At 51.4% G+C, this 115,343-nt stretch carries 93 protein-coding genes, 1 other RNA gene and 1 pseudogene (2 of these 95 running past the window's edge); 45 read left to right on the top strand and 50 right to left on the bottom strand.

Annotated elements, in window-relative coordinates:
- The 5 genes from AC07N2_RS08955 to AC07N2_RS08935 form a co-directional block, all read left to right on the top strand.
- A protein-coding gene (locus AC07N2_RS08955) for a cation:proton antiporter (RefSeq protein WP_494777917.1) crosses the window boundary here: on the top strand, window positions 1-751 show its 3' portion. It extends 452 nt beyond the left edge of the window; 751 of the gene's 1,203 nt are visible here — the last part of the coding sequence; its start codon lies beyond the left edge, outside the window; its stop codon occupies window positions 749-751.
- Between the two features lie 17 nt (window positions 752-768).
- Window positions 769-1,881, top strand: a complete 1,113-nt coding sequence (locus AC07N2_RS08950; RefSeq protein WP_494777916.1) for a YbdK family carboxylate-amine ligase — start codon at window positions 769-771, stop codon at window positions 1,879-1,881.
- A 154-nt stretch (window positions 1,882-2,035) separates the two neighbouring features.
- Window positions 2,036-3,151: a sigma-54 interaction domain-containing protein gene (locus tag AC07N2_RS08945; RefSeq protein WP_494777915.1), complete on the top strand. Its 1,116-nt coding sequence runs from the start codon at window positions 2,036-2,038 to the stop codon at window positions 3,149-3,151.
- A 21-nt stretch (window positions 3,152-3,172) separates the two neighbouring features.
- On the top strand, window positions 3,173-3,805 hold the full coding sequence (locus tag AC07N2_RS08940) for a response regulator (protein WP_076593605.1): 633 nt from the start codon (window positions 3,173-3,175) through the stop codon (window positions 3,803-3,805).
- A 79-nt stretch (window positions 3,806-3,884) separates the two neighbouring features.
- Window positions 3,885-4,322: a response regulator gene (locus tag AC07N2_RS08935; protein ID WP_494777914.1), complete on the top strand. Its 438-nt coding sequence runs from the start codon at window positions 3,885-3,887 to the stop codon at window positions 4,320-4,322.
- A gap of 24 nt (window positions 4,323-4,346) precedes the next feature.
- Here AC07N2_RS08935 and AC07N2_RS08930 read toward each other — a convergent pair whose 3' ends face one another.
- The gene (locus AC07N2_RS08930; protein ID WP_494777913.1) at window positions 4,347-6,383 is read right to left on the bottom strand and encodes a PAS domain-containing sensor histidine kinase; all 2,037 of its coding nucleotides are present in this window, start codon (window positions 6,381-6,383) and stop codon (window positions 4,347-4,349) included.
- A 607-nt stretch (window positions 6,384-6,990) separates the two neighbouring features.
- On the opposite strand from AC07N2_RS08930, the gene AC07N2_RS08925 reads away from it, so the two are divergent.
- The gene (locus AC07N2_RS08925; RefSeq protein WP_076593602.1) at window positions 6,991-7,209 is read left to right on the top strand and encodes a CsbD family protein; all 219 of its coding nucleotides are present in this window, start codon (window positions 6,991-6,993) and stop codon (window positions 7,207-7,209) included.
- Between the two features lie 89 nt (window positions 7,210-7,298).
- Entirely contained in the window at window positions 7,299-7,718 is a 420-nt protein-coding gene (locus AC07N2_RS08920; protein ID WP_494777912.1) for a hypothetical protein, read from the top strand.
- A 110-nt stretch (window positions 7,719-7,828) separates the two neighbouring features.
- On the opposite strand, the gene fumC is transcribed toward AC07N2_RS08920, so the two are convergent.
- Window positions 7,829-9,217, bottom strand: a complete 1,389-nt coding sequence (gene fumC, locus AC07N2_RS08915; protein ID WP_494777911.1) for a class II fumarate hydratase — start codon at window positions 9,215-9,217, stop codon at window positions 7,829-7,831.
- 290 nt (window positions 9,218-9,507) lie between these two features.
- Between fumC and AC07N2_RS08910 the strand changes: the two genes are divergently transcribed.
- From AC07N2_RS08910 to AC07N2_RS08885, 6 genes are all read left to right on the top strand, one after another.
- Window positions 9,508-12,237 (top strand): EAL domain-containing protein, encoded by a 2,730-nt coding sequence (locus tag AC07N2_RS08910; protein WP_494777910.1) that lies wholly within the window; start codon window positions 9,508-9,510, stop codon window positions 12,235-12,237.
- A 300-nt stretch (window positions 12,238-12,537) separates the two neighbouring features.
- Entirely contained in the window at window positions 12,538-13,536 is a 999-nt protein-coding gene (locus AC07N2_RS08905; RefSeq protein WP_494777909.1) for an aliphatic sulfonate ABC transporter substrate-binding protein, read from the top strand.
- A 23-nt stretch (window positions 13,537-13,559) separates the two neighbouring features.
- The gene (locus AC07N2_RS08900; RefSeq protein ID WP_494777908.1) at window positions 13,560-14,465 is read left to right on the top strand and encodes an ABC transporter permease; all 906 of its coding nucleotides are present in this window, start codon (window positions 13,560-13,562) and stop codon (window positions 14,463-14,465) included.
- A 10-nt stretch (window positions 14,466-14,475) separates the two neighbouring features.
- On the top strand, window positions 14,476-15,216 hold the full coding sequence (locus AC07N2_RS08895) for an ABC transporter ATP-binding protein (protein ID WP_494777907.1): 741 nt from the start codon (window positions 14,476-14,478) through the stop codon (window positions 15,214-15,216).
- Window positions 15,217-15,248: 32 nt separating this feature from the next.
- On the top strand, window positions 15,249-16,202 hold the full coding sequence (locus tag AC07N2_RS08890; RefSeq protein WP_494777906.1) for an aliphatic sulfonate ABC transporter substrate-binding protein: 954 nt from the start codon (window positions 15,249-15,251) through the stop codon (window positions 16,200-16,202).
- A 71-nt stretch (window positions 16,203-16,273) separates the two neighbouring features.
- Window positions 16,274-17,539: an acyl-CoA dehydrogenase family protein gene (locus AC07N2_RS08885; protein ID WP_494777905.1), complete on the top strand. Its 1,266-nt coding sequence runs from the start codon at window positions 16,274-16,276 to the stop codon at window positions 17,537-17,539.
- A 10-nt stretch (window positions 17,540-17,549) separates the two neighbouring features.
- Here AC07N2_RS08885 and AC07N2_RS08880 read toward each other — a convergent pair whose 3' ends face one another.
- The 13 genes from AC07N2_RS08880 to cyoA form a co-directional block, all read right to left on the bottom strand.
- The gene (locus AC07N2_RS08880; RefSeq protein ID WP_494777904.1) at window positions 17,550-18,428 is read right to left on the bottom strand and encodes an alpha-amylase family protein; all 879 of its coding nucleotides are present in this window, start codon (window positions 18,426-18,428) and stop codon (window positions 17,550-17,552) included.
- Between the two features lie 107 nt (window positions 18,429-18,535).
- Window positions 18,536-21,019, bottom strand: a complete 2,484-nt coding sequence (locus AC07N2_RS08875; protein ID WP_494777903.1) for an NfrA family protein — start codon at window positions 21,017-21,019, stop codon at window positions 18,536-18,538.
- 57 nt (window positions 21,020-21,076) lie between these two features.
- Entirely contained in the window at window positions 21,077-23,209 is a 2,133-nt protein-coding gene (locus AC07N2_RS08870; RefSeq protein WP_494777902.1) for a glycosyl transferase family protein, read from the bottom strand.
- A 1-nt stretch (window position 23,210) separates the two neighbouring features.
- Window positions 23,211-25,448, bottom strand: a complete 2,238-nt coding sequence (locus AC07N2_RS08865; protein WP_494777901.1) for a hypothetical protein — start codon at window positions 25,446-25,448, stop codon at window positions 23,211-23,213.
- A 19-nt stretch (window positions 25,449-25,467) separates the two neighbouring features.
- Complete coding sequence (wecB, locus tag AC07N2_RS08860; protein ID WP_494777900.1) at window positions 25,468-26,622, bottom strand: non-hydrolyzing UDP-N-acetylglucosamine 2-epimerase; 1,155 nt, start codon at window positions 26,620-26,622, stop codon at window positions 25,468-25,470.
- 510 nt (window positions 26,623-27,132) lie between these two features.
- Window positions 27,133-28,350 carry an MFS transporter gene (locus AC07N2_RS08855; RefSeq protein ID WP_494777899.1) on the bottom strand — a complete coding sequence of 406 codons (1,218 nt, stop codon included), beginning with the start codon at window positions 28,348-28,350 and terminating at the stop codon, window positions 27,133-27,135.
- Window positions 28,351-28,455: 105 nt separating this feature from the next.
- Window positions 28,456-28,992 carry a response regulator transcription factor gene (locus AC07N2_RS08850; RefSeq protein ID WP_076593589.1) on the bottom strand — a complete coding sequence of 179 codons (537 nt, stop codon included), beginning with the start codon at window positions 28,990-28,992 and terminating at the stop codon, window positions 28,456-28,458.
- Window positions 28,982-30,322, bottom strand: coding sequence for an ATP-binding protein (locus AC07N2_RS08845; RefSeq protein ID WP_494777898.1), 1,341 nt, complete (start codon window positions 30,320-30,322; stop codon window positions 28,982-28,984). Before AC07N2_RS08845 ends, AC07N2_RS08850 begins: the two co-directional genes overlap by 11 nt.
- On the bottom strand, window positions 30,291-31,151 hold the full coding sequence (locus AC07N2_RS08840; protein ID WP_494777897.1) for an SURF1 family protein: 861 nt from the start codon (window positions 31,149-31,151) through the stop codon (window positions 30,291-30,293). Before AC07N2_RS08840 ends, AC07N2_RS08845 begins: the two co-directional genes overlap by 32 nt.
- Window positions 31,151-31,594: a cytochrome o ubiquinol oxidase subunit IV gene (gene cyoD / locus AC07N2_RS08835; protein ID WP_494777896.1), complete on the bottom strand. Its 444-nt coding sequence runs from the start codon at window positions 31,592-31,594 to the stop codon at window positions 31,151-31,153. The genes AC07N2_RS08840 and cyoD overlap by 1 nt, the downstream gene beginning before the upstream one ends.
- Entirely contained in the window at window positions 31,591-32,226 is a 636-nt protein-coding gene (gene cyoC / locus AC07N2_RS08830; RefSeq protein ID WP_494777895.1) for a cytochrome o ubiquinol oxidase subunit III, read from the bottom strand. Before cyoC ends, cyoD begins: the two co-directional genes overlap by 4 nt.
- Complete coding sequence (cyoB, locus tag AC07N2_RS08825) at window positions 32,219-34,222, bottom strand: cytochrome o ubiquinol oxidase subunit I (protein WP_494777894.1); 2,004 nt, start codon at window positions 34,220-34,222, stop codon at window positions 32,219-32,221. The genes cyoC and cyoB overlap by 8 nt, the downstream gene beginning before the upstream one ends.
- The gene (gene cyoA / locus AC07N2_RS08820; protein ID WP_494777893.1) at window positions 34,222-35,238 is read right to left on the bottom strand and encodes a ubiquinol oxidase subunit II; all 1,017 of its coding nucleotides are present in this window, start codon (window positions 35,236-35,238) and stop codon (window positions 34,222-34,224) included. Before cyoA ends, cyoB begins: the two co-directional genes overlap by 1 nt.
- A gap of 149 nt (window positions 35,239-35,387) precedes the next feature.
- Between cyoA and AC07N2_RS08815 the strand changes: the two genes are divergently transcribed.
- A complete protein-coding gene (locus AC07N2_RS08815; RefSeq protein WP_494777892.1) occupies window positions 35,388-36,731 on the top strand; it encodes an MFS transporter in 1,344 nt (447 codons plus the stop codon).
- Window positions 36,732-36,882: 151 nt separating this feature from the next.
- On the opposite strand, the gene oxlT is transcribed toward AC07N2_RS08815, so the two are convergent.
- From oxlT to AC07N2_RS08795, 4 genes are all read right to left on the bottom strand, one after another.
- Window positions 36,883-38,169, bottom strand: coding sequence for an oxalate/formate MFS antiporter (gene oxlT, locus AC07N2_RS08810; RefSeq protein WP_494777891.1), 1,287 nt, complete (start codon window positions 38,167-38,169; stop codon window positions 36,883-36,885).
- A 318-nt stretch (window positions 38,170-38,487) separates the two neighbouring features.
- Entirely contained in the window at window positions 38,488-38,841 is a 354-nt protein-coding gene (locus AC07N2_RS08805) for a DUF3325 domain-containing protein (RefSeq protein ID WP_494777890.1), read from the bottom strand.
- Complete coding sequence (locus AC07N2_RS08800) at window positions 38,838-40,463, bottom strand: PepSY-associated TM helix domain-containing protein (RefSeq protein WP_494777889.1); 1,626 nt, start codon at window positions 40,461-40,463, stop codon at window positions 38,838-38,840. Before AC07N2_RS08800 ends, AC07N2_RS08805 begins: the two co-directional genes overlap by 4 nt.
- Window positions 40,460-40,750 (bottom strand): DUF3649 domain-containing protein, encoded by a 291-nt coding sequence (locus AC07N2_RS08795; RefSeq protein WP_494777888.1) that lies wholly within the window; start codon window positions 40,748-40,750, stop codon window positions 40,460-40,462. The genes AC07N2_RS08800 and AC07N2_RS08795 overlap by 4 nt, the downstream gene beginning before the upstream one ends.
- Window positions 40,751-41,471: 721 nt before the next feature.
- Between AC07N2_RS08795 and AC07N2_RS08790 the strand changes: the two genes are divergently transcribed.
- Window positions 41,472-42,344, top strand: a complete 873-nt coding sequence (locus AC07N2_RS08790) for a hypothetical protein (protein ID WP_494777887.1) — start codon at window positions 41,472-41,474, stop codon at window positions 42,342-42,344.
- A 108-nt stretch (window positions 42,345-42,452) separates the two neighbouring features.
- Window positions 42,453-43,031: an N-acetyltransferase gene (locus AC07N2_RS08785; RefSeq protein ID WP_494778136.1), complete on the top strand. Its 579-nt coding sequence runs from the start codon at window positions 42,453-42,455 to the stop codon at window positions 43,029-43,031.
- A gap of 97 nt (window positions 43,032-43,128) precedes the next feature.
- Here the strand turns inward: AC07N2_RS08785 and AC07N2_RS08780 are convergent, their stop codons facing one another.
- A complete protein-coding gene (locus tag AC07N2_RS08780) occupies window positions 43,129-46,500 on the bottom strand; it encodes an autotransporter domain-containing protein (protein WP_494777886.1) in 3,372 nt (1,123 codons plus the stop codon).
- Between the two features lie 151 nt (window positions 46,501-46,651).
- The gene (locus AC07N2_RS08775; RefSeq protein ID WP_494777885.1) at window positions 46,652-48,661 is read right to left on the bottom strand and encodes a sensor histidine kinase; all 2,010 of its coding nucleotides are present in this window, start codon (window positions 48,659-48,661) and stop codon (window positions 46,652-46,654) included.
- Between the two features lie 98 nt (window positions 48,662-48,759).
- On the opposite strand from AC07N2_RS08775, the gene AC07N2_RS08770 reads away from it, so the two are divergent.
- From AC07N2_RS08770 to AC07N2_RS08740, 7 genes are all read left to right on the top strand, one after another.
- Window positions 48,760-49,443: a response regulator transcription factor gene (locus AC07N2_RS08770; protein ID WP_494777884.1), complete on the top strand. Its 684-nt coding sequence runs from the start codon at window positions 48,760-48,762 to the stop codon at window positions 49,441-49,443.
- A 343-nt stretch (window positions 49,444-49,786) separates the two neighbouring features.
- A complete protein-coding gene (gene groES / locus AC07N2_RS08765) occupies window positions 49,787-50,077 on the top strand; it encodes a co-chaperone GroES (RefSeq protein ID WP_012080503.1) in 291 nt (96 codons plus the stop codon).
- 106 nt (window positions 50,078-50,183) lie between these two features.
- Complete coding sequence (gene groL, locus AC07N2_RS08760; protein ID WP_076593572.1) at window positions 50,184-51,830, top strand: chaperonin GroEL; 1,647 nt, start codon at window positions 50,184-50,186, stop codon at window positions 51,828-51,830.
- Window positions 51,831-52,283: 453 nt separating this feature from the next.
- Window positions 52,284-53,462: a porin gene (locus tag AC07N2_RS08755; protein ID WP_494777883.1), complete on the top strand. Its 1,179-nt coding sequence runs from the start codon at window positions 52,284-52,286 to the stop codon at window positions 53,460-53,462.
- A gap of 88 nt (window positions 53,463-53,550) precedes the next feature.
- The gene (locus AC07N2_RS08750) at window positions 53,551-54,069 is read left to right on the top strand and encodes a sorbitol dehydrogenase family protein (protein WP_494777882.1); all 519 of its coding nucleotides are present in this window, start codon (window positions 53,551-53,553) and stop codon (window positions 54,067-54,069) included.
- A gap of 10 nt (window positions 54,070-54,079) precedes the next feature.
- Window positions 54,080-55,732 (top strand): GMC family oxidoreductase, encoded by a 1,653-nt coding sequence (locus AC07N2_RS08745; RefSeq protein WP_494777881.1) that lies wholly within the window; start codon window positions 54,080-54,082, stop codon window positions 55,730-55,732.
- Complete coding sequence (locus AC07N2_RS08740) at window positions 55,729-57,147, top strand: c-type cytochrome (RefSeq protein WP_494777880.1); 1,419 nt, start codon at window positions 55,729-55,731, stop codon at window positions 57,145-57,147. The genes AC07N2_RS08745 and AC07N2_RS08740 overlap by 4 nt, the downstream gene beginning before the upstream one ends.
- A 105-nt stretch (window positions 57,148-57,252) precedes the next feature.
- Here the strand turns inward: AC07N2_RS08740 and ylqF are convergent, their stop codons facing one another.
- Entirely contained in the window at window positions 57,253-58,203 is a 951-nt protein-coding gene (ylqF, locus tag AC07N2_RS08735; protein ID WP_494777879.1) for a ribosome biogenesis GTPase YlqF, read from the bottom strand.
- A 321-nt stretch (window positions 58,204-58,524) separates the two neighbouring features.
- Here ylqF and AC07N2_RS08730 point away from each other — a divergent pair.
- Both AC07N2_RS08730 and mltB read left to right on the top strand, forming a co-directional pair.
- Window positions 58,525-59,527 (top strand): annotated as a pseudogene (locus AC07N2_RS08730) (transporter).
- A 288-nt stretch (window positions 59,528-59,815) separates the two neighbouring features.
- Window positions 59,816-60,922 (top strand): lytic murein transglycosylase B, encoded by a 1,107-nt coding sequence (gene mltB / locus AC07N2_RS08725; protein ID WP_494777878.1) that lies wholly within the window; start codon window positions 59,816-59,818, stop codon window positions 60,920-60,922.
- A 42-nt stretch (window positions 60,923-60,964) separates the two neighbouring features.
- Here mltB and AC07N2_RS08720 read toward each other — a convergent pair whose 3' ends face one another.
- A complete protein-coding gene (locus AC07N2_RS08720) occupies window positions 60,965-61,519 on the bottom strand; it encodes a YaeQ family protein (protein WP_076594174.1) in 555 nt (184 codons plus the stop codon).
- Between the two features lie 155 nt (window positions 61,520-61,674).
- On the opposite strand from AC07N2_RS08720, the gene AC07N2_RS08715 reads away from it, so the two are divergent.
- Both AC07N2_RS08715 and AC07N2_RS08710 read left to right on the top strand, forming a co-directional pair.
- A complete protein-coding gene (locus AC07N2_RS08715) occupies window positions 61,675-62,247 on the top strand; it encodes a DUF1415 domain-containing protein (RefSeq protein ID WP_494777877.1) in 573 nt (190 codons plus the stop codon).
- Window positions 62,248-62,653: 406 nt separating this feature from the next.
- Window positions 62,654-62,965, top strand: coding sequence for a hypothetical protein (locus AC07N2_RS08710; RefSeq protein WP_407928066.1), 312 nt, complete (start codon window positions 62,654-62,656; stop codon window positions 62,963-62,965).
- A gap of 29 nt (window positions 62,966-62,994) precedes the next feature.
- On the opposite strand, the gene cysM is transcribed toward AC07N2_RS08710, so the two are convergent.
- The 13 genes from cysM to gyrA all read right to left on the bottom strand — a co-directional run bounded on the left by cysM (window position 62,995) and on the right by gyrA (window position 77,576).
- A complete protein-coding gene (cysM, locus tag AC07N2_RS08705) occupies window positions 62,995-63,897 on the bottom strand; it encodes a cysteine synthase CysM (RefSeq protein WP_076593561.1) in 903 nt (300 codons plus the stop codon).
- A 161-nt stretch (window positions 63,898-64,058) separates the two neighbouring features.
- Window positions 64,059-64,442, bottom strand: coding sequence for a ComEA family DNA-binding protein (locus AC07N2_RS08700; protein ID WP_494777876.1), 384 nt, complete (start codon window positions 64,440-64,442; stop codon window positions 64,059-64,061).
- A 224-nt stretch (window positions 64,443-64,666) separates the two neighbouring features.
- Complete coding sequence (gene lapB, locus AC07N2_RS08695; protein WP_494777875.1) at window positions 64,667-65,842, bottom strand: lipopolysaccharide assembly protein LapB; 1,176 nt, start codon at window positions 65,840-65,842, stop codon at window positions 64,667-64,669.
- A gap of 50 nt (window positions 65,843-65,892) precedes the next feature.
- On the bottom strand, window positions 65,893-66,207 hold the full coding sequence (locus tag AC07N2_RS08690) for a LapA family protein (RefSeq protein ID WP_494777874.1): 315 nt from the start codon (window positions 66,205-66,207) through the stop codon (window positions 65,893-65,895).
- 131 nt (window positions 66,208-66,338) lie between these two features.
- Window positions 66,339-66,644 carry an integration host factor subunit beta gene (locus AC07N2_RS08685; protein WP_011871954.1) on the bottom strand — a complete coding sequence of 102 codons (306 nt, stop codon included), beginning with the start codon at window positions 66,642-66,644 and terminating at the stop codon, window positions 66,339-66,341.
- Between the two features lie 10 nt (window positions 66,645-66,654).
- Window positions 66,655-68,334, bottom strand: a complete 1,680-nt coding sequence (gene rpsA, locus AC07N2_RS08680) for a 30S ribosomal protein S1 (RefSeq protein ID WP_076593557.1) — start codon at window positions 68,332-68,334, stop codon at window positions 66,655-66,657.
- A gap of 188 nt (window positions 68,335-68,522) precedes the next feature.
- Entirely contained in the window at window positions 68,523-69,200 is a 678-nt protein-coding gene (gene cmk / locus AC07N2_RS08675; protein ID WP_494777873.1) for a (d)CMP kinase, read from the bottom strand.
- Window positions 69,201-69,294: 94 nt separating this feature from the next.
- Complete coding sequence (gene aroA, locus AC07N2_RS08670; RefSeq protein ID WP_494777872.1) at window positions 69,295-70,620, bottom strand: 3-phosphoshikimate 1-carboxyvinyltransferase; 1,326 nt, start codon at window positions 70,618-70,620, stop codon at window positions 69,295-69,297.
- Window positions 70,617-71,522 carry a prephenate dehydrogenase gene (locus tag AC07N2_RS08665; RefSeq protein WP_494777871.1) on the bottom strand — a complete coding sequence of 302 codons (906 nt, stop codon included), beginning with the start codon at window positions 71,520-71,522 and terminating at the stop codon, window positions 70,617-70,619. The genes aroA and AC07N2_RS08665 overlap by 4 nt, the downstream gene beginning before the upstream one ends.
- Window positions 71,523-71,586: 64 nt before the next feature.
- Window positions 71,587-72,693, bottom strand: coding sequence for a histidinol-phosphate transaminase (gene hisC / locus AC07N2_RS08660; protein ID WP_494777870.1), 1,107 nt, complete (start codon window positions 72,691-72,693; stop codon window positions 71,587-71,589).
- A gap of 66 nt (window positions 72,694-72,759) precedes the next feature.
- Window positions 72,760-73,836: a prephenate dehydratase gene (pheA, locus tag AC07N2_RS08655; RefSeq protein ID WP_494777869.1), complete on the bottom strand. Its 1,077-nt coding sequence runs from the start codon at window positions 73,834-73,836 to the stop codon at window positions 72,760-72,762.
- A 33-nt stretch (window positions 73,837-73,869) separates the two neighbouring features.
- Window positions 73,870-74,961, bottom strand: coding sequence for a 3-phosphoserine/phosphohydroxythreonine transaminase (gene serC, locus AC07N2_RS08650; protein WP_076593551.1), 1,092 nt, complete (start codon window positions 74,959-74,961; stop codon window positions 73,870-73,872).
- Complete coding sequence (gene gyrA, locus AC07N2_RS08645; RefSeq protein ID WP_494777868.1) at window positions 74,961-77,576, bottom strand: DNA gyrase subunit A; 2,616 nt, start codon at window positions 77,574-77,576, stop codon at window positions 74,961-74,963. Before gyrA ends, serC begins: the two co-directional genes overlap by 1 nt.
- 240 nt (window positions 77,577-77,816) lie before the next feature.
- Between gyrA and AC07N2_RS08640 the strand changes: the two genes are divergently transcribed.
- From AC07N2_RS08640 to ssrA, 5 genes are all read left to right on the top strand, one after another.
- Window positions 77,817-78,485 carry an OmpA family protein gene (locus tag AC07N2_RS08640; RefSeq protein ID WP_494777867.1) on the top strand — a complete coding sequence of 223 codons (669 nt, stop codon included), beginning with the start codon at window positions 77,817-77,819 and terminating at the stop codon, window positions 78,483-78,485.
- A gap of 317 nt (window positions 78,486-78,802) precedes the next feature.
- Window positions 78,803-79,420 carry an outer membrane protein OmpA gene (gene ompA / locus AC07N2_RS08635; protein ID WP_494777866.1) on the top strand — a complete coding sequence of 206 codons (618 nt, stop codon included), beginning with the start codon at window positions 78,803-78,805 and terminating at the stop codon, window positions 79,418-79,420.
- 123 nt (window positions 79,421-79,543) lie between these two features.
- On the top strand, window positions 79,544-80,239 hold the full coding sequence (gene ubiG / locus AC07N2_RS08630; RefSeq protein WP_076593547.1) for a bifunctional 2-polyprenyl-6-hydroxyphenol methylase/3-demethylubiquinol 3-O-methyltransferase UbiG: 696 nt from the start codon (window positions 79,544-79,546) through the stop codon (window positions 80,237-80,239).
- A 79-nt stretch (window positions 80,240-80,318) separates the two neighbouring features.
- Window positions 80,319-80,978 carry an HAD family hydrolase gene (locus AC07N2_RS08625; RefSeq protein ID WP_076593546.1) on the top strand — a complete coding sequence of 220 codons (660 nt, stop codon included), beginning with the start codon at window positions 80,319-80,321 and terminating at the stop codon, window positions 80,976-80,978.
- 95 nt (window positions 80,979-81,073) lie between these two features.
- Window positions 81,074-81,435, top strand: a transfer-messenger RNA (tmRNA) gene (gene ssrA, locus AC07N2_RS08620).
- Between the two features lie 70 nt (window positions 81,436-81,505).
- Here the strand turns inward: ssrA and AC07N2_RS08615 are convergent.
- The 3 genes from AC07N2_RS08615 to AC07N2_RS08605 form a co-directional block, all read right to left on the bottom strand.
- Window positions 81,506-82,816 (bottom strand): LLM class flavin-dependent oxidoreductase, encoded by a 1,311-nt coding sequence (locus AC07N2_RS08615; protein WP_494777865.1) that lies wholly within the window; start codon window positions 82,814-82,816, stop codon window positions 81,506-81,508.
- A 118-nt stretch (window positions 82,817-82,934) separates the two neighbouring features.
- Window positions 82,935-83,900 (bottom strand): sulfonate ABC transporter substrate-binding protein, encoded by a 966-nt coding sequence (locus tag AC07N2_RS08610; RefSeq protein ID WP_494777864.1) that lies wholly within the window; start codon window positions 83,898-83,900, stop codon window positions 82,935-82,937.
- A 123-nt stretch (window positions 83,901-84,023) separates the two neighbouring features.
- Window positions 84,024-85,244 carry an MFS transporter gene (locus AC07N2_RS08605; RefSeq protein ID WP_494777863.1) on the bottom strand — a complete coding sequence of 407 codons (1,221 nt, stop codon included), beginning with the start codon at window positions 85,242-85,244 and terminating at the stop codon, window positions 84,024-84,026.
- Between the two features lie 138 nt (window positions 85,245-85,382).
- Between AC07N2_RS08605 and AC07N2_RS08600 the strand changes: the two genes are divergently transcribed.
- Entirely contained in the window at window positions 85,383-86,270 is an 888-nt protein-coding gene (locus tag AC07N2_RS08600; RefSeq protein ID WP_494777862.1) for a LysR family transcriptional regulator, read from the top strand.
- 68 nt (window positions 86,271-86,338) lie between these two features.
- On the opposite strand, the gene AC07N2_RS08595 is transcribed toward AC07N2_RS08600, so the two are convergent.
- Window positions 86,339-87,037 carry an XRE family transcriptional regulator gene (locus tag AC07N2_RS08595; RefSeq protein ID WP_494777861.1) on the bottom strand — a complete coding sequence of 233 codons (699 nt, stop codon included), beginning with the start codon at window positions 87,035-87,037 and terminating at the stop codon, window positions 86,339-86,341.
- Between the two features lie 215 nt (window positions 87,038-87,252).
- Between AC07N2_RS08595 and AC07N2_RS08590 the strand changes: the two genes are divergently transcribed.
- Genes AC07N2_RS08590 through AC07N2_RS08545 form a run of 10 tightly spaced genes read left to right on the top strand, consistent with a single transcriptional unit; the run spans window position 87,253 to window position 99,067 of the window.
- Entirely contained in the window at window positions 87,253-89,649 is a 2,397-nt protein-coding gene (locus tag AC07N2_RS08590) for a TonB-dependent receptor plug domain-containing protein (protein WP_494777860.1), read from the top strand.
- Window positions 89,649-90,386: an amino acid ABC transporter permease gene (locus AC07N2_RS08585; RefSeq protein ID WP_494777859.1), complete on the top strand. Its 738-nt coding sequence runs from the start codon at window positions 89,649-89,651 to the stop codon at window positions 90,384-90,386. The genes AC07N2_RS08590 and AC07N2_RS08585 overlap by 1 nt, the downstream gene beginning before the upstream one ends.
- Window positions 90,383-91,195: an amino acid ABC transporter permease gene (locus AC07N2_RS08580; RefSeq protein ID WP_494777858.1), complete on the top strand. Its 813-nt coding sequence runs from the start codon at window positions 90,383-90,385 to the stop codon at window positions 91,193-91,195. The genes AC07N2_RS08585 and AC07N2_RS08580 overlap by 4 nt, the downstream gene beginning before the upstream one ends.
- On the top strand, window positions 91,188-91,940 hold the full coding sequence (locus AC07N2_RS08575; RefSeq protein ID WP_494777857.1) for an amino acid ABC transporter ATP-binding protein: 753 nt from the start codon (window positions 91,188-91,190) through the stop codon (window positions 91,938-91,940). The genes AC07N2_RS08580 and AC07N2_RS08575 overlap by 8 nt, the downstream gene beginning before the upstream one ends.
- 17 nt (window positions 91,941-91,957) lie before the next feature.
- Window positions 91,958-93,292 carry an LLM class flavin-dependent oxidoreductase gene (locus AC07N2_RS08570; protein WP_494777856.1) on the top strand — a complete coding sequence of 445 codons (1,335 nt, stop codon included), beginning with the start codon at window positions 91,958-91,960 and terminating at the stop codon, window positions 93,290-93,292.
- A 4-nt stretch (window positions 93,293-93,296) separates the two neighbouring features.
- Complete coding sequence (locus tag AC07N2_RS08565; RefSeq protein ID WP_494777855.1) at window positions 93,297-94,151, top strand: transporter substrate-binding domain-containing protein; 855 nt, start codon at window positions 93,297-93,299, stop codon at window positions 94,149-94,151.
- Window positions 94,152-94,165: 14 nt separating this feature from the next.
- On the top strand, window positions 94,166-95,038 hold the full coding sequence (locus AC07N2_RS08560; RefSeq protein WP_494777854.1) for a hypothetical protein: 873 nt from the start codon (window positions 94,166-94,168) through the stop codon (window positions 95,036-95,038).
- Between the two features lie 8 nt (window positions 95,039-95,046).
- Window positions 95,047-96,846: a M3 family metallopeptidase gene (locus AC07N2_RS08555; RefSeq protein WP_494777853.1), complete on the top strand. Its 1,800-nt coding sequence runs from the start codon at window positions 95,047-95,049 to the stop codon at window positions 96,844-96,846.
- Window positions 96,843-97,922: an ABC transporter substrate-binding protein gene (locus AC07N2_RS08550; RefSeq protein WP_494777852.1), complete on the top strand. Its 1,080-nt coding sequence runs from the start codon at window positions 96,843-96,845 to the stop codon at window positions 97,920-97,922. The genes AC07N2_RS08555 and AC07N2_RS08550 overlap by 4 nt, the downstream gene beginning before the upstream one ends.
- Entirely contained in the window at window positions 97,922-99,067 is a 1,146-nt protein-coding gene (locus tag AC07N2_RS08545) for an MFS transporter (protein WP_494777851.1), read from the top strand. The genes AC07N2_RS08550 and AC07N2_RS08545 overlap by 1 nt, the downstream gene beginning before the upstream one ends.
- A gap of 40 nt (window positions 99,068-99,107) precedes the next feature.
- Here the strand turns inward: AC07N2_RS08545 and AC07N2_RS08540 are convergent, their stop codons facing one another.
- Window positions 99,108-99,989, bottom strand: coding sequence for an EamA family transporter (locus AC07N2_RS08540; RefSeq protein ID WP_494777850.1), 882 nt, complete (start codon window positions 99,987-99,989; stop codon window positions 99,108-99,110).
- 158 nt (window positions 99,990-100,147) lie between these two features.
- Between AC07N2_RS08540 and AC07N2_RS08535 the strand changes: the two genes are divergently transcribed.
- Window positions 100,148-100,735 carry a flavin reductase family protein gene (locus AC07N2_RS08535; protein ID WP_494777849.1) on the top strand — a complete coding sequence of 196 codons (588 nt, stop codon included), beginning with the start codon at window positions 100,148-100,150 and terminating at the stop codon, window positions 100,733-100,735.
- A gap of 91 nt (window positions 100,736-100,826) precedes the next feature.
- Here AC07N2_RS08535 and AC07N2_RS08530 read toward each other — a convergent pair whose 3' ends face one another.
- The 5 genes from AC07N2_RS08530 to AC07N2_RS08510 form a co-directional block, all read right to left on the bottom strand.
- Window positions 100,827-101,459, bottom strand: a complete 633-nt coding sequence (locus AC07N2_RS08530; protein ID WP_494777848.1) for a response regulator — start codon at window positions 101,457-101,459, stop codon at window positions 100,827-100,829.
- Window positions 101,456-102,754 (bottom strand): PAS domain-containing sensor histidine kinase, encoded by a 1,299-nt coding sequence (locus AC07N2_RS08525; RefSeq protein ID WP_494777847.1) that lies wholly within the window; start codon window positions 102,752-102,754, stop codon window positions 101,456-101,458. Before AC07N2_RS08525 ends, AC07N2_RS08530 begins: the two co-directional genes overlap by 4 nt.
- Before the next feature lie 468 nt (window positions 102,755-103,222).
- Window positions 103,223-103,471: a hypothetical protein gene (locus AC07N2_RS08520; protein WP_494777846.1), complete on the bottom strand. Its 249-nt coding sequence runs from the start codon at window positions 103,469-103,471 to the stop codon at window positions 103,223-103,225.
- 66 nt (window positions 103,472-103,537) lie between these two features.
- Entirely contained in the window at window positions 103,538-105,244 is a 1,707-nt protein-coding gene (locus tag AC07N2_RS08515) for a methyl-accepting chemotaxis protein (RefSeq protein ID WP_494777845.1), read from the bottom strand.
- 42 nt (window positions 105,245-105,286) lie between these two features.
- Complete coding sequence (locus AC07N2_RS08510) at window positions 105,287-105,763, bottom strand: chemotaxis protein CheW (protein WP_494777844.1); 477 nt, start codon at window positions 105,761-105,763, stop codon at window positions 105,287-105,289.
- Window positions 105,764-106,059: 296 nt separating this feature from the next.
- Here AC07N2_RS08510 and AC07N2_RS08505 point away from each other — a divergent pair, with 296 nt between their 5' ends.
- Entirely contained in the window at window positions 106,060-106,722 is a 663-nt protein-coding gene (locus tag AC07N2_RS08505) for a response regulator transcription factor (RefSeq protein WP_494777843.1), read from the top strand.
- Between the two features lie 10 nt (window positions 106,723-106,732).
- Here AC07N2_RS08505 and AC07N2_RS08500 read toward each other — a convergent pair whose 3' ends face one another.
- The 4 genes from AC07N2_RS08500 to AC07N2_RS08485 all read right to left on the bottom strand — a co-directional run.
- Window positions 106,733-108,730 (bottom strand): sensor histidine kinase, encoded by a 1,998-nt coding sequence (locus tag AC07N2_RS08500; protein ID WP_494777842.1) that lies wholly within the window; start codon window positions 108,728-108,730, stop codon window positions 106,733-106,735.
- Between the two features lie 101 nt (window positions 108,731-108,831).
- A complete protein-coding gene (locus AC07N2_RS08495; RefSeq protein WP_494777841.1) occupies window positions 108,832-109,416 on the bottom strand; it encodes an outer membrane beta-barrel protein in 585 nt (194 codons plus the stop codon).
- A 157-nt stretch (window positions 109,417-109,573) separates the two neighbouring features.
- Window positions 109,574-113,704: an OmpA family protein gene (locus AC07N2_RS08490; RefSeq protein ID WP_494777840.1), complete on the bottom strand. Its 4,131-nt coding sequence runs from the start codon at window positions 113,702-113,704 to the stop codon at window positions 109,574-109,576.
- On the bottom strand, window positions 113,701-115,343 hold the 3' end of the coding sequence (locus AC07N2_RS08485) for a DUF7933 domain-containing protein (RefSeq protein WP_494777839.1). 6,067 nt of this gene lie beyond the right edge of the window; 1,643 of the gene's 7,710 nt are visible here — the last part of the coding sequence; its start codon lies off the right edge, out of view — the gene reads right to left on this strand; its stop codon occupies window positions 113,701-113,703. The genes AC07N2_RS08490 and AC07N2_RS08485 overlap by 4 nt, the downstream gene beginning before the upstream one ends.

Raw genomic sequence — 115,343 nt, 5'->3', positions numbered from 1 at the left:
AAAAGCAGAAGGTCAGTTGACCGAACGCATGTTGAATATTGTCGTCATCGGCAACGCCCTCGCCTTCATCATCTTCTCGATGGGCCTGGCTGCCGTGCATGTGGAATATGAAGCTGGCTGGGAAAGTTATATCCTGCATCCCTTGTATCTGTTGTTAGGTTCAGCCGCGCTTGGCTGGATCATGAGTCGCCTGCTGGTATGGATAGGACAATGGCTGGGCCGTGATAGCCAGGCGCAGTTGATCCTCGTTCTGGCATTGATCGCCGGTACCGTCGGCATAGGCGTCATGCTCAATTTGTCAGCGTTGATTGCCTTGCTGGTATTCGGCATTGCCAGCCGCAGCTACGATGCGCGACATGCGATTGTTGAACCGGACTTGAGCCAATTCAGCGGTTTGTTCTATGTCGCACTGTTCGTGTTTGCTGGCGCCAAATTGGAACTGTCGCACTTGCTGACCTTGTGGCCAGCCGTTCTCGCATTCATCGCCTTGCGCCTGTTCATCGCGATGACGATGACAACAGCAATGGCGCGCATCAACGGCGTCACGCTGCGCAAAGGTGCCCTGCTCGGTTTGGGTCTGGTACCGCTCTCCGGTTTCAACATCATCATGGTGCAGCATGCAGTCGGTTTCTATCCGCAGTTCGGCTCGCAATTAGCCGCACTGGTGGTATCGATACTCGTCATCCTGGAACTCATAGGCCCCATCTGCACGCGCTATGCGCTGGTTGCATCGGGTGAAGCAAAGCAATAACAAGCAAGGGAACTCACATGCTGGAATTCAACAACTCGACACCGCTGACCATGGGTGTGGAACTGGAACTGCAAATCGTCAACCGACGTGATTACAATCTGACGCGTGGTTCCAGCGATCTGTTAGTCATCATTAACAAGACCGATCACGGTTACGACATCAAGCCGGAAATCACCGAGAGCATGATCGAGATCGCCACCTCTGTTCATACCGATCACAAGGAAATGTTGACCGAGCTGACCGCCATGCGCACCTTGCTGGTCAGCGCTGCTGAAAAACTCAATCTTGGTCTTGCCGGTGGTGGTGCTCATCCATTTCAGCATTGGGAAGATCAGCGCATTTATCCCTCCGATCGCTATCAGCTGGTCTCCGAGTTATACGGTTATCTGGCCAAACAGTTCACCGTGTATGGTCAGCACATCCATATCGGCTGCCCTAGCGGCGATTCGGCAATACGCCTGGCGCACATGCTGGCACGCTACATTCCACACTTCATCACGATGTCTGCATCGTCGCCATTCTATCAAGGTGTGGATACCTCATTCCAATCGTCGCGCCTGACCAGCATCAATGCATTTCCATTGAGCGGTTACATGCCTTTCGTCACCGACTGGGATAGCTTCAATGCCTATTTCGACAAGATGTCGAAGCTGGGAATTGTTGCCAGCATGAAGGATTTCTATTGGGACATTCGCCCTAAGCCGGAATACGGCACGGTCGAGATTCGCGTCTGCGATACACCGTTGGCGATAGAAACAGCGGTCGCGCTCGCTGGTTATGCACAAACTTTGAGCAAATATTTCTTCGCGCAGCAAGAACTGCAACCAGCGCAAGACACCTATCTGACTTATTCGTACAATCGTTTCCAGGCTTGCCGCTTCGGCTTGAACGGTACCTTGATCAAACCTATCTGCGGTACGCAGTTATCCATCAAGGACGATATCCTGCAAACGTTTGAGATGCTGCAGGACGTAGCGGAAGAATTGGGTACGACCGAAGCGATCGAATTATTGCGTCAGCGCATATTGTCAGCCCCATCCGATGCCGACTGGCTTCGTGCCTGCTACGAGAAAAGCGGCTCTCTCAGCGATGTTGTCCGCCAGCAAAGCGCTGTCTGGATGGCGCAATAAATATTCACCTCCTCTATACACATCAATTCCCCTCTCCCTCTTGTAAGCGCATTCCCACAGCAGAATCGGAAAACCACCGATTCTGCAATGTTAGTAATTACTTCACAATCGACTCTGTATAAAGCCGCACACTGTTTTAACAGAGGAGAAGTGAATGACGGACGGATTGAATGTATGTGACAACGTTGTCGGCTTGCCGACCCTGAGCACACACAGAATGACCGTGTTGCAAGCGCAAAATAGCGCACAGAATATTCCACTCAGCAAACTCGCACGCTGTGGCGATCTGTATGGCGCATCGGAACCGATGCAGAACTTATTCCAGATGATAGGCAAGGTTGCCCCAACCAATGCCAACGTCTTGATCGCCGGTGAAAGTGGTACCGGCAAGGAATTGGTGGCTCAAGCCATCCATCAACTCAGCAAGGAAGCAGCCCAACCATTTATCGCCTTGAATTGCAGCGCTGTGTCACCGCAATTAATCGAAGCAGAATTATTCGGCCATGAACGCGGCAGCTTTACCGGTGCGGTACGCATGCAAAAAGGCTGTTTCGAACGTGCCGATGGCGGTACGCTGTTTCTGGATGAAGTGACAGAAATGTCGTTGGACATGCAAGTCAAACTCTTGCGCGTGCTGGAAAGCAATCGCTTTTGCCGTATCGGTGCTGAAGAAGAAACCGAAGTCAAAGTGCGCGTCGTTGCTGCCACCAATCGCGATCCGATAGAAGCAATGAATAGCGGCATCCTGCGTAGCGATCTTTTCTATCGTCTCGCAGTCTTTCCACTCAACTTGCCACCTCTGCGCGAACGCGATGAAGACATCAGTCTGCTCGCCAGCCTCTTCCTTGGCCAGCTCAATGAGGAAGATGGCAACAACAAGATCTTCTCCAAAGCCTCATGGCGTCTGCTGAATGAATACACATGGCCAGGCAATGTCCGTGAATTGAAAAATGTCGTGCATCGCGCCTACATCATGGCCGAGCAAGAACTCGACATCTTGCCAGCGGTGAACCCTGTCAAAACCATGGTCAGTGACCAGGTCGGCGACTGCGTCACGGTTCAGCTCGGCAGCAAGCTGGCAGATGCCGAACAACGCCTGATTTACGCCACGCTGGGCCACTGTGGCGGCAATAAGACTTTGACCGCTGAGGTGTTAGGTGTGAGCCTGAAAACCCTTTACAATCGACTGAATGAATACCAAGCAAAGCTGTTCTTGGGTGATGTCATTCCACATACGCGACCCTATGGCATACAAAGTCGCAATCAGTGATCGGTTAGGCGTGTACTCACAATGATAAAAATTTTGGTAGTCGATGACCATGCAGTAGTACGAGCCGGAGTGCAGTACTTCATTGCCCAGGTTCCAGACATGACAATCGAAGGTGAAGCTGCCACTGCACAGGAAGCCATACGTTTAGTTCGTGCGCAGGATTGGGATATCGTTTTGCTCGATATCAATATGCCGGACAAAAGCGGTGTTGAAGTACTGAAGCAGATCAAGCGCGAGAAGCCGGAGTTACCTGTACTGATTTTGAGCATGCATCCGGAAAGTCGCTACGCAGTGCAGATACTGCGCAGCGGTGCCAGCGGATACGTACAGAAAGAAGCGCTGGCGGAAGAATTGGTCAATGCGATACAAACGATCTTGCGCGGCCATAAGTACATCAGCCATACAGTTGCAGAGTTACTGACGACAGAACTTGATACCAATGCAGAAAAACCTTTGCATGAGACTTTGTCGAAACGTGAGTACGAAATTTTCTACAAGTTGTGCCAAGGTCATGGAGTGACCAAGATAGCTGACGAACTTTGTCTGAGTGTGAAAACCGTCAGCACCTATCGCGCCCGTGTTTTGCAAAAGATGAATATGGAAAATAACGCCGGCATTATTTATTACGCAATCAAACAAAACCTGATCGACTAGACATCGCTACTGAATTTTATAAAAAGCGTGCAATGATTTTCCGAGACAGCAGTCAGAAATTTTTTATAGCGGTTGAAAAATGAACCAAGTGACGAATATTTTGACAGATACAGGTAGCCATCCACTGCGAGTCTTTTTAGTGGAGGACTCACTGGATGTGCGCGAACTGATGATAGAGAATCTGGCAATGATTCCGGGTGTCGTCGTAGCTGGCGTATCTGAATCAGAAGGCGATGCACTCAGTCAGTTGAATGCGCTTCCCTACGATGTACTGATCGTTGATATTCAGCTTAAAAAAGGCAATGGCATCAATCTATTGCGCCAAATATCGGAAAGAACCAAGGTGCCGAACACCTTGAAGATCATCTGCAGCAACAATGCCACCGAAGTGTTCCGTCGCGTCGGACGGCAATACGGCGTTAATCACTTCTTCGACAAGACGTCCGAGTTTCCACAGTTATTTGAATTGCTGAAAAGCCTGAGTTGCGCCAATCTGGAATATAACGCGCGCGCCTGATTCTCCATCCAACTTCTGCATCAATTAATTGACCTGCTTGATATTTTCAGGCTCATCGGTCAATTCAGTCGTGCCATCAGTTTCCGCCATATTCGCTGCGGTTTTAGGAATCGTGATCATAATCGTCGTGCCATGCCCCAGCGCTCCTGTGCCGACCCGTACTGAGCCACCCAGATAACCTGCCCGCTCGCGCATGCCGCGCAAACCGTGCGTGACCACATCTGTCGGCTGTCCTTGCGGAATACCGATACCGTTATCGCGTACCGTGAGCACGATTTCATCGTCGGTATCGTCCAGTATCACGTCCACATGCGTGGCCTGTGCATGCTTGGCGATGTTATTCAATGCCTCCTGCACCATACGGAACAAGGCGATATCCACGCGCGGTGCGTACACCAACTGATCATCCGGCAAGCTCGCATTACAGACCACACCCGAGTATTTTTCAAACTCAGCAGCCTGCTCAGCGATCGCAATCTTGACGCCGAACACATCCAGCTTGTCCGGGCGCAAGCCATTCTGAATCCGGCGTGTTGCATCGGTAATCGAACTCAACAAAGCCTTGATCTTGAGCGAACGTTCAGTAAATTTAGGCTCTGGCGGCATTTGCTGAAAGAGTAAAGACAAATGCATATTCAACGCTGTCAGAGCAGAGCCCAGATCGTCATGTAATTCACGCGCGATTGCGTGCTTCTCTTCTTCTCGCGTCGTTTCCAGATGGCCGATCAGTTCGCTGACCTCAAAGGTACGTGCAGCAACCAGTGCTTCCAGTTGCGTTTCATGCGCCTTCAAGGAATCTTCCATGCGCTTGCGCTCGGTGATATCGGTGCTGATACCGACCAAACCCATGATCTCACCGTTGGCATTCAACCAGGGAGCCTTGGTCGAATGCAGTGTACGTATCCCGTACGGGAAGCGAATCGTACTTTCGAACACTCGGGGCTGGCCACTCTCCATCACGCTTTGATCTTCCTGATTGATCAATTCGGCATCGGCTTTCTTCGGATAAAGATCGACGCTACGGAAGCCGATTACCTGATCGTGATCCTTGGCAAGCAAACGTAATTTGGCAGGATTCGCAAACACCATGCGTCCGGCACTATCCTTGACGAAGATCGCATCCGGCGTATTGTCACTCACCGCGCGCAGCAAAGCATTACTTTCAGCCAGCGCGGCCTCGCCCTGTTGCCGACCTTCATATTCGCGATTCAACAAAGCTGCCGTACGGCAGAACATGATGAACAATAAGGAGCTACTCAGCAGGATCAATAAAGGTGATGCCTTGTCCGCGTCATACAAACGATTCTGCACACCCCATTTAATCGCAAAGTCGAGTATCACCAGCAGGAGCAAGCTGTTCGGCAATAAGCGTCGCAACAGCGGTCCGCCAGGCGAGGTACTGTTCCACAAACTCATCAACCGATGATGCGGACGCGCTGACAATATACCTAGCGCAAGTATGAAGAAAACAATCGAGATGAATGGGGTGACCGTATGCGCTGCATTCAGCTCATCAACCGACATCACGTTATAGAGGTGGCCGATTAAAGGTATCCCCATGACACCGGCCAGGATGAAGGCACCGTACTCGGATGGATAATGATCACGTGCAGTACGATAGTCCAGCAGTAACAGGCTCAAACCTGCCAGCGTAAAACCAAGCGCAGGCAGCGGCGCCATCTTCACAAAATAAGCTTTATATGTGCCCTCTGCCAAACGAGGAAACAGGTGATCAATACCGACCTGCAAACCGAATGAATACTGTGCCAGCGTCGACAAACCCAACAAGGCCACGCAAAGTGCCAGTACGGATGCCAGCACCGCAACGACTGTCTTTGCCCTGCCATCTAATATATGGAATGAACGTAATAACAGTGCCAACCCGGCCAGCACAAAAGCGACGGCTGTATTCGCCTGAATCGGCACAATATCGGAGAGACGATAATGCAGTACCCAGAGATCCTGCTGCACATTTGTCATGGCCAGTGCCCCTACTGCCATCATCAACAATGAAGACAGGAAAGGTGCGGACAAGGTGCGACATCCCAAAGATCGGAACATGAAGTACTCCATTACAAATGAGATGATGGCTATCGAAATCGATTCATGTTCCCGATAGGCTCTTTCCACCAAATTGGGAACATGCTACTTAGCGATCTTTCTCCGCTTTTTGTTCAGACCGGTTTTCCGTTGACGTAGTACTCATGGGCAACGTCACGTAATCCTGCTGAATGTTTTATTTTTGCTTTAAACCAGCATAGCAGCATCCACTACGACTGCAAACCAGCGCTTATCTTCCGCAGTATCAGCACCTTACGGCCCTCATGTACGGCAGCAGAAAAGATAGTCTGTTCAGATGCACACTGAATGAAATGGTTCCAGACCAGGAACACATTGCCAGTAGACATCTCCCCCTGAAAACATCCATACGCTTTTCAACACAGCGCTGAAATCGGCAGCCTTGTATTGCTGACTCCATTTCCATTACGCAATAAAACTCTTCTTTTCCCACATGTAGCGTTTGCAAGCTACCCGGAAGCATTTACAAAATAACCGTAAAACACTCGTAAGTCATTGATTTTTAGCAAATAAAGCATGGCCCCTGACTTGCATAGAGTAAGGCAGGCACTTTCGCCGTTAATCGAAAATTTCGCAAAAGGAGAATGCTATGAATTGGGACGTTATCGCAGGTAACTGGAAGCAACTCAAAGGCAATGTGAAAGAACAGTGGGGCAAACTCACTGACGATCACCTCGATACGATTGCCGGAAAGCGCGACCAGCTCGCAGGAAAAATTCAAGAAGCTTACGGCGTCAGCAAAGATGAAGCTGAAAAGCAAATCAAGTCATTCGAAGAACGTAATCGCAATGACAAACGCTTTATGTAAGGTCGATGAGTAGAAAGCACGCCATGCAACTGCATGACGTACTTCATCGACAGCTTCAATAATTTTATTCACAACAAAAAGGACACACGATGAAGAAAATCATCTCAATGATCATCATGACCACTGCCAGTGTTGGTTTCACTGCCGCTTCCCATGCAGCCTCAAGCGAGGCAAAGGCCAGCTACGACGCAACCAAGACAAGTGCAGAAGCTGATTACAAGGCAGCGCGTGCCGCATGCGACAGCATGAAAGGTAACGCCAAGGATGTTTGCGTAGAAGAAGCCAAGGCGGCGCAAGTGAAAACGACAGCAGAAGCTGAGGCCACATATAAAGGCACGCCTCAAGCCCATCAACAAGCACGCATCGATATCGCTGATGCCAACTACAAGGTTGCTAAAGAAAAATGCGATGACCTTGCCGGCAACAAGAAAGATGTTTGTGTGAAAGAAGCCAAAGCAGCTCAGACAACTGAAGTGGCTGACGCAAAAGCAGCAAAAGCTGCCAAATAATCCGATACCTACACAGGCAGCATCTTCGCAAGATGCCTAATTAACTGAAACTGGTCGTGCGGCCTTGGCAAGACTTCTTGCCGAGGCCGCACTCTTATTGCGTAGCTGAATCAGCCAGGATGAATCATGTCTTGCGGTTTCACCCAGAGGTCGAATTCTTCGCTTGTGACAAATCCCAGTGCAATCGCCGTTTCCTTCAAATTAGTGCCATCGTGATGCGCCTGCTTGGCGATCTTTGCAGCTTTGTCGTAACCGATATGCGGTGCCAGTGCCGTCACCAGCATCAAAGAACGCTCCATCAAATCGGAAATGCGATCACGATTCGCCACTATGCCCTGCGCGCAATGTTCATCGAAGCTGTGTATGCCATCCGTCAACAGACGCACGCTTTGCAAAAAATTGTGCACCATCAAGGGCTTGAACACATTCAATTCAAAATTGCCGGAAGCACCACCGAAGTTGATTGCGACATCGTTGCCAAATACCTGACAACACAACATCGTCACCGCTTCGCTTTGCGTCGGATTGACCTTGCCCGGCATGATGGAACTACCCGGTTCGTTTTCTGGAATACTCAATTCACCCAGACCGGAACGCGGACCAGACGCCAGCCAGCGTACATCGTTAGCGATTTTCATCATCGTTGCCGCCAACGTCTTCAAGCCGCCATGCACACTGACCATGGCGTCGTGTGCTGCTAATGATGCGAATTTGTTCGCTGCGCTTTTGAAACTCAAACCGGTGCGCTTGGTCAATTCAGCCGCTACACGCTCACCAAACTCTGGATGCGTATTCAAACCGGTACCGACCGCTGTGCCGCCTACAGCCAGCTCCTGCAAAGGCGACAGCAAGACTGCGATGCTGCATGCAGAATGTTCCAGCTGCGCTGCATAACCAGAGAACTCCTGCCCCAGCGTGAGCGGTGTCGCATCCTGCAGATGCGTACGCCCGATCTTGACGATATCGGCAAACTCGCTCGCCTTGCTATTGAGCGTGCGATGCAGGCTCTGCGTCGCCGGCAACAATTTATTAACTACGGCCAGACTGGCGGCCACATACATCGCTGTAGGAAAAATATCGTTGGATGATTGACCTAGATTGACGTCATCGTTCGGATGAACCAGACGCTTCTCGCCACGTTCGCCACCCAGCAATTCGGATGCGCGATTCGCCAGCACTTCATTCATATTCATATTGCTCTGTGTGCCGGAGCCGGTTTGCCACACCGCGAGCGGGAATTCATGCGGATATTTGCCAGCGATGACTTCTTCCGCCGCATTCGCTATCGCCTGCGCTTTTTCCTTGCTCAACTTACCCAAAGCCAGATTCACCACGGCTGCAGCGCGTTTGACTTCAGCCAGCGCCACGATCAATTCCTGCGGCATCTTCTCGGTGGATATTTTGAAATGTTCGAGCGAACGCTGCGTTTGCGCCCCCCACAAGCGTTGGTTTTCCACTTCTATAGGGCCGAATGTGTCGCGTTCTATACGTGTCGTCATGAGGTGATCCTGATTTATCAAGTGAAGGAATAACTCTACTGAAAAATATCCTGATGCGTATGGCGTCCGGCTGAGCATGCTTTGCTACGTCATGCATACGATATCAGACAGCAACAAACGCATATTGATATTCAAAAAAATTAGACTGAATCTGTTTTTACTTATCTTAGAATCTTATTGCAATACATCAACTTTTGCCTATATCGCTTGCACTGCATCCACGCACATTAGGCAATGACCTGTGCCTTACCCCTGTTTGCACCTAACGCATTAATCGAAGCGATCTCCGCATGGAACGTATCATCCGCAAAGTGCATGGCACCAACCTGAGTCTGCTACAGGCTGGCATCACTGCGCTTGTTGCGCCTATTGCCAACAGTGTACGCAAGCATCTCGCTGGCAAGAAAAACGCCTATTTAAGCGATTCGACTGCGGATAGCCTGCTGTCGGCTGACAAGATAGTCTGGGTATTACGTATTCCGGACGGTCAGGTAGTTTATGCCAGCAAAACCGTAGAACCGCTTTATGGCAACTCACCAGAACGCTTCTATGCTCATTCCAATTTGTGGCTAGAGAATACGGCACCGTCAGATAGAGAACAGGCACGCGCCATCCTGACGACTATCACGCAAGAACAACATCAAACCTTGCGCCTGCGCATCAACCGCGCAGATGGCAGTCCACGCTGGATCGAATACCACGCACATTTCATCCCCGACACGGATGGTCGCAGCGGCCATGTCAAGTTGATCGGTACCGATATCACCACCCGCCATCATCTGGAAATCGCTCTTGCGCGCAGCAATCGCGCTCTACGTGCAATACAAGATTGCGAAGGCATCATTTCAGATGCAGCAGACGAGAATGCACTGCTGCAAGGGATTTGCGATGTGGTCACCGCCACCGGTTATCGCATGGCGTGGGCAGGCATACTGGCCAAGGATGGTGCGATCGTGCCTATAGGCCTGACGCAGGAACACCAAGGTTATCTCGACGCGCTGAAAATCCCATTGCAAGCCGGCGGCAAAGGCACCATCGCCATCAACAAGGCTCTACAAACCAAACGCCCTGCCGTCGCCAATTATTTTGCCAACGACACCAGTCCGACACCTTGGCGCGAAGAGGCAATGAAACGCGGCTTCTACTCCAAACTCGTGCTGCCCATGGGCGATGGTGATGCCATCATCGGCGTATTCAACGTTTATGCATCGGAGCCTGATGCCTTCGATGCACAGGAAGTCGCCTTGCTGGTCAATCTGGCACAACGCGTCACGGTAGAAATCCGCGCACATCGTGATCGCAATGGTAGACAAGCAGCAGAAGCAGCATTACGTCTGCGCGAACGTGCGATTGAATGCAGCGCCAATGCCGTGATCATTTCCAGCGCCCGTGCACCTGATTTCGCCATCGAATATGTGAATCCAGCATTTGAACGCATCACCGGCTATACCGCAGAAGAAGCCATAGGTCGCAGCAGCAATTTTTTGCTGGGCAACGACCACGAACAACCCGGCCTGCATGAAATACGCGTGGCACTCACAGAAAAGCGTGAAGGCAAGGCCGTGTTACGCAACTATCGCAAGGATGGCTCCCTGTTCTGGAATGATCTCTACATCGCTCCCGTCACCGATGACGATGGCAAGACCACCCACTTCGTCGCAGCCATGAGCGACATCACGCCGATGAAGCAGTACGAAACAACGCTGCATCGTTTAGCCAGCCACGACGTATTGACCGGCTTGCCGAATCGCGCGCTACTGCAAGACAGACTGGAAAACGCCATCGCCTATTCCTCCAGAAATGGACATGGTGTCTGGGTAGTGCTGGTCGATCTGGATCGCTTCAAGTTCGTCAACGACACCATGGGCCATCAAGCCGGCGACGTTTTGCTAAAGATCATCTCGGACCGTCTACAGGCATCGGTACGCGAATCCGACACCGTCGCCCGATTGGGCGGCGACGAATTCGTATTGGTGTTACCGGAATGTGGCGACGCACCATCCGATGTCATCCAACGCATCATGGAAGCAGTCGTCAAACCGCTCACAATACAAGGCAGCGAATTCTTTCTGAGCTGCAGCATGGGGATCGCCGTTTATCCCAACGATGGCGCCGATCCGACCACGCTGATCGCACATGCCGATGTCGCCATGTATAGATCCAAGGAATTGGGGCGCAACAACTTCCAGTTCTACACGCCGGCGATGAACGATCAGGCGCTGGAACGTCTGCGCATAGAGAGAGAATTGCGCCATGCGATAGAGCTCAATGAACTGGTTCTGCACTACCAACCGCAAGTCGATCTGCACAGCGGTGCCATCGTCGGGCTGGAAGCATTGGTGCGCTGGAATCATCCTATCCTCGGCATGGTTCAACCCGGCAGCTTCATCAGTCTGGCGGAAGAAACCGGCCTCATCATTCCTATCGGCGCATGGGTCTTGCAAACTGCTTGCAAACAAGCCAAGGCATGGCATGAGATGGGGTTTACCAATCTGCGCATCGCAGTCAATCTATCCGCGAGACAATTCACGCAAGCCAGCTTGCTGGAATCGATCACGACGACGTTGCAAGAAACAGGATTGGCTCCACACTTCCTGGAAATAGAATTGACCGAGAGTTCAGTGATGGCCGATATCGAACGCAATATCCTGACCTTGCACGATCTCAAGTCCTTGGGCATACAACTATCGGTAGACGATTTCGGCACCGGACATTCCAGCCTTGCTTATCTGAAGCGCTTCCCTATCGATACCTTGAAGATAGACCGTTCCTTCGTGCGCGATATCGCTATCAATCAAGACGATGCATCCATCGTCTCATCCATCATTTCTCTCGCACACAATCTGAAATTGAACGTGATTGCAGAAGGCGTAGAGACAGAAAGCCAGATGGATATTCTGCGCGAACAAGGTTGCAATGAAATGCAGGGGTATTACTTCTGCAAACCTCTCCCTTCTGATCAAATCGAATCTCTGCTCTTAAATGAACGCATGGATCGCACTGCTGCGCTCGTGCACTAGCAACCATCCTCTCCATCTTCGCAGCGCATTTTTCGCATGTGCTTATACCAAAATCGGCTTATGCGAAAACCGATGATCCATCGACGAAGAGATTCGTTCCGTTAAGTCTTGCGAGTCGTTAATCTTATTCCTGACAACGATAAGGCTTGAGCGATTGCATCAACGCGGCTTGTGTGATCGATGTACGCGCAAGCGTAAATCGTCCTCTAGAAGTCGCCTCCGGCAATCTCAAATCTGATACGAATTTCCCACCGCACGACACTGTATTCAAGTGTCTGGTTTCACTATTCAAGGTAGAACATGGATCGTAGAATTTTTATCAAAAGCACTGCATTGCTTTCTCTGGCTGGCCTGGCATCGGGCGTTTCCCTCTCCGCTCATGCAGCAAACGCCCCTGAAGAAATTCGTCTCGACTATGCGTACTACTCGCCGACCAGTCTGGTACTGAAGCACTTCGGCTGGCTGGAAGAGCAAGTCAAATCCAGTGGCATCAAAGTCAAATGGACGCTGTCGCAAGGTAGCAACCGCGCGCTGGAATATCTGAGCGCCAATAGCATCGATTTCGGCAGTACAGCCGGTCTGGCTGCGGTCTTGTCTCGCGCCAACGGCAATCCGATCAAGAGTATCTATGTGTATTCGCGTCCTGAGTGGACTGCACTCTTAGTGCCAAAAGATTCACCGATCAAAACCGTAGCGGACCTCAAAGGCAAAAAAATCGCTGCCACCAAAGGCACCGATCCTTACCTCTTCCTGTTGCGCACATTGAAAGCGAATGGCATCAAGAAATCCGATGTGGAAATCGTCCACCTGCAACACGCCGATGGTCGTGCCGCACTGGAAAGCGGTCGCATCGATGCATGGGCCGGTCTCGACCCACACATGGCTTCCAGCGAATTGCAAGCAGGTTCACGCCTCTTGTATCGCAATGTCGCCTTCAATACCTACGGCTTCCTGAACGTGACGGAAGACTTTGCGAAGAAATATCCTGAGCAAGTGAAGCAAGTATTGATCGCTTATGAACGCGCACGCCAGTGGATCTTGGCCAATCCGCGTGAAGCTTCGCAAATTCAAGCCGACGAAGCAAAGATTTCTCTCGCTGTCGCCAAAGTGCAATTGAACCGTACTGACTTCTCCAATCCATATATCGGCCGTGAACATCGCGAGGCACTGCAAGCCGCAGCGCCGATTCTGTTGCAGGAAGACCTGGTTAAAAAAGGAACGGACTTGAACAAGGTCATCAACGATTTGATCGATCCTAGTTTTGTGCAAGCAATCGCCACGAAGAAAACACCAGCCTGATCGCGTAAAGGAAATTTTTCGTCATGGATAACAGTCGCAGCGCCTCCTTCATTCCTGCCACGATCAACGGTGGCCACACCTTGAGATCGCAAGTGCTGGCGAATAAAGCCGTCACGTCAACTGAAGTGCATCAAGCTGCGACTGTCTCTCAACCTTCATCTAAATCTCCAAGTCTGGCCTGGCTAGGCTGGATCTTGCCGATTACCGTACTCGGCTTTGTCGAGCTGGCTGCGCATCTGGGCTGGATACAGGCAAGGCTGTTGCCACCGCCATCCGAAATCGTGCAAACCTTGTCCGCTTTGGTCGAGCAAGGTTTGTTCGTTCATATAGGTGCAAGTGTGGCGCGCGTGTTTTCCGGTTATGCGATAGGTGCAGCACTGGCGATACTGTTCGGCCTGTTCGTTGGCTTGAGCAAACATGCAGAAGCTTTCTTTGAACCGACTTTCCAGGCCTTGCGCGCTATTCCCAGTCTGGCCTGGGTACCACTTTTACTGCTGTGGTTCGGCATAGATGAAACGCCCAAGATCACACTGATCGCCATCGGCGCCTTCTTCCCTATCTATCTTGGCTTGGTATCCGGCATACGCAATGTCGATCGCAAGTTAATCGAGCTGGGAGAAATCTACGGTTTGTCTGCACCATCGCTGGCGCGCCGCATCGTATTGCCGGCTGCATTGCCGAGCTTGTTCACCGGCTTGCGCAATGGCTTGTCATTGGCGTGGATGTTCCTGGTTGCAGCAGAGTTGATCGCCGCTACCAAAGGCATAGGCTATCTGCTGACAGATGGTAGAGAAACCAGTCGTCCTGATGTGGTGCTGGCTGCGATTTTCCTGCTCGCTGTTTTCGGCAAGCTGACCGACGGTTTGTTGAAGTGGCTGGAAACACGCAAGCTGGCCTGGTCCGATTCACTCGCCACACGTACGGTTTGAGGTTGATGCAATGAGCGTTTTACTCGACCTCCATGTACGCGATAAAAGCTTTGGCGAGCGTTCTGTTTTACGGAATGTATCGCTGAGCTTGCGCGCTGGTGAAATCGTCAGTCTGGTCGGCAAATCCGGTTGCGGCAAAAGTACTCTGCTGCGTCTGATCGCCGGACTGGACAGACATTACAACGGCCAGATCCATCTGGATGGAAAAAAACTCGACGGCGTCACGCAAGACATCGGTCTCATTTTTCAGGAACCACGTCTATTGCCGTGGCTAAGCGTGGCAGAAAACGTAGGCTTCAATCGTCCAGATCAGAATCGTACGCAAGCCAATGCCCATCCGCACGTGCAAGCCTTGCTACGTGAAGTCGGCTTGAGCGAGGCCATCGATTATCTGCCCAAGCAATTGTCTGGCGGCATGGCGCAACGTGCTGCGATTGCACGCGGCTTATTCAACCAGCCACGTCTGTTGCTGCTGGATGAACCCTTCTCCGCAGTCGATGCATTCACTCGCATGCGCTTGCAGGATCTATTGCTAACGCTGGCCGCTGAACACAACTTCGCCGTGTTGCTGGTGACGCACGATATTGATGAAGCGGCGTATCTCAGTAATCGCGTGTTGACGATGGGCCAGGGTGACATCATCGACGACACCACCATTGCACTCGCACGTCCACGCAATCGCCATTCGGAAGCATTGGCCAGAGCACGCGACGACATACTAAAAGTACTGGAAGAAATTCACGCCATCTAATCGGCAACAACATTCAACACAGGGAGAATTTTATGAAAAACATTTCCAATCTTCGCCGCAAGCTGATTGCCTTGCTCGCACTGACACCACTGCTCGCCGTTCCTGCGCATGCGCAAAAAGCCGGCGACACCGTACGCATCGGCTATCAAAAATCATCGACCTTGATCACTGTCTTGAAAACACGCGGCACACTGGAGCAGCGTTTGGGTGCATTGGGCGTCAAGGTGACTTGGCATGAATTCGCCAGCGGCCTGCCCTTGCTGGAAGCGTTGAACGTAGGCGCAATCGACGTATCCGCTGATGTGGCCGATACCGTGCCAGTGTTCGCACAAGCTGCCGGCGCACAACTGACTTACATCGCACAAGAATCACCATCGCCAAGCGCACAAGCGATAGTCGTCAAGGCTAACTCGCCTATCAAAACACTGGCCGATCTGCGCGGCAAACGCGTAGGCTTTGCCAAGGCAGCGGGCGCACATTACCTGCTGATCGCAGCATTGGAAAAAGCCGGTTTGTCCTTGAAGGACATCCAACTCGCCTACCTCGCCCCTGCCGATGGCCGCGCCGCTTTCGAACGTGAAGCCATAGATGCATGGGTGATCTGGGATCCATTCCTGGCTGCAGTAGAACGTCAATCGCAAGTCCGCGTGCTGACAGATGGTCGCGGTCTGGCCGATTATCAACGCTACTACCTGGCATCGACACCTTTCGCCAAAGCACGTCCTGAAGTTGTGAAAGTCATCGTTGACTCGCTGCAGGAAACCGGCAAATGGGTCAAGCAATCGCCGCGTGAAGCAGCCAATCTGCTCGCACCAGTATGGGGTCTGGATGTCGCCACGGTTGAACAAGCGAATGCACGCCGTAGCTATGAAGTTCGCTCCGTTCTAACGGAACGTCTGGGCGAACAACAAAAAATTGCCGATGCATTTCTAGCCGAAGGTTTGTTGCCTAAGAAAGTCAACGCGACTGCCGTACCGGTTTTTTAATTCGCTGTTTTACTTCACGCATTTAAATTCACCTTCAATGCGCGCTACACACGTATGGGAATAGTCAGATCATGGGTCAATTACTGAAACTGGGCGAACTGCCGCAAACGCAAGCTGCGCCGACTTATACGCCGGCACATCTGGTGCAACGCGATTTCGGCGCATTAACGGATGCGGTTGAAAAAACAGCGGCAGCGCTGGCGCTCACCGCCACCGAGCGCGACCGCAGCGGCGGCACCGCATGGGTAGAGCGGCAAGTATTGCGTGACAGCGGTTTGTTGAAACTAGCCGTCCCTGCCGCCTTTGGCGGGCCGGAAACCCCATGGCCGACTATTTACCAAATCATCCGTCGCTTCGCTGAAGTCGATAGCTCGCTCGCGCATCTATTCGGCTTCCAGCATTTACAAGTTGCCAGCGTTGCCCTGTTCGGCAATCCAGAACAAAAAGCCTTGTATCTGGGAAAAACCGTCAGTGAAAACTGGTTCTGGGGCAATGCCACCAATGGGCTGGATACGCGCGCCACTTTGGTATGGCGTGAAGGCGACAATAAGGATGATGGTTACTATGAGCTGAACGGTATCAAATCGTTTTGCTCAGGCGCTACCGGTTCCGACATGCTCAACATCACCGCACCGCGTTCCGCCGATCCATCTGATCGTGTCTTCCTGTCGATTCCTACCAATCGTGCCGGCGTTAAGGTACTCGACGATTGGGACAATCTCGGCCAGCGTCAAACCGATAGCGGCTCCGTCACTTTCGACAAGGTGCGTGTGGAACGCAATGAAGTACTCGGACCACCAGGCACATCCGGTACGCCACGCGCCACCTTGCGCACGCTGGTATCGCAATTAATCCTGATCGAGATTTATATCGGCAATGCACAAGGCGCATTGTTGAACGCATGGAAGTACACACACGAACAAGGTCGCCCGTGGTTTACCTCAGGTGTAGAACGTGCCATCGACGATCCATTCACCCAACAACATTATGGTGACTTGCGCATTGCCTTGCGCGGTGCAATTGCATTGGCAGAAGATGCTGCCGCACAATTGCAGCATGCGTGGGATCGCGGCGATGCCTTGACGGCAGAAGAGCGCGGTGTACTGGCAGTGAACATCTATGAAACCAAGATAGTCGCTGCGCGTGCCGCACTTGATATCACAGCCAAAATTTTTGAAGTCATGGGCGCGCGCGCGACTGCTGCCAAATACGGCTTCGACCGTTACTGGCGCAATGTCCGCGTACACACACTGCACGATTCACTGGATTACAAATTGAAGGATGTCGGTCAGTGGGTATTGACCGGTGAAGTTCCTACACCATCCATCTATTCCTGATTGTTCGTACTCAAGGCTGTTTCTTATCGAAGTCAGCCTTGAGTTCATCCACCAGCGTATCTGGCACGTAATGCGGCCCGTCAAATAAATACACCTGGCGCGCACCATAAGTATTGAGTTGAGGCAGCAATTCGGCAACAGTCGCAGCACGGAAACCGCCGCCCACTTGCGGCCGGAAAGCTTCGACAATCACACGTACGCGATCCTTGCCCAAACGGTTTTCCAAAGCATTCAGGTAATCGACGGCTACTCGCGCTTCACGTGCATGCACACCGACACCATCCTGAAAAAATACACCCACATCTTTGGGTAACCAGGATGCCAGCCATTTTGCTACATCATCCGGCCCGACATTAGCACTGTCGTAGACACTGATCCATAAAGGGCGTGGTAATTTTTCCAGAATAGGTATCAGTTTGCTGGCATTGTCCCAAGTCGGATCTATCTCTACCGGAAAATACCAGCCAACCACATTCAATGGCGTCGGTAATTTTGCCAATCGGGCAGACAATGCGCCCAGCTCATCCAGATTGGCACGTGCTTTGTTTTCATCAAAATATCCAGCCAAGCCGAGTATGACTTCACGCGCCCACGGCTCACCGGCAATGCGTTTCCAGTCAGGTAATTGTGGCGCAGCAGTAATCCCGGCATCGGCAACAAAAGCCAGATTATCAACGGCAGTCCACTGAATCAGTAATTGATGCGCCCCGATCTGATCCCACTTGCCTTTAGGGGATATCGTCGCGTTTTCAGGCTGCCAAACAACGCCTGTAATGGAGGCAGCAAAACTACTGCTGATGCCAATACTCATGAACAACATCAGCAGGCTGCAGCGCAAGAATGTGCGAGAACCGCGCGGCGCTGGCATGGAAGCATCTGCAAATTGCATATTCATTCCCCACCGAACAAAGAAAGCCATTGTGCGCTCTTTGTGCGATGGACGAAATATGTAGAAGAAATCGCACCGTCACTCATGCGCTTCAAACAACATGCTCATCAGTAATAAAACGTCGTGCGTAGAACCACACCTTTGGCACGCTCATCTCCCGATATTCTGAAACGATACTGAAGTGAAAAATCAACATAAGACTGCGGTGCCTTGTAGTGATCCTGACGATACCAATAACGAACATTCACACCAGGGCCGGCTCCCACCGCAGTTTTTTCGGCAGGTACTCTTAATGTCGAATTGAAATCCGAACCGATAACAAAATGCGGCGTGATGGTCAGGTTCGGGTTGATGTCATCCAGCCGATAGCTGCGTCCAAGCTGGCCTTCAAAAATAGAATACGTTTGCTTCTGGTCTATATAACGACCTAGCTCGCCAAATATCTGCCCGGTCCACCAGCTAGGTTTATCGACGCGTGGATCGGTACCAAAAGAATTCGAATACGCCAGTCGCGCCAACCAGTCACCATCGCCCGAAGCCGAACCTATCTTGATCTGGCGCTGCAAGGCCACTATCACATTCGTCTCGCTGAACGGCTTCCAGCGCACACCCACACCGCCCTGTGCGGTAGGTGCGCCGGTAAGCGCTTTGTCTTTGCTGTACACCGTTTCAAACAGACTGGCATACACCTCTATCGGTCGTCCACTACGATAACCGAATGGCCGCCAGTACACTTCGCCACCTATCTGCGCAGTATTATTCGTACCGCTAGGCGCAATCCCCGAACCAGGTTGCAGGCTGGAGCCGCGATAATTCAACGATGCTACTGCACCCCAGCTACGCTCAAGGTCGGCAATCGCACGCCGGGTTTCAAACAGCTGTTGCGGTGCCATCGCAATATCACCCTTGTCCACCGCATCCACAGTGCGTCTGAAGTAAGTCGTGGCATCTGGATCACGATGTGCATTCAACGCTGCATAACCGGTATCTGGTATTGCATTGGGTGGCAGACTGCCATCCCGATAAGATTGATCAAACAAAGTGAAAGCACCCAGGCTGTCACCGGCAGATGCGGCCAGATAAGCCAACTCAACCTTGGACATGCCATCGAAGGCACCTGCCTCCGATGCTGTATTGAAACGCTGGCGTGCCTCGCTTCGTCTGCCCAACTTGGACAGCATTTCGATTTGCAAAGGCAGCGATGCATCATTCGACGCCAGCACTTGATTGAAATCTTCTTCAGCCAATTGCGTTTTATCCAAGGCTAGACGCACACGCCCTCTTTGCGCACGTAATTCCGGGTCACGATTGCCTTTATCCAGTGCCAGTGTCGCCTCACGTTCGGCCTCGGCCAATTGACCATCGCGGCTCAGGATATCTACCAGCAGTAATTGATATGCAGAATTGTCAGGTGACAACTGCAATGCCTCGCGTGCCTTACTCAATGCCAATGGATAATCGCGCTTGGTCAATGCTTTATAAGCAGCGTCAGCACTGGCATAAGCCGGATCAGCAGGCGCAGCACCCGGTACCAGACTGCAGACTTCACCGTTAGTCGCGCTGCGACAGCGCAAGACCGGTGGCTGCATGGTTTTGTTTGTCGCGACAGTACCTTGTCGTGCCAGACGCAAACGCATTTCGGCGGCACTACGCTTGCGTGCTGCTACGGCTGCGTTTCCATCTAGAGTCTGCAAGACTTCCAATGTTGCATTCGGCTCACCTGCACTCAAGCCGGCATCGGCAACGATCAGGCGTAGGTTCACCCTTTCTTCCGTCGTCAATTCACTGCGCATGGACAGCGCTTTTTCAAAATCAGCAATCGCGGCCGCCCGCTGCCCCATACGCTGCTTGATATAGCCGCGCCAGATCAGTGGTACCGGATCATCAACTTTCTGCAGCAGTGGCTCCAAGGCTTGCTCTGCTTCTTCCAGCCGATTCGCACTCAGCAGGGATTGCACCAGCAACAAACGATATATCCTTTTCTCTGGCGCATACGCTACGGCACGATGCGCTGAGGAAATCGCTTTAGGGAAATTCTGCTGCTCCAAGGCTTGATAAATTGCAGCACCTGCTTGCGCGGCGATATTCTGATTTACCACTACACGTTGACCCACCAAGGATGCGGTGGCACCGAAACGATGAATTGCCTCAATCACGGTTTTTTCTGCTTCTGCATAGCGTTGTGCTGCAATCTGAGAATTAATCAACAGAGTCCAGTACGACTCATTTGCAGGAGCCAGCCGCACCGCATTTTGCGCATCACTGATTGCTGTCTCGTAATCTTGCTTTGCATACGCCTTGTAAGCCTTGTCGGCCGCCGCGTATGCCGGATTGGCTGCACTAGCTGGTTTGCCTGTCACAACCTTCGGTGCGGTCGCTCCCTTCGCCTGATTCTTTTGCGCCTCTTCTGCTTGCACAAGCAATTGTTTCAACCTGAGCACATCCGGACGCAAGCGCGCTGCTTCACGCGCCTGTCGCACAGCCTCTGCATAATCGCCACGGGCATATGCCTTGTAAGCAGCATCTGCAATGTCATAAGCAGGCCCGCTCAGTGGTAGCTCGGATTCTTGCGCGTCGACGCTCGCGATCATCCCTGCATTCATTAACAGTAAAAAAAGAAGATTTATTTTTTTCATTCATGGCCCTTTTTATACTGCTTGTAGGCGACGCTGTTCTTCCACTACCTGTTCAATCACATTACGCTCAATCACATGACAATCGACTAAATAATCACCGATACGACCATGCTCCTCCGGACGATATGCATCCATCACCGCGTCAAAAGTCTCGCGCTTTACCAATCCGCGCTCTATCAATAAATCACCCAGCAGAGGTACACCGGAGGCACCGTTCTCAAGCGTTTTGAAGGCATCACTTTCACCACGTAGCACACGCAGACCTGCGGCGATTTCGCTATCACGTGCAATACGTTGTGCTGGATCCTGACCGAACAGTATTGATAGCTCCTGCATCGACTTTGTAGAAAGCGGAGCAGAAACCGCAACCATAGGGCGTTGTCGCACATCATTACCAACATACAGCATGCGCATGCGTACACATAATTCTTGCGGTACATAACCCGCATACTTTTCAATCAGCTCTGCATTGATATGCACACGCGGCAGGTCGGCCTGGAAGGCAATTGCTTCGGCCAAGGTTTCTTCATCCAGCCAGCCATGAGAGATTAGTATCCGTCCCAAAGGCATCTGTGTTTTTTCACGCTCATCCAAAGCATCGCTGATCTTCTCTTCATCAACGGCTTGCCACGCAGTGAGCACTTCTCCCAGGAGCTGCCGCTTCTGCACCAATTGCGAAGTCGATGGGAAATCGTGCATGGTCTTATCCCACACCATATTTTTCCCCATCAGCATGTAGCCGGAAAATAGTTTCCACGCCCGACATACCGCCATAAAGTTGATGATATTTCCGACTACCATGCGCGGGATGGACATCAAGCCATGTTCCCAGCCATACAGACGAGTCACAAAATAAAAGCGCTGGATGATACGCAAGGCCAAGGCAAACAAGATGAACTGCGCAACCCACTGCAACCAGCTGTACTGCAGAAAGAGGCTGGGAAACTCCATAGTCCATATACCGGCCAGATGCGCCAGGTAAAACAAAATGAATTGAAGAAACAAGATATAAGCCACGACACTGACGATAGATGTCAGTATCCCTTTGCGGTCGCGGAACAATAGATATCTATGTGCGAAAGAGCCACGCCATCCCATCTGCTCCCAGTTCTGCATGCTGATGCCTAGTACCCAGCGCGCCTTTTGTCGATAAGAGGTACGGAAAGTATCAGGGAAAAACTCACGTACACATAAGGGCATACGAATAATGCGTTCCTTATCCGGCCCCAGACCAAACCAGCGGCGCCCGCGCGTCAGGAAATCCACCGGGAACAAGGCAAAGATAGATTTCATACCCATCGCGGCCAGACGATTACCAACGTCATAATCTTCGGTCAGGCTTTCGGTATTGAAAGGCTGATTATTGGTTGCCGCTGCCAGCGCCAGCAATGCACGCCGTGAAAAACAAGTGCCGACGCCAGCCGATGGCACTGTACCGGTGACGCTCTCGCGCACCACCAGATCCTTGGCATGCCACTCGGCGAATTCATCCATATAGACACCTGCTACCAGCTCATACCACTCGCGTTCCAGCGAAGCCACAGGCAACTGGATCATGTCCTTGCGCGGCAGCAGATAGTTGAAAAATTTCAGTTCCAATGGATGCAACACGTCTTCACTATCGTGCAGAATGACACCAGCAAACTCGATGCCGGCTTGCTGTTCATGCAGGAAGATAGCCTGTATCACCCAGTTCAAACAATCCGCTTTGCAAGTCGGCCCGTCATGCGGTACTTCGACCCGGCGCAACTGCTTGTAACGGCGGCGCATGCGCTCCACCTCTTCTATCGTTGCACTGTCATTAACGTAGGTGCCGACAAACACCGTGTAGTTGCGATAGTCGAGCGTCGCCACCATGCTTTCTATCATCTGTGCGATCACGTCATATTCCAGCCAGGCCGGCACCATGATCGCCAAATGCTGTTCGTCACGTTCCTTGATCTGTTCTGGCGTCAGCGGTCGATAGTTTTTATTTTTTTTGATAGTGAATTTGCGATAAATTTCGCGCGTCCAATACCAGGCATCAATGAACAAATCATCCAGGCTAGAAATCAGGATGATGATCGCGATCACGACCGCGACCATCTCCAGCGCACTGTAATACTGCGCAAAAAATACCGGCCAGAATAGAGATGAAGAGCTCAAGTCATAAACCCATTAATTCGGCAGCCTTACGTCTGTTACGACGTACCTGTGCGACACGTGCAGAAATCAAAATAAAGAGGATGACGGCAATGACAATCAACCACACCCACATATAGCGCTGCCATAGCGATTGCGGATTATCTTCCAGCGCAAAACGGCTGTCGGTCGGATCATCCTTGTCGATCTGCAGCACTGGGCCAGCATCGGTCAGCACTGCGAGATTGCCATGCGCCAGGCGGAAAGAGTTATTCAGTAGTGGCATGTTTTTACCTACGGTGTAGTAACGAATACCGCTCTGACCGTTAATCTCAGCAACTTCTGCTACACCCACGCGATCCAGTCCTTTCAATTGCAGGATGGGTGTCTTCTCCGCACCATTCAATACCAGCATGCCGTCATGAATTGCAGTAGAAGCCTTGCCTTCCAGCGGCACATCCATCGCCAGGAAAGGCGTTGTCGGCTTGAGTACCTCTCCTGGTTTCAGAACCAAAAACTCCGTATGTATCGATGACAGGCCGGCAGCATCAGCCATGCGTACCGTCATCGGCAGCATAGCCACCGCATCTTTGAGCCACTCATCCTTGACGATGAGCGTACTTTCTTTCGCATAGCGCGCCGCGATACCGACAAAGTTATTACCAACTGCCATCTGTTTTAACTTCAAATGACTACCGGGGAAAATAGCGACCGGGAATGAAGTCGCAACATCGTGGCAATGCAGTTTGGAAGGCTGACGTAAAAAGGCAATGCGTATGGTGTTGTGTGCCGCCAGCGTGTAATACGGAATATCCACCGCAATACGATGCGGCTGCCCATCGACCGTCATCACGCTAGCACCCAGTAAATAGTCATTGAGAAAAATGGAAACTACCGGTGCCTCACCATTGGTGCCAGGTGCGGCCGACACATCAAACACAATCTGACTAGGCAGGCGACCGCTACCGACTAATTCGCCGATCTCAAACGTGACGGAACGTTCGCTTTTTTCCGACACTTCGATCGTGCCGTTGATGGCACCGAACTGGCTGAGTAATACAGTCGCAGCCTTTCCCCTCAGGGCTTCCGCGGTCTCTACCGTCACATCCTTGGAAGCTGCAATCGGACGCCACAAGGTATCGAATAATGCTGAGGCTTTCGCACCCCCTTTAGCCGATACCATGATCACCGGACTACCCACGAAGGAAGTAAGGCGAACCTGATCAGCAGCATTGGGTTGGTCCAGTAGGGCCACATCAGTCTTTAGCCAAGCCTGATAAATCGTGCTGGTATCAGCCGAGCTTGCCTGGATTTCCACACCCAATGCATTCATCGCATTGCGCAAAATTGTATTCAGCGCCGCATCGGCAATTACTAGATCGGCGCGGAAAGGTCCTTGATTACCGAGAATAAACAAGGCGGCGATTTCTGCATTGTTCTTGATCTTGTATTGCGTATCGCCATTCATTAACGCAGCAAAAGATGGAATTCCGCGCAGCTCAGGCGGTACGCTGATGGAAGAAAGATTAACCGTATCACCAACGGCAGGCACCGACATCCAGCGCGGCTTCTTACCGGCACGCTTCAAGGTCAAACCCATGCGCCAGGCAGTATCGTAAGCATCTACCGTCAATGCCCGACTGGACACCAGCAATACCGGATTCGGTGGCAAAGCACTCCATGCAGTCGATATTGATTTGATCGCGCTACGATCATAGCTATATGTAAAACGTGAGCTAGGCTCTACTCTTAACGCATTGCCAGGTGCGCGCTGATCACTACACATCGTCTCAGACATGACTGAAGACCAATGGATGCCAAAATGTATGAAGCCATCGCTGCGCGGCTGGCCCGAAATCGCAACGCCTTGACTAAGGTCACCTTGATCTTCTGCCAGCTTGCGTGCCACTACTGGATAGCCATCTACCGACAAAGTCATAGAAGTACGACCACCATCGGCACGCAGATAGCTGGCATCGAATTGCAAGGCAGCATTCATAATCGGTACACCAGCTGGCACTGGCAGGAATATGTCGCGTTGACTGTTGGCCCCGTCAAAAGTCATTGGCACGGACATACCCAACTCTTTCAATGTCACCTCGCGCGTCACTGACTGATCCGCCACCATTTGCTGGAAATAGCGCCCTACGCCATCCGCCGACCACGCGTTATGCGACAGCACGCACAGAGCCAGCAAGCTCATCACAGGTAACAGCATGGAGGGAGATTTTGTATTGTTATAGATGCGATTAAGTACGCGCATGATTTCCTCGTGATAAAAATTAGCTCAGGGATGCATCACCACCAGCAGTAAATTCTTCATAAGCCTTGCCCAACAAGGCACGCACGATACGTGACGAAGCATGACCATCGCCATAGGGATTAACGACATTGGAAAACTGAGTGTATTTTTTGGTGTCATCAAACAAGAGGTTGACCGCATCAACGATGCGATGCTTGCTGGTTCCTATCAGTTCCACAGTACCGGCCGCCACAGCTTCCGGACGCTCAGTCACATCACGCATGACAAGTACTGGCTTACCGAGTGATGGCGCTTCTTCCTGCACACCGCCAGAGTCCGTCAAAACCACATGCGAGAGCTGCATCAAACGTACAAACTCAAGGTAATCCAGCGGCTCAATCAAATGCACACGCGGCAAATCTGACAGCACTTGCAATACCGGACCACGGACGTTGGGATTGAGATGAACCGGATAGACAATATCGATGTCGGGACGCCTTGCCAATTCAGCCAACGCTGCGCAAATATGCGCAAAGCCGTCGCCAAAATTTTCGCGTCTATGACCTGTGACCAGCAAGATGCGCCGTTGCGGCGAGATGAAGGGAAATTTCGCATCCACCTGGCTACGCAAGGCCGCGTTTTTTTCAAGACGTTGTGCCGTCAACTGCAATGCATCAATCACAGTATTACCGGTAACGACTATGCGCCCGCCTAAATTTTCACGCAAAAGATTGTCGCGAGAACTGACTGTTGGCGCAAAAAGAAAATCACTCATCACATCAATGACACGACGATTCATTTCTTCCGGCCACGGCTGCGTCAAATCACCAGTACGCAAACCAGCTTCCACATGCCCAACCGGAATCCGACGATGAAATGCGCCGGTCGCTGCAACCATTGCGGTTGTGGTGTCGCCATGCACCAGCACTCTGTCAGGCTGTTCGCTTTCCAGAATAGGATCGAGCTTGGAAAAAATACGGGAGCATAAAGAATTGAGGGATTGATTCGGCACCATCACATCTAGATCGTGATCTGCCTTGATCTCGAATAGTGTCATCACTTGTTCCAGCATCGTCCGATGCTGACCGGTGATACACACCACCGATTCGATGCCTGCAGCCTGTTCAAGTGCGCGCACCAAGGGCGCCATCTTGATGGCTTCTGGACGTGTGCCGAAAATAGAAAGTATTTTCACGCGTAACACTATCCTCTCTAAAAATTGCCGATCTTGTACAAGATCAACAACTTATTTATTGCCACATACCATCCGTAGCATTCATGTTTTAGGGAGCGTTACCTTTATTGCCTCAAGACACTTTTTCGGGTCGAATTGCAAAAACATGTATACATGTATATCACATGACCCATATGTGATGATTGTTTATATGCCAACAATGCTTGGCATCACAACATCCACAAAGGACTAACTTCACTCCCAAAACTGACTTAATCAGTCAATAACGCCTGATACAGATACAGACATATACGTATGAGAGGGGAAAATAGATGCAGGACATGATTTCCATGCCTATACAGCTTTGCCATAAACGCAGGAATTTGAAACCGGACAATCTCGCTCATTGCGAGAAATCCATTGTTTATGAGAAATTCTCAAAAAGAATGAGAAAGTTTTGGTGACATTGAAGACCTTGCTCTGCGCGCAGCAGGTCTGTGAAGAATCTAGTGATACAACGTGATCATCACGTTAAAGATGGTTTTCCTTGGCCAAACGCTGATCGTACATCAACACAATTCCTGCCAGCACAGTCAACACAACACCGACTACACAAATCGCATGCCAACCACCTAGCTCCCACGCGAGAGAACCCAACGCTGAACCAGATGCGGCGCCAATAAAATAACTCGTCATATAAACCGCATTCAGCCGCGAGCGCGCTTCAGGTTCCAAATGCAAGACCACGTTTTGGTTGGTGATGTGCAGCCCTTGCAAGGCAAGATCAATAATCAGCATCCCAATCAGAAACCACATCAAACTGCTGGTACTAAACCAAAAGCATATCCAACTCAGCAATAACAAGAAAATACATGTCACGCTGGTCACCTGGCCCCAACCGCGATCGGCCAAACGACCGGCAATGTTGGCCATCAAGGCACCCGCAATACCAACCAGACCAACCAATCCGATACTGCCATCACTCAAGCCATGCCCCGGACCGGACAATAACAAAGCCATCGTCGAAAACAATACGCTGACTGAAGCAAACGACAGTGCCCCCATCAATGAGCGACTGCGCAAGCGAGGATAACGAGCGATCAATGCAGTCATGGAGCGCAGCACTTGTGCATAACTCACCTGCTCAGGATTACGCGATGGCGGCAGCAAAAACCACAAGGACATCGCCACCAACAGCATCGTTACACCCGCGACGCGATACACCGTGGTCCAACCACCCAACTCCGACAACAAGCCCGCTACACTACGTGCCGTCAAAATGCCGATCAACAAACCACTCATCACCAAACCAACCGCCCGCCCACTCCGCTTTGGATCAGACAAAATTGCCGCCATCGGAACCAGTATCTGCGCAGCGACAGAAAATAAACCAGCCATGATGATGCCAACAAACAGCATATTGATATTGGAAGAGAAGCCGCTAATGAACTGTCCCATCGCAGCCAATAACATCAAGGTGACTGCCAGACCACGACGCTCAAGCTTGTCACCCAAAGGCACCAGCAACACCAGGCCCAACGCATAAGACACCTGTGCCATCGTCACAGTCAACGCAGCAGTCGTCTCGCTGACATGGAGGCTGAGCGCAATCGAATGCAACAAAGGTTGATTGAAATAATTACCACCCGCGCACAAACCCGACGCCAGCGCCATCAATAACAATGCGGAGGTGTGGATATATTTATCTGAAGGAATAGCTTCAGAAGGAAGGTGATCTTTCGATGACATGGCAGAAGCTTAAAGGAAATCAGTAAAGCTTGTCCGCTAGAACAATTTGCCTACTCAATGCGAGGGACCGAGTCTTATGCTGTATGACAAAGACTGCGATCAAGCTTATTTGATGCGCTGCTTTTCCAGCTTGCGTGCCAGCGTACGTCTATGCATGCCAAGACGACGAGCAGCTTCGGAGATATTAAAATCTGTCTCCACCAGCACTTCGTGTATGCGCTCCCACTCCAGCGTCTTGATCGAAGTCGAACGATTGCTCAACTCGATGTCGACCACGCCTGCGACATGACCAAAGGCAGCTTCGATATCGTCAGTGTTGGATGGCTTGGCCAGATATTGGCACGCACCCAGTTTGATGGCTTCGACTGCTGTGTTCAAACTGGCGAACCCTGTCAACACCACGATCAACATTTCAGGATCATGCTTGTGCAGCATTTGCACACACGCGAGGCCGGAAGTATTTCCTTCCAGTTTCAGATCAACTACCGCATAGCGCGGAGAATGTTCGCGTAACAAAACCGCAGCAGCATCCAGATTCGCCGCCAGCAACACCGTGTAACCGCGACGCTCGAATGAGCGACCTAATGTGCGAGCAAAAGCGGCATCGTCTTCAATAATCAACAATAGACGATCACCCGCCATTTTCTTCATCCTCGTCTAAACTAATTGCGGCAAGCGGCAAGGTGAGTTCCACCACTGCACCACCTTCTGCACGATTGCGTGCTGCTACAGTACCACCCAATTTGCGCGCCACATTCACAACCAGAAATAATCCCAAACCACTACCCGCCCGCCCTTTGGTTGACTGATATGGTTTGCCCAACTGCGACAGCATCGCAGGCACAAAGCCGGGACCGGAATCTGTAATCAATAGAATCAGCTGATCCTCTTCGCGCGAAGCTTCGAGACACAACCATTGCGGTGACGCTTCAAGTGCATTGTCGAGCACATTGCAAATCATTTGCTTGAGGACTGAATCGAAGACCACAGGAATATCCGGCTGTATCCGGTTTTTATATTCAAAGGAAACGATAGGCCGACTGCTACGCCACTCTTCCGCCAGATCATTCAAGAAAGTATTGAGTGTCGTTTTTACCGATGATTCACCACGCGCTTCACCCGCTGATAAGAGGATGCTGCTGACGATGGATTTGCAACGCTTTAGCTGCGTTTCCATCTCGGCGATTTCATCCTGCAATTCCTGGTTCTTACTGAACTCAGGCATCCGTCGCCAGTCACCCAAAATCACTGACAGCGTTGCCAGCGGCGTACCCAGTTCATGCGCAGCACCCGATGCCAGCAAACCCATACGCACGATGTGTTCTTCTTCAGCTGCGCGTTTGCGCAAATCGGCGAGTTGCGCATCGCCTGCACGAAGATTACGGTTGATACGGGTCACAAAGAAAGCGAGCAAAATCGCATTCAACGCAAAACAAATCAGTGTGCCTTGTACATACAAACTGAAAAACCGTAGCTCATGATCGTAGGGCAAGATCAGTGGAGTAGAAAGCACAGAGAGCGCAACCAGACAGGCGCTGGTGATCGCGACGATAGTCCAGGTCGTCCAGGCTTCCAGCAGTACAGCACTGAGAATGATCTGTAGCAGATAAAGGAATACGAAGGGATTGGAAGTACCGCCGCTGAGATATAACTGCGCCGTCAAGATGGCGACATCAACCAGCAGCGCGAGGAACAATTCCTTGTTCGAAACGCTAGGCCGTTCATGCCAACGTAGATGACTGGCGATATTGAAGGCGACCAAACAGACCAGCACTTCCAGCATGTGACGCACTGGAAGTTCAATGCCAAAACCAAGCGTGACGACAGCGATAGTTGTGAGTTGCCCAACGACGGCGATCCAGCGCAGTTGTATCAACTGCTGCATATTCTTGTGACCCGCGGCGTTCTCACCGCGCACGGCAGTCCAGCGTGTGTTTTCTTTACTCGCAGGAATCTCGGTTTTTCCCAGCATCTTCAGTTTCTCGGTCTATACAATCAGCACGTCGACTGTTGGCACGCGCCCTACGCTCTTCACGCGTCAGCCAAAAAGCCGCGCCTGCCACCATCAAGGCAAGAGCATACCAAGTAAGTGCATAGACCAGATGGTTATTGTGAAACGAGATGACTGTCAGACCACCAACCGGCTCGGCAGACGTAGTTTCTGCTGCAGAATTGGCAACGGAATTCTTGCTTGCCTCCGCGTCAATAAAGTACGGCGCAACATTCGACAACTTATGCATCGCTGCAATTGCCTGCACATCGCGCGAATACCAGCGATTGCCGACAGGATCGTTATGGCGAAGAAAACCGCCGCCCGGTTCACTAATGCGCAACAAGCCGGTCACGGTGACAATGTCGTCCGAACCAACAGACGCGATATTGGCACGCTCGGGAATATAACCGCGATTAATCAGCACCACACTGCCATCCGCTCTACGCAAAGGTGTCAGCAGCCAATAACCGCTACCGAGTTCAGTCACTGCCTGCACCTTGGTGGAAAGTGAGTGGAGCAAAGTCCCCGTCACAGTCACATGACGATACTCGTCGTTAGCCGCACTGACTTGCGACCAGCGATCCGGTCCCGGAGCAGGCACTGGTGCTGCATGCACACGCTGATCCACACGTTCGATCAACGCGAGTTTCCATTGCAGGCGATATACCTGCCATGTTCCCAGCGCAAGCAAACCAATGAACAAGACGAGCGCGATCACGGACAACACCAACAAGGTGGTGCGCGAACGTAAAAGCGGCTCAGCTTCTTTCGAAACCGAGCCGCTTGTTTGTACAGACTTATCTGACATTACTTATGATTCATCTGATGGGTTGCAGGCATCTCGCTGGATGGCATGTGCATTTCACCCGTAGGATCAGACATCATGCCCGGCATCATATTGTGGTTCATGTGATACATGACCCAGATCGAACCCGCCAACATGATGACCACCACCATGACCGTAAAGACCAGGGCCAGAACTGACCAACCGCCTTCAGATTTGGTATTCATGTGCAGGAAGTAAATCATGTGCACAACGATCTGTACTGCAGCAAAACCGAGGATGACAAATGATGTCGTGCTCGATTTTTCGAACACATTGCCCATCACCAGCCAGAAAGGAATTGCCGTCAGGATGACCGACAGAATGAAACCTATCGTGTAGCTCTTCAAGCTGCCATGGGCATGATCGTCGTGGTCATGATGACCGTGGTCGGCACCGTGTGCCGCGTGTGCGTGATGTTCGCTCATGGCAACACTCCCATCAGATAAACAAAGGTAAATACACCGATCCAGATCACGTCCAGGAAATGCCAGAACATCGACAAGCACATCAGACGACGCTTGTTTTCAGGAACCAAACCGTGACGTTTGAGTTGGAACAGCAAAGTAACCAACCAGACTATACCGAAAGTCACGTGCAAACCGTGAGTAGCAACCAGAGCAAAGAATGATGTCAAGAACGCGCTACGTTGCGGTCCTGCACCTTCATGGATCAGATGACTGAATTCATACAGTTCCAACGCGAGGAAGGCTGCGCCGAGCAAGCCAGTCACGACCAACCAAATCATGGTGGCGCGCAAACGCTTGCGTTGTGCTTCCAGCATCGCAAAGCCGTAGGTGATCGATGACAACAACAGGAAAGCCGTGTTCATCGCCACCAGTGGCAGGTCAAACAATTCAGCACCGGTAGGACCGCCTGCGTAGTTGCGACCCAGTACCGCATAGGTCGCGAACAGACTCGCAAAAACCAGGCAATCGCTCATCAGATACAGCCAGAAACCGAGCAAGGTGCCGTTTTCCGGATGGTGCTCTTTCACGTAAAAACGTGCGCTCGGGTCAGCGCTCATGGCGCTGGCAGAATGTGCAGTAATTTCAGACATGGCTTTCCAACAAGCGAGTGCGAAGATTTTCGGTGCGAGTAACTTCTTCTTCCGAAATATAAAAATCGCGTTTGTAATTAAAGGTATGGATGATGATGGCTGCGATCAACACTACAAAAGTAACGCCCGCCATCAGCCACATTTGCCAGATCAGGCAGAAGCCGACCGCTGCACTGATTGCAGAGATGATGAAACCAGCTGCCGTATTCTTCGGCATATGGATCGCGGTGAAACCTGTCAGTGGACGCTTGTAACCATTTTTCTTCATGTCAGCCCAGGTGTCGTTATCGTAGACCTTAGGTGTAAATGCGAAGTTGTAGTCTGGCGGTGGCGACGATGTCGACCACTCCAGCGTACGGCCACCCCAAGGATCGCCGGTCACATCACGCAGTTCATCACGACGTTTGTAGCTGACATAGAACTGGATCAACATCGAACCGATACCGAGTGCAATCAGCACAGCACCGACTGCAGCAACCTGGAACCAGATTTGCAGCGATGGATCCTGGAACTGACTCATACGACGAGTCACGCCCATCAAGCCGAGGATGTACAACGGCATGAAGGCCATCCAGAAACCGATGATCCAGAACCAGAACGAGCATTTACCCCAGAACACGTCGAGCTTGTAGCCGAATGCTTTCGGGAACCAGTAATTGATCGCAGCGAACACACCAAACACTACGCCACCGATGATCACGTTATGGAAGTGAGCGATCAGGAACAGGCTGTTATGCAATACGAAGTCGGCTGGTGGTACTGCCAGCAAGACGCCGGTCATACCGCCGATCACGAAAGTGATCATGAAGCCGATGGTCCACATCATAGGCAGTTCGAAACGGATACGACCGCGATACATCGTGAACAACCAGTTGAAAATCTTCGCGCCGGTTGGAATCGAGATAATCATCGTGGTAATCCCAAAGAACGAGTTAACACTCGCGCCGGAACCCATGGTGAAAAAGTGATGCAGCCAAACCAGATACGACAGGATGGTAATAACGACAGTCGCATACACCATCGAGGTATAACCGAACAAACGTTTCGCCGAGAAAGTCGATACCACTTCCGAGAACACACCAAACAACGGCAAGATCAGAATATAAACTTCAGGGTGACCCCAGATCCAGATCAGATTGACGTACATCATCGGATTGCCGCCAAGATCATTCGTGAAGAAGTTCGTATCAAGCACGCGATCCAGCGACAGCATGGCGAGCACTGCAGTCAAGATCGGGAAAGCAGCAACGATCAAAACGTTGGCACACAGAGCCGTCCAGGTGAATACTGGCATTTTCATCATGTCCATGCCTGGCGCGCGCATCTTGACGATGGTCGCGATCAAGTTGACGCCGGATAACAGTGTCCCGACCCCGGCAATCTGTAATGACCAGATGTAGTAATCCACCCCGACATCCGGACTCGCCAATATCCCCGACAACGGCGGATAAGCCAGCCAGCCGGTTTTAGCGAATTCACCAACGAACAAGGAAGCCATAACCAGCATGGCACCAAAGGTCGTCATCCAGAAGCTGAAGTTATTCAGGAATGGGAAAGCCACGTCGCGCGCACCGATTTGCAGCGGCACTACATAGTTCATCAAACCTGTAATCAACGGCATCGCCACGAAGAAAATCATGATCACGCCATGCGCGGTGAAAACTTGATCGTAGTGATGTGGTGGCAGGAAGCCAGGGTTATCGCCGAAAGCGATAGCCTGCTGGGCACGCATCATCAATGCATCGGCAAAGCCGCGCATCAACATGACCAAACCGAGGATCATGTACATGATGCCGATTTTCTTGTGATCGATACTGGTGATCCAGTCGCGCCACAAAGTGCCCCACAAACGGAAGTAAGTGATGCCGCCGAGAACCGCGATACCGCCCAGGACAACCATTGCGAACGTTACCAGCAGAATAGGCTCGTGGAACGGAATCGCGTCCCAGCTCAGACGGCCGAAGATAAGCTTCGTCAGATCAGTATGGTCTTGCATTAGTTACTCTTCAATAAATTGGTGGACGGAGTACATACCGCTGCATCGATTTCAGCAAGGGCAGTCTTTTCGTCTTTAAGGAAATTCTTGGCTGCAGCCTGAACCTTCATGCGATTGGCATCTTCATGCATGGTTTTATTTATGCAGACAGTGCCTTCAGCTACGCAACGATTCAAAATCGCCTGGTACAAATCAGGCGCGACTTTGCCGTAGTAGCGCACAGGCTCACGCTCGCTTGGTTTTTCCAACTCGGTGTAAACCGCGCGATCCAGCGTCTGACCTTTTTGCTTGGCGTCTTTTACCCACTTGTCAAAGTCAGCCACATCCATGCCGTGATACTTGAAGCGCATGTGCGAGAAACCTGCACCGCTGAAGTTCGAGGAGAAACCGTCGAATACGCCAGGCTCGTTGATGACCGCATTGAGTTGTGTTTCCATACCCGGCATTGCATAGATCTGACCAGCCAGTGCAGGGATATAGAAGGAATTCATCACAGTAGATGCAGTGATCTTGAAGCGGACCGGCACATCTATCGGCGTAGCCAATTCATTGACAGTCGCGATGCCTTGTTCAGGATAGATGAACAACCACTTCCAATCGAGCGCCACGACTTCAATCGTCAGCGGTTCGGCTGCAGCCGAAATCGGACGGTTGGCATCCAGACGATCAAGCGGACGATATGGGTCCAGCTTGTGTGTGCTGATCCATGTGATCAAACCCAGCGCAATAATGATAAGTAGCGGTGCGCCCCAGATCACAAGTTCCAGTTGAGTCGAGTGATCCCAGTCAGGGTCGTATTTAGCTGCTGTATTGCTCTTACGATAGCGCCATGCAAAGAAAATTGTCAGGGCGATCACAGGAACAATGATCAACAACATGAGTAGCGTGGAAACAACGATAAGTTGTCCCTGCTGAGCGGCTATGTCACCAGATGGATTCAGTACAACCAGGTCACATCCAGCCAGCAATGCGAGTGGTAATAGAAGTAATCCGCGACGAGTTATCAAAGAAGTCATTCAATGCATTACGGAGGTTGGGAGATCGTGCTAATGTAACGCAAACAGCGTGCGTTGCCGATTGGACGTTTTGTCCCACCCTACGGGTAAGGGACTTGTGGTGTGGGGCAGCGTCAGCGCGTTGATTAACATGATTGGAGACAAAGATTATGGCCACCACGTATGACACAGGACTCCCAGCTGACTCCAAACTTGCCTCACCAGGCGATGGCCCTAGAATCATCAATACCCGCGGCGGACATATTGCCCCGGGGGAAATCGCTATCGGAGTGGTTATTGGCCGCGCTTCCGAATATTTCGACTTCTTTGTCTATGCCATTGCTTCAGTGCTGGTATTCCCGTCCGTTTTCTTTCCGTTTGCAGACCCGCTGACAGGCACACTCTACGCCTTTACGGTCTTTTCGTTCGCATTTATTGCCCGGCCGTTCGGCACAATTGCCTTTATGGCAATTCAACGACGATTTAGCCGAGAAGCAAAGCTCACGCTTGCCCTCTTCCTGCTCGGCGCATCCACGGCCGGCATTGCTTTCCTGCCAACTTATACGCATTTAGGCGTGACCGCCATAGTGCTGCTGTCAGTGTTGCGTATTGGTCAAGGTATTGCACTTGGCGGCTCTTGGGATGGCTTGCCTTCCTTGCTGGCACTCAACGCACCGAAAAATCGACGCGGCTGGTATGCCATGCTTGGACAATTAGGCGCACCGGCAGGTTTCATCATTGCGGCCGGCTTGTTCGCTTATTTACTGTCTTCGATTTCCAGAGAGGACTTCCTTGACTGGGGCTGGCGCTATCCGTTCTACGTAGCATTTGCCATCAACGTGGTCGCACTGTTCGCACGTCTGCGTCTGGTCTCGACACCTGAATACAGCCGTCTGCTGGATGAACAGGAACTGGAACCGACCAGTGCCGTTGAAATCACCCGCTCGCAAGGCCGCAATCTGATCATCGGTGCGCTCGCGGCTCTGGCCAGCTATGCACTGTTCCATCTGGTCACGGTATTCCCGCTGTCCTGGATCACTTTATATTCCGAACGTTCGATCAGTGCCTTCCTGCGCGTTCAAATGTGGGGTGCGGGCTTGGCCGCTGTTGGCGTGATCGCTTCCGGACTGATTGCTGATCGCTTTGGTCGTCGCACCACGCTCGGGACATTGGCTGCTCTGATTGCGGTATTCAGCGGCTTTGTTCCCTTCTTGATGGGTAGCAACGAACTCGGCCAGGACATCTTCATCATCGTCGGCTTCGGTTTGCTCGGTTTGTCCTACGGTCAGGCAGCTGGTGCAGTTTCTGCGAATTTCCCTGCCAAGTATCGCTATACCGGCGCAGCACTCACGTCCGATCTGGCGTGGTTGGTGGGTGCAGGTTTTGCACCGCTGGTCGCACTGGGGCTGTCTGCACATTTCGGTCTGGGTTACGTCAGCCTGTATTTGCTGTCGGGTGCTGTTGGCTCACTCGCTGCATTGAGCCTCAATCGCGCCCTGGAAATTAAAAACTAGTATGTGATGTGACGCTAAACGCGTCATCAAAAAGGGCAGACATTTAAATATGTCTGCCCTTTTTTATCACCAGTCTTAATCTGGCCACGATCATGCTATTTATCTTCACGTCAAAACAGGCGCATTAAACGTTCCACCTGAATCAGTACCTTCAACTCTCTGCCTTTACTTCCGAAGCAGACAAGAAGCGTTTCCGCATAGGCAAGAGTACGAACTTGGCAGCAATACCCGCACCTATCGTGACAACCGCTGCAAGAATAAATACACGGTTCCAGTTACCTCCCGCGGCCACTACCGAAGCCAGTGGCACCATCAGCGCTGCTACACCTTTGGCTGTGTACAAAGTACCGGCATTCGCGGTAGCGAATTTACTGCCGAAGGTATCGCCGCAGATCGCTGGGAAGATCGAGAAAATCTCACCCCAGAACATGAAGATCAGCGCAGCAAACGTGATGAACATATAAGGATTGTGACCATATTTCATCAAGCCGAGCAAAGCCAAACCCTCGCCGATAAATACGATGAACATCGTATTCTCACGGCCGATTTTGTCGGAGATAAAACCACACAAAGGACGGGTCAAACCGTTTGCCACATTGTCGATAGACAGCGCCAAGGTCAACAAGGGTAAGGTCGCGCCAAACATGGAAATAGGTGTAGAACTGATACCGAAGTCATGTGCAATCGGACCAAGTTGCGCCGTCGCCATCACACCACCCGCAGCGACCAAAACATAGATCACATAGATCAGCCAAAACACTGGCTTTGTGAGCATTTGCTTGGTCGTGTAATCAACCTTACTCACAGTACCCACTCTGCCAACCGCATGCTTAGGTGCTTTGGGCCTGACCAAAAACAGCGCCAGCACAAAGATCGCAACACCTTGAATAATGCCGAATGTGAGAAAGGTTTTTTCGTAGCCTGCACTCCCTATCATATTGGCGATCGGGATCACGGTAACAGCAGCGCCGGCACCAAAACCGGCAGCCGTCAAACCTGCTGCCAAGCCTCGGCGATCAGGAAACCACTTGAGTGCATTACCAACGCAAGTACCATAGACGCAACCAGCGCCGATACCAGATACGACTGCTCCTGCGTACAGCATAGGCAAAGAGGCCGCATAACTATTCATGATCCAGCCAAGACCGGCAAAGATTGCACCGCCAGCCACCACCGGACGCGGACCGAATTTATCACCCAGCCAGCCCTCTATCGGCACCAGCCATGTTTCGATCACGATAAAAATGGAAAATGCGAGCTGAATGGCTGCTGTTCCCCAATGGTGTTTATTCTCCATGGGCTCTACGAACAAGGTCCAACCGTACTGTAGATTGGCAACCAAGCCCATACACACAATACCGATGACCAATTGCATCCAGCGATTTTTGTAGCCTGTTACTTTTTCGGAATCAAGAACACCCACGTATGCATTTGCCATTTTTATCACCTATAAAGGGATTCATAAATTTGCAGCAGCTGAACTTTGGGTAGCCCACCTTAAAAAACATACTGATTGGATGCCCAAGATATGTAATCAGATCATGTATAGCGAAATAAATTCCGTATCGTTGTCTAACAAACGATAGAGCGAGAGAAGGCAAAGATTATGCCAATCGAGATGTTTACCGCTGGCTGGCTTATTTTAGTGTGAAATAAATGCCAAAAGCCGTGTGGCAAAAATGTTCTATCTTCTGTTTAAGTATCGTTAAGCTACTCAAGCAAACAGATATATACCTTGATGCAGCGCAAACATGATTTAAGCCAGCAACCACATCAAGGCAAGCAAAGCAGAAAACAATCCGGCCAATTTACCGAATGGAACCGCGCGCTTCGGTGCGTACGTCAGCAATAAAACCAACAGCAAGGCACCCATCGTCATGGTGCCTAGGCACAAGACGGCACCTATCGTCCATCCTGCCAATTTGACACACACAGCAAAGGTCGCAATCAGCGCCAGCGTTCCTATCCATCGATATCGGTTGCGCGTAGCTTGATCCAACTCTTTGCCGCGACCATAGATATCAGCATAGTGCCTATCCATCGCAAGACTCAGTGCAGTCCAGCCGCTATAAGCCAGCGCCAAACCCGTCGCAAAGCCAAACTCACTCATGCCGCCTCCTGCATGGAAGAGCGATCATTGTCACCGACTACCTTTTCCTGCGACTTCACTTTGATGACAGCCGTCTTGCGCTTCAAGCGTTTAGCGGCATAAAGCAAAGCAAGTCCGAATACCAGCACAAATAGATCGAAGCCGGCAACCGCCCACGGCCCTTTGCCCTGCAACAACGTCACACCCAGATGTGAGTGCGTAGTAAATATATTCAGCACAGGCAGCAAGGCAAACAACAAACCACCGACACTCAATTGCCATTGCCACATGCGACGATCAGGACGGATGTGCGCCAATACAGCAGCGGTGCCCCATGCGATAAAGAACCAGCTTATTTCTGTATTTGCACGTCCATCCAAACCTACCGGCAATAAACGGTTAGCCCAGAAATAACTCGCAAACGCAATCGGCAAACCAGCGATGGCGCCGATGTTCAAGCCATCAACCAGGCGCAAACCGAATCCAACACGTCCGCCTTTTGCCAATACCTTCGCATAGCTCTGGCGCTTCTTGACTCCCCATAACAAAGCGCCGGTAGCAACCATTGCGCATCCAGCCAAACCGCACAGGAAGAACAGCGTACGTAATAAAGGATTGGCGAAATTCGCCACATGCAAACCGAAGAGCACGCCGCGTGTCTCGGCGGCTGCGCTCTCTTTATCACCTATTGCAGAAAGGTAGGCACCAGTTACACCGTCAAATTGCATGGATTGTTGTGAATGCGAAAGTTTCTTTTCCTGCTCGCGCGTGATCTGAATCGTGGCATTCGCATCGCCAGGATTATTAATCGTGACACGGCTCACTTGCCCGCCGTTCCAATGTTTTTCAGCCTGTGCCAACAGCGGCTCGATGGCTGTTAGTTGCGCCGGCTTGTTGGCAGGTTTTTTATTTTCGGCCTGACGGAAAGTTTCAGCATTAAATGCTTTTTCATCGCCCTTGTACGCAGACTGCACACCAAACGGCATGTACATGAACATCAAGGTCACCAAGCCGGTATAGGTAATCATCAAGTGATACGGCAAGGCGAGTACCGCAACGGCATTATGCGCATCCAGCCATGAACGCTGCCCCTTCTTCGGACGGAAGGTAAAGAAATCCTTGAAGATACGCTTGTGCGTAATCACACCGCTAACAATGGCAACCAGCATGAACATCGCGCAGAAACCGATAATCCAGCGCGCCCATATCGCAGGCATGTAATGCAGATCGAAGTGCAAGCGATAAATGAAATCACCACCGCGTGTCTCGCGTACTTCACCCATACGCTCACCCGTCGCCGGATTCAATTGCACTCGTTCGACTTTTCCACGCTTTTGGCCTGGTTCAGCCGGCTTGACCCAGACCACGCCTAGCGCTTGATTACGTTCATCCGGCAAAGTGATAAACCAACGCGTTGCATCGGCCGCATCTTTTTGCAGCATGCGTATTCCGTTTTCTATTGCCTGCGCCGGTGGTACCGGCGTTGCCGCTGCCGCATGCAATTCCGGCTTCATCCACAAGCTGATTTCATCACGGAAGTACGAAGCCGTACCGGCAGAAAAAACCAGGAACAATATCCAGCACACCAGCAAACCTGACCAGGTATGCAACCACGCCATAGACTGGCGGAATCCCTCTTTCATGCGACGCTCCGATATGCCAGCAATCCCAATCCTAGGATAGCGGCTGGTAATACGATGCCGATCCAGGCACGGAATGCACTACGCGCTGCAAACACCCACAGCACCGCACAGGTATAAACAGTAAACGACAACAGCGTCGCCGTCATGACAGCATCGACGCGCGCCATCGGCAACATTAAAGACAGTAAGGCTGTGGCGAGCGCCGTCACCGCATAACCGCCAAGAATGGCAGCTACGGCACGCGAGGCAACGCCCAGACGGTATTGCAATTCTTCGTTCAGTTTCATTTGCTTGAAATCACTTGCGCTGATTACAGGAGAGTGATTGCCTTGCGTGCAAGACCTCTCACCATCTATGCTTGTCACGGCCTTACTGCACTCGTCCTTATGCGCTGACGCAGATTCAGTGCAATGCCGCGCGCCTTCAGGAGACACACCTTCGAAGGTGTAGTCCACAAAAGCACTCGCCATTTTAATCGATAATGATTATCATTAACAATGATATTTTCTTGCATACGACTCATTAGTACGTCTTGAGCATCAGCCAACCTTACGCACGCCATATACCTGTGGCGTCCCTACCGGTTTGCCCCACCTCACGAGATCGCCTATACTCACGCCCATGGCAATCTTCGTTCACTCCTTAGGCACATTGGCAACAGAACAGTCCTTGATGGCAGTTCTGTTTTCGCACGTGCTCAGATTTCTGGGCGCAGAACACGCCCTCCAGCCGGCAGCAGATTCCTAAGCCCGGCGATACTTCCTTTTTCTCATTAGCGCAATTCATCTATCGCCGGGCTTAAGCCAAGCGCGATAGCGGCCAACTCTTTCTTGAGTGTGGGCTGCGCTTTGGGATTTATTTCATGCCTTCAATTATTTACGGCGAGTTCACCCTCGCCAAACTTCCGCTCGTTCGCCTGCTGCACATGCGTGGCGCGTTCTCTCTTCGCCCATATCTGTTTTCTACAGCCTGCCGCTCGCTGTACTTTTTTCTCATATCGAGGTCGCCGTGGAGCTGACCAAAAACTTCGTTAAACACAAGAGCCCTTGTGCCGATGGATTTCGCTGGTTTCTGCGCAATCATCAGGAAGGCAGCGATTACCAACCGCTGCTGGATGCGTTAGTCAGCGCAGGCAGAGTCGATGACGCTTGCTGGCTGCTCACGCAATTCGGCCCCACTGATGCTGTATTAAGAGTAGACGCCATCGATGCTGAAGCAATCGTGTTTGCCGGGACGCTGGAAGTACAAGGCAACATTGAAGTCGCTTCGATTGTGCGAGCCGGACGTGCGATACGCGCCGGTGGAGGGATTCGTGCTGGCCATTCCATTATTGCTGGCGAAGACATTCGTGCTGCCGGCAGCATACGCAGCGAAGGAATGCTGGATGCTGGCGGAGATATCAAGGTGGGCTGGGGCATAGAGGTTCAAGAAAACCTGCGCTGCGGTGGCGACTTGCGCGCCGAGTGGGAATTGTTTTGCGGCGGCGACCTGTCTGTTACGGGTAACACATTCGTGGGACAAGACCTCATGGTCAAAGGCGTATTTCGCTGCGATAAAAGTATCAGAACCGGTGGTGCTATCACGGGGCTGGACTGCATCTGGGCAGGCAATGGAATTGAATCCGGCGCAGCCATTATTTGCGAAAAACATTTGGAGGCAAATTGGGGCATCAAAGCCCAGGAAGCCATTATTGCTCACGGCACGATCAAGGCAGGCGAGAGCTTGCAAGCAATGGAGGAAATACAAGCAGGTGAAGGGTACGGCATCTATGCCGGATTGATTGTTCAGTTTGATGCGTGGGAGGCGAGTGCCCAGGTGCGCGCCAAATCAAAACCTGAACGCCTGATGAGTGGTTGGTGGGGTGGCGCTTGCCTGGCTTGATGCCATGTTCTCGCCCCTGAAAAAATCAACTTACCTCATCTTGATTTGGAGATTATTTTGAATCACGTAGCCTTACCCTTCCCTTATCTTCTCTGGCTTGCGCGCATCATGGAATTGCGCATAGATGTACAGCTTCCGTTATCAGAACTGGAAAGAGAACTTGATGCACTCAATCGACGGCTGAACCAGCCCGGCGATGCGCTTTACGATCTGCCCTGCATAGACATTAATTTTCCCGGTCTGGCCTTTCGTTATCGCGAAGCAGATGGAGAACATTATGTCTATGTTGAAGATCTGAAGCGTCGTTGCCTCGCAGGTTATACCGTCTTTAATCGCTTGATCGAACTGAATCGTCGTCAGGACAAACATCTGCGCGCAACGCATTCCAAATACGCGCCAGCCTATCAACGTCGCGGCATTGCAAGCGCGATCTATCGATGGTGGCTGGATGCAGGCAACTGTTTAATTAGCGGCGCACGTCAATCCGTTGGCGCACATGCCTTATGGCATTCACTGAACAAACATTACGATTTGATTTATGTCGATCTGCGCGAAAAAACTCTGAGCTACTTAGGGAACGAAATCAGTAGCCAGATCCGCGAAGATCTTCATACCAGAATGGTGATGTTCGGGAAAAATCGAGACTTGGTCGGATTCGTTGAAGATACTGGAATGACGATACCGTAGCGCAGAGATCGCTAGAAGATTGAACATATGGCAAAGCGCCGGCAGGTATTTCTACCTGCCGGCGCTTCTTCTGCAGCTCTACTTTTTTCTTTACTACTTAAAACATCCAACGTGCCTTCACCGAAGCAGTCTGATTGACAAAGCCATTGCGGCCTTCAGCATCGTAACGCAAGGCAATCTCACTACCATTACCAGTCTTGCGCACCAGACCCAAACCACCGCGCATCGTCCACGGACGCTGTTCCATGCCATAGGTCACGAATGCAGCTTGTGGTGCACCAGCAAAGGCCGCGATGATGGAGGTATTACCTTTGACCGCGGTATAAGCCGTACCCAAGTTGGCAACGAAAGTCGTTTTCTCATTCAACTTGTGCGCCAGCTTGCCATCAACTGCGAGCAGTAATTCATTCGCACTGCGTCCCGCCACATTCAGGTTCAGAGCACCGGCTCCGTTCTCCTGATAAGACTGATCCTTGATCCAGGTGTAATCAGCACGTACCGATGGCGTAAAGCTGGTGTTGGCGCTCAATGGCAGGATGCGTCCGACACCGACACCGACGTGTGCAGTCAAACTCTTGTAGCTGGCGCTGGCGGTACTACCGGTGAAGGCAATACGGCGGCTACCTTTATTACTGTTTTGTCCGACGTCTGCCTGGAAATTGATCTCTGTATTTTCATCCAGGCTATAGCTGCCATATCCAAGCAATTGGAATACATCGACATCCATGTGCTGTGGCGCGATGGCTGAGTTGCCATCAACCTTGGATTTGGCATAGGCAAAACCAGCACCGAGACGGCTGCGCTCATTGGTAGCCATATCTACACCAGCGACGAAACCGGTGCTATTTGCCTTGAAGCCGGACTGACCATCACGGTCATCCTGACGCGCCCAGGAACCGAAAGGTTTGAACCAAACGTATTTATCACCGATGACATCATCGCCGGAAGAAAGGCCACGGTTGTTTTCTATACGCGCCTGCACCACGCGATTGATACTGGTGATGGAACCGGTGGCGGCTGCCATCGAACCGCCATTCAGCAATGGCAGCGTTTGCGTAACGGCATCCGATACAGCCTGCTTGCTGGTCAGGCCAACAAAATGACTGCCTATTGCACCACCAGGATTGGCTGTAATGACTTGATCCAATACTGTCGCGGCACCGACGGCCGGGGTGTTATTGGTTTCTTTTACGCTACCCAGCACCGTGACCGGCGCCTTGGCCAGTGTCAGGTGGACAGCATTACCAACTTTGATTGCGCCGAAATCGAACAAGATTGAATTGTCGGTAACAGCAAACGTACCATCACTATTCAAGGTCGACGCAGTCAAGATATTCTGCAGACGATCCACGCTGAACTTGTAATCACGCGGACTGACATCAACATCGATCTTCGCATTGCTGCCAAGATCGGCGACACCATTGATGTTCAGCTTGGCATAAGTCGTATCGCCACTGACACCAACACATAACACACCTGTATTAGTTTGCGTGTAATTGCCTTGTACCGTCGCATTCGCGCCGCTCAGGCTAAGCGTGCCGTCATTTCTGAAACCATTCGTTGTACCAAGGAGCGCGCCATTCGCCAAGGTGACTGTGCCGCTGTTGCTAAGGCTGGTAGCCACAAGCTCGGCGTTGGTCGCCAAGCCGATACTACCGGTATTGGCGGCTATCCCCTGAATCGTCAACTTTGCCTTGGGATTGCCATTTGTGCCGACTTGCAGCACGCCCGTACCGGCCTGCGTATATGTGCCATTAATCACCGCCGTCGTGCCAGCAGCCAAGTTCATCCCGCCGGCATTGTTGAAACCGTTGCTGCCGACAGTAATACCGTTGAGCAGAAGGCCTGACATGCTGCTCCCTGCCGCCATGTTGAACTGAGCACCATTGGCGACTGAGAAACCCTTAACATTGTAAGCATTGCTGTTCGAGAAATTAGCGCCTGCCAACACCGTGAAATCGGTATTGCTCGCATCAACGTCGCCGATATAACGAGCATTACTGCCTTGAGCATACATGGCAGTCAGAGATGCATTCGCGCTGACTTGCACAGCATATTGGTAACCGATGATGGTACCGCTGTTATAGATGCCACCAGCAATCTGACCCTGACTTTCTACAGTGATACCGATTCCAGAATTGCCATTCATGGCAATTCCGATAGTACCGGCAGTATCATTGACAATATTGCCGGTGATTTTTGAACCCGCCCCCGTAACCAGGATGGCACTTCCGTAGTTGGTGAGTATCTTATTGTTGTTATAAAGCGCCGTACCATTAGTACCCGTCGTCAGGGTAGCACCGCTTCCCAGCGCTAAAGCCGCATATCTTGCCGAGATGGTGCCAGTATTGTAAATGCCGTTGGTAATCGCAGAAGTAGAAGTCACTTCGATGCCTGATCCACTGCCGGCACTGATAATTGACCCACTATTAACGATGCCGCCCAGCTTGCTGCTATTACGCATGTAAATAGCGTAAGCGTCATTCCCTTGTATTTTCCCCTCATTGAAAAGACCGCCGGCAATGTTACTGTTCATAGCTAAGGTTATGCCAGTATTCGCGCTGATCTCGCTATTAACGCCCTCATTGCGCAGGCTGCCATTCACTGTCCCTACAGAAGCGAAAAAAGCCCAACTGCTAACAGGACCGGTCGCATTTATCTTGCCCGTATTGACGATGTTGCCATTGACAGTAGTTTGGAGTAACTCCAGGCCGTACAAACCGCCAGTGAGAGTCCCATTGTTAACAATGCCGTCAGCGACAATAGTCGAATTGTCTATCTTGATCGCAGCCGAGGTTGCAGCAATACTGCTGCCAGCACCGTTCAAGATGCCGTTGGTGATCTTGGAAGAGTTACGGACGTCTATACCAATGGCGTTGGCATCGGGCGCGTTGATTTGAGCGCCATTGATGTTCTGAATAGCTTTCACGTTAGAGGCAGACAAGGCCACAGCACCGGTAATCTGGGCACTGCTGCCATCATTGATAATAGCGCCGGCGATGTTGGAAGCATTCACCAAAATAGCGGCCCCAGTGTTTTGAGTCGACAAAATACCGGTATTAGTAATGTTGCCGGATAAGGCGCTACCTGACGTAATATCGATGGCGCTGATGCCAGCACCGCTCACTGTGCCATTGTTTGTGATGCTGCCAGCAGCACCAGTCACCGAAATCGGTTTGATCGCAGGATCGGTGACTGAAATCACAGCACCATTTTCGATGGTCACGCTAGCGCCGTTGTTATTCAACACGCAATTGCTATCAGTCGCCTGAACACCGCTAATAGAATTGGCACCCGCACCGCACACATTCGCCGCGAACGTCGGCCCCGCACTCAGCAAGAGCGCAGCTACCCCCAGTGTGGCTGCAGCACATGTCGTCGAAGATTTGCCGCGACTGGCTGATTTTTCATGCGTGACGATGAATGCGGAGCGCGCTTTGCTCCAGACGATGCGATAGGCCTTGTTCACGATAGCTTCCTTCCTGTGTACGCGACTGGCGCGCACTTTGTCTTGTAAATAACCAAGCTAGGAAGTTATCGAAAAATTGCCCTGCGGAATCGAGCAAACCTGAGCGGTACCCGACAAAAACAGTCGGGATTACCCTGTAGCGCCCGTCAGCTTAAGCAGCGCCGATATTTGGTAAACGTAAAGAGAAGGTGACTATCTTTGCAGCGATGTTGTTTTCCAGATGCACACTGCCGCCATGCATCTCGGTGATACGCTTCACCAGATACAAGCCGAGCCCTGCGCCCGGCTGATGTTGCGCCGCATGTCCGCGGAAGTATTTCTGGAACAGGCGCGCCACCTCGTCTTCAGGTATCGGCTCTCCATGATTGCTGACTGCAATATATAGTGCGCCACCTTCATCACCGACAGCACTGACATGAATCGCACGTCCCATCGTGGAGTGTCTATCTGCATTAGCCAGCAAATTACGTAGCGCCACTTGCAATAAACCGCGATCACAGAAAAAGGAAGATGGCAGCGCTTGCGCAGAAAGCGTGATGCGCTCTTCCGGCCACTCCGCCAATGTCGCTTCCAGCAACTGCTGCGAATCGCAGACAGTCGGTCGGAATGCCGTCGCACTTGCGTTCATTCGATCAGTGGTCAAGTATTCATCAACAAGTGCTGCCATACGGCGTGCAGCATCACGCAAGTTCTGGCAGCGCGTCAGGGTTTTCTCACGTGCCGCGTCGAGGTTCTTCGCGATTTGCTGTGCAGTCGTATTGATGATGGCCAGCGGTGTGCGGAACTCATGTGACACCATCGCGACAAAGTCCTGCTGCTCATTCTTGATGCGCCGCTCCACTTCCAGTGCCTGCCGCAATTCCTGCTCCAGTTGCACCCGCTGTGCGATTTCCTGCTGCAGCGCTTCCGTGCGCTTGGCAACCTGATCTTCCAGGCTTTCATTCAACTGCCGCACGACCCTGACGGTTTCTGCCTGTGCGTTCTCCTTGTCGCGACGCAGTCCGTCGTAACGTAAATTCAAACGCAAGCTCATCAAGATCATATGCAGCAAGGCACCGATCGCGATGGCATGATCAGTCCCGAAATTCGTCGGCACCACGGCCAGATTGCGCAGATAGCTGATCACCGCTCCGGCATAAAAAATTCCGAATACCAGCAGGAAGAAACGTGCTGGCTTGTGTCCATGTAAAACCAACCACAACGCGATGCTGACAAACACTGCTATTAGTGACATCGCCACCTGCTGCACCAGGATGACACCTATAGAGAAATGACCACTCAAGATCAATAAAGCGCTCACCAAGGCAACCGCACGTGCGCCATATAGTACGAAACGACCGAAGCGCGGCCAAATCGGAGGCAGTTCCAACTGCTGCAAGGAAAATTGCACGCCCACCGCCAAGCTGGCGCACATCGACAAGCCAAGCAAAGGGTCAGAGATAGTGACTGGAATATCGAATAGTTGCTGCGGTAGTGCGACCGTCATCAGCTCGGTCATGATATTCATAGTCACATACAGCAGATACAAACCGCTCTGCTTTTCACGTGTCATGCGCCAGAAGAACACATGCAACACAATCAGCAAGGCAAAGCAACCAAAATACAAGCCATAGAAAAGATATTCGCGGCGCGAAGAATCACCGAAGGCCACGCGCGACCAGACTTCTATATTGGTCGACATTGCATTCTTGCTTTGCAAACGAATCAGCCAGACTTCTGGCCCGGTCGTCTCCATACTTATCGGCAGCACCACATTACGCGTATCCAGCGGCCACGACTCACGCCCGACATCTTCACCGGCATGCTGTTCATCCCAACCATGCGCACCATTCGGCCGGTACAAACGCACATCATCGAGCAAGGCATTCGAGAAACGCACAAACCAATCTTCCGACGCATCGGCCTGCCGCTCTACCTTCAAACGCAACCAGATCGTGTCCTTCGTATAACCGGCGCTGAGGGCAGCCGGTATCGCTTGCCAGCGATCCGATGCCAGTGCGGCATCAGGTGTCAACTGCGCGCCAGGATCACGCAATATAGACAGATGACCACTGCCTGTTACTTTGCGCGTGTCCACCTGCAAATCGAGCGCAGATTGTGCCAGGCCGGACAACGGCAGCAGGATAGCGAACAGAAAAAGGAATGAGAATAGACGTTTCATCGGCGGCGAGAATAACATGCGCGCAGCAGATTTCACCTTTTTGCAAACGCTCAGAAACACTCAGATATAGCTCTCAAGGAATCGGCTATCCTTACACAATGTACAAGCTCATTTTGCTCGAAGACGAAATCGTATTACGACAGGAATTGGCCGAATTTCTAACGGATCTCGGCTATGAAGTCGATGTGGCAAGCACGCTCGCCGAATTTCAAAAAATCTACACACCCGCCAGCCATCAACTGGCAGTGCTGGATCTGACACTGCCTGATGGCGATGGCATGACATTGATACGCCAATTGCGCCAGCAAGGCCATCGCATCGGCATCGTCGTCCTCACCGCACGCGGCGCCATGCCCGACAAGATTGCCGGACTCGATGAGGGTGCCGATTACTATCTAGCTAAAACCGCCGATCTCGATGAACTGGCTGCTACGCTGACCGCACTCAAGCGCCGTCTGACGCAACCCGAAGCCAGCGGTTGTTGGATACTGGAAGTCGGCCGCCGCCGCCTGCTACCACCAGGGCAATCTGCGATTCCTCTCTCACAGCAAGACGCCATCGTTTTACATACATTGATGGCAGCCCAAGGTGAAATCGTCAGCCGCCAGGCTATTGTGCAAGCATTGGGAGAGGACTTCCTGCATTACGACCAGCGCCGGCTGGATACGCAAATGCGCCGTCTACGCCGCAAAGCCGAAGAAGCGATAGGTATCGCCTTACCCGTCAATACTGCCCGCAATGCCGGCTACAGTTTTTTTGCCGAAGCAGTTATTCGAGCCTAAGTGCGTCTCACAGCGATCGTTACGCCGGAATGTTCGCTGTGACGCCGCTCTGTCGTCACAAAGATATCACTTACACAAAATCGCAAACTCCCCTATGGGGGTAAGTTCTGAGCTAACTGACGCGAATGCAGACTTGAATGAATTTTGACAACAGACTTTTATATTTCCCATCACCCGCTTGAATTATTAAACAACCGTCCCTATACTTAGCACTCACCGGAAGAGAGTGCTAACAACTTTCCCCGACTGACCAACTTTCTAGTGCGGCATGTATGCACTGTAAAGCACGCTTTGCAGCCCATGCCGCAAATCACCATAACCTATTGAAAACTAAGGAGTTTGTATGAACCTTCGTCCTTTGCACGATCGCGTCATCGTCAAGCGCCTCGACCAGGAAACAAAAACTGCGTCCGGCCTCATCATTCCTGAAGCAGCTGCTGAAAAGCCTGATCAAGGTGAAATTCTGGCAATCGGCAACGGCAAAATCCTCGAAGACGGCAAAGTTCGCCCACTCGACGTTAAAGTCGGCGACCGCGTTCTGTTCGGCAAATATGCTGGCCAAACCGTCAAAGTTGATGGCAACGAAGTTCTCGTGATGCGCGAAGAAGACATCATGGCAATCGTACAAAAGTGATGCCGTTTTTCGAACGCGACGGCCGTGCCGCAGCGATCGAAATGGTGTCATCCCTAGTAGGGATTCAGTGATTCAGTCACTCAACGAATAATCAGGAGCAATCAACATGGCAGCTAAAGAAGTAATTTTCGGCGACGCAGCCCGTGCCAAGATGGTCGAAGGCGTCAACATTCTGGCCAACGCAGTTAAAGTAACCCTGGGCCCTAAAGGCCGTAACGTGGTTCTGGAACGCTCGTTCGGCGCACCAACCGTCACCAAGGATGGTGTTTCGGTTGCTAAAGAAATCGAACTCAAAGACAAATTGCAAAACATGGGCGCGCAGCTCGTGAAAGAAGTGGCTTCCCGCACCAGCGACAACGCAGGCGACGGCACCACTACTGCAACCGTATTGGCACAAGCGATCGTTCGCGAAGGCATGAAATACGTTGCAGCAGGCATGAACCCTATGGATCTGAAACGCGGTATCGACAAAGCTGTTGCAGCGACTGTTGAACAACTCGCGCTGATCGCAAAACCATGCACAACGACCAAAGAAATCGCTCAAGTTGGCGCGATCTCGGCGAACTCGGACTATTCGATCGGCGAGCGTATCGCTGAAGCGATGGAAAAAGTCGGCAAGGAAGGCGTCATCACTGTTGAAGACGGCAAATCCCTGAACGACGAACTCGACATCGTTGAAGGTATGCAGTTTGACCGCGGCTACTTGTCGCCATACTTCATCAACAACCCAGAAAAGCAAACCGCTATTCTGGAAAATCCGTTCATCCTGTTGTGCGACAAGAAAATCTCCAACATCCGTGACCTGCTCCCGGTATTGGAACAAGTCGCTAAAGCTGGCCGTCCACTGCTGATCATCGCAGAAGACATCGAAGGCGAAGCATTGGCAACTCTGGTTGTGAACAACATCCGCGGCATTCTGAAAACCTGCGCAGTTAAAGCGCCAGGCTTCGGTGATCGTCGTAAAGCCATGCTGGAAGACATCGCTATCTTGAGCGGCGGCCAAGTCGTTGCTGAAGAAGTTGGTCTGACACTGGAAAAAATCACGCTGGAAGAATTGGGCCAAGCTAAACGTATCGAAATCGGCAAAGAAAACACCACGCTGATCGACGGTAACGGCCAAGCTGTCACCATCGAAGCACGTGTTAAACAAATCCGCGCTCAAATCGAAGAAGCAACTTCAGACTACGACCGTGAAAAACTGCAAGAACGCGTTGCCAAATTGGCAGGCGGCGTTGCAGTCATCAAAGTCGGTGCAGCTACCGAAGTTGAAATGAAAGAGAAAAAAGCACGCGTTGAAGATGCACTGCACGCAACCCGCGCAGCTGTTGAAGAAGGTATCGTTCCAGGCGGCGGCGTTGCTCTGTTGCGCGCACGTGCCAGCATCAACGTCAAAGGCGACAACTCCGATCAAGACGCAGGTATCCGTATCGTTCTGCGCGCAATGGAAGAGCCACTGCGCATGATCGTACAAAACGCCGGCGAAGAAGCTTCGGTTGTTGTGGCTAAAGTATTGGAAGGCAAAGGTAACTTCGGTTACAACGCTGCTAACGGTACCTACGGCGACATGGTTGAAATGGGCGTGCTGGATCCAGCTAAAGTGACTCGTTCGGCATTGCAAAATGCTGCATCGATCGCTGCTCTGTTGTTGACTACCGATTGCATGGTTGCTGAAGTTACTGAAGACAAACCAGCTGGCGGTATGGGCGACATGGGTGGTATGGGCGGCATGGGTGGTATGGGCGGCATGATGTAATTGCTGTTCCGCTTTCGGCATCACGCAAGTGGTGTCGAAGCTCCCATGTGCTTTATCTGCACATCAAAAAGCCTGCAAGGTTCACGCCTTGCAGGCTTTTTGTTTGGCGCATTCAAACGCATGCGATACCAAGACCTACTTCAATAGACTCGTTAAAACACAGCCCTATCGATTCTTCGAGCATCACTTACTCTTGCGGGAACTAAGAACAAGCAAACTTGCTCCAAAACCGACAAACAAAAATTTAACAAGAACTTAAGAAAAAATTCGCACAATGTTTGCATCGGCGGGTGTAGTCTACAAATCGTAAAGTCACAATCAGCTCACAGCACTCTGCTGATGCAGTCCGTTTCTCCAAGCTTACGTCTCAAATAAGAATCATTGTAATTACTGATCGATAGCACCGTAGCACTAGCGTTATTTCCCAAGAAATACGACCAAGGCGAGGGCATCATGACGGCAAGAAACAGACTGTTGTTTGCAGCAGCAATCACTCTGAGCATAGGTGCATTACACAATGCCAGCGCACAAAATAGCGTCACTATTTACGGCATAGTCGACGTCGCCACGGTCTATAGCAGTAATCAGGGTGGCGCATCCAATACTTATATGCGTAGCGGCAATCTTGCCGGTAGCCGCATCGGCTTCAAGGGAGTGGAAGATCTGGGCGGCGGGACAAATGCCATCTTTCTTCTTGAAAACGGTTTTAACGTCGATACCGGCGAATTAAGCTCCACCAGTTCCTTCTTTAATCGGCAAGCTTATGTCGGTTTATCCAATACGCACTACGGCACACTAACGGCTGGTCGCCAATACACGCCGTACTATCTGTTCGTCGCTCCGATCGGCCCTACTACTGCATTGACTGGTGCTACTGGCGCACATCCAGGTGATATCGATGGTTTGGATACAACCATACGCAGCAATAATTCCGTGACCTATACGTCGCCGGTCTTCAACGGCTTGCAGTTCAGCGGCTTGGTAGGTTTCGGTGAAACGGCAGGCAATATGTCCACCGGCAGAACGCTCAGCGCAGCTGTCAAATACGACTACAACGCCTGGAATTTTGCCCTGGGTTATCAGCGACTGAACAATGGCACGACACCTGGCAACTGGAACTCCAGCGCATCCGCCAGCTTCTCCACATCTGCTATTAATAACGGTTATCTGTCTGCCGACTCAGCACAATTCCTTGCCGCTGCCGCACGCTATACGATAGGTAAACTGGTATTAGGCGTGAATGCATCGAATGTCGAATACCGCCCTAACAGCGGTTCATTATTCGTCGACAAAGCGACCTTCAATACGCTGGGCGTGCTCTCTACGTACCAACTGACCCCTGCCTTGTTTGTCAGTGCTGGCTACAGCTATACAAAAGAGAAAGCGGCCAACGGCATTACTGATCCTGCCAAATACCACCAGGTATCACTTGAGCAGACTTACTCATTCTCTCCCCGCACTGCAGTGTATTTTCTGGAGGCTTACCAGATCGCCAAAGGTCAAACCTTGGGCCTGGGTGGAATCGGCATGCCTGTCAGAGCCGTTGCTGTTGTTGGCGATTCACAAAATGGAACGCCGTCGGATGGTGCCAATCAAGCCGTCTTCATGGTCGGCATACGTCATTCGTTCTGATAAACGCAATTCCACAACTCGCATACAAAACGTATGTAGCAAACACTCTTGCATTCAGCAGTACTACTAAAAGAGGACCACATCTGCCATGGATACCTTAGGTAAAGACGTCGAGGCCACTTCCTCATTCACACCGACACGACGCCGTCTATTAGTCGGCATGCTATCTGCCTACACTGCGTCGCTGATCCCTTGGGCATTAGCGCAACCAGTAGCGGATGACAAGCAAGGCGCATTTGTCGCTGTGTCTGCCATTCTTGTTGGCCGCACTACGCTGGATGCAATACAGGCCAAGCGTTTATATGACGCGCTCGTTGCCAATGACGCGGACTTCCCGAAAAAGGCACAAGCACTGCTTGCCCTGATCGAACAACGAAAGATAGATCCACTCCAGTTACAGCAAACCCTGGACACAGAAAACTCTGATCTGGCAGATACACCGCGCACAATCGCCAGTGCCTGGCTCCTTGGTATCGTCGGCAGCGGCGAGAAGGCACGCGTCTTCGCCTATGAAACTGCGATCAATGCAGAAATCGTGTCGGATATCTTGAAGCCACCTACCTACTGCTATGGCACATACGGTAGCTGGGCAAAAAAACCAACGTAAGGAGCATCAGATGCCTAACGATTTATCCGCAGACTTTGTCATCATCGGCTCCGGAATCATCGGCTCCTTGATGGCGCAAAAACTTTCACAAGCTGGTGCATCGGTCATTATTCTGGAAGCTGGCCCACGCGTAACACGTGACGAACTTGTCGCACGCTTCAGAAATTCTCCGCGTCGCAGCGACTGGATGTCACCTTACCCATCCGTACCCTCTGCACCGCATCCGATTTATCAGCCGAGCAGCAATAATTACTTCATGCAAGCGGGCCCTTATCCCTACGAAGCGGAGTACATACGCCAAGTCGGCGGTACCACCTGGCATTGGGCGGCACAAGCATGGCGCAACGTACCTAGCGATTTCAAGATACATAGTCTGTATGGTGTTGGCGTTGACTGGCCGTTCAGCTATGACGATCTGGAACCCTACTATCAGGAAGCTGAAGAAATCATGGGCGTATCCGGCGCGCCGAATACCGGCTCACCACGCAACAAACCATTTCCGATGGAACCAGTCACAGAACCGTATGCCATGCGACGCTTGCGCGAACGTTTGGATCCAGTCTATGCAGTCGTCAGCAATACCACCGCGCGCAACAGTCGCAGCTATGCTGGCCGACCTGCTTGCTGTGGCAACAATAGCTGTCAACCAATTTGCCCTATTGATGCGCAATATCATGGCGGTATTGCAGCAGCCTCAGCCGAAGCCGCCGGTGCCAAGCTGTTAGCCAATGCCAATGTCTACAAACTGGAACACGATGAAAAAGGTCGTGTTACTGCTGCCTTGTATTACGACCCAGACAAAAACACGCATCGTGTCACCGGCAAAACCTTTATCGTCGCAGCCAATGGCATAGAAAGTCCGCGCCTGTTGCTGCTTTCTGCCAGCGATAAATTTCCAAAAGGTTTGGCCAACAATCACGACATGGTCGGACGTCATCTGATGGATCACCCCAGCACATCACTGACCTTCGATGTCGAAGAAGAACTCTGGCTCGGTCGCGGACCACAAAGTCCCAGCTCCATCAACACGATGCGCGATGGTTCTTTTCGTTCTGAGCATGCAGCATATCGTCTCGACTTCACCAATATCTCGCGTGTCGATGGCGCCACCAAATCATTGATTGCTGCTGGCGTCTACGGCGTTGAATTTGAAAAACGTTTGCGATACAGCGCTGCACACGAATTCAACGTCAAGAACGTGCTGGAAGTGTTGCCCGACCCTGAAAATCGCGTCACGCTCGCTAGCGAAAAAGATTCCATGGGCATCCCGAAACCGCAAGCGCACTATGCAATCCACGATTACACCCGCAAGGGACATGAGCGATCGCAGCAGGATTTCAAACGTATTGCAGAATTGATGGGCGCTACCAATCTGCGCTTCAGCAAAGAAGGTATGTTCGCGAACAATCAGCACATCTGCGGCACGGTCAGCATAGGTACTGATATCAATGTGTCGGTGTGCGATCAATGGGGGCGTACACATGATCATGAGAATCTGTACTGCGCTGGCACCGGCCTGTTACCAACCGCTGCCACCTGCAATTCAACTGAAACCGGACTGGCAGTAGCCTTGCGTACTGTGCATCACATACTCGCAGAGCAAAACAAGGCACCTGCGCCATCTGCCGCGAACAACTCAACGTCAGAAAGGCAGCCAACATGAGATCGCCACTATGTTTGCATGGTTTTCTCGGCGCTAGCGTACTGGCGCTGCTCAGCTTGAATGTCTACGCTGCAACTGAAAGCGTCTCTGCAGTGGGCGCAGATGCCGACATGATCAAGCGCGGTCAATACCTGGCAACAGCAGGTGACTGTATTGCCTGTCACAGCACACCGCATGGCAAAGCTATGGCTGGCGGCCTGGCGTTACCGACCCCGATCGGCGACATCATTGCAACCAACATCACGCCATCCAAGACGCATGGCATAGGCAACTACACACTGGAGCAATTCAGTAACGCACTACGCAAAGGTGTGCGTGCAGATGGTCAGCGCCTGTATCCGGCGATGCCTTACACCTCTTACGCGCTGGTCTCGGATGACGATACCAAAGCGATGTACGCCTACTTCATGAACGGTGTACAAGCTGTCGATGCCGCACCAGCACAAAGTACCTCACTGCCCTTCCCCTTCAACATCCGTCTATCGATGGCAGCGTGGAATATATTGTTCCTCGATAGTAAACCCTTCGTTGCTGACAGCAGCAAAAGCGTCGAATGGAATCGTGGCGCTTATCTGTCACGTGGACTCGCACATTGCAGCACTTGTCATACGCCGCGCAACATGATGATGGCGGAAAATATTTCGAAGGAATTAGCCGGTGGCGATGTAGGCGTATGGCACGCGCCGAATATCACATCGGATGCCAACAGTGGTATTGGCGGCTGGAGCGAGCAAGAGTTGGTGAACTATATGCAAAACGGCCGTGCTACCGACAAAGGCCAGGCATCGGGACCAATGGCAGAAGCCATTGATCACAGCCTGCGTCATTTAACGGCAGAAGACTTGCGCGCGATTGCCGTCTACATAAAGAGCGTACCTGCTGTACATGATGCAGCCGACAGTCGTCCTGTCTACGCATGGGGATCTGCGAAAAACGAACTCAACACTATTCGTGGCGTGCCCTTGCCTAAAGACTTGAATCAAATGACCGGTCCGCAACTCTACGATGCACATTGCGCCACTTGTCACCAAGCCAGCGCACAAGGCAGTTTTGATGGCGGCTTACCGCCGCTGTTTCACAACACCGCACTAGGCAGGAGCAACTCCAACAATCTGGTGATGGTGATGCTCGATGGCATACAACGACAAACGGGGACCGAAGAAACACTGATGCCGGGCTTTAGAAATACACTCTCGGATCAACAGATAGCAACGCTGGGAACATATCTGATCAAGCAATACGGTAATCCAGCCAGCACCGTCACTGTCGACCAGGTCAAGACTTTACGTGCCGGTGGTGGCGCGTCCAATCTGGCCTTTATTGCACAAGTAGGAATCGCAGCTATCGCCATAGTGATCCTCGCCGTGCTCTTGCTATTCATGAGACGTAGACGTCGCAATACTCCTTCAACGTAAGAAGACAATGCTGCCGGCGGCATTATCAACTTAATTCAATAGCCATAAAAAAACCCGCAAGTTTTAAACCTTGCGGGTTTTTTGTTATTGATTTCCGAGACTTATTTAACGCCGGCGTGAAAACGTATCGTCACGATTTTCTTCTGGCGCATCTTCTTCACTATCGTCTTTTACATCGCTTAACGATGGTGGTGGTTGGAAGCTCGCCAGCAAGGCGATGCGACTTTCCGGCGTTTCCAGACTGATGCGACCGATGGCACCAGTGCGGTAATCCTGCAAAAAGGTGTGCGCTGCTTTTTCCAGATCGAGCTCACCACCTTTGATGCGGAAACCGCGACGCAAGGCCACACCTTCGATCACGCTAACGCCATCGATACCTTCAGTAGGAAAGCCGTAACGTGCAGTCAGCAATTTTGGATAGTGCATCAAGATGATGTCTGCCAGAAAGGTCGCGACTTCTTCTTCAATCAGCGCGTTACTACCAATCGCGTGACTGGCTGCCAGCATCAAACCGTCGCTAGGATGTTCAATCTTTGGCCACATCATGCCCGGCGTATCGGTCAGCACCATGTTATTGCCGAGATACAGACGCTGCTGCATCTTGGTCACTGCCGGTTCATCGCCTACTTTGGCAACGCGCTTTTTGAGCAATGCATTCATCAACGTCGATTTACCGACGTTAGGAATGCCCATGATCATGATGCGCAACGGCTTCAGTGCTGTGCCGCGATGCGGAGCAATCTTCAAACTCAAGCCAGGGATTTTGGCGACGTCGGATGGCTTCTTGCAACTCAAGGCAACCGCGTGCACACCCTTCTGCTTGTTATAAAAATCCAACCATTTTTGCGTAGCAATAGGATCGGCAAGATCGCTCTTGTTGAGTATCTTGAGGCAAGGCCGCTGGCGAAACGTGCGCAGCTCTTCGATCATCGGATTGCGGCTCGCTTGCGGTACGCGCGCGTCCAGCACCTCGATGATCATGTCGGTCTTTTCCATGGCTTCCGCCGCCTTCTTGCGGGCGGCGTTCATGTGACCTGGGTACCATTGTATGGACATGCGTGACTTTATCTTAAGGAAGCAAGCCGCTATTTTACTCGCTCACAGCCTCCTCCGAGAGGAAGCCGCGCCTCCTTTCGTCATATTCTAGGCATTAATCAGCCCAAAATGTCATACACACGTCATATCCAGCATGCAGACTATGTTCCGCAGCGCCAACGGGGACCGGCGCAATAAAGGCCCCGACCAATTCCTTTGCGATGCTTTTGCTCATATCGACATTGCAACAAACTTGTCTATCGTGCACTTCCTTCGCCCCTTTTATCCCTCGCATGACGCGCAACCGTCTGCCGGCATCGCTTTCCCCTCACTGAATAAACGATGATAAGCACCAGCGGCTTGACCTACGGTTCAGATCAATCCGGCTTGATCTGGGGATTTTTATTCAAACCAGACTTGCCTGCGAGTTTGATTAACTCCAATCAGGCATTGGAATGGTTAAACCAGAAATCAGAATATCGCCCACTTCAACCTGAGCAATACCGCCAGCGAAAAATGGATCATCGAGCATGCCGGTGTGGTCGATGAATTCAACGAAGCGCTACACGACGGCTCACGTTCCACCCGCATTGAGTTAGCCGATAACACTTTGATCGCTGTCGTCAATGATGTCCTGCACAGCTTTTCCTTCGAATCAGCTGATATCGCCACCTTGTGGCTAAGCGTCACGCAGCATGTTGTCATCAGCACACGTCGAACTCCTTTGAAGTCCATTGAACGTCTACGCCAAGCAGTCGAAGGCGGCGACACGATACGTTCATCGGTCGAATTACTGATTCATCTGCTGCGCGATCAAGCTGATGTATTGGTCAAGATCGTGCGCGATGCCGTCGCACGCATCGATAAGGTAGAAGACAATTTACTCGCTGGTCGCTTGAACAAGCAACGCACTGATCTCGGCGCGCTGCGACGCATATTGGTTCGCCTGCAACGTCTGTTGGCACCGGAACCAGCCGCATTGTTCCGTCTGCTGCAAAAACCACCAAACTGGGTTGCAGAACTAGATACCCAAGAATTACGACAATCGACAGAAGAATTCTCCGTCGTCTTGAGTGACATGAGTTCGCTGCAAGAACGCATCAAGTTGCTGCAGGAAGAAATCGCCGCGCAGGTCAATGAAGAAAATAATCGCAGCCTGTACGTGCTGACCATCGTCACGGTATTGGCATTGCCAATCAACATTATTGCCGGTCTGCTCGGCATGAATGTGGGCGGCATACCGCTGGCGGAACACTCCTACGGCTTCTGGATCGTCGCTGGCATAGTCGCCACCTTCACCGTAGTGGCGGGCTGGTTTGTCATACGCAAGCAGAAGCAGGATTAAAAGCCCACACCGCATCTCTACAAAGCAAAGTCAGGCTTTACACAACAATCCAACACCACAGATTCAATACACGTTGAATTACAAGCCGGGCAAGCAAAAGGATTTGCTACGTCTGTCCGCCTTCGGTAACATCAAGCAGCTAGCGATAATGCTGCAGACCAGCGCAACAAAGTAATTCGGCCACGCACTTAAAGGGCCGCATCTCTGTTCAGTATGATTACTTGCTCTACTGAACTATCGCGCGCCAGATGCTGTCCACACTCACATCATTCCTCAATACATAATTCGATGAAATTTCCGTTTCCCTCCAAACGATCTGCCTCGCTGCTCGCCCTATCATCCGTTCTTGCCCTGAGCGGTTGCGCCTTTGCTACCGATACCAACAAGAAGCCAGCGCCAGTAGCTAAAGCCAAGAAAGTCGTCAAACCCGTGCAAGGCGATGAGTTCGCTAATTTCTCGCAATGGGGTGACGTCTCCACATTCATAGACCAAATGGTGGAGAAGAACGGCTTCGACAAACGGCAGTTGCAAGCGACTCTGAACAAAACCCATTACGTCGACAGCGCCATACAGTTGATGAAACCGGCGCCACCAGGCAAGCCGAAAAACTGGGCCGCTTATCGCGCCCGCTTCGTCGAACCTGTCCGCATCAATGCCGGCGTCGCCTTCTGGAATCAATATGCAGACGCGCTGGCTCGCGCTGAAGCGCAGTACGGTGTACCGGCAGAAATCATTGTCGGCATCATCGGTGTAGAAACCGTCTATGGCCGCAATACCGGCAACTTCCGCGTGATGGATGCGATCACAACGCTCGCGTTTGCCTATCCAGAAACACCAAATCGCACCGCACGCATGAACTACTTCCGTGGCGAATTGGAGAACACGCTGCTGTTTGCACGCGATGAGAACATTGATCCATTTTCGTTACTTGGCTCTTATGCAGGTGCCATAGGCTGGCCGCAATTCATGCCCGGCAGCATACGCAAATTTGCAGTTGATTTCGACGGCAATGGCCACATCGATCTGCGCAACTCGCCAGTCGATGCAATCGGCAGCGTCGCCAACTTTCTAGTGAAGCACGGCTGGCGTGCAGGTGAGCCGACTGTCTTCCCTGCCAAAGTAGATATGACGGAGAACTGGCAACGCTTTATCGGTCAGGGACTGGAAGCGAAATTCACTGTGGCAGAAATGAAAGCAGCGGGCGTGACGCCGTTGGTTGAACCACCTGCCGATATGCTGTTCGGTCTGGTGGATTTACAGAATGGTGCCGATGCTAGTGAATACTGGCTGGGTGCACCCAACTTCTTTGCGATCACACAATACAATCGCAGCTTCTTCTATGCGATGTCCGTAATTGATCTGAGTCGCGCAGTACGCGCGGCGCGCAATCCCTAAGAAGTAATACAGTAGCCGACCAACGCTGTTGGCGGCTACTGATCAGCGCGCTGCGTTCGCCGGCGCTTTCAAGCAAGTCAAATCAATCTGGATCGATTCGCCATCGCCGTTAATCCAGACTTGTGCATCCTGGATCGTGCATTGCAACTGCATATTGCGCTGTGCAAGTTTGGCTAGTGCCTGGCTTGTTGCTGCCGGCAGATTAAATACACTTAGATTCTTTGCACGGTCGACCTTGTTGGCGATTTGATTCCACCAGATATTGCTCATGCTGCTATAGCTATAGATGATGACGCGATTGGAACGACCGCAAGCCTTCATGATGCGCTTATCGTCTGGCTGACCAACTTCTATCCAGAGATCAATCGCGCCGGTCAAATCCTTCTGCCACAAGTCAGGTTCATCATCCGCACTCAAGCCTTTACCGAATGCAAGCGCCTCATTGGCGTGTAATACAAAGGCCAGAATCCTGACCATCATGCGTTCATCCGTTTCCGATGGATGCCGCGCAATCGTCAGTGTGTGGCCATCGTAGTATTGCCTGTCCATATCGGCAATTTGCAGATCGGCTTTGAAGATAGTTGATTTAAGTGCCATGAATTCTACTTTGATGAAAATGTCGCGATAGCGCGGAACGGTGGCAAGAATAGCCGATCCGCCTAGCGCATGGCGACATTTTTTAACTGACACGGCAGTAACATGGAAATTACTACAAACGTTTAAAATAGAAGACTAATAACAGGATGTCCTGCATGCAAACAACTCAACACGATGCAATTGTCGCGACCACGCAAGCGTGGATAGAAAAAGCCGTTATCGGCTTGAATCTGTGCCCATTTGCCAAGTCCGTCTATGTCAAAAAACAAATCCGCTATACCGTCAGCCCAGCCACTGAAGTGGATGCCTTGCTGGAGGAACTGGAAGCGGAATTACAAATTTTGCAAGCCAGCGATCCTGCTGACATTGATACGACGTTGCTGATCCTGCCGGACGTGTTGGGAGATTTTCTGGACTACAACGATTTTCTCGACCTTGCCGATGCCGCTATCGAGAAATTGGAATTAGATGGCGAAATTCAAATTGCCAGCTTCCATCCAGACTACCAATTTGCCGGAACCAAGGCCGACGATATAGAAAACTACACGAATCGTTCGCCTTACCCGATTTTGCATTTATTGCGTGAATCCAGCATCGAACGCGCCGTCGATGCCTTCCCGGAAGCGGAAGATATATACGAAAAGAACATGGAAACCCTGCGTCGGCTCGGAATAGAAGGTTGGCAAAATTTACATTTGGCCACACCGCCGCACCCAAACGCGAAATAACATACAAGTATTATTTAACAGAGAATGTTGTCAAAAATAAACATTCCTTAAAACAACAACAAGCATTGATTTTTAAGGATTTTTTGGTGAATTTGGACAGAAAAGAATAAAATTTCAATAACGCTACTTTTCTCAAAAAGAAAAGATTGTTTGATGGAACTCTTAGCCAATTGTGAGGCCAAAAGTACACTGAGTTGTAATTGCTTTTTTGAAATTTCTTGCTATATTGATTGCATATAGTTAATTTTTTCATATATAGCCTTGAAAAAGTCGTCGCCGCCTGCAACTTTACTAATGTGACAAGACTCCAATCAGTAGCCGTCGAAATTGCAACACAATTTGCATTTCCCGATCCCACGTTTGACATTTTAAAATCGAAGATATTATGACTACTCCGGATAGCCAAATGACTAGTAACCGACTCGCAGATCAAGTTGCGTACGATCCCAATCATCTGCTGGACTCGTTGATTGAAAGACTGCATCTGAAAAATGATGCGGCTCTGTCGCGCGCACTGGAAGTCGCCCCGCCAGTAATCAGCAAAATTCGCCACCGTCGTTTGCCGGTAGGCGCATCCTTGCTGATTCGCATGCACGAGGTAAGCGATTTAAGTATTCGCGATTTGCGTATTCTGATGGGCGATCGTCGCGATAAATTCCGTATCAGCGACAAGCAATTCAAGCCTAAAGAAGGCGTTGCGACCGAATCGCACGAGTAATACTGCCGTATAGACAGCGTATTTCCGGTTTAGGCCGGGAATACGCCTGTTGAAAGGTAACGATCGCCTCTATCGCAGACGATGAAGACTACTGTTGCATTCTCTACAGTTTGAGAAATTCTGAGCGCAACCTCACACGCGCCTGCAGCTGAAATCCCGCAAAAAATCCCCTCTTCTATCGCCAAACGACGTGCCATTTGTTCGGCAACAGCTTGGCTGACGTATTCAAGCTGGTCGACTTTGCTCGAATCATAGATTTTTGGCAGGTAGGCTTCTGGCCATTTTCTGATTCCTGGGATCTGTGAGCCTTCATCTGGCTGCACGCCGATGATCTTGATATCAGGATTCTGTTCTTTCAGATATTCCGATACACCGATGATCGTACCTGTGGTGCCCATTGCACTGACAAAGTGCGTGATTTTCCCGCCAGTATCGCGCCAGATTTCCGGCCCGGTGGTTTCGTAATGCGCACGTGGATTATCGGGATTGGCAAATTGATCAAGAATCAGCCCTTCGCCATTCTTTTGCATTTGCTCTGCCAGATCGCGGGCATATTCCATACCGCCGGTCTTTGGCGTCAACACGATCTTCGCACCGTATGCGGCCATCGCCTGACGACGCTCTTCGCTCAGGTTCTCTGGCATGAGCAAAATCATCTTGTAGCCGCGCATCGCCGCCACCATCGCCAACGCAATACCGGTGTTACCGCTAGTCGCTTCGATCAGAGTGTCGCCTGGCTTAATATCACCGCGCTCTTCTGCATGTTTGATCATCGACAAGGCTGGTCGGTCCTTGACCGAACCTGCCGGATTATTCCCTTCAAGCTTGCCGAGAATAATGTTGTTACGACGCGCAGCGTCTTCGCCGGCCAGTCGTTTGATTTGCACTAAAGGTGTGTTGCCGATGGTGTCTTCAATGGTCAAATATTGCATAGTGAGTGCTTGGCTACTGTGTCTGGGAAAACGTCATTTTAATCGCAGTTGCCATCACGCGTACAAACTCGATCAAAACCGTCCGCGCCATAAAAAGCCCCGGCAATTTGCATTGGCGGGGCTCGTGTAATCAAGCGCTACTGTGAGCGCCTGTTTCTTTATTACGGCTTAGCTGCTTTGTCTTTCGCATCACCTGGTTTGGCGGCTGCAGCTTTAGCTGTATCGGCTTTTGCCACAACATCCTTTTTCTTCGCTGCAGGTTTGGCTGTATTCGGCTTAGAGACACCACCTACGGTTAAACCGGCTTGCGAGAATTTTTCAGAATTCTTGTCGCCTATGCCTTTAACGCGCGACTGCAGATCAGCCCAGTCTTTAAAATTCCCGCCTTTTTTGCGCTCATCAAGAATCGCCTTCGAAACAGTCGGACCTATGCCCTTGATACCGTCGAGTGCCGCCTGATCTGCCTTATTGACATCCACATCCGCGAACGCAAAGCTCATCGTTGCAAGCACTGCTGCCATAGCTAATAACAATTTCTTTAACATTAAATATCTCCAGTCAGTTTGTGAGAAAGCTAGGAATGGCGATGCTACGCGCCATAATTTATTATTAAATACACAATAAATTAGTTGAAGTATAACAACATTTAAATTTAAATGTCATTTAGATAATTGAATTGCTTTTGGGGGGAGCTACTTGAGAGGCAAGACTTGGAGGGGAATTTGGCTATCTGATTAGTTGTATCGCTAGTAATCAGATAGCCGGAAAATCAGTTCATTACATTCAGTTCTTCGGTACGACGTGGCGGATAGGTTTCCCATTTGCTGCAACCTGGGCACTGCCAATAATATTGACGCGCCTTGAAACCGCAATGGCTGCATTGATAACGCGCCAGTTTTTGCGTATAGCCATGCACCAGATTCTGGACCATGGACAATTCTGAGCGCATCTCCGGCGGCGCATCCATCAAACGCGCTTCCAGTAATTTATCCAGTCCCAGTAAAGTAGGCGTACGGCGCAATTCATCGCTGACCAATTGCGTTGCTGCGTCCACACCTTCCAACTCCAGCACTGCCTTGAATACGACATCGATCAAATCGATAGATGACGCTTCAGCCAGATAGAACTTCAACAGATTAGCGCCTTCCTGCGCGCGCCCTACGGCACGATAACCATCCATCAGGCGCTGTGCTACCAAAGCCACATGCGGCACGCTCTGATGCTCGACACGACGCCAGGTCAGCAATGCTGATTCGATATCGCCCTTGGCCAATTGCGCATCACCCAGCAAGATAGTCGCGCGCACATTTTTACGATCAGCTGCCAGTGCTTTTTCCAGCAAGGCAATCGCTGCATCAGGATGCGTATGGACCAGCTCATCCTGTGCGAGCTCACAATAGAACTGCGCCACTTCCTTCTGACGTCCGCCGGCACCCGACTCCTGCAAGCCTTGCGCTGCTTCGATGGCACGCTCCCATTCTTTTTCACGCTGATAGATTTCCAGCAAGGCACGGCGTGCTTGCGCACTGTATTGCGTATCGATCAGCAGATTGAAAGTCTCTTCTGCGCGGTCAAGCAAGCCCGCGTTTAGATAATCCTGACCCAACTCATATTGCGCATGCACCTTGTGCTCTTGCGGCAAATCAGGACGTGCCAGCAAGTTTTGATGCACGCGTATAGCACGCTCAGTCTCGCCTCGACGACGGAATAAATTACCGAGGGCAAAATGCAATTCGGCAGTTTCCGGATCCAATTTAACGATCTCGATAAAAGCATCAATCGCTTTATCGGGTTGTTCGTTCAACAGGAAATTCAAACCCTTGAAATAGCCGCGCGGCAAGCTGCGCGATTCAGAAACCAATTGTTTGATATCAACGCGCGCAGCAATCCAGCCCAAGGTAAAAAAGGCGGGAATGGCAAGCAACCACCAAGTTTCAAATTCCATGCAATGTTGTGTTGTAGAGAGTAATCAAATGATTAAAAAAGACACGCGACTCAAAGATGAATCACGGCATCCGGTTGTGGCGGCTGTGACTTCGCCAATGCTTGTTCTTGTACTTCTTTTTGTATCACAGCGATCGTCTTCTTATGCTTTGCTAGTTCACGGCGATGGCGGAATAAAGTCGGCATCATCGCCAACACACCCAATGCAGCACCGCCGGCAAAAAAACCAAGCAACAGCAATACTAAGGGCCCACGTATCTCGTAGCCAAGGAAGAACTGTAGAGATACTGGTTCTGTATTCTTTAAGGCGAAACCGAAGAACACAATGAAAAGTACAACCGCAATAATTCTGAGCAAGATTTTCATGGCGTTCATTCCTTTATTGAACAGGTCTAGGCAAAAACACCCGACCAGTTTGACACAGCAATAGATTAACGAAATTGTACGTGAAAAAAAACGGCATCCGAAGATGCCGTCCTTATTTCGTTACAAACAACTCAGTCTTCGATAATCGGTTGCCCGACCATCGCATCCACACGCTCACGCAACTGCTTGCCTGGTTTGAAGTGCGGTACCCGTTTTTCAGGAACCATCACCTTGTCACCCGACTTTGGGTTGCGACCAATACGCGGTGGGCGGCTATTGAGTGCAAAGCTGCCAAAACCACGTATCTCGATGCGCTGTCCGGTTGCCAAGGCATCAGACATTGCATCAAGTATGGTTTTGACCGCGTAATCCGCATCCTTAGCTACCAGTTGTGGATAACGCTCAGCCAAGCGAGCAATGAGCTCCGACTTTGTCATTGACGATTACTTAGTTCTTGCTGTTATCGAGCTTAGCTTTCAGCAATGCGCCGAGGCTGGTCGTACCGGATGCAGCGTTCGAATCCGACGACATTTTTTGCATTGCTTCTTGCGTTTCGACATTGTCTTTAGCTTTGATCGACAACTGGATGCCACGTGCTTTGCGGTCAACGTTGATCACCATAGCTTCAACTGTGTCGCCGACTTTCAAGTGCGTACCAGCATCTTCCACGCGATCGCGGGAGATTTCGGAAGCGCGCAAGTAGCCTTCAACTTCTTCGGACAATTGGATCACTGCGCCTTTAGGCTCAACCGATTTAACGGTACCAGTAACCAACGCGCCTTTGTCGTTCATTGCAGCGAAGTTGTTGAATGGGTCGCCTTCGAGTTGTTTAACGCCGAGGGAAACGCGTTCACGTTCCACGTCGATTGCCAACACGATTGCTTCCAGCTCATCGCCTTTCTTGAAGCGACGAACAGCTTCTTCGCCTGTTTCTGTCCAGGACAAATCCGACAAGTGAACCAGACCGTCGATGTTGCCAGCCAGACCGATGAACACGCCGAAGTCGGTGATCGATTTGATCGCGCCGCGGACTTTGTCACCTTTCTTGTGGGTGACTGCGAAGTCGTCCCATGGATTGGCTTTGCACTGTTTCATGCCGAGGCTGATACGACGACGCTCTTCGTCGATTTCCAGAACCATGACTTCAACTTCATCGCCCAATTGAACGACTTTGTTTGGTGCCACGTTTTTGTTTGTCCAGTCCATTTCGGAAACGTGAACCAGGCCTTCAATGCCTTGTTCAACTTCAACGAACGAGCCGTAGTCGGTCAGGTTAGTGACTTTACCGAACAGACGTGTGCCTTGTGGGTAACGACGTGACAAACCGGTCCAAGGATCGTCGCCCAATTGTTTAACGCCCAGCGATACACGGTTTTTCTCTTGATCGTACTTGAGGACTTTTGCGGTGATTTCTTGGCCGACGGTGAGTACTTCCGAAGGATGACGCACACGACGCCATGCCAGATCGGTGATGTGCAACAGACCATCGATACCGCCCAGATCCACGAACGCGCCATAGTCGGTGATATTTTTAACAACGCCAGTAACGATGGTGCCTTCTTTCAAGGTTTCCATCAGTTTTTGACGCTCTTCGCCCATCGATGCTTCGATGACAGCGCGACGCGACAGCACAACGTTGTTACGTTTGCGATCGAGTTTGATAACTTTGAATTCGAGCGTTTTGCCTTCGAATGGGGTCGTGTCTTTAACAGGACGAGTATCAACCAGCGAACCCGGCAAGAATGCACGGATGCCATTGGTCAAAACGGTCAGGCCGCCTTTGACTTTACCGTTAACGGTACCGACAACGATTTCGCCAGACTCCATCGCTTTTTCGAGCGAGAGCCACGACGCCAGGCGTTTAGCCTTGTCGCGCGACAGGATTGTGTCGCCAAAGCCGTTTTCGAGGGATTCAATAGCGACGGAAATAAAATCGCCAACGTTGACTTCGAGTTCGCCATTGTCGTTTTTGAATTCTTCGATTGGAATAAATGCTTCCGACTTCAAGCCAGCGTTGACGATAACGAAGTTATGGTCGAGGCGGACAACTTCAGCCGAAATCACTTCACCAGAACGCATGTCCTGACGTGACAACGATTCTTCAAAAAGAGCGGCAAAACTTTCCATACCAACAGGTGTATCTTGGATTGAGGTGACAACAGTAGTCATAAGATGATTAATACAAGTTGACCAGAATTCGTGGTTAATCGATTTGCCGTATAAAAAACAAAGCGAACGAATAATGGGTTAGGTTTTTCAACGCCTGCCAGACTTTGCGTCTGGACAGACACCAGGTACTTCTAAAACAAACAGCTTTATTTATTCAGATCTGCATACCAGGCCAGCACCTGATCTACCGCCTGCTGCACGGTTAAATTCGAGGTATCCAGCAAATATGCCCCTTCTGCGGGCTTGAGCGGAGCAACTGCGCGATTTGCATCACGTGCATCCCGCTCGTTCAAATCTTTCAGAAGGTCTTCTATATTAGCAGAAAATCCCTTGTCAATCAATTGCTTATAACGTCTTTCCGCCCGCGCTTCAGCACTGGCGGTCAGGAAGACCTTCAGCTCCGCATCAGGGAAAATCACGGTACCCATATCGCGCCCGTCGGCAATTAGGCCCGGTGTTTCGCGAAAACGCAGTTGCAAGTCAACCAATGCCTTGCGCACAGCCGGCAAAGCGGCAATTTTTGATGCTGTATTACCAACTTCTTCAGCGCGTATCGACATCGTGACATTTTCACGATCAAGGAAGATGTCGCCATCTTTAAAGCCGCAATTGAGGGTTTCCACAGATTTAGCCAAAGCCTGTTCATCATCCAGAGCAATGCCGCGATACAGCGCAGACAAGGCGGTCAGGCGATACAGAGCGCCCGAATCAAGGTAGTGGAAACCCAGTTCAGTCGCGACCAGTTGCGCAACTGTGCCTTTGCCGGAAGCGGTAGGACCGTCAATAGTGATGACCGGAATGGCGGAAGATGGAGTGGATGTCATTTCAGAAGTGTGTCAAAAATACAACCAAGGTGCAGGACCAGAGTCGTTGGGAGAATAAATTCATGGCGAGATGCAGCAATCATCTCGCCACGCATTAAAACAAACTGTCTTCTGCAACCTTGGCAAAGGCATCGAAGTATTCAGGGAAAGTCTTGGCTACACATTGCGGATCGTTGATGCGCACCCTGTTACCGCGGCGTGCGGCACCATCCAGCGTTGCCAGCGAGAAGCACATTGCCATCCGATGATCATCATAAGTATCGATCGCCGCTGCTTGTATCTCTGCCGGCGGTGTTACTTTCAGGTAGTCGTCACCCTCTTCCACTATTGCACCCAACTTGCGCAATTCAGTCGCCATTGCGCTGATGCGATCGGTTTCCTTCACGCGCCAACTGGCAATATTACGCAAAGTACTAGGTCCATCAGCATAGAGGGCGGCAACCGCTATCGTCATTGCGGCATCAGGAATGTGATTGAAGTCGGCATCAATCGCACGCAAGACGCCATTCGATTCGGCTTCTATCCAGTTATCGCCCATGCGTATGGTCGCACCCATTTGCTCCAGCGCTTCGACAAAGCGCACATCGCCTTGGATACTGTTTTTACCCACGCCTTCGACACGCACCGGACCACCGGCAATCGCGCCGGCCGCAAGGAAGTAGGACGCCGATGAAGCATCACCTTCCACATGGATGGTGCCCGGACTCACATAACGCTGCCCTGCTTTAATCGTGAACGACTGCCAGCCATTGCGTTGCACTTCTACGCCAAAGCGCTGGATCAAGTTCAAGGTAATTTCAATATACGGCTTGGAGATCAACTCACCAATCACCGTGATCGTTACATCCTGCTCGCGCGCCATCAAAGGTGCAGCCATTAGCAATGCCGTCAGAAATTGACTGGACACATTTCCACGCACCGACATCTGATGCGCATGAACAAGACTGCGTTGAATATGCAGCGGCGGATAACCCGGCTCACCGGTGTACTCGATATGCGTACCGATGGCATTCAAGGCATCGACCAAATCACCGATAGGACGTTCATGCATACGCGCTACGCCATGCAGTGTGTAATCGCCACCAGTCACAGCCAGTGCTGCCGTCAGCGGACGAATGGCAGTACCCGCATTGCCCATGAAAAGATCAGCCTGATGCACAGGGAAAACGCCGTTCACGCCGTGCACAACATAATCCTGTGACTCGCCGATTTGTTCCCATTTGACGCCCAGCTTTTGCAAAGCCATCAGCATCACATGCGTATCGTCAGAAGCGAGCAAATCCTTGATATGCGTCGTGCCATTCGCCAATGCAGCCAGCAGCAAAGTACGATTGGAAATACTTTTGGAACCAGGCAAACGCACCACGCCTTTTGCGTGCATCGCCGGTTTCAGATCAAGATAATGCGGATAATGTTTCATTCATCGCCATCTGGTTTGGGCTGAGGAGGTTCAGCCATTTCTATGCTGCGCTGCCAATTTTGACGCGCGCGCTGTGCATTCGCAAACATTGCTTGCATCGCCTCGCCATCCTTGGCCGCCAACTGCGCACGGAAGCGCGTCAACTGAGCGATGTATGCGTCCAGCTCATTTAATATTGCATCTTGATTCGACAGACTGATATCACGCCACATTTCTGGCGAAGAACCGGCAATCCGCGTGAAGTCGCGGAAACCACTGGCTGCATATTGGAACAATAAATCGGCATGCGGCTTGTTCGCGATATCGTCCACCAAGGCATAGGCCAGCAAGTGCGGCAAATGACTCACTGCGGCGAACACAGCATCGTGATTTTCTGGCGTCAGTTGATGGATAATCGCGCCGCATTGTTGCCAGGCTCGCGCCACCAATGCGACGTCAGCAGCCGAATTTTCTGCCAAAGGCGTCAACACAACCTTCTTGCCTACATACAGATCGGCAATCGCTGCTTCCGGCCCATTCGCTTCCAGTCCTGCAATCGGATGACCGGGCACAAATTGCGCAATCTTGTCACCAAGTACTGCACGCGCAGTCGCAACAACTTCACCCTTGATGCTACCTGCATCTGTCACGATGGTACCCGCCTGCAAATACGGCTTGATCGACTTCAGGATAGTGGCTGTTTGCGCTACTGGTGCTGCCAGCAATACCAAGTCGGCATCACGCAATGCTTCTTCCACTGAAGTACTGGCGACATCGATAATGCCCAGCTCTTTGGCGCGTTGCAGAGGCGCCGCAGTGCGGCCCACACCCACGATTTTCTCGACCGCGCCCGCTTGGCGCAATGCGCGCGCAAACGATCCGCCGATCAAACCTACTCCAAAGATGACAATTTTTTTAAGCACGAGAGCACAGGAAAACGGTTGATCGGTTCAGCCTAGAAACGAACTGAGATAAGTACTATAAAAATCAGGCCAGGGCTTGTTTCAGAGCTGCGATAAAGATCGCGTTTTCTTCTTCCAGCCCGATGGATATACGCAACCATTGCGGCAAGCCATAATTGCCAACCGGACGCACGATCACACCCTGTTTCAGCAAAGCCAGATTGACGCGTGCACCCGCGCCATCATCATCGCCAACCTTGACCATGACAAAGTTGCCGGAAGATGGCAAATAGCGCAGCTTCAACGCATCGAAAGCCTGCGTCAGCTGGCGATAACCAGCGGCATTCAGTTGCGCGCTTTTTTGTACGAAAGCATGATCATTCAAGGCAGCGATCGCGGCGGCTTGCGCCAGCGAATTCACATTGAAAGGCTGACGTATGCGATTGAGCAAATCGGTAATGCCAGCCTGCGCAATGCCATAACCAATACGCAAACCGGCCAGGCCGTAGACCTTGGACATGGAACGGGAAACCAGCAAGTTCGGATACTGCGCGACCCAGCCGATGGAGTCATATTGCTGTTCCGGCGCGAGGAATTCGGTATAAGCCTCATCCAGTATCACCACCACATCCGGTGGCACGCGCTTGAGGAAAGCTTCAATCTCAGCACCTGGAATAAAAGTGCCGGTTGGATTGTTAGGATTGGCGACAAAAATCAAGCGCGTATCCGCTTCAATCGCATCTGCCATTGCTTCCAAATCGTGGCCAAAATCCTTGGCTGCGATCACCAATGAACGTCCGCCTACAGCTTGCGTCGCCAATGGATAAACCGCAAATGAGTACTGCGCATAGATCACCGATTGCCCTGGCTGCACAAATGCATGTGCGGCCAATTCAAGGATGTCATTGCTGCCGTTGCCCAGCGTAATCCACTCAGCTGGCACACCGTATTTGGCGGTAATCGAGGCTTTTAATGCAAAACCGTTGCCATCCGGATAGCGACCAGCATCGGCTATCGCTACAGCCATCGCCTGCTTGGCAGACTCAGGCATACCGAGAGGATTTTCATTCGAAGCGAGTTTGACGATTTTTGCTTCATCGAGGCCGAATTCACGCGCGACTTCCGCAATCGGGCGACCGCCCTGGTAAGGCGCAATCGCACGAACGTAGTCAGGACCAAACTTAATTGACATAGAAGATTCCAAAATAAATCACGTCTGAGGCAAAGTCGGATACCGCCAGGCAGCGTCCGCAACACATCACAAACTGAATGGATACGAACCCAGCACTTTGAAAAATGCTGCGTTGTCTTTTAATTCTTTCAAGGCGTTTTCAACCTTGGCATCTTGCAGATGACCTTCCACATCGACGTAGAAATAATATTCCCACGTACCCATGCGTGCCGGACGCGATTCGAAACGCGTCATCGACACACCATGCTTGGCCAAAGGTGCGAGCAAGTTATATACAGCACCCGCCTTGTTCGGCACCGACAATACCAATGAAGTTTGGTCTTTACCGCTGGCCGAAGTCTGCAGACGACCAATCACCGCAAAACGCGTGCGATTGTGCGGATCATCCTGGATGTGCGCCTTGATGACTTGCAAATTGTATTTTTGCCCGGCGATCTCGCTCGCGATGGCAGCGATGCTCGGATCTTCACCGGCCAGACGTGCCGCTTCACCATTGGAAGCAACTGCCATGCGTTCGATGTTCGGGTAATTTTGGTTGAGCCAAACCTGACATTGCGCCAGTGCCTGCGAATGCGCACAGATAGTTTTCACGCCAGCCATGGACCCAGTGCGCGTCATCAAGCTGTGATTCACCTGAATCGATACTTCACCGCTGATGGTCAACGTCGTTTGCAACAATAAATCGAGAGTGCGATTGATCACGCCTTCCGACGAATTTTCGATAGGCACGACACCGAAGTCGGCAGTGCCAGCTTCCGTTGCGCGGAATACTTCATCGATGGATGCACATGGCATCGCATCGACTGCGCGACCAAATTGCTGATACACCGCTTGTTCGCTGAAAGTCCCGACTGGACCGAGATAGGCAACCGTCACGCGTTTTTCCAGCGCACGACAAGCCGACATCACTTCACGGAAAACAGTTTGAATATCCGTAGCGAGCAAAGGTCCTGGATTGCGTTCTGCCACGCTGCGCAACACTTGTGCTTCGCGCTCAGGACGGAAGACCGGTGCGTTCGTCTCCGCCTTGACGTGGCCGACTTCCTGCGCGACGCGTGCGCGCCGATTCAGTAAATCGAGAATTTGCGCATCGATCGCATCGATCTGTTCACGCAGTGGTTTGAGCTTGTCGTCGGTCGTCATAGTTATGCAAACAATCTTTTATTTGAATAAAAATCAGCCGTACTTTTTCTCGAAGTCTTTCATGAACGCGACCAGCTTTTGTACGCCTTCAAGTGGCATCGCGTTGTAGATCGACGCACGCATGCCGCCGACTGAACTATGACCTTTGAGTTGCACCAAATCGTTTTGCGCTGCTTCAGCCAGGAATTTTGCATCCAAGGATGCATCATGCAATACAAACGGCACATTCATGCGCGAGCGATTCGCAATCGATACCGAGTTTTTATAGAAATCGGTCGAGTCCAGGTAGTTGTACATCAATGTCGATTTCTCGATATTGATTTTTTCCATCGCTGCAACACCGCCCAAACGACGCAGATTCGCAAAGACCAAACCGGCGATGTAGATCGGATAGGTCGGAGGCGTATTGAACATGGAGTCATGATCAGCCACTTCCTTCCAGTCAAATGCTGATGGGCAAATCGGTAATGCATGACCCAGCATATCTTCACGTGCGATCACGATCGTCAAACCGGCAGGACCAATGTTCTTTTGCGCGCCAGCATAGACCACAGCGTATTTCGAGATATCGATTTCACGCGACAAAATATTGGACGACATATCTGCCACCAAAGGCACATTGCCGACATCCGGTGTGTAGTCGAATTCGACACCACCGATGGTTTCATTCGTGCAGATGTGCACGTAGGCTGCATCAGGTGTCAGCTTCCAGGTATCGCGCGCAGGTACATAGGTAAAGTTCTTGTCTTCCGACGATGCGGCGACATTCACTTTTGCGTACTTGTGCGCTTCGTGAATAGTTTTGGCAGACCAATGACCAGTGTTAACGAAATCGATAGTTGCGGGTTGCGATTTTTTGCCGACCAAGTTCATAGGCACAATCGCATTTTCAGCAATCGCACCACCTTGCATCAACAGAATTTTGTAGTTATCCGGAACTGCCAACAAAGCACGTAAATCGTTCTTGGTTGTTTCCAGGATTTCTGTAAATTCCTTACCGCGATGACTCATTTCCATCACGGACAAACCGCTATCTCTCCAATTCGTCATTTCATCCGCGGCCTGCTGGATTACTTCTTTTGGCAATGCAGCCGGCCCCGGCGAAAAGTTAAACACACGCTTCATTATTCTGCTTCCTCCGCCCCGGATTGATCTTCTTCAATATCTGATTCAAGTATGCGTTGCAGGCCGCTCAGCTTGGTGCCGTCTTCGACAGCAATCAGAGTCACGCCTTGTGTGGCACGACCCATTTCGCGAATTTCTGCAACACGGGTGCGTATCAATACGCCACCGGTCGTGATCAACATGATTTCATCAGCAGCTTCTACCAAGGTCGCGGCTACTACTTTGCCGTTACGTTCGCTAGTCTGGATCGCAATCATGCCTTTGGTACCACGACCATGACGCGTGTATTCAGTAATCGGCGTACGTTTACCGTAACCGTTTTCAGTCGCTGTCAGGACGGACTGTTGCTCGTTTTCTGCAACCAGCAAGGCGATGACCTGTTGGCCTTCTTCCAGATTCATGCCGCGTACGCCACGTGCCGTACGGCCCATAGGACGCACATCGTTTTCGTCAAAGCGCACTGCCTTGCCGGAATCGGAGAACAGCATGACATCGTGCTTGCCATCGGTCAGTGCCGCACCGATCAGGAAATCGCCATCATCCAGATCAACCGCGATGATGCCGGCCTTGCGTGGATTGCTGAAATCGCTCAGTGGTGTTTTCTTCACGGTACCGAGACTGGTTGCCATGAAGATGTAGTGATCTTCAGGGAAAGTACGGTTCTCGCCGGAGATCGGCAAGATCACGGTGATTTTTTCGCCGTCCTGCAACGGGAACATATTGACGATAGGCTTGCCGCGCGAGTTGCGCGAGCCTTGCGGCACTTCCCATACTTTCAACCAGTACAAACGACCACGATTGCTGAAGCAAAGGATGTAGTCATGTGTATTGGCGATGAACAGTTGATCGATCCAGTCGTCTTCCTTAGTGGCCATCGCTTGCTTGCCGCGACCGCCACGTTTTTGCGCACGGTATTCAGAAATCGGCTGCGATTTCATGTAACCGGTATGCGACAAGGTCACGACCATATCCTGCGGCGTGATCAGATCTTCGGTACCGAGATCAGTTGCGTTCAGCTCGATGGTCGAACGACGTTCATCTTTATTGCCAATGCCGTATTCGTTCTTCGCTACTGTCAGTTCATCAGTGATGATGACGGTAACACGCTCAGGCTTCGCCAAAATATCCAGCAAATCGGCGATTTGCGACATCACTTCTTTGTATTCATTGACGATCTTGTCTTGTTCCAGACCGGTCAGGCGTTGCAGACGCATCTGCAAAATTTCCTGCGCTTGATCGTCAGACAGTTTGTACAAACCATCAGGCTGAATACCGTAATGCTTAGGCAGGTTTTCCGGACGGAAGGCATTAACACCGCCTACGCCTTCTTCGCCAGTACGCGCCAACATTTCACGCACAACGGACGAATCCCAGGCACGCGACATCAAATCAACTTTAGCTACTGGCGGCGTAGGTGCAGCCTTGATGATTGCAATGAAATCATCAATATTGGCCAATGCAACTGCCAAGCCTTCCAGTACGTGACCGCGCTCACGTGCCTTGCGCAATTCAAATACCGTACGACGCGTAACAACTTCACGACGATGCGACAGGAAGCATTCAAGCATCTGCTTCAGGTTCAGCAACTTAGGCTGACCATCGACTAACGCGACCATATTCATACCGAAGGTATCTTGCAACTGAGTCTGTTTGTACAGATTGTTCAGTACAACTTCCGGTACTTCATTACGCTTCAACTCGATCACTACGCGCATACCCGATTTATCGGATTCGTCGCGAATGTCGGAAATACCGTCCAGCTTCTTGTCGCGCACCAGTTCTGCGATACGTTCCAGCAGCGACTTCTTGTTTACCTGATACGGCAACTCGTCGACGATGATGGCGGCGCGGTTTTCCTTGCCGAATTCTTCGAAGTGAGTCTTCGCACGCATCACCACGCGACCGCGACCGGTGCGATAACCGTCGCGCACGCCGGAGACACCATAAATGATGCCGCCCGTAGGGAAATCTGGCGCCGGGATAATTTCGATCAGCTCATCGACCGTCGCATCTGCATTACGCAAGACATGCAAAGCGCCATCAATGACTTCAGTAATATTGTGCGGCGGGATATTCGTCGCCATACCAACCGCGATACCGGACGAGCCATTGATCAGCAGGTTAGGAATACGTGTCGGCAGTACCGACGGTTCTTTTTCCTTGCCGTCATAGTTAGGTACGAAATCGACGGTTTCCTTGTCCAGATCGGCCAGCAGCTCACCAGCGATCTTGTCCAGGCGGCACTCGGTGTAACGCATCGCCGCAGCATTATCGCCGTCGATGGAACCGAAGTTACCTTGACCATCAACCAACATGTAACGCAGCGAAAATGGTTGAGCCATACGCACCAGTGTGTCGTAAATCGACGCGTCACCGTGCGGGTGGTATTTACCCATGGTCTCACCGACCACACGTGCGCATTTTACGAACGGGCGATTCCACACATTGTTCATCTCATGCATGGCAAACAACACCCGGCGATGCACCGGCTTCAAGCCGTCGCGCACATCGGGCAATGCGCGGCCTACGATTACGCTCATTGCGTAATCGAGGTAACTCTTGCGCATCTCTTCTTCGAGTGAAATAGGGATTGTTTCTTTAGCGAATTGATCCATTGGCGGTTCGTCTGGTCTTTGGCTAGGGGTTTTGAATGAAGAATCGCTTGAGCAAACGGGCGATCCGGCAAATCGTAAGATTTTAACACGGCAGCGCCCTCTCTTCCCCGCTTTCGGCAATCGGAGGAGCTTTCGCCGCGGCGGCCATTGCAGCCACGTAGTGTGAAGAAAATATGTTTAAATGCTGACTGTCAAAAATATGCCTCTTTTTCAGCCCTCATCCATTAACAAGAGAAAAACATGATCAACAAAGTGGTCCTTGGCTTGCTGCTTGGCGCTTCCTCATCCTACGTCGCCGCGCAAACCGATATTCAGGTCCCAGCAAACAATGCATACACACAAGATAGCCGCGGCGTAGTCACACGCAGCGCCTTTGGCCTGTGCTGGCGCTCAGGCGCATGGACACCGGGCGATGCGGTCGCAGGCTGCGACGGCGCGCTGGCGTCACCGATCCCGAATCCAACCGCGCCGGAGGTTGCCAGCCATCTGGACGGCAAAGTAGCGCCAGCGGCTATTGCAGCCAATTCTTGCAATTTCACTATCGTGCTGGAAAGCGACCAAACCTTCGGTCTGAATCAGACTATATTAAATAGAGCGGCCAAAACCCGCATCGATCAAGATGTCTTGCCAAAACTGACTGCATGTAATGGCGCCAGCGGCATGACGATTACCGGATACACGGATTTGCTGGGCAATGCACGCTCCAACCAGGTTTTATCGGAAAAACGCGCTGCCGCAGTCGCCACCTATCTAAAGAAAAAGGGCGTAACGGTCAATATGAAGGTCGCCGGCGTCGGTGCGAACCAGCCTATCAAGGAGTGCGACAGCAAATTGAAACGCACCAAACTAGTTGCATGCTTGGCACCAAATCGGCGCGTTTTAATTGAAATGCACAACTTGCCGAAATAAAAGAGTGCTTTTTATTAAAGATTTCTCAAAAACATGAACGTTTTTGATGTTCAAAGGTCAATGTTTTGCCAGGGGAAATATTTCTTAGCAAGTCGTTGTTTATACACAACGCTTTGAACAAAACGTTAATTAGTCGATTTGGCAATCGTTCGCTGGACGCATCGGCTGTGGCAAAATGGAGGCAAGTTAGACTATTGCATGTGAACAATTTTGTTTCATGTGGTCGTTGAAGCGCGTGTTAATATCCATTTCCGATGTCATTCACGTAATTTGCGCAGGTTAATCTGCGGATATCTCACTCGAGAGGAGAAAGAAATATGAATAAATTAGCAAAACTCGTCTTCGCTGCATCCGCGGTCGTTGCGTTCTCTGCACAAGCTCAAACAGACATCAAAGCAAGCACACCAAACAGCGCTTACGCTCAAGCCACTAACGGTACGATCGTTCGCAACTCGACCGGTCTGTGCTGGCACACTGGCTACTGGACTCCAGCAGCTTCAGTTGCCGGTTGCGATGGCGCATTGGTCGCAGCAGCTCCAGCAGCTCCAGCAGGTCCTGCTGTTGTTGCACCAGTTCCAACTTCGGAAAAAGTCACATTTGCAGCTGATGCATTCTTTGACTTTGACAAAGCAGTTTTGAAACCAGAAGGCAAAGCTAAGCTTGACGATCTGGCTTCCAAACTCAACGATTTGAACCTGGAAGTTATCATTGCTGTTGGTCATACCGATTCGATCGGTTCCGATGCATACAACCAAAAACTGTCGATCCGTCGCGCAGAAGCTGTTAAAGGCTACTTGGTTGGCAAAGGTGTTGATTCGAAACGTATCTACACCGAAGGCAAAGGCAAAAAACAACCAGTCGCTACAAACAAAACAGCAGCTGGTCGCGCACAAAACCGTCGCGTAGAAATCGAAGTTGTTGGTACACGTAAATAATTCGTTTTTTACGAATCCAAAACCCCGCTACGGCGGGGTTTTTTTTCGTGCATAAAACAAGCCGCTCTACACGTAGCAACGCAACAAATACACTCAACGCACTTTCCAGTTATCATCTAACCCATGAACGCCGACCCATTAGAACTGAAAAAATTTAGCGACCTGGCCCATCAATGGTGGGATCCAACATCAGAATTTCGCCCGCTCCATGAAATCAATCCATTGCGTCTTGAATGGATCAATGGTCGTGCACCTATCAGCGGCAAAACTGTCGTCGATATCGGTTGCGGTGGCGGCATCCTTGCTGAGTCGATGGCAAAAAAAGGCGCGAACGTCACTGGCATCGATTTGTCCGAAAAGGCACTGAAGGTCGCCGATTTGCACAGTCTGGAATCAGGCGTGCAAGTACGCTACGAATTGATCGCAGCCGAAGATTTGGCAGAACGAGAAGCCGGTCGCTATGATGTTGTCACCTGCATGGAAATGCTGGAACACGTCCCTGATCCTGCCTCGATCGTCGCAGCCTGTGCAAAGCTCGCAAAACCAGGTGGCAAGATATTTTTCTCGACTATCAATCGCAATCCAAAAGCATATATACACGCCATCATTGGTGCAGAATATTTATTGCGCATGCTGCCCAAAGGTACGCATGACTACGCCAAGTTCATCACACCAGCTGAATTGTCGCGCTTTGCCCGCGAAGCTGGTCTGAGCATTGATGCGCTCAAGGGCATGGGCTTCAATCCACTCACGAAGATTTATTCTCTTCATCAGGACACCAGCGTCAATTATCTGGTCGCGTGTACAAAACCAGCCTGATTAAATCTCAGCGCTTTTCATCGGTTTCAATTATGACAAAGCGCTTGCTCTCATCCTTCTGCATATTGATTGAGTCCGCATGAAATTACGCACACCACAAGCCATCTTGTTCGACCTCGATGGCACGCTTGCAGATACCGCACCTGATTTGGCTGGTGCAGTCAATCAATTGCGCATTGCACGCGGACTGGAACCGACTGATTATGAATTGTTACGTCCCACCGCTTCGGCAGGTGCACGCGGATTGATAGGTGCAGCATTCGGACTGACACCGCAAGATGCTGAGTACCCGGAACTGCGCGATGCTTTCCTAAAAAACTACGAAGAATCGATCGCGGTCGAAAGCCGCTTGTTCGATGGCATCACTGAACTGCTTGCCAACTTGCAAGCACAAGGCATCGTCTGGGGTATCGTCACCAATAAAGTTTCCTACCTTACTGACAGCCTGGTGCCACAAATCGGCCTTGACCATGCTGCCTGCGTTATCTCAGGTGATACCGCGAGCCATCCCAAACCACACCCTGCTCCGCTGTTCGAAGCCGCCAAACGTATCGGCATCGATCCGGAGCATTGCTGGTATGTCGGCGACGATTTGCGTGACATTCAAGCAGGCCAGGCAGCCGGCATGACCACTATCGCCGCCGGTTGGGGCTACTGCGGCAACATTGCACCGGCCAGCTGGAATGCAGATGCTTTAGCGGAGTCTCCACAGCAATTGTTTACGCTGATTAGCCAGTAAAAACAAATTTCCAGTTTCAAGGAGAGCCGCTAAATTCCAGCTCACTTGAATCTCGGATGAATCACCCCATCTAATGAGATACAATGGCAATGCTTGGGGGCGACCTGGTTTCGACAGGGGTTGCAAAGCAGCGCAGGGCATACCGAGGGCTGGTCACCTCGTAAATACAACCGGAAAAGTAATAACTGCAAACGATAACTCGTACGCACTAGCCGCTTAATAACCGGTTAGCTTCACACCGTTTCTTCCTTGGGGCGGGCTGGCAACAGCAGTGAAGTCATATACAAGGAATCGCGTCGTGCCGGGTCACTTGGCAAGGCGTTAAATAATAGGTGACTCGCCTGTCCGAAGCGTGCGCGTCCGCGTCGTCTGGGTTAAATCAAATGGCAGCGCTAAGTATGTAGAACTGTCTGTAGAGTGCTTCTGGACGCGGGTTCGATTCCCGCCGCCTCCACCACGAATACGCCAAACCGTTGATCCGTCAACGGTTTTGTCGTTTCTGGGCCTTGCATCACCGCCGTTACCCATCAACTTTGCAAATAGCTGCGCAAAGTATCACCTTCATATTCAAGACGGAATTGCCCGCGTCTTTGCAATTCCGGCACGACCAGATCAACGAAATCATCGAAGCCATCTGGTAAATGCGCTGGCGTAATGACAAAGCCATCAGCACCTTGCTGCGCAATGATGTTGCCCATCCAATCGGCGATATCGGAAGCAGTTCCAACTATCTGCGGCACCAGCACACCACGCGCATACAAACGACCGATATCTGCCAGCGTCAATTTCTGCTCTTTCGATAATTCTTTGACCAAACTGAACAAACCCTGCATGCCGGCGACTTGCAAGTCTTCGATAGGTGCATCCAGCGGATACGCTGAGAAATCAACATTCATGTGGCTGGACAAGGTCGATAAGCCGACCAGAGGATTATCAACCAACGCATTATGCTGCGCGCGTTTTTCTTCCGCTTCCGCCAACGTATTGCCGACGAAGGGCATCATCGCGGTGAGCACCTTGATATCAGTTGGTGCGCGACCAAACTTCGCGACGCGTCCTTTCAAGTCTTGATAGAAGCGTTGCATGCGCGTCAGGTCTGGTTGAATGCCGAATACCACCTCAGCCCAACGCGCAGCGAAGTCTTGTCCGCGATGTGATGAACCAGCCTGAATAATGACGGGGCCTCCTTGCGGTGACGCAGGAATATTCAACGGACCTTGCACATTGAAATGTCTGCCTTGATGCGCAATCGCATTGACTTGATTAGCATCTGCATACAGCCCTTTACTCGCATCCAATTGCAAGGCGTCGGGTGCCCAGCTATCCCATAACTTATGTGCGACTTCGAGGAATTCATCGGCACGATCGTAGCGTTCATCATGCCCAAGGGTTTCGCGTAAGCCGAAATTATCAGCCTCTCCCTGATTGACTGAAGTCACGACATTCCACGCGGCACGTCCGGAAGACAAATGATCCAAGGTCGAAAACTCACGCGCCAGACTATACGGTTGAGAATAAGTAGTGGAACGTGTCGCGCCCAAACCGATATGCGATGTAACTGCTGCCAGCGCTCCAAGTACCGGCAAAGGATCGAGTCGCGTCGCATCCTGGTCGCCATGCGTTACGCCATAGCGATGATCACCACCGTAGCGCGTCGATACTGCAAGTCGATCTGCGAAGAACAGTAAATCGAATTTACCGCGTTCCAACGTTTGTGCAATGCGCGCGTAATAGTCGAGTTTGAGAAAACCGCCCGGCTGACTATGCGGGTGACGCCATAGCACCTGGCTATGCGCGGCATTGCCGGCAATCAGGAAAGCGGCAAGATGAATCTGCATGGGAGTTTCCAGAAAATGGAATGAATAAATCGAATGTGATGTACGAAAGATGCGGGAGATATTGGCCTTACTTCATCCGCAGCTTGGCGAACGAAGCAAGGCCTCATCTACGACCGTATTACAGCAAGACTTCGCCGTATACCTTGTCTTTTACCTGCACCGGATTTTTGATCAAATTCAATTTGTAGAAAGCTTCAACGATCTGCTGTTGTTCCTGAATGATGCCTGCATCGATCGGCACGGTCGTGTAATTACGACGTTCGGTTGCAAGTCGCAGAACCTTCACATCAACACCCAGTTGTGGCGCCAATAGTTCGGCAGTTTCCTGCGGATGCGCCTGGGTCCAAGTGTTGGTTTTCTTCAGCTCGGCGAACAAGGTGCGAATGATATTTTTGTTTTGATCGACAAACTTTGGATTAGCCAAATGGAAAGTGCGATTGTTCGACAATCCGCTGCCGTCGCGCAAGATACGAGGATTGCTCGTGATTTGTTGACCTGCCAGGAAAGGATCCCATAAGGCCGCGGCATCAACATTACCTGACTGGAAGGCGGCGCGTACATCAGCAGCATTGGTGACGTATGCGGGAACGATGTCGTTATAAGTCAGGCCAACTTCTTCCAGTGCACGCACCAGTAGATACTGCACATTCCAGCCGCGTCCCAATGCAATCTTCTTGCCTTTCAATTCCTTGATGGAACGGATAGGTGAATCTTGCGAAGTGAAGATGGCGATACCTTTTGGATAAGGCTGTTCAGCCGCAAGATAAACTGCATTCACGCCAGCCGCATTGGCAAAAGCCGACGGTGTATCCGCCGCATGACCGAAATCAATCGCATCAACGTTCAAGGCTTCGGTCAATTGTGGGCCGGCAGCAAACTCGAACCACTTTACTTTCCATCCCAAAGGCTGCAAGGCTTTTTCCAGATTGCCGGTACCCTTCAGAATATTCAGCGTATTGAATTTCTGATAGCCGATGCGCAAAGTGCGGTCTTCAGCAGCCACGCTCAAAGAAGTTGTACCCGCTAGTGCAGCTGCCGCCATGCCTTGTAAAACCAAGCGTCGTTTGTTTGATGTCGTTACCATTTACTGATCTGCCTTGTATCCACGTTGAAGTGAATAAGCTTAAGTAGATCAGCAAGATAAGAGAACGAATCGTTTCAAGAATGTTTAAATGTTTTCCGCATAAGAAAATTCAAGCGCGAATATTTACCCACCTTCTGCAGCCAGTCCTATATCGCTCGAAAACTTGTTTGAAAATCCATGTGCGCTAGATGTCCAGGCCACCAATAAACCAGCAGTTGCCAATGCCAACACAGCCCATGCGAGCGCACCCGCACCTGTTGTCTCCAGCAAAATGCCACCGACAATGCCACCAATCGCGATGGCACTATTCCACACTGTGACGAGTATCGACTGCGCCACATCCGCACCAGCACCAGCCGCTTCTGCCGATGCAGTTTGCAGCAAAGTAGGTGCGCCGCCGAAAGTTAATCCCCAGATTGCCACCGCGAGATAAACCATCATGGGCTGAGTACCAGCGATAGCCAACACCAACGCAACCGCAGCAAAGCCAGCCAAACTAAGCAATACCAGCAAGCGCAACATACGATCTACCAACAAGCCGCTCAGCGCCAAACCGACTAGTGATGCCACGCCAAAAACCAGCAGCACTAAATCGATACGATTAGACAGACCGGCCGGTGCGAGGAAGGGCATCATATAAGTGAAGAGAATGTTGTGCGCCAACACCCACAGTGCAAGCACCGCCAACACCGGACGCACACCAGGCGTCAAGAAAACCTTGCGTATAGGCGCGCGCTTTTCTGCCGCTTGTCCCGGATAGTCAGGCACTTTGAAAAAGACCCAGGCGAGCACCACCAGCGCAAGCAAGGACATCGCGCCAAACGCACTGCGCCAACCCAAAGTAGCTGCCAGCAGCGCTCCCAAAGGCACACCCAAGGACAATGCCAAAGGCACGCCCAATCCAGCCACCGCCAAGGCACGTCCTTTAAGATGATCCGGCACCATGCGCCGCGCATAACCAGCCAGCATGCCCCAGATCAAACCGACGCCCATCCCTGCCAGAAAACGTGCGACCAAAGCGACCGCATAACTGGACGTCAGCGCTGTCAGCGTATTGAAGACCAGCACAGCAATCAATGCCGCCATCAATAACGGGCGCCGACGCCAACCTATCGTTGCAGCCGTCAGTGGTACCGCCGCGACCAATGCACCCATGGCATATAAAGTCACAAACTGACCCGCGAGTGCTTCCGAGACATTCATCCCTGCACTGATCTGCAACAGCATGCCGGCCGGAAGTATCTCCGTCACCAGCGCCAGAAAACCTGTCATCGCCAAAGCTAGCAATGCGGCCAGTGGCAATCGCTCGCTGCTATTGATTGCGGTGGCATTCGTAGTCGTCATTTCTATTTCCTATCATCTGTCTGCGCGCATCGAGTGGTGCGCTGAGTCTGGGCCACAGTGTGAGGGGAAATGGATAAATGAAAAATAGGCTACAGTTCCAAATACTTATGACTCTAGTGTCATTAATAGGAATGAATCATGGACAATTTAAGTTCGCTGAACGTCTTCGTTCACGCAGGGGAAGCACGTAGTTTTACCGCCGCCGGACAACAACTGGGCATCTCGGCATCGGCCGTCAGCAAGGCCATCGTGCGTCTGGAAGAAAGATTGGGCGTACGCCTATTTCATCGCTCTACCCGCGCCATCAATCTGACGCCGGAAGGTGCCTTATTTCTGGAACGTTGTCGCCGCATTCTGTGCGAGGTGGAAGCAGCCGAAGCAGAACTCTTGCAAACGCAAAGTGCACCACAAGGCAAGCTGCGCATCAGCATGCCATCACTCAGCGTGAAGTTCATGTCCGGGCTGGCCAAGTTCCAGTCGCGCTATCCCGATGTTGCGCTGGACATAGATTGCTCAGATCGTTTAGTGGATGTGATTGAAGAAGGTTTCGATGCAGTGATCCGCACTGGCAAACCAAGTGACTCACGCTTGATGGCCCGACCTCTCGGTTCCTATCGCCGCATCATCGTCGGTTCACCAGACTATTTCGAACGTTGTGGACGTCCGCTGCAACCGGAAGAATTGAGCCACCATGCTTGCCTGCTCTATCGTTTTCCCAGCACTGGCAAGCTGGATGTTTGGTCTTTGAGCAGAAACGGCGAACCACTCGTGATTGATCTATCCGCCAGCATGATGACAAATTCGCTGAACCCACAAGTCTGCTTTGCCGAACAAGGCATAGGCCTCGCTTGCGTGCCGGATCTGACCGTGCAACGCCAACTAGATGAAGGCAAACTCATCAGCGTACTGGACGAGTACAACCAGGAGCGCACGCCTTTGAACATCCTCTGGCCATCCAGTCGGCACTTATCACCCAAGCTCCGAGTATTCGTGGATTTCGTTGCCGAAAATCTGACCTTGCCTTGAGTCTGACGTACTCACTAAATAATCAGTCCTACATTGAAGACAAGCAGATAACCGTAACGATATTCAGATCAAAGCAAAGCGCCTCGCCACACCAAGCGTCCGACAATTTCTAAATGCTCTCGATCAATCTCAAATTCCCGATGCGATGGATTGTCGCAAAGCGTGCGAATTTTTCCACCCGGCTCCAATTGCAAACGTCTGACCAATAAATTGCCAGCATCCTGGATGACATAGATTCTGTCATCCAAAATATCCGTCGCATGAATATCGATTAACACAACATCCCCATCACTGATTGTTGGGGACATGCTATCTCCGCGTATCTGCATGGCTGCAAGTGCTTTGCTATCCAGGCCATGACTACCCAACCAATGACGACAGAAGGCTTGTGAGGTTAGCGTCGTCTTGCGCGTCGCGACGACCTCATCCTGCGGCGACTCATTGCTGCCGAGGAAAGGTAGCAACATCAATGAACTGGGGCGCGCGACGCCGCCACCTTTTTCCATTGTTCCTTCACCGGTCGCCAGCCAGTGCAGGCTGACATCGGCCGCCTCTGCCAACGCTATCAATACCTTGCGCGAAGGATCGCCGCCGGCGAGATAGCGGCTCAAGCCGCTGTTGGAAATATCAGCCTTCTTCGCTAGGGCACTGGCATTGCCGGCCCGGGTGCAAATCAATTTAAGTCTTTCTATGAAGTCATCCGGTTTAGCTGGCGGGGTGATTGCTGGTGTTTCGGTGGGTTTTTCTTCTTTCTCGAGATTGAGCATAGCGTTCTATTTTCCGTTTAGAGATAAGCATATGAGAAATCGCTGGTTCCAAATTGCGCTAATGTGCAAATACAATTCATCAAAGCGCAGGAAATCGCATTAATTATAGATTTATTTAATATTTTATCAAGTAAGTTTCATAATTTATTTTCGCTATAGCGAAAATCAAGCGGTCGATAGCATTCTCTCATTTTTTCTGAAGCCAGCCACCCATCATGACAAGAAAATCCACTCTTGCGTTCCGCGCCTTGCCTTTGCTTGGCATCGCTAGCCTCGCTTTGCCAGCCTATGCTCAATCGCCTGCGGAAGACTCTGAAGTTGTTTCTACCATTGTCGTGACGGGCACGCGGACCAGCGGCCGTCTCGCCGCCGACTCGGTGCAGGCAGTGGATGTCATCACCGCCGAACAATTAAGTAATCAGGGCACTTCCGACTTGGCCGGCGCATTGAACAAGCTGCTGGCCTCGGTCAGCGTACCGCGTCCGCACAATACGGTCGGCAGTGAATCGGTACGTCCGCTGGTGATGCGCGGCCTTGCGCCGGATCAGGTTCTGATATTGGTGAATGGCAAGCGGCGTAATCAGGGCGCATTTTTGAATACCGGCGGTGCGTTGGGTCGTGGTACCAATCCAGTCGATCTCGCTGCGATTCCGATCTCGGCGATTGAGCGCATTGAAGTTCTGCGCGATGGTGCTTCGGCACGCTACGGCTCGGATGCGATCGCCGGTGTGATCAACATCATCCTCAAAAACAAGAGCGAAGGCGGCGGCATCAACACGACGTTCGGTCGCTACAAGGATGGTGACGGTATACGCCGCGAAGTGCAGGCACACACAGGCATTGCACTCGGCGAAGCTGGTGCGTTGACGTTGTCCTTCGAAGGACAGAATAACGGCGCAACCAATCGCGCAGGTGCCGACACGACGGCCGGTGCACGAACCGACGGGCTGTATGGACAGGTCACAAACCGCGTCGGCGCTCCGGCTCTGGAGAGCGGTAAGTTCGGTTTCAACAGCAACTATTTCATTAGCGATGCTTTGGAACTCTACGCTTTCGGCACATTTAGCCAGCGCGAAACCACCAGTTATTACTCGCGCCAGCGTGCCAACGTCGCGGCGGTCGCAGCGTATTATCCAAAAGGTTATTTGCCGGAATATCAACCTGTCGTCAAAGATCAGGCTTTGGTCGTCGGCGGCCGTGGAAAAATCGGTACATGGAACTATGACGCATCGCTGGATTGGGGCAATAACACCTATGCGCCTTATATCAAGAGCGTGAATTCATCGCTGTATGCGGCGACAGGTAGCTCGCCTACGTCTTTCTACAACGGCACCTATGAAACCTCGCAACTGGTTGCAAACCTCAATCTCTCGCGTAATTTCGACGTAGGCTTGCCTGCACCGCTCTCGTTTGCATTCGGATTTGAACACCAGTCGCAGAAGTTGAAAATACGCCAGGGTGACGACGCATCTTGGTACGGCCAAGGTGCTCTTTCCATGCCGGGTGTTTCCCCGCTGAATGCAGGTTCCTGGAACCGCAACAGTCTCGCGAGTTATCTCGATCTGGAAACCAAACTGACGGAGAAATTGACCGTCTCGGCAGCAGCTCGCCATGAAAACTACAGCGATTTCGGTAACTCACTCTCGGGTTCGCTGGCTGGCCGTTACGATTTTAATCCGCAGGTCGCTTTACGCGGATCGGTCTCGAATGGCTTCCGGGCACCATCGCTCACACAACAACACTACTCAAGCATTCAAACCCAAGGGCAGGATTTCGGTGCCGGTGTTGTTACCGTGCAGTCGGGCACTTTTGCCGTCGATTCGACGGTTGCCAAATTGCTGGGAGCCCAAGACTTGCGCCCCGAAAAATCGCAAAGCCAAACATTGGGACTGATGTTGCGCCCTACTGATCAGCTTACGCTGTCGTTCGATGCTTATCATATTGCTGTCAAGGATCGCCTCAATCTCTCATCCAGCTTCGAGGTCAATGCGGCAGCACGTGCCTATCTGTTAGCCAACGGTATTACCAGCGATAACTACCAAACTATTCGCTACATGACCAACGCCGCCGATACCAGCACGACTGGGCTCGACGTAACGGGTGAATATCGCTGGAAGTTCAACAACGGCGATAAGCTCAAGGCTTTACTGACCTACGGTTACAACCGCACCAAAGTCACCAAGCTTGCAAGCAGCCCAGCCATCCTTGGTCAACTCGGCATTCCTATCAGCCTAGTGGAGCGTCGCGAGATCGGTCAGCTAACCAATACGAACCCTCGTCAAAAACTGATCATCTCGGGCGACTACACCGTACGCGCTTTGAACCTCGATCTGCATGCGGCGCTGCAGCGTTATGGCTCGTTCTGGATTTACAGCAATACCAGTCCAGCGCTTGATCAGAAATTTTCGCCCAAATGGACGCTCGATTTGTCTGCCAGCCACGCATTCGACAAGCACTGGCGTCTGACAGTCGGCGCAGACAATCTGTTTAACAAACGTCCTGACCTGACACTAGCTGCAAACAATGCAGGCGGCACATTCCAGTACAGCAGCTACTCGCCGCTGTCGGCCGACGGCGCGTTCTATTACACCTCGCTGAATTACACCTGGTGATGATGGATACGCTGCAACAACTGCTGCTCGCGCATGACATCAACCTGACGATACTTTGGGATGCTATCGATCGTCAGCGTTTTTTGCTGGGACTGGGACTAACCATCACGCTGGCATTTCTCAGCGTGGTGATCTCTCTGGTTATTGGTGTGCTGGGTGCGTGGATGAAAGGCGCACGCTGGGAATTCCCGCGTCAGCTTGTGACGCTGTATGTGGAAGTGTTTCGCAACACGCCATTACTGATTCAATTGTTCTTCTTCTACTTCGGTCTCGGTGCCTTGCTGCCAGTTGATGCCGGCGGCAACGCACAAACCCAGATGCTGCACAACTTCCTATGGGCTCTGGCCGTACTCGGCATCCATGCTGGTGCCTATCAGGTGGAAGCGATACGCGGCAGTCTTGATGCCGTGCCGCGTTCAACGATAGAAGCCGCGCAGTCGCTGGGCCTAGCGCCGGGACAAACCTTCCGCAAGGTTGTATTGCCACTCGCCTTGCGCAACAGCTTGCCGGCAGTAGGCAATAGTCTGGTGCAGGCAGTCAAGGCGACTTCTATTGCCTATGCGATTGCCGTACCGGAATTGACTTACTCGGCCAATCGCATCTGGAGCGACAACCTCAACGTGCCTGAAATGATGGTCGTGCTTTTCGTCACTTACTTCACCTTGCTTGGACTGGTTTCGATGAGCATGCGCGCCCTCGAACGTCGTCTGACCTTGCCGGGATATCACGGTCTATGAACACCATCGTTACTCCTGTAATTCATGTTTCCAGTGAGCGTCATTTGAAAAACTGGTTCAAACCGACGCCGATGAAATTCTTGGCACTACTCGTTTTAATCTGGTGCGGAGATTGGCTGTTGCAACATCGCGAAACCGTTGCGCTGATGCTGCGCTGGTCGCCGGCACTGTTTGAAGGTTTTCTGGTGAACATCTGGATCGGCATCGTCTCGGTTGTGCTGGCCAGCCTGCTCGGCCTTCTACTTGGCGCACTGCAGGTTTCGCCACGTCCGGCACTCTCGCGTCCAGCACGACTCTTCACACTGTTCTTTCGAAATGCACCTTGGCTGGTGGTGATCTTTTTCATGATGTATGCGATCCCCTTCGAGGTTCAGCTCTTTGGTACGTACTACCAAATGCCGGACTGGATCAAGGTTGCGCTCGGCTTGTCATTGACGGCATCCGGTTACGCGGCGGAAGTGGTACGCGGCGGAATCCAGTCCATTCCTGTCGCGCAGTGGGAAGCAGCCGCATCGCTGGGTCTGGATAGACGCCAGATATTGCGCAAGGTTGTCTTGCCGCAAGCATTACGCAGCATGTTGCCAGCCTGGATGAATCTGTATTGCACAGTCACCATGGCGACTGCTCTGGCAAGTCTGCTGGGTATCGAAGACTTGATGACCACCATGCAGTTGCGCTTGGCGGGAGAGTCGCGTCCGGAATTACTACTGCCTGGTTATCTGTTTGTTTTCCTCGTTTTCTTCTTTTACATCTACCCGATTTCACGGCTCTCCAAGAACCTGGAACACAAATGGAGTCTGCATGACTAGCCCATCCAACACGACGCCCGCACAGATCGCCGTACGCAATGTACAAAAGTCCTTCAACGGAAATCCTGTACTGAAAGATTTTTCACTGGAAGTGGCCGCTTCGGAAATCGTCTGCCTGATCGGCCCATCCGGTTCGGGTAAATCGACGCTGCTACGCACGCTGAACGGCCTGACACCGATAGATGGTGGCGAGATCGAAGTCTGCGGCATACGCGTTAACGATCCACAAGTGGATTTGCTGGCGCTGCGTCGCCGCATCGGATTTATCTTCCAGAGCTACAACCTGTTCCCGCATCTGAGTGTGCTGGACAACATCACGCTGGCTCCGACCAGTGTGCTCAAGGAGCCGCTGGAGCAGGCGCGCGAATACGCCTACGAATTGTTGCGCAAGGTGCGTCTGGAACACAAGGCAGATGCATTTCCGGGTCAACTCTCCGGCGGTCAGCAACAGCGCGTGGCCATCGCGCGCAGTCTGGCCATGCGGCCGGACGTGATGATGTTCGACGAAGTGACTGCGGCGCTAGATCCAGAAACGGTGAAAGAAGTGCTGAACACCATACGCGACGTTGCCGCCAGCGGCATGACCTGTCTGATCGTGACACATGAAATGCAGTTTGCTCGCGATATTGCCGATCGAGTTTTCTTCACCGATCAGGGACGCATCGTCGAACAAGCTCCGCCCGCCCAATTTTTCAGCGCGCCACAAGACCCACGCACTCAGCGCTTTCTCGATAACTGCCTGTAATTTTTCAAGGATTGAACATGTCTACTCCTGAACCTAGGCAATTACGCCTGTTTCTTTTTCCCGCATCAGCAGGTGCGCACGTCGCCGGCTGGCGCCATCCAGCTGCACGCAACAACCTGCTGGATTTTGAAGCGGATCGCAAGACGGCAACTATCGCTGAAGCAGCCGGCTTCGATGCGCTGTTCTTTGCCGACCGCTTGGCATTTCCCTCGCCGAGCAAAGCCGGAGCCGAAGCTTCAGCCGGCAGTGCGCTGCTGGAACCGTTGACGCTGTTGGCCGCCTTGTCCGTAGTGACCAGCCATATCGGCTTGATCGCTACTGCCAGCACCTCTTACCACCAGCCCTATCATCTGGCACGCAGCTTTGCGTCGCTGGATCATTTGAGCAAAGGACGCGCTGGCTGGAATATGGTGACTTCGCTGACCGATGCGGAAGCTGGCAACTTCGGACGCGAGGCGCACTTCGAACATGGTGCACGTTACAAGCGCGCCGAAGAATTCGTCGATGTCGCCAAGGCACTCTGGGATAGTGTGGGCGACGATCTTCTGTTGCATGACAAGGAAAATTCGCGTTACTTCGATCGCCAGCGTGTACATGCAGTTGATCATCGCGGTGAGCATTTTTCGGTCAAGGGCCCTTTGAACGTCCCGCGTTCACCACAGGGCCATCCACTGCTGGTGCAAGCTGGTTCTTCCGAAGAAGGTCTGCGTTTTGCCGCACGCGTTGCCGACATTATTTTCACTACTCAAACAGATTTTGGTGATGCACAAGCCTTCTATCAGGATTTGAAATCGCGCGTGAGTGTAGCCGGTCGCAAGCCATCGCATCAATTGATCATGCCGGGACTATCCGTCGTCGTCGGTCGCACGCGTCAGGAAGCACAAGACAAGCTGCATGCGCTCAATGAACTGACGGATTTGAATGTGGCGGTTGCTTTCCTTTCTGCCTTGTCTGGCGGCACCGATCTGTCGACTTATCCAGTAGATGGGCCATTACCGGATCTGGAGCTGACCAACGGCAATCGCAGCAAGCAGGCGCTGTTCCTGCGTCAGGCTCGGGAAAAGAATTTGACCATCCGTGAATTGGCATTGCAAGTTGCGGCCTCTGGCGGGCATCGCGTTATCACCGGCACTGCAGAAGATATCGCCGATGATATCCAACTCTGGTTTGAAACCGGTGCAGCCGATGGCTTCAATTTCAAGCCGCTGTATCTGGACGACAACCTCACAGAATTTTCTGATCAGGTTTTACCTATCTTGCGCGACCGCGGTTTGTTCAAACGCAGTTATGCAAACGGCACGCTGCGCGAAAAGCTTGGCTTGCCGCGTCCTCTCAACCGTTACGAAAGCTGAACCCATGCGTCTCACAAGACTGATTTTCACGACACTGTTGCTGGCGCTGAGCAGCAATCTGGTACAGGCCGCGAATGATATCGGCGATGGGCTGGCACAAATCCGTGATCGCGGTCGTGTCGCCATCTGCACCACGATGGCATTCCCGCTGTTCGCCTATTACGATGAACAAGGAAAACCGGCTGGATTGACCCACGATCTGATTCTCGATGTTCATAAAAAACTCGAAGAACGTCTAAACCGAAAACTCGAACTGCAGGTCATACGCGTTACGCCAACCAATCGCATCGAGTTTGTACGTCAGGGGCGTTGCGATTTCATGGTATCTACGCTCTCTTACTCGAAGGAGCGCAAGGCACTGCTGGATTTTGCCGAACCTGGTTTCTATCGTTCCGGCACCACGGTATTTGCGCTCAAGTCTTCTCAGATCAAGAGTTGGGAAGATTTACGTGGCAAGACACTCTGCGCATCACCAACCAATTCCTGGCTGCGTACCGGTGAACGTCGTTTCGGCATCAATTTCGTGACCTACTTTGGCGGTGAAATCGATTCGCAGAAAGCCGTCGTAGATGGTCGCTGCCTTGGTCTGGCCGCGTATGACACCTACTTCGAAATTCTCAAGAAACGTGACAGCAATCAAGTCTGGAACGATTTTGAAATCAAGTTGCCCAGCCAGGACTATTCCTACTGGTCTATCACGCTGCGCAACCAGCGTCCGCAACTGCGCGCCTTCCTCGACCAGGTCGTCGCGGACTGGCATCGCAGTGGACTGATTGTTCAACTCGAAAAGCGCTATGGCATTCCCGCCAACCCTTGGGTAGCGGAAACGCACCAACGCTACGCCTCTTCAAAACCTTAACTGGAGAATTAAACATGTCCCTGATCCATGAACGCAATAAAGCCATCCGTACACTTCTGGAAGAAGTCCGCGCCACCAAAGCCGAGGAAGAAAAAGAAAGTCCGGCTTTCATCAGCCGCATCAAGACTGCAGTCGATACGATCAGTCAGCGCAGCGATCTGTTCCCGATAGATAGCTTCCCGATCAAACTCAATACGCATGCAGGCCTGTATCGACTCGGCGAAGAAATTGACAAGCAGAATACGCTCTACATCACTGGCGGCATCTACGGCAAGGTACAGACGCAGCCGCATACGCATCCTGCCTGGGTTTCCATGGGCGCAATCAAGGGCCTGGAACGCAATCGCATCTATAAGCGTACCGATGACGCCAGCGTGGAAGGTCAAGGTAAACTGGAGCAACTGGAAATCGTGGATGTCGCACCCGGCACCACTGCATTCATCGGCAGCGGTCTCTTTCACACGCTGGAAGTAGAAGACGACATTCAGACTCTGCACTTTCATCTCTACGATGTCGCGCTGGATCATGCGTCGAATTCCAACTTGCCGGTATTTGAAGCACCCGACAGCGAGCGTTATGTACGCACACCCGCAACTACGCAACGTCAAGTCACTGCAGGCGTGCATCCATCCACTTTCGGCGAAGTCAGCGCAGCGGTAAGTTCGGGATTGCCATTGAAGGTGATCAGTGTCGACCACCATGAGCCGCTGCTGGAAAAAGTCGTCACGCCACACAAGGTCAGTCTCGATGACTGGGAAGCAAGCATCTCCGGGCTGGAAGGAGATCCTGACGTACCGGTCGTTCTGCTTGGTCAGGTTAAGGCTGTGGAACTGGCGGCACAAAAATTGGCACGTATCGGTTATAGCTACTTCACTCACCTGCGCTGAGATCATTGATGGATAGTTTGGTCGCGACTGCGCCTGTCTGCAAGCTTGAGCATCTGTTTCCCGACCATTCAGCATGGGAAACAGCATTGCTCTCGCTGCAGGAAAAACTTCGAGAAGATGGCGTTTTTGTTCTGCCAGCCAACGGTGCAGACCTGCTGACTTGCTTGCAACATCTGGACCGCTTGCAACGCGAGCAAGGCAGCTTGTCTACCTACATCGGGATACAGAGTTTTGTCGATAGTCGCGATGTGCGACTGCAGGCGACAACCGCAAGATTGCGCGAATCTGCGGCTGTGCTCGGTCGACGCCAGGCAGCTATCAGCGCCTTGCTCGTCAACACTGAAGAAGACATCTGGGCAGAATGGTGTGCGGCCGCCAAAGATCTGCGCGCCTACGATGGGCGTTACCAACTGCTACGAGCTAGTCGTCAACATACGCTCTCAGCCGAAGTCGAACAGACGCTGGCGGCATTGGATTCTAGTCTGCAATTGCCGATACAAATCTATCGTCGCATCAAGGCTGGCGATTTGCGCTTCGACGAAGTACGGGACAAGGAAGGCAAGGCTTGGCCATTCAGTTTGTCTCGTTATGAAAAGCGTTTTGAAACCAGCCCTGATGCTCAGCTTCGCGCATCGGCAGCGACGGTTTTTGCCAACGGCGTCCAACCACATAGACACGCCTTTGCTGCCGCCTATGGCGGTGAAGTGTCACGGCAGATCAGTCTGGCGCGCTTACGCGGTTTCGACAACACGATGGATTTTCTGTTCTGGCAACAAGGAATAGATCGTCGTTTTTTTGAAGCGCAGCGCGAGGTACTGAATGCTGGCTTACCGACACTCATGCATCGCTTCGTTGAAGTGAAACGACGCCTGCTGGATGTACCTCGCTTGGCCTATCACGACCTCAAGGCATACCCAACTCAGATTCCCGGCGACATCAGCTTCGAGGAGGCACGCACAGCCATTATCGAAGCTAGCAAGGCGCTCGGTGAAGATTACGCTAGCGTCATACAGCGCACTTTCGATGAAGGCTGGATCGAGTACGGTCAGCAAGCCAACAAAGCTGATAGTTCCGGCTGCGCCAGCCCGTTTGGCCCACATCCCTACGTCTTGATGACGTGGAGCGGCAGTCCGCGCGACATGTTTTTGCTGGCACATGAATTGGGCCATGCCGTGCACTTCCACTGGTCTGCCGAAAATCAAACCGTATTGAATGCCACACCGTTGCGCTATTTCATCGAAGCGCCTTCGACACTGAATGAACTGTTGCTGGCAGATCATCTGTTGCAAGACAACGATCCGCGTCAGCGTCTATCGACCGTGTTCGAGCTGCTCAACAGCTACTACCACAACTTCGTGACGCATTATCTGGAGTCGGAATTTCAGGTACAGGTTTATCGCGAAGCCGATGCCGGTCGTCTGCCTGGCGCCGATGCATTGCAGAAAATCAAACTCGACGTGCTACGCACCTTCTGGGGCGACTCTGTAGATATCGACGACAACGCAGGGCTGACATGGCTACGTCAGCAGCACTACTACATGGGTCTGTATCCATACACCTATGCAGCTGGACAAAGTATTGCCAGCCTCTATCAGCAGCGCTTGAAAAATGATCCACATGCGGCCGAACGCTGGTGTGGCGCACTACGTCAAGGCAGCGCTATAGATGCTGCTTCGCTGTTGCAGGAACTGGATCTTGATCTGCGTAGCGGCGACGCGTTTCGTGCCGTACTCGACATCATTGAAGGTCACGTTGCTCTGTTTGAACAACTGGCCCAACCCTATTACACCAATGGAGAAATCTCATGAGCACATCTTCTGCCGAGACCACGGTTCTCAATATTGCCAGCGGCTGTTCGTCGTTGTGGTACAGCCGTTGCCCGGTGCCTACCACCTCCGGTATCGCACAACACTATCGCTGGCTGCATCGCGCCTTTGCCGAACAAGGCGTGGAACTGCAATCCTTGCGCGCATCGACTGATCCTCAGGTACGTGAAGCACACTACAACCATGCACATGCCGACATGTTCCGCGAAGGCGGTAACGTGCCACCTATCTGGGCGCGTGCCAGCGGTCAAGATACGGTGGTGATCGGTATCACCTGGATAGATGAGCGCCAGGTATTGCTGGTGCGCGACGACAGTCCATTGCGCGAACCAAGTGACCTGCGCGGGCGCAAGCTCGGCTTGCCTAAACACCACACGCGCAACGTCGATATCGCACGCACCGCGCATCTGCGCGGATTGCTTACTGCACTGGAACTGGCTGGTGTCGCGCGCGACGAAGTCAACTTCGTCGACATTGAAGGCGGCGAATTTGATCTGCGCGAGACAGGCCAAGGTGGCGATGGGAATGACCGTGCCGATCTTTTACAAGCACTGCTCAGCGGCAAGGTCGATGCAATCTATTCCAAAGGTGCGCACAGTGTGACGCTGCAAGCGCGTCATGGTCTGCGACCACTACTGGACATCAACGCGCATCCAGATCCGCTGACACGCGTCAATGCCGGTACACCGCGGCCGATCACGGTCAATCGTGATCTGGTGCAACGTGCGCCGGAATTGGTTACGCAGTACCTTGCCGTGTTGCTGGCAACTGCTGATTGGGCGGCTGAACATCGCGATGCAGCAGTGGCTGCCTTGGCAGAAGAAACCGCATCCAGCGCCGAATCCATCCTGCTCGGCTATGGCGAAACCTTCCATCATCGCTTGCGTCCATCGCTGCATCCAACTTACCGTCTGGGCCTGGCCTTGCAAAAGAATTTTCTATTGCAAGAAGGTTTTCTACCGGCAGATTTCGATTTTGACACGTGGATAGATCCGGCACCGCTGGCCGCCGCCGAAGCACGCGCAGGAGAATTGAGCTGGCTATTCAAGAACACGTAATGGGTAGTCGCTGTTTCCTGCTGCAATTTTTATCTCTTGCAGCACTCAGCGGTACCACGCTGGGTATGTCTAAGTTGATCACCACGTTTTACGCGCTGGGACTCGGTGCCAGCGCGGCACAAATTGGTTACATCGGCGCAGCCGAAGCGCTCGGCATGGTCGTTCTGACCTTGCCGGCAGGATTACTGATAGACCGTCTGGGCAGCAAAAAACTGTATGTGTTCGCCAGCCTATTGCCGGCCGCACTACACCTAGCCATTCTGTGCTGGTCGAACTGGCTCTGGCTGGCTGCGCTGCGTTTTCTGATCGGTGTATGTGTGCCGTTCCGATCGGTGGCGATGAGCGGCTTGTTTCTGCAACGCTTGCCGCAACTCGGCTTGAACAAGGCAGGATGGTTCCGCGGTTCGTTGATGACAGGCATGCTGTTAGCGGGGCCTTGGCTGGGCGGCTGGCTGTATGAACACTTCGGCGCACTCGCGTTTCTATGGGTGGCGCTCAGCTTTGCCGGCATGGCGTTCTGGGGACGTAATCTCTGGAATCAGGAGCACAAGCTAAACAACAGAACAGATCGCACCAACAATCTGCGCACGCTTTTCAATGAGCCTGTGCTACGCGTATGCTGCCTGATAGAAGGACTCAGCAGTGCAACGTCCAGCCTGTTCGCAACCTTTATCCTGGTACTTTGTGTGGAACAACTACACTGGACACAGACACAAGCGGTAAAGCTGGTAGCCACACAAGGGCTGGTGACTGTACTGTGCTTGTTCCTGCTCAGTCAAAAATTCAGTCGCGTCGCGCCGCGGCGCATCTATACGTTTGCTCTCGCGGCAACATGCATCGCATTATGTTTACTCGGATGGCTAGAGTCATTCATGGGACTTGCCATGCTCGCCTTGTTGCTGAGTACTGCGAGCTCAGCTACCCATTTGGCAAACATCGGTCGACTTACGCAACTCTCATTAGACAAGGGTGGCGTGTCTGGTCTGTTCAGCCTGGCACAAACCCTGGGGATGTTTTGCGGTAGCCTGTTTGGCGGCATACTCAGCCACTGGCTGGACATGAGCCAGTTATTCCCCGTCTGGAGTGTCGTTGTATTGCTTGGATCCGGCCTGATCTACATTCTTTCGAAGAATAAGAATAAATAAGCTGGCACTGCTCAGCTGTGCCATTCAAATTTCCGCTCTACTATCCAATCGCCAACGCAATCACGCCCATAGCGATAAAGATGGCACCAATTAACCGCTGAAGACGATCACCCTCTTTCAAAAGATGACCACCAATGATTGCAGCAAAGAGCATGGAGACTTCACGTGCTGGAGCGACATGTGACAACGGTGCAAGTTTGACCGCGTAAAGAACAAGTACATAGGACACAGGGCTGATCACGCCAACGATCAATGCGTACTTCCACTGTTTCTTCCATAGATCGATCGCGGTCACCCGATCATGAAAAAATGTCGGCGCCAGTACAACTATCCGAACAAAGTTACCGATGTAATCGATCAATATCGGCGACATCAGCATGAACTTGACAGCATACCCATCCACCACGGTGTAACACGCAATAAAAGCACCCGTTAGCAGACCATAGAAAATACCAATATGCACGCGCTGGCGTTGTACTGGATCCTTGGCCGCGAGGAAAAGCTTGGGCCCACCTGCGATGAGGAAGACCCCCAGCACCACACCAGCGATGCCACCGATGCCCAGTGTCGAGACCTGTTCGCCAAACAGCGTCAATGCAGCAATAGAGGAAAGCAGCGGCCCCGATCCACGCGCCAATGGGTAAACAACCGTGAGATCCGCTTTACGATAACCGCGCAGCAGTACCACGTAATAGATCACGTGAAGAATGCCGCTCAGTAAGATGAGCGCCCATTCATTCAGGCCCCAAGTCGGGACTACATCCCAGGCCAGCCAAATCCCAAGAGGTGCCCATACCAAGGCAAGAAACAGACTAGTGAATAAAGCGAATCGCGCATCCCCACCCGCCTTCTTTGCGACGATATTCCATCCTGCATGAATAAAACCAGCTGTGATGAGGAGCGCAAGTGCGGAAAAAGGCATGAGAGAATTTGAGTTGAAATGGTGATAGCCAGCACCACATTATAATTTATAGGCAGTTCACTCTGCAGCGCTGTCAAAAGAAGGAGTGCTTAGAAAAGCTTGTACGAACTTGTACTCGCTGTGCCACATTGGACCGATGAATATTCTTAGGAAGCTAAATGGATAGCCACATTTCTCCAGTTGAACTCGAAAAAGCGTACAGACTGATTAACCACGGCCCCACGGTTCTCGTATCGGCAAGACATAAGGGCGTAGACAACGTGATGGCGGCCGCATGGGCTTGCGCGCTGGATTTCGCTCCTCCGAAACTAACCGTTGTCCTGGACAAAAACACGAAAACCAGAGAACTCGTAGAGAACAGCGAGACCTTCGTCATCCAAGTCCCCACTGCGGCACAACTACAATTGACGCATCAAGTGGGTAGCAAAAGCCTGCTCACAGAACCGGACAAGCTAAAGAACGCCGATGTAAAACTGTTTCAGATTGACGATTATGATCTTCCCTTCGTCGCAGGATGTTCGGCCTGGCTCGCATGCAAGTTGATTCCTGAACCACACAATCAAGCAACGTATGATCTGTTTATCGGCGAGGTAGTGGGCGCATGGGCCGATACGCGTGTCTTCAAGAATGGTCATTGGCATTTCGAAAGTGCTGATCCAGACTGGAGAAGTCTGCATTACATTGCCGGTGGAAATTTTTATGCGATAGGCGATCCATTAGTCGCCAAAACTGACAAGGAAGATTGATACGCAGCTGAATATGCAGCAATTACAGTATGGAGAAATAAATTCACCTGAATTTATGTTTCTCAATACCTCATCATCAAGTCATCAGCAATCAATCAACAAGCTGCTGCTCAACCGCATAGCGAATCAACTCGGCGTTAGAACGCAAACCCATTTTCTTGAATATACGAATCCGATAAGTATTCACCGTACTGATGCTGATGGAAAGTTCAGCCGCGATTTGCTTGATCTGTTTGCCCGAGCCAAGAAGGGAGACGATCTGCAACTCGCGACTGGCAAGTCTATCGTGCAGAGAGACATTCCCAGGATTGCGATAATCCATGGCTAAAATTTCCGCCATGCGCGGACTGATGTATGTCCCGGTAGACATCACTTTACGTATCGCCCCCACCAACTCTTCCGCCGCCATCGCTTTACTGATGTAACCCGCAGCACCAGCCTTCAATGCGCGTATGGCGTATCGTTCTTCGGGAAACATGCTCAGAATAAGAACAGGGAGATCGGGCAAAAGACGACGCAATGTCACCAAGCCGGCAAAACCATCGTTCTCCGGGAAGTTAATGTCCAACACCACGATATCCGGCTTCACTTGCGGGACAAATTGCAGCATTTCTTCGATGTTGCATGCCTCACCAACAATGCGGATGTCTTTGGATGTGCGTATCACCTTCTTCACGCCCATGCGAATCAATTCGTGATCGTCCGCAATGAAAACCCTGATCACATTTTTCCCCCAGCGTACGATACCAATGTCAACTTCTGTCCCTCGACCAACCCACCATCTTTTTCTCCCATCGGAATTTTTGCCGAAACCAGTGTTCCCCTTGGCTGTACTGCGGCCACAAGCACCTTCCCTTTAAGCGCAGCTGCACGCTCATGCATCCCGCGTATGCCGAGCGAACGGGCGCTTTCTGTACGCGTCAATTTAATGCCTATGCCATCGTCATATACGCGCAGCAGCGCTGCATTACCGCGATATCCCAGGCTCACACGTACATTGCGCGCCTTGGCATGGCGCAACACATTGGTCGTCGCCTCTTGAAATATCCGAAACAACGCAGTCGCTATCACACCTTCAGGCTCATCTATGCCCGTCAGTATCTCGACTCTGCATTTGATTTTTGTCCGACGTTCAAAATCAAGGCTATGCCATTCAATCGCTGCCCCCAAACCTTGCGCATCCAACTCTGGTGGTCGTAGCTCTGTTGCAATCCGCCGGACCGATTCAATCGCCTTCTCAAGACTAACGCGAGCAGAATGCAGTTCTGTCGAAATCTTCCTCCTTGATAGCACTGCATTGGGAAGGCGAATGTCGTCTTCCAGTAATTTGATATCGATCTTCGCAGCGGAAAGTATCTGCCCAAGTTGATCATGAACTTCGCGTGCCAGTGCTATCCGCTCTTCTTCCCTGATGGTTTGCAAACGTTCATAAAGCGACCGCAATTCAAGCTGAGAAGATGAAACCTCACGTTCTGCACGTTTTCTATCCGTAATATCCCGCACGATAGCAACCAGATAACGGTTCTTGCATTTGCTGTTATCTATGGTTGAAACAAAGCTGTTAATCCAAATGGTCGAATCATTCAAACAATAGCGTTTTTCAATTTCGAACGATGCACGCTCGCCGTTAAGTAACTGATCCAGCAACACTTTATTGGCCAGATAATCCTCTTGATGCGTCAAACTTTCGACTGAGTGATTAAAAAGCTCCGCCTCACTCAAACCTGTCATCACCTGAAAAGCGGAATTCGCACGAATAAATTTTCCATCAACATCGGCAATGACGATCCCGTATGGCGCACGATCGAACAAGGCCACCAGCAAAGCATTGGCTTCATCCAACGCACACTTCTTTCCCATGCCCTTCTGTTCAATATCCGTATGTGCAAGGCTCATGCCTGCATCAGAAGAAAACACATGTGCGGGCGCAGACTCCGAGACATCCCAGTCAGGGCCTGTCTGCTCATCAGGCTCAACACGCCGTGATTTTTCATCTTCGAGATGGATGTTTCGTCGCAAGGCGAAAGAAGATGTGAAGAGCTTGTATTTGCTTAATCGAGTGCGCACACCACGATAAAATCTGCGTGGCCTACCAAAGCGAAAACCCATTCTTCCCTCACATCAACCGAAATTAACTTGGCAGCATAAATCAATCGGCTCAAGTTATGACATTGTCATTTTCGGCATTGAGCAGCAATCACGAAGACACTTAACATGCAGACAACAAATTAGATGACAAGGCAACAACCTTGAGCCACTATTTTTATCGCACAAGAGGCACCAAAACAAATAGCCAATGCAACGATTCATATCCGTTGAATGGCCTCATGTGAAATAAGTTTGTGGTCCATGCCATGCATGTACATGGCAACGATTATTGTGTGTGGGTTGTAGTCTTCCTTTTAGCTCCTATTGAGGCGCCTGCGTTACGCCCTCTTTTAATATCTGCGGAATGGTCAATCTGCGCAATCATGTTTCCAGCTGGTTTTAGTTTTCCATGCGTCTTGCACGATAAATTGCTTCGCGTGCTTTTTTAGCAGATTCGAACTCTCTTAATCCTTCACGAAATAAGACCCCGCCCAATACCACCAGCAAATTGAAATCCTCTTCCACTATCCGTGGGTGCACACGTGCCAGCACGGCAGCCATGGCACCGGCTGCCTCTGCACACGTCAAACCATCGCCATGCATGGAATAACTCTTACTCATCATGTATGCAATTTCGTCGCTATTCATACTCATCTCCCAATTCAATTCATCGGACCGGGCAAGCAGCCCGGCCAATAACAGCAAAGTATTGAATTAGAATTCTTCCCAATCGTCACCTGTAGTTGAAGTACCATTTGCCACTTTTTTCTGCGCAGGTGCAGCAATTGCCTGTTTCGCTTTTCCCTTAACAGCCAAAGTCGAAACAGTATGAATAGGATGCGATGTGAGCGTCGGCACAGGTGCAATTCTCGTCGTGCCATCCAGTTTGAACACGCTAACTACCTGTGCCAGATTGGCAGCCTGCCCCTGCAGGGATTCCGCTGCAGCCGCGGCTTCTTCTACCAGGGAAGCATTCTGCTGCGTCACTTGATCCATCTGCATGATGGCTTGATTTACTTGCTCGATGCCTGCACTTTGTTCCTGACTGGCAGCGGTGATCTCCGTCATGATGTCGGTCACACGCCTGACGCTTTCCACTACTTCATTCATGGTCGCGCCAGCCTGCTCTACCAGCTTGCTGCCGTTTTCTACCTTCTCGACAGAATCGCCGATCAACATTTTGATTTCTTTGGCAGCAGCAGCTGAACGTTGCGCCAAATTACGTACTTCAGAAGCGACAACAGCAAAACCACGTCCTTGTTCACCAGCGCGTGCAGCTTCTACCGCCGCATTCAAGGCCAGGATATTGGTTTGGAAAGCAATGCCATCAATCACACCAATGATGTCGACTATTTTTTTCGCGGAGGTATTGATCTCATCCATCGTGTCGACTACTTGCGATACGACTGCACCACCTTTTTCTGCAACACTAGAAGCCGATACGGCGAGTTGATTGGCTTGACGCGCATTGTCAGCATTCTGCTTGACGGTAGAGGTCAACTCTTCCATCGAGGAGGCAGTCTCTTCCAGTGAGCTGGCTTGCTCTTCTGTACGAGAAGACAAATCCAGATTACCGGAAGCAATCTGGCTCGATGCGGTAGCAATCGTATCCGTACCAAGGCGCACTTCGCCGACAATTTTTACCAGGCTATCGCTCATCGCTCTCAATGCGCTCAGGAGCATGCCGGTTTCATCTGTCGTCTTTACTTCAATTCTCTTGCTCAAGTCGCCACTCGCAACGGTTTCTGCAATTTTTACTGCTTCACCGATAGGACGCGTGATGCTGCGTGAGATTAACCATGCGATAAGAACACCCAATCCGATGGCCAAGATACCCAGTGCCAGCAATGTGATGCGTGCAGATTCATACTGCTCTTCCGCCGCCGCTACCGTCTTATCCATCAATTCGGTTTGAAAAACAATCATGTTCTTCAATGCGGCCAGATAACTCTGTTGTTGTGGACGCAATGGATTGGTCAACAAAGCTTTGGCCTCATCCAGCTTGCCTTCTGCATGCAGTTTAGTGAACAGTTCCTGCGATTCTTTGTATGTTGAACGGGAATTCAGAGCAGAACGCAAAATCTCCACGCCTTTGGCGGTTTTAATGGTCTTTTCTAACTCCGCGAAATTCGCGTCGATGATCTTCTTGGAATTTTCTATCTGCGCCAACTCTTTGGCCAGCTGTTGCTGCTCTGTGAACAGCAAGGTATCGCGCATGACAAGCGCAATGGAATTGACTTCGTCATAGATACTATTTACACGCACGATCTTCGCGTATCGATCACTGGTAATCGCATGTATCGATTCGTTTATCGTTGATAAACGGTTGAGCCCAAGTGTAATCACCAGCGCCAACAATACCAAGACCGTTGCAAAGCCCAAGCCTATGCGAATACCGATTTTCAAATTATTAAATTTCATAGATTCTTATTCCATTTATTGAAGAAGTGTTCAGCAACAGCTTTATGCCGCCATGCTTTCAGCGTGTGCAATATCAGAAGAGGTAATCAACTTGTCGACATCGGCCAAGATCAACATGCGATCACCGATAGCAGCCAGACCTGTTAGATAGTCGGTATCCAGGGAAGTCCCTATCGCAGGTGGTGGTTTGATTTGATCCGCAGTAAGCGTAAGCACATCGGAAACGCTATCGACAACCAGGCCGACGGTTCTGTTTTCCATGTGCAAAATAATGACGACTGTGAACTGGTCATACGTTGGTGCGCCAAGATTGAACTTGATGCGCATATCGATGATGGGCACGATGATGCCGCGCAGATTGATCACACCCTTGATGTAGTCAGGCGTATTTGCAATTTTGGTTACAGCATCGTAGCCACGTATTTCTTGCACTTTCAGAATATTGATTCCATATTCTTCACTGCCAAGTCTGAATGCCAAGACTTCCGTAATACCTTGAATATTGAGAATCTGTGCCATGAAGACCCTTGTAATGTATGCCCTCATCCTGCTTATGCATTGCGCTCATCAAGAAATCAGAACGCAGCAGAACGAGTATTTGTAAAGCGTGAACGAACACCTACCTCTACGGATACCCGTACCCAAAACTTAACAATGATTCATGACTTCATGCGAAGTAAATTAACGACATGGGTAACGATTAATGCGACTTGACGCATCTTCGTATTGCATGCATTTAGCGTCATTTGCTAAAAATGTACGACAATGCGATCTGTACAAAATTTTTCCGCACTCAATAACGGGTAGGTACTGACATGGCGAAGCTGTTGTTACTGGAAGATGAAGTCGATTACCGACAAGAGATTGCCGATTTCCTGAGGAGCGAAGGGCATCAGGTGATTGAAGCAGGAAGTACTGCCGAATTCATGCCCTTAATGGATGCAATGGATATTGCATTGATCGATGTCGGCCTGCCTGATGCAGATGGTTTTGAAGTGGCTGCGATGTTACGTGCACGCCGCAAGAAATGCGGAATCATCATGTTGACCGCACAAGGTGGCATCAACTACAAAATTGCCGGCCTGCGCGGAGGTGCAGATCATTATCTGGTCAAGCCGGTTCGCTACGATGAGTTACTAGCCCACGTCAAAGCATTGGAGCGACGCATGGGTGTAGGTGGTTGGAGACTGGATACGCAGGAACGACAACTGTATGCACCCGATGGGCATTGCGAATCACTATCCGAACATGAACTGAAATTATTCGAACTGCTCGCAATACAATCCGGACAAACCGTAAGCCGCCGTGCCATCGCTACTGCTTTCGGCAGCGACTGGCTGGATTACGACGAACGACGACTGGAACAACTCGTCAGCCGCTTGCGCCGACGCTGGCGTGAAAATTGTGCGGAGCCACTTCCATTCAGGACAGAACATGGCAAGGGATACAGCTTCTGCGCTGATATAGAAGTGTTTTAATACTCGACGGTCAACTCAAAGGACGTGGCAAGAAAATACGGAAGGTACAGCCCGGTGTCGATGATGCCAAGAGCGTAAGCGTACCGCCATGCATTTCAATCAAACGTCTAGCCAGCGGCAAACCCAACCCGCTGCCACTATGCTGCGCACTACTGGAGCCGCGATAACGACGTTTGAAAATCATTAGCTGCTCTTCCGGCGGGATACCTGGTCCGTCGTCTGCCACATCGAGATGCCAGCCCTCTCCTGATTCTGTTGCATGCAAACTGATATGCGTACCACTTGGCGTGTATTTGGCGGCATTCTCCACCAAGGTGCGCAAAACCAGTCGCAATAATTCACGATCACCCCACAACACATCGCATGCACTACTGACAGAAATAAGGTGCTGTTCTGAAATGACTTGCGCTGAATCTTTCGCATCCTGTAGCAAAGGCAGGACAGCAAGCTCAGCAGGCTGAAAGGTTCCTGCCAACTCATCAAAACGATCATCACTCATATAATCGTTGAATAACAAGGACAAGCGTTCCGTCGCTTGCCGTATTTTCTCCAAGCGCGCCTGAGTCTTCGAACCCGGCGTATGCGTTTCGCGCGTCAGATTCTGCGTAGTCGCGTCTATCACTGCCAATGGCGTTTTCAATTCATGCGAAACCATTTCGATATAGTGCCGCTGCTCCTTGCGCATGCTTTTCTCATGCATCAAGGCCTGCTCGACTGTATTCATCGCATCCAGTAACTCACGCGTACGCAGCATGACTTGCTGTTCCAGTTCCTGCTCTGATTGTTGCAAGACTTGGTATGCCTTTTGCTGTGCGGCTTCTTTTGCAATTCGCATACTGTTGTAACGCCTGCTGATCGAGTAATAAATGACCAGGAAGAACAACATGGAACCGATGTACATCGCATTCCCGGTCAGCATATTGCGCTCGATTTCACCACGCTTTACCAAGGTAGTGATGGCAACTGCCACGAATAATAAAAAGCCGGAAATAATCAAGGCAAAACGAATTTCCTTATCACTGCGCAATGCCGGCCGGAATAGAAGAATCACCGCCAGCGGCCCAATGACAAAAGGCAGCGCGAAATAAATGACACGTATGGCAGCTTGATAATGTCCATTCAACACTCCGACAAACACAGCGCCACAAAACAGCCATAGGGTCGAGAGAAAAATACGGTTCAAGCGCGGACGATGCTTGTGCATCTCGATAAAGCGGAACATGAACTGCATGCAACTACCCGTTAGCAAGATCATGGAACTACCCGCCATCAAGTCGAACCACTCGGGCTGATCTGGCATGATGTACTGCTGCCATAAACCGTTATCCGTCAGCGTCGCAAAAATACAGCTCATGACGTAGAAGCTGAAGTACAAATAGACACGGTCACGCACCGCGAGCTCAAACCACAAGCCTGCAAGCACTAACAGAGCATAGGCTCCCAGATACAGACCGAATGCCAACTGCTCTCTTGCCACCGCTTCGATGAAAGTAGCCGGTTGCCACAAGGTGAGATGGGCGATGGCAGCCCTCTGCGAATTAATTTTAAGGTAATAGGTTTGATCTTTACCTTCGGCCACCTGTAACTTGAAGACAGGATTTCTATACTGCAGCTCCCTATCCGAGAATCGCAATTTACTGCCAGCCTGACTCGCCGTATAAGTACCATCTTCATTTTCGGTATACAGCGTCACCAGATCATAAAGTGCCGGCTGCACTTCCAGCCACCAATCCTGAGAGGTGTGTGCCGATCTCGCCAGCGTAAACTTCAGCCATACGGCACCATTAACATAGTCAAATCTTTGCAGACTATTGCCAGCGTGAAATCGATTTGCATACGCCGGGTCAGCGATATCCTTGATTGTTAATGTATTGCTTGGATCAACTTGTCCGTAGAAATGGTCGTTCAGCTCTATCCGATCCCCCTTCAATTGCACAAGCGCATCGGCCAACACTGGTCGATACAACAAGGAACATACAACAAGGATCAGGAAATGGAGAATGCGCATGTGAGATGGCAATGTACTTGCATAAATGAATGACGATGTCTCCGCATCTTTTTACAGGTATTCCAATACCACTTCTTTATCTAGACATACAGCCATCAAGATCATTCAAAACGATACTTCACACCGAATGAGAGAAAATTATCTTCACCATAACGCGCATAGTTGATGCGCCCATCAAGCGAGCCGGATATGTTCGCTTCATACCCAGCACCGATCAAAAAATTGGAACTCGACTTTTCTTCACTTACATTGGTCGTCATTGACAGAACCGGCACACGCACCGTCGCTGTCGTACGGGTAGTCCTATACGACATACCTCCAGTTACAAAGAAACCCGGCAGATAGTCCGTTAATTTATAGACTAGGACCAGGTCATAATTTTTCGTTTCTATCACTGCATCGTATGAAGCAAGGCCATTGGTCGCACTTTGCTTGTAGTTGTTGCTGCGGACCACTCCCAATTCAAAGCCTATCTTTTCGTCAAACTGATAACCTGCAAATAAGCGTCCACCCGTTACTCTGTCTGTCTCTGATGTAACCCTGAAATCGGCAGAATACGGCTCCTTACGAATTTTTCCGCTAGCGGCATCAATCCCAAAATAGAAGTGTTGGCTATTTTTTTCTTCTGCGGTAGCAGTTGCGGAGGCAAGTAAAAGGAGAACAGCGGCAAGTGGATATATGAACATTTGATTTCTGACGAAAACTGAATGCGGCTCCCTCTAAGGGAAGAATGGCTGAGCAATCAATATCAGCCTGATAGGTCGCGCATTATACAGAAACCGTTTCCCCAAAAAATAAAGGAGGGCGACTATCCGCCCTCCTCTATTTTTATGTAGCAGCCGATTAGTAGGTTGCCAGCACGTTCACAAAGAAGCCACGACTGCGGTACGACAAATCAGTCAAGTCATCCGAGTAATTGGTGAAGTTGTACCCAACACCTGCCTTGATACCTTTATCGAAGTGACGATAAAGTCCGACCAGTGCACCAGCTTTGGCATCTTGTGCCTCCGTTGCGCGCAGATTACGGAACTCGACCAAGGCATCCCATTCCTTGACCAGATGGAAGTCGGCACGCAGCACCCATAAATCGGCACGACTGGAGAACCATTGACCACCGGCTACCGGCATTTTCAATTCACCGATACGGAATGCGTATTTACCGCCTATCGATAACCAGGGGAACAAATCGTAAATCGTATCGATCGCAAACACCTGACTGCGCTGTGCGTAATCTGCCGTCAGGCCGGATGGTGTCAATTGACCGCTGGTCGGTACGTTGTTCAGGTTCGTGTATTTGAACAATGTGTTCCAGCGATCGTTATCAACCGGACGGTAGGCACTTGCCAACACGAATTCACGATAATTGCCATCGATGAACGCGCCCTGATTATTGCTTGAGCGAGAAATATTCAACTTGCTCAAAATACGCCATGCCGCATCCACTTGATAACCCAGCGTATTGCGCATCAACCAGGTCGTGCGTTTTCCGGAGACATTGCCGTCGTCATGACGCCATTCCAGATTACCGCCGTACTTCAAGCCGTCTTTTTTATAGCCGACCGAACCACCGAGTGCGCGACGCTCCAGATCGCCAGCCAATGGATCGGAGACTGTGCCGAATTCTGCTTTCGCGCCCCAGTTCCATCTATCGTTAGGTGCCCAATCCATACCGAAAGCCTGCGTCAGGCTTTGCGGACCGGCACCGTTGCTGGCACGACCTTCACCGAAGACGCGCAATTGATCCGACACGCGTGTGCTGGCACCCGACACCAAGGTTCCCTGACGACCGCGCCATGCGATATCAGGACTTTCGGTTTCCATCGCATAGGTCAGATAAGCATTGCTACGATCCGATAAACGATAATCGGCACCGACCTTGCCGCCCAGACCCATATTGCCGTCTGATACTTCTGCCAGCAACTTGACGCGCTCACTCACCTGCAAAGCACCGCCGACACCAGCACGGTTATTTGCATCGCGTGTTGCATCATGTTCCACCGTCGCTTGTACAAAACCGTAGGCTTCCCAATTTTCCTTTTCACCCGGCTTTCCGCCGACGCGCTCCGGTTTATAGCCGACACGTACTTGCGCATCAGTACGCGAACCAGTTTGTGACAACAAGGGGCTGGCATTGGCAACCACATTGCTGCGATCGTCCATACGTGCACCAACTGCCACATCCCATTCCGGGTTAACGGTTTGACGCACTGCGACTTCCAGATTCTTACTATCCTGCAAATCGCCATTGCGCTGATCCGCTTTGACCAGTAAGCGTGTACCGACCACAACTTCAACATCAGCTGTTACACCATGCTGTTTGATTGCTTCGCCACTAACACCGATCTGGCCAGGTGCGGAATAACCTCTATCTCTATTCTGCGCATAGGAAGAGAATTTCCCCTTCATGCCATCAGTGACTTCAGCCAGATCAACCGCAGCTTCTACCCTTTGCGCACCGGCGCTTTGTATCCCGCCGCTATTCAAGGTATTGAAACCGAAACCGCCATCGATCGATGTCTGGGCACCGCTGCCTGGACCTTGCGAACGCGCTGCCTCAAACTTGACCCAGGTGCCCGGCTTGTAACGCAAGGTACCGTCTATACCTTTCAGCGTTTGGCTGGTGCCATCTTCACCTTGGTGATAACTGCTGATACCAAGCTGCACATGATCATTGAGCCATTGACTGCCACGGAAGCCAGTCGACAGATTATTGATCGCAGTGACGCCCGGCGCATATTCATACGTCGTCACCAGATAGACCGGATTACCGCCAACGGCAGAAGTCATGATCAATCCGGCGCTGCCACCAGTTGCGGACAAAGGCGACTGCAACAGAATGCGACCTTGCAGGTAATTGATTTCATAGTCCTGCGCTGGTGCCAGCTCACGACGTTCGATCACCATGCCGGAATCCTTGTCCCGTACTTCAACCCAGATGCGTTCAGAACCTTGCGTGATATCCAGATGACGCAGGTAATACAGGGAACCGCCCGTACCGCGGAATTCTTCACGTGAAGACAGCGTGCCAGGATCGGCGAGGAAGGCGTCGATCTGCGTCTGCTTCTCGCCATAGGTCGTTGCGTTTTCCGAACGATGACGCAATTGCGCGCCGTACAACCCACGCGAATATTGCATCAGCTCGGTCCCTGTCCATGTGGTCTGGAAGTTACCCCACATCACATGCGAATCGCCCTTTTGCAATTTAACGAAGAACTTGCCTTGCGTAGGTGCGTCATCCACCGTTGTGCTGTCATCGCCGTAAACTGGGTAATACAGATTTGGATCTATGCTACGCAATAGATACTTAGGATCTTTACTAGAGAAGTTCGAGAACAAATCCTTGAACGGACCTTCGCGCGTATCGGCTGAAGCTGTCAGCAGATATTCGCCCTTTACTTTCCCTTTCAGGTAAAACGCTGCTCGACCATCGACATAAACCTTATTGTCATAATGATCGGTATCACCGGTCACCAATTTGATCGGTCCTGCTACCTGATTCTTGCCGACTGTCAGATCGCCCAAGGCCAGATAGAACCAGTCGTCGGCTGCGATATTCAGATTGCGGCGGAAGGTATTGGCACTACCGTCTGCTTCCTTCAGTGTCACTTCAACAAACTGCGGACCGGCCGGCATGATTTGCTTCATCGCAAACTTGCCTTGTGCATCGATAGGCAGTTCCAAACCCAGCGCTTCGATACGCTGATCCTGCTTCAGATGACTGCCATTGACGGTCACGGTGCCGCCCGTCACTGGAATATTGCGCAGTGCCAGGCTGTTCTCGCCATAACCGGTCAAACGTTCACGTTCTATCTTGTCCTTGTCTTCATTTTCCGGCATCGCACGATTCAGCAGATTGAGCGGCTTCAAACTGGTTTCATCGAAACGACCTTGTGCGTCATACACACGCAATAGATAAAAGACTTGGTCATCCTTCGTGTTCATAGGCACGGTCCAATTCGTCACACCATTCCATGACACTGGCAGGATTTCAAACGGTTTTTCCTGTGTCTTTTGTCCAGCACGGAATAGACGTAATTCCGTCTTCTTGATCCATGGAATGTAGTTAGACCATGCACGGAACTCTACCGGTTCACCCTTCACTGCTGCGTTAGGCGTTGCCCAGATATTCATCGTCGGTGCAATCGCCAGACTGTCGTAACGAACCTGGATGTCTGCACGCTCTAGCGCAACGTCGGTACAACGCTGACCATCTGCCTCATTTGCGGCAATGCCATCGACAGGCACGCCATCAATGGTGATACGGAAAGGCGCATCCGGCGATCCAACTGCCTGCGGTGAACAAGCTGCTGCTTTCGGCACAGCAGCAACCACCGGTGCCGCAGCGTCAAACCAGACTTGCAACTCGACACGACGGTTGCGCGCCATGCCTTCCGGCGTGGCATTCGATGCAATTGGTTTGCTTTCACCATTGCCTGCTATCGAATACGTGATCGCAGGATTATTCAGCAACTGCTTCAGATAGGCGGTCACAGCCAACGCGCGTGCTTCCGACAAACCTTGATTGTCAGTGAAGATGCGTTTTGCATTTGGCGACAAGCGTTGATTGTCGGTATGACCAACGACTGCAATACGCATGCCGGAGATGGCACCTTTTCTTGTGCGTATCTCTTCCGCTAACGCCTCTATCGATGCCTTGGCCGATGCAGTCAAATCTGCCTTACCGGAAACAAATAGGCTGAGACCTTTTGCCTCTTGCAAAGATTTATTCATCTCAGCTGGAGCTGCCGGAATTTGCGCGGCACGATTACGCATCGCTGTCGCTTCTTCACGCGTGACGCCAGATGGCATCGGATAGGCAATCGCAGGCTGCATTTCCGTCGGTGGTGGCACAGCATACAAATCGATGCGGCCATTATCGACGCGCTTACCGTTGACTTCCGTATCGGCCCATGTAGATGGACCGGTGAACAACATGCTTATCGCAAGTGCGATGGTGTGTGGACGGAGCTTCATTGTGCGCCCTCCAACTCTGTTTCAATCATGAGTGGCACAAGCGGCTCGCTTTCCTTGTCATCTATCTTTCGCTTCTCCTTCCACATCCGCTGTATTCGCTCACTGACGGCAGCGATACGTTTCTTGGCGAGATCCTTGGATTCTTTTCCTTGGCGGTATGCGATACGCAACACCGTAGGACGCGATTGCAGTTGCTCAGGCAATTTCTCCAACTGCGAGATATAGGAAGCTTGCAACTCTGTACCATCGCCGACGAATGCCGCACCGGATAATTCCAGTCGCACTACGCGATGTACTGTTGCGCCAAAATTGAGCTTGACCATCTTTCCGCGCGTGACACGAACGTCGCGCGGGTTCTCCGTTGTGAGGCGATAGCCGGAAGGCAAGGTACGTTCATCGACTTTCATCACAAAGTTGGAGCCACGATCCGCATTTGGAATCGCTGCGCAAGCAACGTGGAAACGTCCTTCTTGATCGCTGGTCACCAGCAAACCGCGTGCAGTCGCAATACGTACATTCGCAATGCCAGGTTCACCCTGGTCCTGATAACCGTTGGCGTTCTTGTCATCGAAGATCTTGCCGATGATGTCGGAGCAATCGAAAGTAGGATCTGGCACAACGCGAACAGTCGCTGTCGCTGTATTCGATACCTGCGTGTTGACGGTATTGTTCAAGGCCGAAACACGATTGATGTATTCACCTTCGGATACACCGGTACCAACCACTAGCAACATGCGCCACGTTTTGCGTTCACCAGCCTTGAAGGTTTGGTTAGCCCATGTCAGGCTGCGACCGGTCACTACCGGTTCTGTATTCACACCGTTCAATGAAGCCGAACCGGTGCGATAACGGAAACCAGCTGGAATCACGTCCACGACATTAATGTTTGTCAGCGCTGCGGCCAGCGTATTGGTCGCCGTGATCGTGTACGGCACCAGATCGCCACGCACCACATTCACCAGCGGTGTGCTCTTCGTCATGACTATCGCACCACCCAGAACCGGATCAAGTGGAATGTGATTGTTGACAACGTTGGCGGAGTTTCCATCCAGCACAAACGTGTAGTAGTACTGCGTCGATCCAGCGCCCATACCCATCGCCGCACTGCTTGCAGCGCAAGTAGCGGGGTCATGCAAAGGCGCTGCATTCGTTGGCGGCAGACTGTTGTTTTGTACCAGTGCAGGATTAGGGTTCTGCGTTACCGTCAACGTTGCAGTACATCCTGTGATCATCGTCGATGGCGATGGCAAGTAACCGCCTGGGTACGTCGTGATCGTCAGCGAATAAATGCCGCTCGGCGCACCGTTCAGTAAGAATTGATAGAAACCATCAGCACCTGTCACAAAATTCGCTGTACCACCAACCAGATGAGTTGCAGGATTAAATCCAGCCGGGCCATTGATCGTTACCACTGCACCGCCCACAGGCTCACGCGTCACCGAGTTATAAACCACGCCAGCAGGATCAAGCGGCAAACTTTGTTGCGGATACGATTCGCCGGCCAATAGACGCAGATTCTTCAGCGTGCCGTCTCCGAGTTCTGCGCCGCCCTTGTTACCTGGGCTGCTGGTCGGGTTGAAATCGCCGCTGATAAAGGTCGCGCCGGTTTCATTCGGAATCACGCCGCCGAAAATCATGC

The organism is Herminiimonas sp. GW821-FHT09C12 (genome assembly GCF_059416385.1).
The sequence above is the reverse complement of the archived record's forward strand: the minus strand, read 5'-3'. Positions and strand labels throughout refer to the sequence as shown.

Excerpts from the sequence above, each read along its gene's own strand:
- AC07N2_RS08950 (WP_494777916.1), top strand. The coding sequence starts at position 769 with ATGCTGGAATTCAACAACTCGACACCGCTGACCATGGGTGTGGAACTG.
- AC07N2_RS08945 (WP_494777915.1), top strand. The coding sequence starts at position 2,036 with ATGACGGACGGATTGAATGTATGTGACAACGTTGTCGGCTTGCCGACC.
- AC07N2_RS08940 (WP_076593605.1), top strand. The coding sequence starts at position 3,173 with ATGATAAAAATTTTGGTAGTCGATGACCATGCAGTAGTACGAGCCGGA.
- AC07N2_RS08935 (WP_494777914.1), top strand. The coding sequence starts at position 3,885 with ATGAACCAAGTGACGAATATTTTGACAGATACAGGTAGCCATCCACTG.
- AC07N2_RS08930 (WP_494777913.1), bottom strand. The coding sequence starts at position 6,383 with ATGTTCCGATCTTTGGGATGTCGCACCTTGTCCGCACCTTTCCTGTCT.
- AC07N2_RS08925 (WP_076593602.1), top strand. The coding sequence starts at position 6,991 with ATGAATTGGGACGTTATCGCAGGTAACTGGAAGCAACTCAAAGGCAAT.
- AC07N2_RS08920 (WP_494777912.1), top strand. The coding sequence starts at position 7,299 with ATGAAGAAAATCATCTCAATGATCATCATGACCACTGCCAGTGTTGGT.
- fumC (WP_494777911.1), bottom strand. The coding sequence starts at position 9,217 with ATGACGACACGTATAGAACGCGACACATTCGGCCCTATAGAAGTGGAA.
- AC07N2_RS08910 (WP_494777910.1), top strand. The coding sequence starts at position 9,508 with ATGGAACGTATCATCCGCAAAGTGCATGGCACCAACCTGAGTCTGCTA.
- AC07N2_RS08905 (WP_494777909.1), top strand. The coding sequence starts at position 12,538 with ATGGATCGTAGAATTTTTATCAAAAGCACTGCATTGCTTTCTCTGGCT.
- AC07N2_RS08900 (WP_494777908.1), top strand. The coding sequence starts at position 13,560 with ATGGATAACAGTCGCAGCGCCTCCTTCATTCCTGCCACGATCAACGGT.
- AC07N2_RS08895 (WP_494777907.1), top strand. The coding sequence starts at position 14,476 with ATGAGCGTTTTACTCGACCTCCATGTACGCGATAAAAGCTTTGGCGAG.
- AC07N2_RS08890 (WP_494777906.1), top strand. The coding sequence starts at position 15,249 with ATGAAAAACATTTCCAATCTTCGCCGCAAGCTGATTGCCTTGCTCGCA.
- AC07N2_RS08885 (WP_494777905.1), top strand. The coding sequence starts at position 16,274 with ATGGGTCAATTACTGAAACTGGGCGAACTGCCGCAAACGCAAGCTGCG.
- AC07N2_RS08880 (WP_494777904.1), bottom strand. The coding sequence starts at position 18,428 with ATGCAATTTGCAGATGCTTCCATGCCAGCGCCGCGCGGTTCTCGCACA.
- AC07N2_RS08875 (WP_494777903.1), bottom strand. The coding sequence starts at position 21,019 with ATGATCGCGAGCGTCGACGCGCAAGAATCCGAGCTACCACTGAGCGGG.
- AC07N2_RS08865 (WP_494777901.1), bottom strand. The coding sequence starts at position 25,448 with ATGCGCGTACTTAATCGCATCTATAACAATACAAAATCTCCCTCCATG.
- AC07N2_RS08855 (WP_494777899.1), bottom strand. The coding sequence starts at position 28,350 with ATGTCATCGAAAGATCACCTTCCTTCTGAAGCTATTCCTTCAGATAAA.
- AC07N2_RS08850 (WP_076593589.1), bottom strand. The coding sequence starts at position 28,992 with ATGGCGGGTGATCGTCTATTGTTGATTATTGAAGACGATGCCGCTTTT.
- AC07N2_RS08845 (WP_494777898.1), bottom strand. The coding sequence starts at position 30,322 with ATGCTGGGAAAAACCGAGATTCCTGCGAGTAAAGAAAACACACGCTGG.
- AC07N2_RS08840 (WP_494777897.1), bottom strand. The coding sequence starts at position 31,151 with ATGTCAGATAAGTCTGTACAAACAAGCGGCTCGGTTTCGAAAGAAGCT.
- cyoD (WP_494777896.1), bottom strand. The coding sequence starts at position 31,594 with ATGAGCGAACATCACGCACACGCGGCACACGGTGCCGACCACGGTCAT.
- cyoC (WP_494777895.1), bottom strand. The coding sequence starts at position 32,226 with ATGTCTGAAATTACTGCACATTCTGCCAGCGCCATGAGCGCTGACCCG.
- cyoB (WP_494777894.1), bottom strand. The coding sequence starts at position 34,222 with ATGCAAGACCATACTGATCTGACGAAGCTTATCTTCGGCCGTCTGAGC.
- cyoA (WP_494777893.1), bottom strand. The coding sequence starts at position 35,238 with ATGACTTCTTTGATAACTCGTCGCGGATTACTTCTATTACCACTCGCA.
- AC07N2_RS08815 (WP_494777892.1), top strand. The coding sequence starts at position 35,388 with ATGGCCACCACGTATGACACAGGACTCCCAGCTGACTCCAAACTTGCC.
- oxlT (WP_494777891.1), bottom strand. The coding sequence starts at position 38,169 with ATGGCAAATGCATACGTGGGTGTTCTTGATTCCGAAAAAGTAACAGGC.
- AC07N2_RS08805 (WP_494777890.1), bottom strand. The coding sequence starts at position 38,841 with ATGAGTGAGTTTGGCTTTGCGACGGGTTTGGCGCTGGCTTATAGCGGC.
- AC07N2_RS08800 (WP_494777889.1), bottom strand. The coding sequence starts at position 40,463 with ATGAAAGAGGGATTCCGCCAGTCTATGGCGTGGTTGCATACCTGGTCA.
- AC07N2_RS08795 (WP_494777888.1), bottom strand. The coding sequence starts at position 40,750 with ATGAAACTGAACGAAGAATTGCAATACCGTCTGGGCGTTGCCTCGCGT.
- AC07N2_RS08785 (WP_494778136.1), top strand. The coding sequence starts at position 42,453 with ATGGAATTGCGCATAGATGTACAGCTTCCGTTATCAGAACTGGAAAGA.
- AC07N2_RS08775 (WP_494777885.1), bottom strand. The coding sequence starts at position 48,661 with ATGAAACGTCTATTCTCATTCCTTTTTCTGTTCGCTATCCTGCTGCCG.
- AC07N2_RS08770 (WP_494777884.1), top strand. The coding sequence starts at position 48,760 with ATGTACAAGCTCATTTTGCTCGAAGACGAAATCGTATTACGACAGGAA.
- groES (WP_012080503.1), top strand. The coding sequence starts at position 49,787 with ATGAACCTTCGTCCTTTGCACGATCGCGTCATCGTCAAGCGCCTCGAC.
- groL (WP_076593572.1), top strand. The coding sequence starts at position 50,184 with ATGGCAGCTAAAGAAGTAATTTTCGGCGACGCAGCCCGTGCCAAGATG.
- AC07N2_RS08755 (WP_494777883.1), top strand. The coding sequence starts at position 52,284 with ATGACGGCAAGAAACAGACTGTTGTTTGCAGCAGCAATCACTCTGAGC.
- AC07N2_RS08750 (WP_494777882.1), top strand. The coding sequence starts at position 53,551 with ATGGATACCTTAGGTAAAGACGTCGAGGCCACTTCCTCATTCACACCG.
- AC07N2_RS08745 (WP_494777881.1), top strand. The coding sequence starts at position 54,080 with ATGCCTAACGATTTATCCGCAGACTTTGTCATCATCGGCTCCGGAATC.
- AC07N2_RS08740 (WP_494777880.1), top strand. The coding sequence starts at position 55,729 with ATGAGATCGCCACTATGTTTGCATGGTTTTCTCGGCGCTAGCGTACTG.
- ylqF (WP_494777879.1), bottom strand. The coding sequence starts at position 58,203 with ATGTCCATACAATGGTACCCAGGTCACATGAACGCCGCCCGCAAGAAG.
- mltB (WP_494777878.1), top strand. The coding sequence starts at position 59,816 with ATGAAATTTCCGTTTCCCTCCAAACGATCTGCCTCGCTGCTCGCCCTA.
- AC07N2_RS08720 (WP_076594174.1), bottom strand. The coding sequence starts at position 61,519 with ATGGCACTTAAATCAACTATCTTCAAAGCCGATCTGCAAATTGCCGAT.
- AC07N2_RS08715 (WP_494777877.1), top strand. The coding sequence starts at position 61,675 with ATGCAAACAACTCAACACGATGCAATTGTCGCGACCACGCAAGCGTGG.
- AC07N2_RS08710 (WP_407928066.1), top strand. The coding sequence starts at position 62,654 with ATGACTAGTAACCGACTCGCAGATCAAGTTGCGTACGATCCCAATCAT.
- cysM (WP_076593561.1), bottom strand. The coding sequence starts at position 63,897 with ATGCAATATTTGACCATTGAAGACACCATCGGCAACACACCTTTAGTG.
- AC07N2_RS08700 (WP_494777876.1), bottom strand. The coding sequence starts at position 64,442 with ATGTTAAAGAAATTGTTATTAGCTATGGCAGCAGTGCTTGCAACGATG.
- lapB (WP_494777875.1), bottom strand. The coding sequence starts at position 65,842 with ATGGAATTTGAAACTTGGTGGTTGCTTGCCATTCCCGCCTTTTTTACC.
- AC07N2_RS08690 (WP_494777874.1), bottom strand. The coding sequence starts at position 66,207 with ATGAAAATCTTGCTCAGAATTATTGCGGTTGTACTTTTCATTGTGTTC.
- AC07N2_RS08685 (WP_011871954.1), bottom strand. The coding sequence starts at position 66,644 with ATGACAAAGTCGGAGCTCATTGCTCGCTTGGCTGAGCGTTATCCACAA.
- rpsA (WP_076593557.1), bottom strand. The coding sequence starts at position 68,334 with ATGGAAAGTTTTGCCGCTCTTTTTGAAGAATCGTTGTCACGTCAGGAC.
- cmk (WP_494777873.1), bottom strand. The coding sequence starts at position 69,200 with ATGACATCCACTCCATCTTCCGCCATTCCGGTCATCACTATTGACGGT.
- aroA (WP_494777872.1), bottom strand. The coding sequence starts at position 70,620 with ATGAAACATTATCCGCATTATCTTGATCTGAAACCGGCGATGCACGCA.
- hisC (WP_494777870.1), bottom strand. The coding sequence starts at position 72,693 with ATGTCAATTAAGTTTGGTCCTGACTACGTTCGTGCGATTGCGCCTTAC.
- pheA (WP_494777869.1), bottom strand. The coding sequence starts at position 73,836 with ATGACGACCGACGACAAGCTCAAACCACTGCGTGAACAGATCGATGCG.
- serC (WP_076593551.1), bottom strand. The coding sequence starts at position 74,961 with ATGAAGCGTGTGTTTAACTTTTCGCCGGGGCCGGCTGCATTGCCAAAA.
- gyrA (WP_494777868.1), bottom strand. The coding sequence starts at position 77,576 with ATGGATCAATTCGCTAAAGAAACAATCCCTATTTCACTCGAAGAAGAG.
- AC07N2_RS08640 (WP_494777867.1), top strand. The coding sequence starts at position 77,817 with ATGATCAACAAAGTGGTCCTTGGCTTGCTGCTTGGCGCTTCCTCATCC.
- ompA (WP_494777866.1), top strand. The coding sequence starts at position 78,803 with ATGAATAAATTAGCAAAACTCGTCTTCGCTGCATCCGCGGTCGTTGCG.
- ubiG (WP_076593547.1), top strand. The coding sequence starts at position 79,544 with ATGAACGCCGACCCATTAGAACTGAAAAAATTTAGCGACCTGGCCCAT.
- AC07N2_RS08625 (WP_076593546.1), top strand. The coding sequence starts at position 80,319 with ATGAAATTACGCACACCACAAGCCATCTTGTTCGACCTCGATGGCACG.
- AC07N2_RS08615 (WP_494777865.1), bottom strand. The coding sequence starts at position 82,816 with ATGCAGATTCATCTTGCCGCTTTCCTGATTGCCGGCAATGCCGCGCAT.
- AC07N2_RS08610 (WP_494777864.1), bottom strand. The coding sequence starts at position 83,900 with ATGGTAACGACATCAAACAAACGACGCTTGGTTTTACAAGGCATGGCG.
- AC07N2_RS08605 (WP_494777863.1), bottom strand. The coding sequence starts at position 85,244 with ATGACGACTACGAATGCCACCGCAATCAATAGCAGCGAGCGATTGCCA.
- AC07N2_RS08600 (WP_494777862.1), top strand. The coding sequence starts at position 85,383 with ATGGACAATTTAAGTTCGCTGAACGTCTTCGTTCACGCAGGGGAAGCA.
- AC07N2_RS08595 (WP_494777861.1), bottom strand. The coding sequence starts at position 87,037 with ATGCTCAATCTCGAGAAAGAAGAAAAACCCACCGAAACACCAGCAATC.
- AC07N2_RS08590 (WP_494777860.1), top strand. The coding sequence starts at position 87,253 with ATGACAAGAAAATCCACTCTTGCGTTCCGCGCCTTGCCTTTGCTTGGC.
- AC07N2_RS08585 (WP_494777859.1), top strand. The coding sequence starts at position 89,649 with ATGATGGATACGCTGCAACAACTGCTGCTCGCGCATGACATCAACCTG.
- AC07N2_RS08580 (WP_494777858.1), top strand. The coding sequence starts at position 90,383 with ATGAACACCATCGTTACTCCTGTAATTCATGTTTCCAGTGAGCGTCAT.
- AC07N2_RS08575 (WP_494777857.1), top strand. The coding sequence starts at position 91,188 with ATGACTAGCCCATCCAACACGACGCCCGCACAGATCGCCGTACGCAAT.
- AC07N2_RS08570 (WP_494777856.1), top strand. The coding sequence starts at position 91,958 with ATGTCTACTCCTGAACCTAGGCAATTACGCCTGTTTCTTTTTCCCGCA.
- AC07N2_RS08565 (WP_494777855.1), top strand. The coding sequence starts at position 93,297 with ATGCGTCTCACAAGACTGATTTTCACGACACTGTTGCTGGCGCTGAGC.
- AC07N2_RS08560 (WP_494777854.1), top strand. The coding sequence starts at position 94,166 with ATGTCCCTGATCCATGAACGCAATAAAGCCATCCGTACACTTCTGGAA.
- AC07N2_RS08555 (WP_494777853.1), top strand. The coding sequence starts at position 95,047 with ATGGATAGTTTGGTCGCGACTGCGCCTGTCTGCAAGCTTGAGCATCTG.
- AC07N2_RS08550 (WP_494777852.1), top strand. The coding sequence starts at position 96,843 with ATGAGCACATCTTCTGCCGAGACCACGGTTCTCAATATTGCCAGCGGC.
- AC07N2_RS08545 (WP_494777851.1), top strand. The coding sequence starts at position 97,922 with ATGGGTAGTCGCTGTTTCCTGCTGCAATTTTTATCTCTTGCAGCACTC.
- AC07N2_RS08540 (WP_494777850.1), bottom strand. The coding sequence starts at position 99,989 with ATGCCTTTTTCCGCACTTGCGCTCCTCATCACAGCTGGTTTTATTCAT.
- AC07N2_RS08535 (WP_494777849.1), top strand. The coding sequence starts at position 100,148 with ATGGATAGCCACATTTCTCCAGTTGAACTCGAAAAAGCGTACAGACTG.
- AC07N2_RS08520 (WP_494777846.1), bottom strand. The coding sequence starts at position 103,471 with ATGAATAGCGACGAAATTGCATACATGATGAGTAAGAGTTATTCCATG.
- AC07N2_RS08515 (WP_494777845.1), bottom strand. The coding sequence starts at position 105,244 with ATGAAATTTAATAATTTGAAAATCGGTATTCGCATAGGCTTGGGCTTT.
- AC07N2_RS08510 (WP_494777844.1), bottom strand. The coding sequence starts at position 105,763 with ATGGCACAGATTCTCAATATTCAAGGTATTACGGAAGTCTTGGCATTC.
- AC07N2_RS08505 (WP_494777843.1), top strand. The coding sequence starts at position 106,060 with ATGGCGAAGCTGTTGTTACTGGAAGATGAAGTCGATTACCGACAAGAG.
- AC07N2_RS08500 (WP_494777842.1), bottom strand. The coding sequence starts at position 108,730 with ATGCGCATTCTCCATTTCCTGATCCTTGTTGTATGTTCCTTGTTGTAT.
- AC07N2_RS08495 (WP_494777841.1), bottom strand. The coding sequence starts at position 109,416 with ATGTTCATATATCCACTTGCCGCTGTTCTCCTTTTACTTGCCTCCGCA.
- AC07N2_RS08490 (WP_494777840.1), bottom strand. The coding sequence starts at position 113,704 with ATGAAGCTCCGTCCACACACCATCGCACTTGCGATAAGCATGTTGTTC.